89 protein-coding genes and 2 tRNA genes (1 of these 91 running past the window's edge) are annotated in these 115,343 nt (G+C 35.2%); 58 read left to right on the forward strand and 33 right to left on the reverse strand.

Annotated features, from left to right (window positions below; genetic code table 11):
* Positions 1-114 precede the first annotated feature (114 nt).
* Positions 115-1,179, reverse strand: coding sequence for an endonuclease/exonuclease/phosphatase family protein (locus tag AABL87_RS02405; protein ID WP_006257831.1), 1,065 nt, complete (start codon positions 1,177-1,179; stop codon positions 115-117).
* A gap of 134 nt (positions 1,180-1,313) precedes the next feature.
* Here AABL87_RS02405 and AABL87_RS02410 point away from each other — a divergent pair, with 134 nt between their 5' ends.
* Both AABL87_RS02410 and AABL87_RS02415 read left to right on the forward strand, forming a co-directional pair.
* Complete coding sequence (locus AABL87_RS02410) at positions 1,314-4,124, forward strand: TonB-dependent receptor (protein ID WP_006257830.1); 2,811 nt, start codon at positions 1,314-1,316, stop codon at positions 4,122-4,124.
* A gap of 11 nt (positions 4,125-4,135) precedes the next feature.
* A complete protein-coding gene (locus AABL87_RS02415) occupies positions 4,136-6,157 on the forward strand; it encodes a DUF5689 domain-containing protein (RefSeq protein ID WP_006257829.1) in 2,022 nt (673 codons plus the stop codon).
* Between the two features lie 98 nt (positions 6,158-6,255).
* Here the strand turns inward: AABL87_RS02415 and AABL87_RS02420 are convergent, their stop codons facing one another.
* Entirely contained in the window at positions 6,256-7,014 is a 759-nt protein-coding gene (locus AABL87_RS02420; RefSeq protein WP_006262514.1) for a 5'-methylthioadenosine/adenosylhomocysteine nucleosidase, read from the reverse strand.
* Positions 7,015-7,516: 502 nt separating this feature from the next.
* On the opposite strand from AABL87_RS02420, the gene ricT reads away from it, so the two are divergent.
* From ricT to AABL87_RS02450, 6 genes are all read left to right on the forward strand, one after another.
* Entirely contained in the window at positions 7,517-9,118 is a 1,602-nt protein-coding gene (gene ricT / locus AABL87_RS02425) for a PSP1 domain-containing protein (RefSeq protein ID WP_006257827.1), read from the forward strand.
* Positions 9,105-9,599, forward strand: a complete 495-nt coding sequence (locus tag AABL87_RS02430; protein ID WP_341276902.1) for a gliding motility lipoprotein GldH — start codon at positions 9,105-9,107, stop codon at positions 9,597-9,599. Before ricT ends, AABL87_RS02430 begins: the two co-directional genes overlap by 14 nt.
* Before the next feature lie 33 nt (positions 9,600-9,632).
* The gene (locus AABL87_RS02435; RefSeq protein ID WP_341276903.1) at positions 9,633-11,948 is read left to right on the forward strand and encodes a transglycosylase domain-containing protein; all 2,316 of its coding nucleotides are present in this window, start codon (positions 9,633-9,635) and stop codon (positions 11,946-11,948) included.
* A gap of 69 nt (positions 11,949-12,017) precedes the next feature.
* Positions 12,018-12,719, forward strand: coding sequence for a CoA transferase subunit A (locus AABL87_RS02440; RefSeq protein WP_006257824.1), 702 nt, complete (start codon positions 12,018-12,020; stop codon positions 12,717-12,719).
* Between the two features lie 20 nt (positions 12,720-12,739).
* Positions 12,740-13,393: a CoA transferase subunit B gene (locus AABL87_RS02445; RefSeq protein ID WP_006257823.1), complete on the forward strand. Its 654-nt coding sequence runs from the start codon at positions 12,740-12,742 to the stop codon at positions 13,391-13,393.
* Positions 13,394-13,504: 111 nt separating this feature from the next.
* On the forward strand, positions 13,505-14,596 hold the full coding sequence (locus tag AABL87_RS02450; protein WP_006257822.1) for an AI-2E family transporter: 1,092 nt from the start codon (positions 13,505-13,507) through the stop codon (positions 14,594-14,596).
* A 53-nt stretch (positions 14,597-14,649) separates the two neighbouring features.
* On the opposite strand, the gene AABL87_RS02455 is transcribed toward AABL87_RS02450, so the two are convergent.
* Positions 14,650-15,489 carry a universal stress protein gene (locus tag AABL87_RS02455; RefSeq protein ID WP_006257821.1) on the reverse strand — a complete coding sequence of 280 codons (840 nt, stop codon included), beginning with the start codon at positions 15,487-15,489 and terminating at the stop codon, positions 14,650-14,652.
* Between the two features lie 142 nt (positions 15,490-15,631).
* Entirely contained in the window at positions 15,632-16,423 is a 792-nt protein-coding gene (locus tag AABL87_RS02460; RefSeq protein WP_006266070.1) for an NAD-dependent epimerase/dehydratase family protein, read from the reverse strand.
* Positions 16,424-16,521: 98 nt separating this feature from the next.
* Here AABL87_RS02460 and AABL87_RS02465 point away from each other — a divergent pair, with 98 nt between their 5' ends.
* On the forward strand, positions 16,522-17,793 hold the full coding sequence (locus AABL87_RS02465) for an alkaline phosphatase family protein (protein WP_006257819.1): 1,272 nt from the start codon (positions 16,522-16,524) through the stop codon (positions 17,791-17,793).
* Positions 17,794-17,877: 84 nt separating this feature from the next.
* Here the strand turns inward: AABL87_RS02465 and AABL87_RS02470 are convergent, their stop codons facing one another.
* From AABL87_RS02470 to AABL87_RS02490, 5 genes are all read right to left on the reverse strand, one after another.
* Positions 17,878-18,672 (reverse strand): porin family protein, encoded by a 795-nt coding sequence (locus AABL87_RS02470; RefSeq protein WP_006257818.1) that lies wholly within the window; start codon positions 18,670-18,672, stop codon positions 17,878-17,880.
* 28 nt (positions 18,673-18,700) lie between these two features.
* Positions 18,701-19,840: a PCMD domain-containing protein gene (locus AABL87_RS02475; protein WP_006257817.1), complete on the reverse strand. Its 1,140-nt coding sequence runs from the start codon at positions 19,838-19,840 to the stop codon at positions 18,701-18,703.
* 318 nt (positions 19,841-20,158) lie between these two features.
* Positions 20,159-20,947, reverse strand: coding sequence for a porin family protein (locus AABL87_RS02480; RefSeq protein WP_326367778.1), 789 nt, complete (start codon positions 20,945-20,947; stop codon positions 20,159-20,161).
* Between the two features lies 1 nt (position 20,948).
* Entirely contained in the window at positions 20,949-22,043 is a 1,095-nt protein-coding gene (locus tag AABL87_RS02485; RefSeq protein ID WP_006257815.1) for a PCMD domain-containing protein, read from the reverse strand.
* 254 nt (positions 22,044-22,297) lie between these two features.
* Positions 22,298-23,824 carry a bifunctional GNAT family N-acetyltransferase/carbon-nitrogen hydrolase family protein gene (locus AABL87_RS02490; RefSeq protein ID WP_006257814.1) on the reverse strand — a complete coding sequence of 509 codons (1,527 nt, stop codon included), beginning with the start codon at positions 23,822-23,824 and terminating at the stop codon, positions 22,298-22,300.
* A 162-nt stretch (positions 23,825-23,986) separates the two neighbouring features.
* Between AABL87_RS02490 and AABL87_RS02495 the strand changes: the two genes are divergently transcribed.
* From AABL87_RS02495 to AABL87_RS02535, 9 genes are all read left to right on the forward strand, one after another.
* Positions 23,987-24,322 (forward strand): single-stranded DNA-binding protein, encoded by a 336-nt coding sequence (locus tag AABL87_RS02495; RefSeq protein ID WP_006262518.1) that lies wholly within the window; start codon positions 23,987-23,989, stop codon positions 24,320-24,322.
* A gap of 170 nt (positions 24,323-24,492) precedes the next feature.
* Positions 24,493-25,212 carry a response regulator transcription factor gene (locus AABL87_RS02500; RefSeq protein ID WP_006266077.1) on the forward strand — a complete coding sequence of 240 codons (720 nt, stop codon included), beginning with the start codon at positions 24,493-24,495 and terminating at the stop codon, positions 25,210-25,212.
* Positions 25,202-26,560 (forward strand): HAMP domain-containing sensor histidine kinase, encoded by a 1,359-nt coding sequence (locus AABL87_RS02505; protein ID WP_006266078.1) that lies wholly within the window; start codon positions 25,202-25,204, stop codon positions 26,558-26,560. Before AABL87_RS02500 ends, AABL87_RS02505 begins: the two co-directional genes overlap by 11 nt.
* Before the next feature lie 494 nt (positions 26,561-27,054).
* A complete protein-coding gene (locus AABL87_RS02510; protein ID WP_341276904.1) occupies positions 27,055-27,750 on the forward strand; it encodes an MgtC/SapB family protein in 696 nt (231 codons plus the stop codon).
* Positions 27,751-27,771: 21 nt separating this feature from the next.
* Positions 27,772-29,169, forward strand: a complete 1,398-nt coding sequence (gene mgtE / locus AABL87_RS02515; RefSeq protein WP_341276905.1) for a magnesium transporter — start codon at positions 27,772-27,774, stop codon at positions 29,167-29,169.
* A gap of 214 nt (positions 29,170-29,383) precedes the next feature.
* Positions 29,384-30,502 (forward strand): efflux RND transporter periplasmic adaptor subunit, encoded by a 1,119-nt coding sequence (locus tag AABL87_RS02520; protein WP_006257808.1) that lies wholly within the window; start codon positions 29,384-29,386, stop codon positions 30,500-30,502.
* 17 nt (positions 30,503-30,519) lie between these two features.
* Positions 30,520-33,630 carry an efflux RND transporter permease subunit gene (locus AABL87_RS02525; protein WP_341276906.1) on the forward strand — a complete coding sequence of 1,037 codons (3,111 nt, stop codon included), beginning with the start codon at positions 30,520-30,522 and terminating at the stop codon, positions 33,628-33,630.
* An 8-nt stretch (positions 33,631-33,638) separates the two neighbouring features.
* Entirely contained in the window at positions 33,639-34,934 is a 1,296-nt protein-coding gene (locus tag AABL87_RS02530) for a TolC family protein (RefSeq protein WP_313138553.1), read from the forward strand.
* An 11-nt stretch (positions 34,935-34,945) separates the two neighbouring features.
* Positions 34,946-35,656, forward strand: a complete 711-nt coding sequence (locus tag AABL87_RS02535; RefSeq protein ID WP_341276907.1) for an outer membrane beta-barrel protein — start codon at positions 34,946-34,948, stop codon at positions 35,654-35,656.
* A 68-nt stretch (positions 35,657-35,724) separates the two neighbouring features.
* On the opposite strand, the gene AABL87_RS02540 is transcribed toward AABL87_RS02535, so the two are convergent.
* The gene (locus AABL87_RS02540) at positions 35,725-36,417 is read right to left on the reverse strand and encodes an HAD family hydrolase (protein WP_341276908.1); all 693 of its coding nucleotides are present in this window, start codon (positions 36,415-36,417) and stop codon (positions 35,725-35,727) included.
* Between the two features lie 342 nt (positions 36,418-36,759).
* On the opposite strand from AABL87_RS02540, the gene AABL87_RS02545 reads away from it, so the two are divergent.
* From AABL87_RS02545 to AABL87_RS02560, 4 genes are all read left to right on the forward strand, one after another.
* Entirely contained in the window at positions 36,760-39,984 is a 3,225-nt protein-coding gene (locus AABL87_RS02545) for a SusC/RagA family TonB-linked outer membrane protein (protein ID WP_341276909.1), read from the forward strand.
* Positions 39,985-40,002: 18 nt separating this feature from the next.
* Positions 40,003-41,541, forward strand: coding sequence for a RagB/SusD family nutrient uptake outer membrane protein (locus AABL87_RS02550; RefSeq protein ID WP_041888339.1), 1,539 nt, complete (start codon positions 40,003-40,005; stop codon positions 41,539-41,541).
* 247 nt (positions 41,542-41,788) lie between these two features.
* On the forward strand, positions 41,789-43,438 hold the full coding sequence (gene pafA, locus AABL87_RS02555) for an alkaline phosphatase PafA (protein WP_341276910.1): 1,650 nt from the start codon (positions 41,789-41,791) through the stop codon (positions 43,436-43,438).
* A 142-nt stretch (positions 43,439-43,580) separates the two neighbouring features.
* Positions 43,581-46,505, forward strand: coding sequence for a M16 family metallopeptidase (locus tag AABL87_RS02560; protein WP_341276911.1), 2,925 nt, complete (start codon positions 43,581-43,583; stop codon positions 46,503-46,505).
* A gap of 205 nt (positions 46,506-46,710) precedes the next feature.
* Here the strand turns inward: AABL87_RS02560 and mfd are convergent, their stop codons facing one another.
* Positions 46,711-50,073, reverse strand: coding sequence for a transcription-repair coupling factor (gene mfd, locus AABL87_RS02565; protein ID WP_341276912.1), 3,363 nt, complete (start codon positions 50,071-50,073; stop codon positions 46,711-46,713).
* Between the two features lie 3 nt (positions 50,074-50,076).
* Positions 50,077-50,676, reverse strand: coding sequence for a hypothetical protein (locus tag AABL87_RS02570; protein WP_025124379.1), 600 nt, complete (start codon positions 50,674-50,676; stop codon positions 50,077-50,079).
* Between the two features lie 165 nt (positions 50,677-50,841).
* Between AABL87_RS02570 and AABL87_RS02575 the strand changes: the two genes are divergently transcribed.
* Positions 50,842-51,795 (forward strand): NAD-dependent epimerase/dehydratase family protein, encoded by a 954-nt coding sequence (locus AABL87_RS02575; protein WP_253112470.1) that lies wholly within the window; start codon positions 50,842-50,844, stop codon positions 51,793-51,795.
* A gap of 111 nt (positions 51,796-51,906) precedes the next feature.
* Positions 51,907-52,104 carry a PLDc N-terminal domain-containing protein gene (locus AABL87_RS02580; RefSeq protein WP_006257796.1) on the forward strand — a complete coding sequence of 66 codons (198 nt, stop codon included), beginning with the start codon at positions 51,907-51,909 and terminating at the stop codon, positions 52,102-52,104.
* A 10-nt stretch (positions 52,105-52,114) separates the two neighbouring features.
* On the opposite strand, the gene AABL87_RS02585 is transcribed toward AABL87_RS02580, so the two are convergent.
* Positions 52,115-52,288, reverse strand: a complete 174-nt coding sequence (locus tag AABL87_RS02585; protein ID WP_006257795.1) for a hypothetical protein — start codon at positions 52,286-52,288, stop codon at positions 52,115-52,117.
* 323 nt (positions 52,289-52,611) lie between these two features.
* Between AABL87_RS02585 and AABL87_RS02590 the strand changes: the two genes are divergently transcribed.
* The 3 genes from AABL87_RS02590 to AABL87_RS02600 all read left to right on the forward strand — a co-directional run bounded on the left by AABL87_RS02590 (position 52,612) and on the right by AABL87_RS02600 (position 54,734).
* Positions 52,612-53,904: an aldehyde dehydrogenase family protein gene (locus AABL87_RS02590; protein WP_253112465.1), complete on the forward strand. Its 1,293-nt coding sequence runs from the start codon at positions 52,612-52,614 to the stop codon at positions 53,902-53,904.
* A 29-nt stretch (positions 53,905-53,933) separates the two neighbouring features.
* On the forward strand, positions 53,934-54,575 hold the full coding sequence (locus tag AABL87_RS02595) for a trimeric intracellular cation channel family protein (protein ID WP_006257792.1): 642 nt from the start codon (positions 53,934-53,936) through the stop codon (positions 54,573-54,575).
* A gap of 85 nt (positions 54,576-54,660) precedes the next feature.
* Positions 54,661-54,734, forward strand: a tRNA-Asn gene (locus tag AABL87_RS02600).
* Between the two features lie 450 nt (positions 54,735-55,184).
* On the opposite strand, the gene AABL87_RS02605 is transcribed toward AABL87_RS02600, so the two are convergent.
* The gene (locus tag AABL87_RS02605; RefSeq protein WP_253112462.1) at positions 55,185-55,400 is read right to left on the reverse strand and encodes a hypothetical protein; all 216 of its coding nucleotides are present in this window, start codon (positions 55,398-55,400) and stop codon (positions 55,185-55,187) included.
* 510 nt (positions 55,401-55,910) lie between these two features.
* Between AABL87_RS02605 and AABL87_RS02610 the strand changes: the two genes are divergently transcribed.
* Positions 55,911-55,984, forward strand: a tRNA-Asn gene (locus AABL87_RS02610).
* Positions 55,985-56,577: 593 nt separating this feature from the next.
* Here AABL87_RS02610 and AABL87_RS02615 read toward each other — a convergent pair.
* Positions 56,578-57,012: a VOC family protein gene (locus AABL87_RS02615; RefSeq protein WP_006257791.1), complete on the reverse strand. Its 435-nt coding sequence runs from the start codon at positions 57,010-57,012 to the stop codon at positions 56,578-56,580.
* Between the two features lie 288 nt (positions 57,013-57,300).
* On the opposite strand from AABL87_RS02615, the gene AABL87_RS02620 reads away from it, so the two are divergent.
* A complete protein-coding gene (locus AABL87_RS02620) occupies positions 57,301-57,717 on the forward strand; it encodes a CBS domain-containing protein (RefSeq protein WP_006257790.1) in 417 nt (138 codons plus the stop codon).
* Positions 57,718-57,881: 164 nt separating this feature from the next.
* On the opposite strand, the gene AABL87_RS02625 is transcribed toward AABL87_RS02620, so the two are convergent.
* Genes AABL87_RS02625 through panC form a run of 3 tightly spaced genes read right to left on the reverse strand, consistent with a single transcriptional unit; the run spans position 57,882 to position 60,069 of the window.
* Positions 57,882-58,850: a lysylphosphatidylglycerol synthase transmembrane domain-containing protein gene (locus AABL87_RS02625; protein ID WP_341276913.1), complete on the reverse strand. Its 969-nt coding sequence runs from the start codon at positions 58,848-58,850 to the stop codon at positions 57,882-57,884.
* A gap of 7 nt (positions 58,851-58,857) precedes the next feature.
* Positions 58,858-59,208, reverse strand: a complete 351-nt coding sequence (gene panD, locus AABL87_RS02630; RefSeq protein WP_006257788.1) for an aspartate 1-decarboxylase — start codon at positions 59,206-59,208, stop codon at positions 58,858-58,860.
* 12 nt (positions 59,209-59,220) lie between these two features.
* The gene (gene panC / locus AABL87_RS02635; RefSeq protein WP_341276914.1) at positions 59,221-60,069 is read right to left on the reverse strand and encodes a pantoate--beta-alanine ligase; all 849 of its coding nucleotides are present in this window, start codon (positions 60,067-60,069) and stop codon (positions 59,221-59,223) included.
* A 110-nt stretch (positions 60,070-60,179) separates the two neighbouring features.
* Between panC and AABL87_RS02640 the strand changes: the two genes are divergently transcribed.
* From AABL87_RS02640 to AABL87_RS02660, 5 genes are all read left to right on the forward strand, one after another.
* Positions 60,180-60,983, forward strand: coding sequence for a glycogen/starch synthase (locus AABL87_RS02640; protein ID WP_006257786.1), 804 nt, complete (start codon positions 60,180-60,182; stop codon positions 60,981-60,983).
* 51 nt (positions 60,984-61,034) lie between these two features.
* Positions 61,035-62,678: a DUF4270 domain-containing protein gene (locus AABL87_RS02645; RefSeq protein ID WP_006262537.1), complete on the forward strand. Its 1,644-nt coding sequence runs from the start codon at positions 61,035-61,037 to the stop codon at positions 62,676-62,678.
* A gap of 6 nt (positions 62,679-62,684) precedes the next feature.
* Positions 62,685-64,529: a glutamine--fructose-6-phosphate transaminase (isomerizing) gene (gene glmS / locus AABL87_RS02650; RefSeq protein WP_006266096.1), complete on the forward strand. Its 1,845-nt coding sequence runs from the start codon at positions 62,685-62,687 to the stop codon at positions 64,527-64,529.
* Positions 64,530-64,682: 153 nt separating this feature from the next.
* Entirely contained in the window at positions 64,683-66,194 is a 1,512-nt protein-coding gene (gene atpD / locus AABL87_RS02655; protein ID WP_006257781.1) for a F0F1 ATP synthase subunit beta, read from the forward strand.
* 26 nt (positions 66,195-66,220) lie between these two features.
* Entirely contained in the window at positions 66,221-66,502 is a 282-nt protein-coding gene (locus AABL87_RS02660) for a F0F1 ATP synthase subunit epsilon (RefSeq protein ID WP_006257780.1), read from the forward strand.
* A gap of 51 nt (positions 66,503-66,553) precedes the next feature.
* Here AABL87_RS02660 and AABL87_RS02665 read toward each other — a convergent pair whose 3' ends face one another.
* Entirely contained in the window at positions 66,554-67,405 is an 852-nt protein-coding gene (locus AABL87_RS02665) for a hypothetical protein (RefSeq protein WP_341276915.1), read from the reverse strand.
* 144 nt (positions 67,406-67,549) lie between these two features.
* On the opposite strand from AABL87_RS02665, the gene radA reads away from it, so the two are divergent.
* Together radA and AABL87_RS02675 are read left to right on the forward strand one after the other, a co-directional pair.
* Positions 67,550-68,920 (forward strand): DNA repair protein RadA, encoded by a 1,371-nt coding sequence (gene radA, locus AABL87_RS02670; protein WP_006257778.1) that lies wholly within the window; start codon positions 67,550-67,552, stop codon positions 68,918-68,920.
* 16 nt (positions 68,921-68,936) lie between these two features.
* Positions 68,937-70,586 (forward strand): DUF4139 domain-containing protein, encoded by a 1,650-nt coding sequence (locus tag AABL87_RS02675; RefSeq protein ID WP_071307074.1) that lies wholly within the window; start codon positions 68,937-68,939, stop codon positions 70,584-70,586.
* 70 nt (positions 70,587-70,656) lie between these two features.
* Here the strand turns inward: AABL87_RS02675 and AABL87_RS02680 are convergent, their stop codons facing one another.
* Genes AABL87_RS02680 through AABL87_RS02690 form a run of 3 tightly spaced genes read right to left on the reverse strand, consistent with a single transcriptional unit; the run spans position 70,657 to position 71,537 of the window.
* On the reverse strand, positions 70,657-70,941 hold the full coding sequence (locus AABL87_RS02680) for a hypothetical protein (RefSeq protein ID WP_232234345.1): 285 nt from the start codon (positions 70,939-70,941) through the stop codon (positions 70,657-70,659).
* Positions 70,910-71,077: a hypothetical protein gene (locus AABL87_RS02685; RefSeq protein WP_232234346.1), complete on the reverse strand. Its 168-nt coding sequence runs from the start codon at positions 71,075-71,077 to the stop codon at positions 70,910-70,912. Before AABL87_RS02685 ends, AABL87_RS02680 begins: the two co-directional genes overlap by 32 nt.
* 28 nt (positions 71,078-71,105) lie before the next feature.
* Positions 71,106-71,537 (reverse strand): hypothetical protein, encoded by a 432-nt coding sequence (locus AABL87_RS02690; protein ID WP_071307075.1) that lies wholly within the window; start codon positions 71,535-71,537, stop codon positions 71,106-71,108.
* Between the two features lie 146 nt (positions 71,538-71,683).
* Here AABL87_RS02690 and AABL87_RS02695 point away from each other — a divergent pair, with 146 nt between their 5' ends.
* From AABL87_RS02695 to AABL87_RS02705, 3 genes are all read left to right on the forward strand, one after another.
* Positions 71,684-72,142, forward strand: a complete 459-nt coding sequence (locus AABL87_RS02695) for a DUF421 domain-containing protein (RefSeq protein ID WP_071307076.1) — start codon at positions 71,684-71,686, stop codon at positions 72,140-72,142.
* A 152-nt stretch (positions 72,143-72,294) separates the two neighbouring features.
* A complete protein-coding gene (locus tag AABL87_RS02700; RefSeq protein ID WP_071307077.1) occupies positions 72,295-74,043 on the forward strand; it encodes an alkaline phosphatase D family protein in 1,749 nt (582 codons plus the stop codon).
* A gap of 243 nt (positions 74,044-74,286) precedes the next feature.
* On the forward strand, positions 74,287-75,084 hold the full coding sequence (locus AABL87_RS02705) for a M48 family metallopeptidase (protein ID WP_006257772.1): 798 nt from the start codon (positions 74,287-74,289) through the stop codon (positions 75,082-75,084).
* 940 nt (positions 75,085-76,024) lie between these two features.
* On the opposite strand, the gene AABL87_RS02710 is transcribed toward AABL87_RS02705, so the two are convergent.
* The 3 genes from AABL87_RS02710 to AABL87_RS02720 form a co-directional block, all read right to left on the reverse strand.
* The gene (locus tag AABL87_RS02710) at positions 76,025-76,708 is read right to left on the reverse strand and encodes a hypothetical protein (RefSeq protein ID WP_071307079.1); all 684 of its coding nucleotides are present in this window, start codon (positions 76,706-76,708) and stop codon (positions 76,025-76,027) included.
* Between the two features lie 84 nt (positions 76,709-76,792).
* A complete protein-coding gene (locus tag AABL87_RS02715) occupies positions 76,793-78,250 on the reverse strand; it encodes an oligosaccharide flippase family protein (RefSeq protein ID WP_071307080.1) in 1,458 nt (485 codons plus the stop codon).
* A gap of 20 nt (positions 78,251-78,270) precedes the next feature.
* Positions 78,271-79,053, reverse strand: coding sequence for a PdaC/SigV domain-containing protein (locus tag AABL87_RS02720; RefSeq protein ID WP_071307081.1), 783 nt, complete (start codon positions 79,051-79,053; stop codon positions 78,271-78,273).
* Between the two features lie 234 nt (positions 79,054-79,287).
* On the opposite strand from AABL87_RS02720, the gene recO reads away from it, so the two are divergent.
* The 4 genes from recO to AABL87_RS02740 all read left to right on the forward strand — a co-directional run bounded on the left by recO (position 79,288) and on the right by AABL87_RS02740 (position 84,579).
* A complete protein-coding gene (gene recO / locus AABL87_RS02725) occupies positions 79,288-80,004 on the forward strand; it encodes a DNA repair protein RecO (protein WP_006257767.1) in 717 nt (238 codons plus the stop codon).
* A 95-nt stretch (positions 80,005-80,099) separates the two neighbouring features.
* Positions 80,100-83,501: an isoleucine--tRNA ligase gene (gene ileS, locus AABL87_RS02730; RefSeq protein WP_071307082.1), complete on the forward strand. Its 3,402-nt coding sequence runs from the start codon at positions 80,100-80,102 to the stop codon at positions 83,499-83,501.
* A gap of 8 nt (positions 83,502-83,509) precedes the next feature.
* Positions 83,510-83,896 carry a TraR/DksA family transcriptional regulator gene (locus AABL87_RS02735; protein WP_006257765.1) on the forward strand — a complete coding sequence of 129 codons (387 nt, stop codon included), beginning with the start codon at positions 83,510-83,512 and terminating at the stop codon, positions 83,894-83,896.
* Between the two features lie 86 nt (positions 83,897-83,982).
* The gene (locus AABL87_RS02740) at positions 83,983-84,579 is read left to right on the forward strand and encodes a lipoprotein signal peptidase (RefSeq protein WP_006257764.1); all 597 of its coding nucleotides are present in this window, start codon (positions 83,983-83,985) and stop codon (positions 84,577-84,579) included.
* Between the two features lie 166 nt (positions 84,580-84,745).
* Here AABL87_RS02740 and AABL87_RS02745 read toward each other — a convergent pair whose 3' ends face one another.
* From AABL87_RS02745 to AABL87_RS02755, 3 genes are all read right to left on the reverse strand, one after another.
* Positions 84,746-87,889, reverse strand: a complete 3,144-nt coding sequence (locus AABL87_RS02745) for a S41 family peptidase (protein ID WP_341276916.1) — start codon at positions 87,887-87,889, stop codon at positions 84,746-84,748.
* Positions 87,890-88,048: 159 nt separating this feature from the next.
* Positions 88,049-88,612: a 5-formyltetrahydrofolate cyclo-ligase gene (locus AABL87_RS02750; protein WP_341276917.1), complete on the reverse strand. Its 564-nt coding sequence runs from the start codon at positions 88,610-88,612 to the stop codon at positions 88,049-88,051.
* Positions 88,609-89,559 carry a succinylglutamate desuccinylase/aspartoacylase family protein gene (locus tag AABL87_RS02755; protein WP_006257760.1) on the reverse strand — a complete coding sequence of 317 codons (951 nt, stop codon included), beginning with the start codon at positions 89,557-89,559 and terminating at the stop codon, positions 88,609-88,611. The genes AABL87_RS02750 and AABL87_RS02755 overlap by 4 nt, the downstream gene beginning before the upstream one ends.
* 521 nt (positions 89,560-90,080) lie before the next feature.
* On the opposite strand from AABL87_RS02755, the gene AABL87_RS02760 reads away from it, so the two are divergent.
* The 13 genes from AABL87_RS02760 (at position 90,081) to AABL87_RS02820 (ending at position 108,330) form a co-directional block, all read left to right on the forward strand.
* On the forward strand, positions 90,081-90,392 hold the full coding sequence (locus tag AABL87_RS02760) for a hypothetical protein (protein WP_341276918.1): 312 nt from the start codon (positions 90,081-90,083) through the stop codon (positions 90,390-90,392).
* 76 nt (positions 90,393-90,468) lie between these two features.
* Positions 90,469-90,957: a hypothetical protein gene (locus AABL87_RS02765; RefSeq protein WP_341276919.1), complete on the forward strand. Its 489-nt coding sequence runs from the start codon at positions 90,469-90,471 to the stop codon at positions 90,955-90,957.
* Positions 90,950-92,083 (forward strand): DUF4279 domain-containing protein, encoded by a 1,134-nt coding sequence (locus tag AABL87_RS02770; protein ID WP_071307086.1) that lies wholly within the window; start codon positions 90,950-90,952, stop codon positions 92,081-92,083. The genes AABL87_RS02765 and AABL87_RS02770 overlap by 8 nt, the downstream gene beginning before the upstream one ends.
* A 482-nt stretch (positions 92,084-92,565) precedes the next feature.
* Entirely contained in the window at positions 92,566-94,362 is a 1,797-nt protein-coding gene (uvrC, locus tag AABL87_RS02775; RefSeq protein WP_071307087.1) for an excinuclease ABC subunit UvrC, read from the forward strand.
* Positions 94,363-94,381: 19 nt separating this feature from the next.
* On the forward strand, positions 94,382-96,619 hold the full coding sequence (locus AABL87_RS02780; RefSeq protein ID WP_071307088.1) for a patatin-like phospholipase family protein: 2,238 nt from the start codon (positions 94,382-94,384) through the stop codon (positions 96,617-96,619).
* A gap of 505 nt (positions 96,620-97,124) precedes the next feature.
* The gene (locus AABL87_RS02785; RefSeq protein WP_006266111.1) at positions 97,125-98,291 is read left to right on the forward strand and encodes a homogentisate 1,2-dioxygenase; all 1,167 of its coding nucleotides are present in this window, start codon (positions 97,125-97,127) and stop codon (positions 98,289-98,291) included.
* Between the two features lie 31 nt (positions 98,292-98,322).
* Complete coding sequence (gene hppD, locus AABL87_RS02790) at positions 98,323-99,483, forward strand: 4-hydroxyphenylpyruvate dioxygenase (protein WP_006266112.1); 1,161 nt, start codon at positions 98,323-98,325, stop codon at positions 99,481-99,483.
* 258 nt (positions 99,484-99,741) lie between these two features.
* Complete coding sequence (locus AABL87_RS02795; RefSeq protein WP_006257752.1) at positions 99,742-100,521, forward strand: DUF3108 domain-containing protein; 780 nt, start codon at positions 99,742-99,744, stop codon at positions 100,519-100,521.
* A gap of 15 nt (positions 100,522-100,536) precedes the next feature.
* Positions 100,537-101,457, forward strand: a complete 921-nt coding sequence (locus tag AABL87_RS02800; RefSeq protein ID WP_006262562.1) for a tryptophan 2,3-dioxygenase family protein — start codon at positions 100,537-100,539, stop codon at positions 101,455-101,457.
* A gap of 39 nt (positions 101,458-101,496) precedes the next feature.
* On the forward strand, positions 101,497-102,738 hold the full coding sequence (locus AABL87_RS02805) for a M23 family metallopeptidase (RefSeq protein WP_341276920.1): 1,242 nt from the start codon (positions 101,497-101,499) through the stop codon (positions 102,736-102,738).
* 19 nt (positions 102,739-102,757) lie between these two features.
* A complete protein-coding gene (pgi, locus tag AABL87_RS02810) occupies positions 102,758-104,383 on the forward strand; it encodes a glucose-6-phosphate isomerase (RefSeq protein WP_071307090.1) in 1,626 nt (541 codons plus the stop codon).
* Between the two features lie 53 nt (positions 104,384-104,436).
* On the forward strand, positions 104,437-107,286 hold the full coding sequence (locus AABL87_RS02815; protein ID WP_016649998.1) for a TonB-dependent receptor: 2,850 nt from the start codon (positions 104,437-104,439) through the stop codon (positions 107,284-107,286).
* 93 nt (positions 107,287-107,379) lie between these two features.
* Complete coding sequence (locus AABL87_RS02820; protein ID WP_071307091.1) at positions 107,380-108,330, forward strand: aldo/keto reductase; 951 nt, start codon at positions 107,380-107,382, stop codon at positions 108,328-108,330.
* Positions 108,331-108,404: 74 nt separating this feature from the next.
* On the opposite strand, the gene metG is transcribed toward AABL87_RS02820, so the two are convergent.
* The 5 genes from metG to AABL87_RS02845 all read right to left on the reverse strand — a co-directional run bounded on the left by metG (position 108,405) and on the right by AABL87_RS02845 (position 113,564).
* The gene (metG, locus tag AABL87_RS02825; RefSeq protein ID WP_071307092.1) at positions 108,405-110,465 is read right to left on the reverse strand and encodes a methionine--tRNA ligase; all 2,061 of its coding nucleotides are present in this window, start codon (positions 110,463-110,465) and stop codon (positions 108,405-108,407) included.
* A 190-nt stretch (positions 110,466-110,655) separates the two neighbouring features.
* Positions 110,656-110,904 (reverse strand): hypothetical protein, encoded by a 249-nt coding sequence (locus AABL87_RS02830; RefSeq protein WP_006257743.1) that lies wholly within the window; start codon positions 110,902-110,904, stop codon positions 110,656-110,658.
* Between the two features lie 31 nt (positions 110,905-110,935).
* On the reverse strand, positions 110,936-111,406 hold the full coding sequence (locus AABL87_RS02835) for a cytochrome d ubiquinol oxidase subunit II (RefSeq protein WP_071307093.1): 471 nt from the start codon (positions 111,404-111,406) through the stop codon (positions 110,936-110,938).
* Between the two features lie 5 nt (positions 111,407-111,411).
* Positions 111,412-111,975: a hypothetical protein gene (locus AABL87_RS02840; protein WP_071307094.1), complete on the reverse strand. Its 564-nt coding sequence runs from the start codon at positions 111,973-111,975 to the stop codon at positions 111,412-111,414.
* A 146-nt stretch (positions 111,976-112,121) separates the two neighbouring features.
* The gene (locus AABL87_RS02845; RefSeq protein ID WP_071307095.1) at positions 112,122-113,564 is read right to left on the reverse strand and encodes a DUF5074 domain-containing protein; all 1,443 of its coding nucleotides are present in this window, start codon (positions 113,562-113,564) and stop codon (positions 112,122-112,124) included.
* Positions 113,565-113,703: 139 nt separating this feature from the next.
* On the opposite strand from AABL87_RS02845, the gene AABL87_RS02850 reads away from it, so the two are divergent.
* Both AABL87_RS02850 and AABL87_RS02855 read left to right on the forward strand, forming a co-directional pair.
* Positions 113,704-114,807: a DUF2891 domain-containing protein gene (locus AABL87_RS02850; protein ID WP_071307096.1), complete on the forward strand. Its 1,104-nt coding sequence runs from the start codon at positions 113,704-113,706 to the stop codon at positions 114,805-114,807.
* 40 nt (positions 114,808-114,847) lie between these two features.
* Positions 114,848-115,343, forward strand: the 5' portion of a protein-coding gene (locus AABL87_RS02855) for a hypothetical protein (protein WP_071307097.1). Its footprint extends 1,163 nt past the window's final position; only the first 496 of its 1,659 coding nucleotides appear in the window; the start codon lies at positions 114,848-114,850; the stop codon falls past the right edge of the window.

Consider the following 115,343-nt stretch of genomic DNA (forward strand, 5'->3'; position numbering starts at 1 on the left):
TAGTTAGTTAGTTAGTTAGTTAGTTAGTTAGTTAGTTAGTTAGTTAGTTAGTTAGAGTCAATAAAAAAGCCGTTTAAGATGTCTTAAACGGCTTTATACTTATATTAAGTAATGTTATTTTAATTCTCTAATTAGATAGATATAAACAGGGAAGTGGTCACTGTAACCTGGTTCTCCATTAGTATTTCTAAGAGGATAACCTTTATATTGTCCTGTTGGTTGAACCATAAATGGTTTTTTATAGATTTTCGCTTTCCAGTATGCCCATGATGAGTAATCATCTCTAACATAAGGCTCGCTAATTACCATTTGGTCAAAAACATCCCATGCATCACGGTAAGCTAATGTCCCTAATCCATCTTTTGACATTTTTTCCATTGGATTAAAAAGACCTTGTGGAGTAAGTTCAGATTTTTTACCAGCTGTTTTCAGTACTTTTTTCATACTGTTATTGTATGGACCGTCATTCATATCTCCCATAGTGATTACTTTCGCATTTGGGTTGATAGTGTATAATGAATCGATGATTTTTTTGTTTAATGCAGCAGCAGCTTCACGTAATGGGCTACTTCTTTTCTCTCCACCCACTCTAGAAGGCCAGTGATTTACGATGAAGTGTACTTCCTCTCCATCTAAAAGACCTGTTACTAACAGCTGATCACGTGTGTAGATACGAGTACCTTTTTCTCCTGTATGTTTGTCTACTTTATTCATATCGTAGATATAAAGAGGATGCGGAGTCGCATTAGTTACAGAGAAGTGTTTTTTCTGATATAACAATCCTACATCAATACCACGCTTGTCAGGAGAGTCAAAGTGCGCTATACCATAATCTCCAGGTGCAAGTTGTGGGTCGCGTACTAAGTCTTCTAGAACTGCTCTATTTTCAACTTCAGCAACGCCTATTACTGCAGGCATTTTAGTGTTTTCGTCCGTACCAATCTGAGACATAACTTTCGCAAGATTGTGGATTTTCTTTTGGTACTTTTTAGATGTCCAAGCTTGTGCTCCTGTAGGAGTCCACTCTTCATCATAAATTTTAGGGTCTCTAATTGTATCAAACAAGTTCTCGCAGTTGTAGAACGCAATTGTTTGAATCTCATACTTTTTCTCTTGTGCTTGTGCTCCCATTGTGATAAGAGCAAACAACAAAATGATTCTTTGAAGTTTGATGTGCATGACTAGGTTAATTTAAGTAAAGAATTGTCTTATTTCTTTGACAAAAATAGCTAATATTATTATAATAACATACCTTTGTATTAGAAATAACCTTACGGTGTTTCTTAACATAGCACTTTAATCATTTTTAATTTATGAAGAAACTTTTATTTAGTTTGTTCTTTGTGTTGCAGGTAGTTATATCTTATGCACAAGGAGTTCAGGAAATTAAAGGGAAAGTTGTGGATGGTACCACTCAGATGCCGATGAATGCGGTATCTGTAAGAGTACAAGCTACTACCACTTCCTCTTTAACAGACAATGAAGGAAGATTCACTTTAGAAAATGTTAAAACGGGTAACCATGATGTTGTAATCTCTTATGTGGGATATGTAACAAAGCGTTTACCTGTAGAGGTAGGTGATGGCATCATCGACCTTGGTACAATTTCTTTAGACGAGGATTTCGCTTCTATTGCAAATTTAGGGCTTATTACACTTACGGAGAATGACCTAAGTGATGATGACTCTAGTAACGACACTTCATCAGGTTTGTTACAAGCTACAAAAGACCCTTTCCAACAAGCAGCAGCTTATAACTGGGGGTCTGCATTCTACAGATTGCGTGGACTTGATAACGAATATGGTAAGACAATGATCAATGGGGTGGTGATGAACAAAGTTCATGATGGTCGCCCACAATGGGGGAACTGGGGAGGTCTAAATGACGCTACTCGTAACCAAGTTTTCTCTTCAGGATCTACTCCTTCAGATTTCTCTTTTGGTGGAATCTTAGGAACACAAAACATCACTACAAGAGCATCTCAAATCAGAAAAGGTGCTAAAGCTGGTTTCTCTGGTTCTAATACGAACTATACTTGGAGACCTTACGTTATTTACTCTTCTGGTTTAGATAAGAATGGATGGGCATTTGCTTTATCTGCATCTTATAGAGGAGCTAAAGAAGGTTATTTTGATGGAACGAATTATGATGCACTATCTTTATTCGCTGCCGTTGAAAAGAAATTTAATGATAATCACAGTTTAAACTTTACAGCTATTTATGCTCAAAATAAAAGAGGGAAAAACTCTCCTATTACAGATGAGCAAGCTGATTTAAAAGATTTTAAATACAATTCATACTGGGGATATCAAAATGGAGATAAAAGAAATTCTCGTTATAAAGATGTTTCTGAACCAATCTTCCAATTGACACACTATTGGAAAATAGATGAGTTAAATAACTTAACGACAACTGCTTCTTATCAATTTGGACATATTGCTAACAGTCGTTTAGGATACCAAGATAATTTAAATCCAGATCCTACATATTATCAAAGAATGCCAAGTTTCGCTTTAAACAAGACGGATCGAGATGATATCAGAAAATGGACTCCAGATAGAGATGGTGCAAGAGAAGCTGCTAATTATTTTATAGGGAATGGACAGTTAGATTGGGAATGGATTTATGGAGTAAACCAAAATTATGCTGATAGTCGTAGTAGAATTGTATTGTATGAAGACCGTCAAGATGATAAAACATTTTCTTTTAATACTAACTTAAAGTCTGTATTATCTGATCATGTTACTTTAGATGCAGGGTTTAATTATAGAAGAGTACATTCATCTTATTATAAAAAGTTAGTTGATTTATTAGGAGGAGATTACTATTTAGATATTGATACATATCAAAAAGGAGATAATGCACATAGTGATTTAAATAATCGTAATCGTAAAGTTGGTGAAGGTGATAAATTCGGATACAACTATACTGTAGATTCAAATATTATAGATGTATTTACACAGTTCAATTTTGATTATGATAAGTTTGATTTCTATATAGCACAGAAGATAGGATATACTTCTTATGAGAGAGATGGAAAATATAAAAATGGTGTTTATGCTAACAATTCTTATGGAAAAGGTGGTTTAGTAGATTTTAATAACTTCGGATTTAAAGGAGGAGCTACTTACCATATTACTGGGCGTCATGCTCTTAATATGAATGTTGCGTACTATAATCAAGCACCATCTATTAGAAATACTTTTGCTAATGGACGTGTAAATAATTTAGTTACTAAAGACTTAACGAATGAAGATATATTTAGTGTTGATGGTAGCTATATTGTTAGAACACCTAAGTTAAAAGCTCGTGTTTCTGGATACTTATCTGAGATTAAGAATAGTACTCAAGTTAATTTCTATTATGCTGATGGAGCAGGTGTTATGAATGCTGAAGGAGAGTTGTATAATGGAAATGGTTCAACATTCGTATCAGAGATATTAACAGGAGTGAATAAGCGTAATATAGGATTAGAGCTTGGAGCTGAATATCAGTTAACTCAAACATTAAAGGCAACAGCTGCAGCAGCTATAGGACAATCTTTTTACACAAATGATCCTACTCTTCGTTTAAATTCTGATAACGTAGCTAAGAGTTTCGACTATGGTAAATCTTATTTAAAAAATTATAAAGTAGCGAATGGACCTCAGACAGCACTGTCTTTAGGACTGGAATATAGAGATCCAGCTTATTGGTGGGTAGGAGCAAATGTTAACTATATGGATAATGCATATACGAATGTTTCTGCTTTAAGAAGAACAGATAACTTTGCTACTGAACCGTTGTATCCAGGTCAATCTTTTGCCGATATTAATCAAGCAGATGTGGATAGAATGCTTAAACAAGAGAAGTTAGCGGACTTTACTGTATTTAATATTACAGGAGGAAAATCTTGGAGATTACCTAATAGAAACCTAATTGGTTTCTTTGCTAGTATTAATAATGTATTCAATAGACATTATAAAACTGGTGGGTTTGAACAAGCAAGAAATGCTAATTATAAGCAAGAAATTATTAATAATGGGCAACTAGTAAACGAAGGTCATGGATATAATACTTTCGGAAACAAGTACTGGTACGCTTATGGACGTAATTTCTTTGTAAATGTTTATTACAACTTCTAATTCTTAGAACAATGAAAACAATTTTTAAATCAATTTTATATATATCATTTGCCAGCCTTCTTGCTGTAGGTTGTGCTAAAAATGATGATTTTACGACACCTGATGCTACACATTGTGATGAGCCTCAGATAAAAGCAAATAAAACGATAGAGGAAATTTTTAAACTTTCTTCTACTACTAAAAAAGCATATGAGTCTTCAACAGAAGATTTTATCTCTGGAGTAGTTGTTTCTAGTGATGAAGGAGGTAACTTCTATAAAGATTTATATATCGAAACAATAGATGGAGGTATTGCTGCTCGTGTAAAAATTAATAGAGGAGGAACATATGGACTTTATCCTGTAGGTAGAGTAATTCATATTCGATTGAATGGATTATTTACTCAGATAGATAATGGTGTACTAGCTATTGGTATTAATGATCCTGCAACTAATTATACTGGAGGAATAACTAATATACCTAAGCATATTTTTAGATCTTGTAAAACAATTACAGGAGATGACTTTAATAAGACATATAATCACGTTGTTAGTTTAAAAGAAGCGATTACTGATAATTATTTAGGTAAACTAGTTACAATTACGGATGTACAGTTCAAGGAAAAATTCTGGGACAAACCATTTTGGGATGAAAATAATTTAGTGTCTCCTACAAATAAAGCTACAAATGTAGAAATTGAATCTAAAGAAAGTGTTACTGCTAATGTTATTTTTAGAGTAGCTGAGCAGTCTAGTGGGTTTAAAAATCATAAGGTTCCTGCTAAGAGCGGTACTATGACTGGGGTAATGACTAAATTCTCTAAAGATTATCAATTTGTGCCTCGTACTATGGTTGACTTAGTAGGATTGGATAAAGACCCTTTCAAAGGGAATACTGGAGGTAGTGAAGAAGGAAGTTATGATGATCCTAATATGAAATTAGAGTTAGGAAAATATCTTGCTTTCCCTGGTGCTAACTTTGATAAATGGGAGGACTTTACATCTGTAGTGAATAGTTATGGATTGAAGCATGTTGCTTTAGCTGAAAAACAGGGATGGAATAATACTAATGGAATGAGCATTAAAGCTACTCCTAGTGGTAATGATTTCTTATTTACTTTAGAAAAAGTTAAGAATGTACCTACGGGAGCAACTAAATTATCTTTCTTAGTAAAAGGAACTGCTGGAGCTTCTTTAGTACCACTTATGTATAAAGCTGATGGAAAATCTTATGTAGCTTATAATGTAGGAAATCTATCTGTGCATAGAGTTGTTAAAGCAAATACTACACCTTTAGGGAATAATACTACTCCAGAATATAAAGGTAATATCGACACTAAAGGACAATGGGTAAAAGTTGTTCTTGACTTGACTTCTGCTCCAGAAGGTTCAGGATATAATACTTCAGGAGTTGGTAATTTCTTTGCTATTAAGGTTGGAAAAGAACAAGCATATGATTTAATCATTGATGAAATTCGTTTTGAGGATGGTACACCTGGAGATGGAGGGACAACTGAGCCAGAAGTTCCTGCTGGTGACTTACCAGAAGCAAAAGCACTTGTAGAAAATTTTGAAAAGAAATTTACTAAGGAAGATAGAGCTAGTAGTTATGATGCTAAGGAATTAGATTTTGAAATCGGAAAATGGTCTTTCTCTGATAGTGGTGTTTATTCGGACGCTAATGATTTAAAATCTTCAGGAGAACAATCAATAAGATTTCGTGGAAACGATAAAGCAGAAGCTTTTTTAGAATCAAAGTTTGTTGTTACAGGTTTGAAAAAAGTAGAGTTCCAATTTGGTGGGGCTACTTTTAAAGAAGATCCTGACGCAGACAAAGAGATTGCAGTAGAGTTCTTTTATTCAATAGATTCTGGTAAAACATGGAAGTTAGTTGGGAAAAAAGTTGGAAAAAGAGGTGAGTTAACTACTGCTTCTTTTGATATTGCAGCAAAAGCAACTGATAAAGTATCTATCAAAATACAAAATGCTTCTTTTGTAAGAAGTACAAAAAATAGACTTAGAGTTAATATTGATGATATTAAATTCATTAAGTAGTTAAATTCTGATTTATAAATAAAAAAGCTCGGCTATGCCGAGCTTTTTTTATGTTCTTTACTTAGAGTGTATTCTAGAATTATTGTTTTAGAATAGGACTAAAACATCTTATTGATGATCTCTTGACCATAAACCAGAGATACTTCTTCAACGAATGATTGAAAGCTAAAGCTTGCCTCTTCATTTGCGTTATCGGAGATTGTACGTATCACAATAAACGGTACTCCAAACTCAAAACAAACCTGAGCTACTGCAGCTCCTTCCATTTCTACACATAATACTTCTGGTAATTGTGACTGAAGATTGTTTTTTTGTTCAGATGTAGAGAAGAATTGATCCCCACTAGCTATTGTGCCATAATGAACAGTAGGTTTAGTAATATTAAATTTAGCTAACTCTGATGGTGTAATTAGTTGGTGTAGATTCTCTAGCCCAAACATATTCTCTATATGCTTACAAGTCTCTTTTGACCAATCAGTATCAGTTTCAAAATACGTTTTACCTAGTAGAGGTATTTCAAATTTTGGTCTTAGAGGAGAAGCATCCATATCATATTGTACCAAATCCTTTGCTACGACTACATCACCTACTTTTACATTAGGGTGAATACCGCCAGCTACACCAATAAAAGCAATACGATCTACTTTAAACTCTAATAAAAGTGTTGCCACAGTTGCAGCAGCTGCTACCTTACCAATGCGAGAGTAGACTATAACTACTTTTTGGTTATTAATATAACCTTCATAGTAAGTGCGATTACCTATTTTTCTTTCAGTTTTATCTCTTAGTTGAGTGATAATTCCATTTACTTCTTGTGGAATTGCCCCTAATATACCTATCGTATTTGTTGAGTGCATAAGTTTAGTACTATTTTGAGTAACCAAAATTACGAAAATTATATGCAACCTATTTTGATAGTTATTGAAGTAGTGTATTTCCTTGTCGAATACATGTAGAGTCCGTGCAATATTCTGGTTAATAGTAGGTTTTTTAGCAAGAATACAATTATAATTGCCATCGAATTATGCATTGAGATAGGTATGATAATTTTTATAAAGAGTTATTAAAAGAATGTTTTAATGATAAGATAACCATGTTAAGTTGTATTTCTTTTTATATCTTGTCATTTCTGATGTTTAAAAAGATATTTTTTTAGGACAAATCAAGGTCAAAATACAATGTAAAGTAAGGTGTAGATGTGCGCTGTAGTCTTTTTTAAATAAGATAATTAAGCGAAATAGGATGTGAAATAGTTGTATAATAAAAAATTATTTAAGAGAGATGTAAAAATAGTATCTTTACAGCGAGTAAATAAATGCAATAATTCCCGAAAGGGATTCAATATATAAAAATTATTAGATGGCTTGTACAAATTGTTCAACAGAAAAAGATAGTAGTGGGCTCCCGAAGGGATGCCAGAATAAGGGGACGTGCGGAACAGACGGCTGTAATAAATTAGCAGTTTTTGATTGGTTGTCAAATATGGTTTATCCTAATGGCACCGAAATATATGATATAGTAGAGGTTCGTTTTAAGAATGGTAGAAAAGATTTTTATCGATACCCAAAAGAGATTGCAATCTCTATGGGAGATATCGTAGCTACAGAATCTTCTCCTGGACATGATATTGGTATTGTTTCATTAGTAGGGGAGTTAGTGAAAGTGCAGATGAAAAAGAAAAAAGCTGATCCTAATGGAGAGGTTTTAAAAATCTACCGAAAAGCAACTCAAAAAGATATTGATATTTGGCAAGAGGCACGTAATAGAGAAGAGACCGTTAAAGTTAGAGCTCGTGAGATTGCTATAGCTTTAAAATTAGAGATGAAAATCTCTGATGTAGAGTTTCAAGGTGATGCTTCTAAGGCTACTTTTTATTATACAGCGAGTGAACGTGTAGATTTCCGACAGTTAATTAAAGACTTTGCCAGAGAGTTTAGCATTCGTATAGAGATGAAGCAGGTTGGGTTTAGACAAGAAGCTGCTCGACTAGGTGGAGTGGGGTCTTGTGGACGTGAATTATGTTGTTCTACTTGGTTAACTGACTTTAGAAGTGTAAATACCTCTGCAGCACGTTATCAACAGTTATCACTTAATCCGCAAAAGTTAGCAGGACAGTGTGGTAAATTGAAATGTTGTTTAAACTTTGAGCTAGATACGTATCTAGAAGCCTTAAAAGATATGCCTGATTCTGATACAAAACTAATGACTGTAAAAGGATTAGCAATATGTCAGAAGATAGATATATTCAAAGGACAAATGTGGTTTGCTTATATTAATAATTCTGCAAATTGGTATGTACTGTCTACTGAGATGGTGAAAGAGATTCTTGCTTTGAATAGAAAAGATCAGAAAGGACAAGAGCTAGAGAGTTATATGCTGGAAGTAGAGTGCGAGGAGATAGACTTTAACAATGCATCTGAACAAGATAGCGTTACTCGTTTTGATCAGCCTAAACGTAAGAAAAAGCCATCTAGAAATAATAAGAAGAAGGATGGGCAGGCTAGAGAGGGACAAGAAACTCAGGCACCTAATACATCTCGCGAGAAAACATCTAATGGGGAGGCACGTAATAATAAGCAACCTAAACAAGGTGAAAGAGAGCCTAGAGATAAGCAACAATCTCGTAATAGAAACAAGAATAGAGCAGAGGGAAATAAAGAGAGAGAAGGTGTAAATCTTGAGAAACAGAATACGGGAGAACAAAAAAATACTCGTAAAGAGGTAAAAGGAGGGCCTAGAGAACAGAAAGGTCCTAGAGAACCTAGAAATGAAAATAAGGGGCCGCGAGAGGGCAAACCTCATTTTAAGGAAAAGAAGAAACCTGTAGAGGGATCTAATGAAGGAGGTACTGATGGTGAAGGGACTGCTAAGGCAAAACAACATCATAAAGGCAACCGCCCAAATAGAAATAAACGATTTAAAAAAGATAATAATAGTGACAATTCTAATGCAGAGAATTAGTAGTTATTTATTGGTGTTAAGTGCTGTGATGCTCTTTGTTGTATCTTGTCAGAGAGATACGAATATGGTCTTTGACCAATATCAGAAGACTTCAGGTGCTTGGGATAGAACAGATGTAAAAACATTTGTGTATGACGTGCATGATACAGTACAGCGTCATAATCTTTATTTGAATATAAGAGTGAATAAGAACTATCCTTATAGTAATTTATTTGTTATTTTTAAAATGCATCAACCTAATTTAGATGTCGTGATAGACACCCTACAGTTCCAAATGGCTAATCCAGATGGGACGTTATTAGGAAATGGTTTTTCTGATGTAAAGGAGAGCAAACTAGAATTGAAAGAAGACCTTGCTTTTCTTGTTAAGGGAAGCTATAAGTTTACTATAGAACAAGTTGTTCGTGAATTAGGAGAAGTAGAAGGAGTTAATTCTTTAGAAGGGGTTTCAGAAGTAGGCTTTCGTATAGAAAAACAATAATAGAATAATAGATTTATAAGTATTATAGACTTTATGAGTTCAAGTAAAAACAAAAGAGGGGATAAGAAGCAACCAAAGAGTTTGCGAGGTTATTTAAAAGCGTTTTGGATTCTATTCTTAGGAATGGTTGCCGCAGTTATTTTCTTTTTCTTATGCGCATCATGGGGAGTTTTTGGGCCGATGCCAACCTTCGATGAGTTAGAGAACCCTGCTAGCAATGTAGCGACTGAGATTATCTCTTCAGACGGTAAAACGATAGGTAAATTTTATTTAGAAAATCGTGTACCTGTTAAGTATGAAGATTTACCAGAGTATTTAGTTAATGCATTAATAGCTACAGAAGATGAGCGCTTTAAAGAGCATTCAGGTATAGATGCTCGTGGTACACTTAGAGCAATTACTTCTGTGGGAAGTAGTGGTGGAGCTAGTACCATCACACAGCAGTTAGCTAAATTATTGTTTCACGGAGAAGGGTCAAGAAGTTTGCCTAAGCGTATTACTCAAAAGGCAAAAGAATGGGTTATCGCTGTGAAACTAGAAAGACAGTATACAAAAGAAGAGATTCTTACGATGTATTTAAATAAAGCTGATTTTGTTAATAATGCAGTAGGTATTCGCTCTGCTACTCGTATCTATATGGGTAAAGAGCCTAAAGATCTTACTATAGATGAGGCTGCTATGTTCGTAGGAATGTTACAAAATCCTGCTTATTTTAATCCTGTTCGTAGACCTGAGTTAGTACATAAAAGACGTAATGTAGTGTTGCACCAGATGGCTCGTAATGGCTTTATTTCAAAAGAAGAAAGTGTAAAACTACAAGAGTTACCACTGGCATTAAACTTTACTCCAGAAAGTCATAGAGAAGGTATCGCTACTTATTTCCGTGAGTATTTACGTGATTATATGCGCCGTTGGGTAAAAGAGAATCCTAAAAAAGACGGTACTACTTATGATATTTATCGCGATGGATTAAAGATATATGTATCTATAGATTCGCGTATGCAGAAGTATGGTGAAGAAGCTGTAGAAGCACATATTGCTAACTTACAAGAAGAGTTTTTTATAGATCAGAAGAATAATAAGATGGCTCCATTTTATAAAATTAACCAACAAGAGGTTGATAATATTATGATGAGAGCAATGAAGACTTCTGAGCGTTGGAGACAGATGAAGGAGCAAGGTAAATCTGAAAGTGATATAATCAAATCATTTGATGTGAAAACAGAGATGAGAATCTTCTCTTGGAAAGGAGAGAGAGATACTGTTATGACTCCTAAGGACTCTATCCGTTATTATAAGCATTTCTTACAAGCGGGTATGATGGCAATGGAGCCTCAGACAGGACATATTAAAGCATGGGTAGGAGGTATAAATTATAAACACTTCCAATATGACCACGTAGGACAAGGAGCGAGACAAGTAGGTTCTACATTTAAACCATTTGTATATGCTACTGCTATAGAGCAATTGCATTATTCTCCATGTGACTCTATTATAGATTCACCATTCACTATGCCTAAAGGTAGATATGGTATCTCTAGAGACTGGAGTCCTCAGAACTCGAACCGTTCATATAGAGGTATTATGACCTTAAAACAAGCTTTAGCTGGGTCTGTAAATACTATAACAGCTAAGTTGATGGATAAAGTAGGGCCTAAGGCTGTTGTGAATATGTGTAGAGATTTAGGTATCTCAGGAGATATTCCACAAAGTCCAGCGATTGCATTAGGAGCTGTTGATATTACTGTTAGTGATATGGTGGCAGCTTATAGTACATTTGCGAATCAAGGTATCTATGTGAAGCCTATCTTTATTACACGCATAGCTGATAAGAATGGAGTTATTTTATTCAATGCTATACCTGAGACGAAGGATGTAGTGAGTAAGGATGTAGCTTATGCTATTATTAAGTTGTTAGAAGGGGTTACTGAGTCAGGATCAGGGGTAAGATTACGTACTACTTGGCAAGGATTAGGTTATAAACGTGTAACAGGTCACCCTTATAAGTTTACTAATCCTATTGCAGGTAAAACAGGAACGAGTCAGAACAATAGTGACGGTTGGTTTATCGGTATGGTACCAAATTTAGCAACAGGAGTATGGGTTGGTAACGATGATAGAGCAGCTCACTTTAGAACGATGACTTATGGACAAGGAGCAACATTAGCATTACCTATCTGGGGTATATTCATGAATAAGTGTTATGCTGATAAGAGTTTAGAGGTAGCTAAGTCAGGCTTCCCTGTACCAGAACACCTATCTATACGAGTAGATTGTACGAAAATTGTTCAACCAGAAACGGATGATGTTTCTGAAGGAGCTTTAGATACAGAAGAATTTGATTTTTAATAATAGAAACGCCTTTTTTTAAAGGCGTTTTTTTTTGTATTTTAGGAACATATTACTAAACCAAATATTATGATCAATAAAAAGGTAGCTAATGTTCAAGAAGCTTTAGCAGATATACAGAATGACATGACTATCATGTTAGGAGGATTTGGCCTTTGTGGTATTCCTGAGAATAGCATAGCCGAATTGGTAAAGAAGAACGTAAGTGGTCTAACGTGCATTTCTAATAATGCAGGTGTAGATAATTTCGGCTTAGGATTGTTATTACAGAAGCGTCAGATAAAGAAGATGATCTCTTCTTATGTAGGAGAGAATGCTGAGTTTGAACGCCAGATGTTATCTGGAGAGTTAGAAGTAGAGCTTACTCCACAGGGTACCTTAGCAGAGAAGTGTAGAGCTGCTCAGATGGGGATCCCTGGTTTTTATACTCCAGCAGGGTATGGTACTGAGGTAGCAGAGGGTAAAGAGGTAAGAGAGTTTAAAGGTAAACCACATATATTAGAATTAGCCTTTGACGCTGATTTTGCCATCGTAAAAGCATGGAAAGGTGATGAGGCAGGTAATTTAGTTTTTAAAGGAACAGCGCGTAATTTTAATGCTTGTATGGCTGGAGCTGCTAAGATAACTGTAGCAGAAGTGGAAGAATTAGTTCCTGCAGGACAATTAGATCCGAATGAAATACATGTACCTGGGATATTCGTTAAGCGTATTTTTCAAGGAGAACAGTATGAGAAGAGAATTGAGCAACGCACAGTTCGTTCAAAGAATTAATCACCTTTTAAACTTAAGTTATGTTAGATAAAGTAGGAATTGCAAAACGTATAGCAAAAGAAGTTAAAGATGGCTTCTATGTAAATTTAGGAATAGGTATACCAACATTAGTGGCAAACTATGTGCCTGAAGGTATGAATGTTGAGTTTCAGAGTGAGAACGGTATATTAGGTATGGGGCCTTTTCCATATGAAGGTGAGGAGGACCCGGATTTAATTAATGCAGGTAAACAAACGATTACGAGTTTACCAGGGGCGTCTTTTTTTGATTCGGCAACTAGCTTTGGGATGATACGTGGACAACATGTAGATTTAACTATTCTAGGAGCTATGGAAGTATCAGAGCAAGGAGACATTGCGAACTGGAAGATTCCTGGGAAGATGGTAAAAGGTATGGGAGGAGCTATGGATTTAGTAGCTTCTGCAGAGAATATCATTGTGGCGATGATGCATGTGAATAAGGCTGGAGAGTCTAAGATATTAAAAGAATGTACATTACCCTTAACAGGTGTGAAGTGTGTTAAAAAGATAGTTACAGAGTTAGCTGTTATGGAAGTAACAGATCAAGGTATTAAGCTATTAGAAAGAGCACCAGGAGTATCTGTAGAAGACATTATAAAGGCTACTGAGGTTACTTTAATCATTGAGGGAGATATTCCTGAAATGACAATATAAAAATTAAATAGAAGAGCTCTAAGAGCTCTTTTTTTATTTAAGCTTCTTTATTTCTGAATGTATATATGTTGATTAAGTCTGTAATTGTTTATTTTTATATAAAAAATGTACATGAATAAGTTTGTCCAATTCCCTTTGTATCTAAAGATAACCTGTGTTTTACTTAGCTTGGTTGTATTTAGTTATATCGCTATTTTACTTGAGAACATATTTGTACCTATGTTTTTAGGTGTATTGGTAGCTTCTTTATTAGTTCCTTTTAGTGAGTTTTTAGAGAAGAAATTTAGATTTTCTCGTGGTATTGCTTCTATAGTAGTTGTAGTCTTAGCTTTGCTTATTTTGAGTAGTGTTCTATTGCTGATAGGAATGCAATTAACACACTTACAAGATGATTGGCCAGCATTCCAACAGCAGTTGTTAGAAGGAGTCTCTAATATCCAAGAATGGGTGTATAGTAAGTTTGGTATTGCGAAGGAGAATCAAATGAATTACTTAGAATCAGCTGCATCTAATTCACTAAAGACAGGTACAGATATATTAGGAGCCGCTATGAGTTCTTTGTCTACTTTATTAATGTTTCTTGTATTCACGTTCTTATATTCAGTATTCCTATTGATCTATAGGGGACATTTGGTACGCTTTGTATTAATGTTATTTCACAGTGATCACAAGGATAAAGTGTTAGATACGATACATGCGATTCAGAATATGGTGAAGAAGTATTTAGTAGGGTTGATGTTACAGATGATGATCGTTACTACATTAGCATTTATAGCGTTTTTAATACTAGATATTAAGTATTCGTTTATGCTAGCATTGATTACGGGAGTATTGAATGTATTACCTTATATCGGTATTCTAATCGCTTTAGTTATTACTATTTTAGTGACATTTGCGTCAGCTTCTGGAGCCAAGGTGTTATTTGTGTTAATAGCCTTTGTTGTTATCCATGCTATTGATGGTAATATTGTGATGCCTAAAATAGTTGGTTCTAAAGTTAAAGTCAATTCTTTGGCCGTGATAGTAGGACTTATTTTAGGAGAGATGGCATGGGGAATATCAGGTATGTTATTAGCCATACCTACTTTAGCAATAATGAAGATTATATGTGATCGCGTAGATAGTTTAAGACCTTGGGGGTATTTATTAGGAGAAGAGACTTATCCCGAAAAGATAAACATAGAAGAAGAAAATAAAGAGTAAGTATAAAAGTAAAGAGGTTAGCCATTGGCTAACCTCTTTACTTTTAAAGCGATTTACTTCTTAGATTTATACACAAAGAAAGGAACTTTTAAGCGTTTAGCTAAGTGCTGTGTAACGCTCTTAGATAAGATATTCTCTATAAAAGTTTTGTTTCTTTTAATCGTTGCTACTAGATCTACAGGTTCATGTTCTATAAAGTCAAGTAGTGTCTTCTCTATATTTTCTGCATTGAATATATGGAAGCTGACAGGAGCATCTTTATACTTCTCTTTCCATTTATTATATATCTCTTCGCATGAGACACACCCTTTTGATTTAACATGAACTATTTTTAAATGTGCTTTATTGGCTTCAACACCTTTAATAAGGTCATCAAGCGTAGCTTCCTCTTCTTGTTCAAAGCGAGAAGTAAAGATGATATTATTTAGATCTCTAAAATGAGCTTCTTTAGGAATACTTAATACAGGTATATCTACCTTTGTAATTGTATTGATAGTATTAGATCCTAATAGTTTTTTGTGAAAACTAGCATTCGCTCCATCAGTACCCATTACTAGAAAGTCAATGTGATTTTCTTCAATAGCATTCAGTATTTCAGGGATTAGTAATCCCTCTTTTACTTTAAAGAATACAGGTACATGTTCTAAGTTTAGCTCACGTCTTGTTTCGATAAGTGCAGGGCTATTCGCATGTAATTGTTCCAGTTTCTCAAAATCGTTTTTCTTAATAACATTTTCCACTAGATGTGGACTGATACCACCCGATATAATAGGAGGATCATAGACATGTAATACATAGAGCTCAGCCTCTCTATAGTTAGCTAACTGCAGTGCATATTTAAAAGCATTGTTTGCAGTCTCTGAATAATCAGTTGGAAATAATATCTTTTTCATAATAGAAGACTTTCTTGTAGCATACAAGATACTAAAAAAAATGATGGTAAATTATTTTTATAACAATAGAATTAATGATACATTTCTATTGATTAACTAGAAAAATCTAGAACATATATTTGAATAATTGCTTTTTTTTTATCTAAAATTTATACGATAAATCAGTAGCCATAGCGATTTTATTTCCACTGATTTTCTTGTAAAAAGCGCTATTATTCTCTCCTATAGGAGGTAAAGTTAGACTGTGTTTAGTCGCCTCTTGTGTGTAATAATCTAACCTGTTTTTATACTTAGGCGATACGATATTGTAGATATGGTTACCTGTGAATCCTTTTTCTATAATGGCAGTAGATAGCGTGATAATATCATTAAGATGAATCATATTAATAGGCAACTCAGGGTTCTCTAATATATTTCTTCGAACGATGTAGTCTACTGGTCTTCTTTCTTCACTGAATAATCCACCTAAGCGTAAGATACAAGTGTTGATTCCATCTTCATTTAATAGTACATCTTCAGCTTCTCTAATCTGTACTGCTGTAGGTTCATTTGAGAATAGTTGATTGTCTTCTGTGATCTCTTCGTTTTGTGGAGCATATACAGATACAGAACTCATCATGATAACATTCTTGATATTGTGTTTACGAATATAAGGAAGTAACTTTTTAAAGTTCTCAGCATACGTTGGTTGAGGCTCATCTCTAATAGGAGGGATAGTAATGATAAGAAGTTCAGCATTGCCAATGAATGAATCTAAAAACTGAACATTATCTTCATATAGATTAATGTGGTAAGGTTTGATCTGATGTTCCTCTAAGATATTCATTTTAGCTAGAGTAGTAGTCGAGCCCTTGACGTGATATCCTTTTTCTATTAAATTTTCGGCCAATGGTGTGCCTAACCATCCACTACCGAGTATGCTTATATGTTTCATATTAAGTGGTGTAATTTTTAAAATAGTTATAAAAATAGGAATTTACTTTGTAAGGATAAATTTATCTACGGATATTTGGTCAAGAAAAACAAAACAACATGAAGAAAATACTATTCCCCTTATTAACTTTCGGGTTGTGTTTGACAATGTCTAGCACTGTTTCTGCTCAAGAAGTACAAAAACAAATCGTAGTAGAAAATCGAGTTAACGATAGTAAACAAGTAGATAAACCTTATGTTATCTTGATCTCTATTGATGGTTTCCGTTACGATTATATCGAGAAGTTTGGAACGAAGTTTTTAGAGAAGTTTGGAAAAGAAGGTGTGAGAGCAGAGTCTATGCAACCATCTTATCCATCAGTTACTTTCCCTAACCATTATACGATAGCGACAGGACTATATCCTTCACACCATGGTTTAGTTGGTAATAATATGTATGATCCAAAGATAGAGGAGAGATATTCTCTTAGAAATGCTAAAGCTGTACACGACCCTGCTTGGTATGGAGGTACACCATTATGGGTATTAGCAGAGCAACAAGGAATGTTGAGTGCATGTTACTATTGGCCTGGATCTGAAGCACCTATTAAAGGGACTTTACCATCATATTACTATGCTTACTCTGAGAAGTTTGATATGGATGGACGTATTAATGAAGTAGTGAATTGGTTGACATTACCAGAAGAGAAAAGACCTCACTTCATTACCTTCTATTTACCAGAAGTAGATCATGCAGGTCATGGATTCGGACCAGATGCAGAAGAGACAAAAGAAGCAGTTCACTATGCTGACCAATCTATAGAGAAACTTGTAGCAGCAGTAGATAAGTTAAACTTACCTGTGAACTATGTGATTGTCTCTGATCACGGAATGCTAGCACTTGACCAAGAAACGCTATTGAGCTTTCCTTTAAAGTTAAAAGGAGATGAGATGAAACTAGCGAGTAATGGTACTTATATAAGTGCTTTTATCAATGATAAGACTCAGATAGACAAGTACTATAAGAAGATTAAAAAAGCGAGTAACCCTAAACACATGAAAGTGTATAAAACAGAAGATCTACCTAAAGAGTTTCATTTTAGCAAAGAGCATGATCGCTTTGGTAGAATAGGGGATATCGTGGTAACAGCGGAAGCTCCATACTATTTCACTAACAGAAAATTAGCAGGAAGTCATGGTTTTGACCCAAACTCTGTTAAGGAGATGCATGCTATTTTCTTAGCTAAAGGTCCACAGTTTCAATCAGGGAAGACAATAGGAACATTTGAGAACATCGATGTATATCCTGTTATCGCTAAGATATTAGGTTTAGAGATTACAGAAGAAATAGACGGTACAGATAAAGTAGCTAAAGAAGTATTAGTAAAATAGTCAGAATAATCTATTCTATTGAAATAAGAAAAGGCTTGTAGAGTACTCTACAAGCCTTTTTATTTGCGTTTTAAGACACTTTAATTAGAATTGGTACCCAAACCCTAAGTTTAAGTATATATTGTGCATAGAGAATGATATAGCGTCAAAATCGCTATTTAATACTCCATTAAATCCATAAGATAACTCTCCTAGTAAAAAGAAGTGATTATTCATCTTCCATTCAGCACCTACTTGAGTACCCCATTGGAATTTGCGTACTTCATCAGAGAAGTCATAAGGAGCACTACTATCATCCTCGAAAGTTAATTTAATACCATTAGGGTCAGTTTGTCTTAGATGACCATTCGATACATATCCATCAAATGTTTTGTCTATTAAAGCTGAGAAATATAGCCCTCCATAGATATTCCAGTTATCATTGATAGAATACACCACATTTACAGGTACGGTTAGATAAGTGTTTCTCACCTTCGTTTTTACATCTCCAGTGAAGTAACCTCTTACTTTAGAGTTGTCTTGTATAATCTCTGTTAAGTAACCTTTTACATTTGCCTTCGTTGTCATTCCTTTTCCTTCAAAGCGCAGACCTAAACGAACTCCCCACTGTTTATCATCAGTTAACCATTTCGTAGCATTAGCTTCTAATCCTAACTGTAATCCTGGGTTGTAACTATTGATTTTTCGTATTTCTCTTGGAAGACCTAGAGGAGAAGAACCACCGATACTAAAATGTGCTCTTATCTGGTAATCCATATTTTCTGTAAAGAACTTTTCAAAAGAATTTTTGTCTGATGCTTTTGATTCTTCTTGATTTTGTGCAGAAGTAGTAGTCAGTATTCCTAATGAGAATATTAACGTATATATTATTTTTTTCATTGTCTCTTAATTATGTATTGTACTAATATTACTTATCGAAGTCTAATTCAACTTCATCAATTTGTAGAGTACTACCAACAGCTCCATTGAAGATATCTCCTTCCACACTTGCAGAGAATACGATAGCAATCATATAGTTAGCCTTCGGATCAAAAGTTTTCCCCTCTACCATTTGGAATGGGATTTCAAATTTTGTCCATTCATCAGTTTCAACTCTGTTCTTATCGTCTAATCTTGCGATAGCAACCATCCTAGGATCTAAGAATTTGTGGTCACCTGCTAAGAATTCTTTTTTAGGATTGTCTCCTTTTTCAAAGATAATAGCATATGCATCCCATGCATCTTTAGTTAGTGCAGATCCTTCTTTGCTTGTGATTGTAAAGTCTTTTCCAGCTTTATATTTATAGTATCCTTTTAATGTTTTAGGCATATTAATTCCTGTACTATAAGGAATACCAAATCTTGTAGATTTAATAGCTGGGAATGTAAAATTAAAAGTACCTAAGTATAAGTTCCCTGCTGCGATAGGAGACCCCATCATACTACCAAGAGGTCCAGTACTTCTAGTTACCATTTTTACTCCTTTACCTTTGTATCCATCATTAATAGAGAAAGTCGGGTATACTGCTGGTGATAGCTCTTGATCGTCTTCTAGTAATGTTTCTGCCAGCATATTATAGCCTTGGTTACCACTAGCCCAGTCGTATTTTGTCATACCATCAGGAAGTACCTCGAAGAATTCGTGGTATTGTCCTTCTGGCCCTTCAGTCACTTCTGTGTGTACATTCTCAAAATCATAATGTGTAATAAACGTATTTGTCAAGAAACTTACATTGTATGCTTTTTTCCATTTACCATCTTGTGATGTAATAACGTACTGTACTGGACCTTTAGAGAAGTTTTGTTTTGACCCATTTTCAGGAGTGATAGTTGCTCCGTCCGATAATTTAAATAGCGGTGCAAACTCTCTTTCGTCTACGTCAGGAAGAAGTCTAAAGAACACATTATTATTAGTAATTGTTGGAGTAGTAAGTAAGAACTTATTCGCATCTTCAATTGTTGCAGAAGTAATGTCTGATTCCATTGTGTCTGCCTCATCTTTTATACAAGAAGAGAACGTGATCCCTATGGTTGTTAATAGGGCGAATAATAAGTAGTTTATTCTCATAAGTATTGTATTATTTATGTTATATAAAATTATTGCTTGCTATTTAATGATAACTTAATGTTTAATTAACTGTCAAATAACAAACGAACATACAAAGATAAGGATTATCACTCTAATAGTCGTTTCCTTTAAATACGTTAAAGATATGAGGACAACTTCTTGTTTTGATATTATTGTAAGTGATTCGGTTTTTTGTACTCTTAAAGTTTGCCTATTCATTGAGAAAATGAAAAACACTGTGAGAATGTTTCAAATGGTTTTTAAATAATAAAGGTCAATCTATACGATTGACCTTCATAGTTTAATGTTTTTTTAACGTTAGAACGTATATCCAAAACCGAGATTTAAGTAAATATTATACATTTTAAAAGATATAGCATCAAAGTCTTTTTTGAAGACACCATTCAGTCCCCAGTTTAGATCCGAGAATATGCGGAAATGTGTATTTAGCTTGTATTCACCTCCTAATTGTATACCGTATTGAAACCTGTTAAGGTCTTCTGAGAAGTCATAGTCGCCTTTAGCATCTCCTTCGAATTCTACAGGTGTACCGATAGGCGTACCTTCTCTTAATACTCCATCATACACATATCCTGTAAAGTCCTTGTCTATTAATCCTGATAGATACAGTCCTCCATAGGCATTCCAGTTCTCAGATGCATTATAGGCTACTAATACAGGGAAGGTTATATAAGAGTTTTTCATCGTTGTTTTTACATTTCCTGTGAAGTACCCTTTGGTTTGTTTCCCATCACCACCATCTATCTGGGTATAATAGTTCTTTACACGAGCATCAGTTTTCATACCTCTACCTTCCATGCGCAGTCCTGTACGGATTCCCCATTTGTGGTCATTGCTCAACCATTTAGTGACGTTTAACTCTAGTCCTAATTGCAGCGTAGGGTTATAGCTATTGATTTCTCGTATCTCAGCAGGCATACCGAGTGGAGTACTTCCTCCTATACTGAATTGTCCTCTTAGTTGGTATTCTATATTTTCTTTAAAGAAAGCTTTAAATCCTGTTGTGTCTTTAGTTTGAGCGAAAGACACTGTGTTTATTCCTATCAATAGGATTAAACAAATACTATATCTCTGTAGTAATCCCATCTTATTCCTTATTATCTTTTTCATAAACTAACTCTATCTCGTCTACTAGCAGTGTACTGCCTACTGCGCCCTTAAAGTCCGCTCCATCTATACTAGATGTCATCACGATAGCGAGTATATAATCTTTCTGTGGATCATAGGTCTTACCAGGTACTAGCACAAACGGGACATTAAACTCCGTCCACAAGTTTGTCTCTATTCTATCTTTAGCTTCTATTCTAGCGATAGCTACATTTCTAGGATCTTTAAAAGCGTGATCACCTGCTAGGAAGTTGTTTTTCTTTTGTGTTTCAAATAATATTGCATAGATATCAAAAGTGTCTTTTGCACCAGGTATCTCGTTATAGTTACTGTCTGTCACGATTTTACCAGCAGTGTATTTAAACGAACCTCTTAAACTACTAGGTAGCTCACCTGTGTAGGGTAGCCCAAACTTGGTAGATTTAATAGGAAACAGAGGATTGAGTTTAAAAGTACCTAGGAATAAGTTACCGGCAGCTATAGGGTTACCTGCTATCTGTCCCGTTTTTGAAGTATAGACCGTCTGCATCTTTACAGACAGACCACCTCTTCTACCAGGTGCTATCGTAGTAGGGTATCCTTCTGGTGGCGTGTTTCCTGCTACAGTAGAGTATCCCTCATTACCGCTATCCCAGTCGTATATTTTATCTCCATTAGAGCCTATTTCGTAGAATCTATAGTATCTGTTTTTATTTGTAAGTTCTGCATTGTTAAAGGTGTATAATGTACTTAGCTCATCACTCGTGAAGCTAACGATATACTTCTTTTTCCAACTTTGATCTTGTGCTGTTACGATAACTTCCTGACTATTTCTGAAGTCCCTTGTTGTACCATTAGGAGGATCCATAGTAGCATTAGGCGAGATGATAAAGAAAGGTGTTTGTTTTTCTAAATCAACATTCGCTTTTACTCTAAATTCTACAGATGTATTCGTGATAATAGGATCTGTCTTTAGATACTCAGAAGGAATATATGCCTCTAGAATGTCTGCATTCGTATCTAGTTCCTCATCCTTGATACATGATGAGAAGATTAGTGGAGTTAGCAGTAAGAAGGCTTTAATGTACTGATTCATATAAGTCTTTTTTATTGGGATAACAATATTCTTGCCACAGTTAGTTTTAGTATGATGTCTTCTTCATTTAGATACCCTATATCCTCCGTCATAATCGAGATAAAAATAAAAATATTGTTCTGATTATTTATCTAAAAGATGATTTTTTAGTTAGTATTTATACCTGTTTTAATGTGATGATTATTAGGTTTTTGCATAATAAAAAAAGGGATGACCATTCAGATCACCCCTTAGTTAGTATATATTGGATTGTATTATTTCAGAGCTCTAGTTTGATATAGATCCGTACGTCTATCTTTTTTGATACGTACACTACCGTGCTCGTGTAGTTCTTTTAGTAAGTCTACATCCACATCTACGATAAGTGTCATCTCTGTATTAGGTGTTGCTTCTGCTTTTACCCCATTTGTTGGGAAGGCAAAGTCAGATGGAGTAAGTACAGCTGCCTGAGCGAACTGTATATCCATATTATTCACCTTCGGTAGGTTACCCACACATCCAGCTATCGCCACATAACACTCATTCTCGATCGCTCTAGCAGCAGCACAGTTTCTCACACGAGTATATCCATTCTGCGTATCTGTAAGGAATGGAACGAATAAGATATCCATCCCTTGATCTGCTAGTAATCTAGACAATTCTGGGAACTCCACATCATAGCATATCATGATACCGATCTTACCACAGTCTGTATCGAAGGTCTGTATCTTAGATCCTCCTCTCATACCCCAGTAGTGTACTTCGTTAGGAGTGATATGGATCTTAGAATACATCTCGTATGTACCATCTCGCTTACATAAGAATCCTACGTTATATAAGATACCATCTACTAAGTATGGCATACTTCCTGTGATGATATTGATATTATAAGAGATAGCAAACTCCTGAAACTTCTTGCGTATAGAGTCAGTATATCTTGCTAATTCACGTATTGCATCTGCCTCAGATAAGTGGTTATAGTCAGCCATAAGTGGTGCTGTAAACAACTCTGGGAACATAGCGAAGTCACTCTCATAGTCTGATACCGCATTGATAAAGAATTCTGCCTGATCGAAGAACTCTTGTAGATCGTTTAGCGGTCTCATCTGCCACTGTATCAGCCCTAGTCTGATTACACTTTTTTTAGCATTGATCAGCTGTACATCTTTCTCATAGTAGATATTATTCCACTCTAGAAGTACTGCATATTCCTTAGAACTCGTGTCTCCCTCTAGGTAATTGCGCATTAGGCGTACCATGTGGAAGTCGTTAGCCATCTGGAATGACATCACAGGATCGTGTATTTCTTTTGTTTTTACTTTTTCTAGATATTGCTTAGGCGTTAGCTCATCAGCATATTTAGAATATTTAGGGATACGCCCTGCGAATACGATAGACTTCAGATTTAACTGTTCACACATTTCTTTACGCGCATCATATAACCTTCTTCCTAATCTAAGTCCTCTATACTTAGGATGGATGAATACGTCTATACCATATAGTACATTTCCTTCCGGATTATGCGTGCTAAAGGTAGAATATCCTGTAATCTGCTCATAGGTATGGGCAGACATTGCCTGTTTTTCATCAATAATAAGTGACAAAGCTGACCCTACTACAACACCATCTACTAAAACGACAAGCTGTCCTTCTGGAAAGACTTCTAATAATTGTTCGATTTCATCTTTGTTCCAGTACGAATCTTCTAGCCCTTGGTATGATTCGAGCATTGATTTTTTTAGCTCTAAATAATCGTCAATTAATAAATTTCTTAATTCTACTTTATTGATAGTAGTCTCCATAATGAATTTTTTTGTTTGCAATTTACGAATAAAAGAAAACAAAGTAAATGAGAAGTTTGGTTAAATATTCAAATAAGTGTTAAAAAATGGGGCTATTTTTGATATTGTTTCTATTGAACAAAGCTATATGTAATAAAATATTAACCATTAAAAAAAACAGTTATGAGTTCAATAAAAAACAAAGTGCAATTAATTGGCAGGGTTGGACAAGACCCAGAAGTGAAAATGTATGAATCGAATAAAAAGCGTGCTACTTTCTCACTTGCGATAAACGATGTGTATTATAACGATGCAGGAGAGCGAGTAGAATCTTGTAATTGGCATAATATTACGGTCTGGGGGAAGCTAGCCGACATTGTTGAAAAGTTTGTTAATAAAGGAAAAGAAATTGCTGTCGAAGGTAAGCTAGTTAATCGTAGCTTTGAAGATAAAGATGGTAATCAGCGCTATGTTACCGAAATTGCTGTTTCAGAATTAGTTTTTCTAGGCAGTAAGTAAAGTTTTATTATTTCTGTTGTCGCTCAATATTCGCAAGAATTTTGAGCGACTTTTTTTGGTGTTAATCCTTTGTAGGCAATATGTAGAGTGGGATTTAGCAACTATTTAGTACACTGTAATTTAACTTTATAATTAAAGTCTTACATCTCATTTTTTAAAAAAGCCTTACCTTGCTACAGGATAATTTAAGTAGTAATACAGTGGATAAAATATTAGTTATCGAAGATGATATTCGCGTAGCAGAATTACTTCAGCGCAGTCTAGAGGAACAAAACTTTGAAGTAGATGTAGCTTATGACGGATACTTAGGGAAGAAACTTGCCTTGCAGAAACCGTATGCACTAATCATAACAGATGTAATCTTACCTAAGATCAATGGTATCGATCTGTGTAAGGAGATAAAGGCTACCTTACCTCATATCCCTATCATTATGCTTACAGCACTAGGTACTACAGATGATAAGGTAGAGGGATTCGATGCAGGGGCAGATGACTATTTAGTCAAGCCATTTGAGCTAAGAGAACTTTATGTACGTATACGCGCATTGCTTAAGCGCTTCGAACATATACAGTCTACTGACGCTCATCTTTTAAAATATGCAGATTTAGAATTAGACCTAAACGAAAAGGTATTTAAGAGAAACGGACAAGAGATACATCTGACTCCTAAAGAGTTTAACCTACTGCAGTATATGATGGAGAATCCTGAGCGTGTACTATCTAGAACAGAGATTTCTGAGAAAGTATGGGATACACATTTCGATACAGGAACTAACTTTATCGATGTCTACATCAACTATCTGCGCAAAAAGATAGAAATAGACCCTTCTAATAAAGTGATTCATACCAAATCTGGTATGGGATTTATACTAAAGAGTAATGAGAATTAAGACTAGACTTACCTTATTGTTTACCTTACTAGTGGCATCTATATTATTAGTATTTGCTGTAGTAGTGTATTGGTCATCGTCTAAAAATAGGGAAGTGGAGTTCTTTGAAGAGTTAGAGAAGGAAGCCATCACTAAGGCTAAGCTATATCTAGAGACAGAGGTAAAGTCATCTACACTACATAAAATATACCGATATAATAATGAAGTCATTAATGAGGTACAGGTAGCTGTATATGACTTTGACTTTAATCTATTATACCACGATGCAGAAGAAATCGATAGTGTCAAGGAGACTAAAGAGATGATCGATCAGATCGCTTCACAAGGGCGTGTACACCTATTCCAAGATGATTGGCAGGTGATCGGTATAGTGTATAACAGTGGAGGTAAAGACTATGTAATCACAGCCATCGCTCTAGATCAGTACGGATATACGAAGCTGCACAATCTCTTTCTGACCATACTTGTGTTGAGCATTGTGTCCTTGATTGTTATTTTCTTTGTGGGAAGCTTCTTTGCAGAGCGTGTTCTACGTCCATTGAAGCTAATGAATGAAGAGATTAATAATATCACGGCTACTAATCTAGATTTGCGCGTGAGTACTGAGGCTAATCAGGATGAGCTGAGCCGATTAGGGAATACATTTAATACGATGCTAGACCGACTAGAACAGTCTTTTGATTCACAGAAGCAGTTCGTGTCGAATATCTCACATGAGCTACGCACTCCATTAGCAGCGGTGATAGCAGAGTTAGAATTATCACTGTCTAAAGAACAAGACACCGCTAGTTATATCAGAACAATAGAGAATGCTTTATCTGATGCTAAGAAATTGGTACGATTATCAAATAGTTTACTAGACTTTGCGAAGGCGAGTTATGATCCTACCGAGATTGTATTCAAGCCTACTAGAATAGATGAGGTTATATTAGATGCCTGTCAGAAGATACAGAGGGGAAATGCTGGATATACTTTCAGCTTTATGATAGACGAAGAGATAGACAGCGAAGAGCTAGTGACAGTACGAGCAAACCCTTACTTATTGGAAGTAGCGATTATTAACTTGTTAGAGAATGCGTGTAAGTACTCCGATAATCATCATGGTAAGGTAAGTATTTCTAATCTGAATAAGGCTGTAGTGATCAAGATAGCAGATGAAGGATTAGGGATGAGTGCTGAGGATCTAGACGGGATTTTTAAACCATTTTTTAGAGGTGAGAACGGAAAACACCTAGACGGAAATGGTATTGGACTCTCATTGACCAAGAAAGTTATTGACTTACATAAAGGTACTATTACAGTCACTTCAGAGATAAATAAAGGTACAGAGTTTACGATAACCTTATAGTACAACCATATAACAGCAGAAAGCACTCCTAGTAGGGGTGCTTTTTTTTGTGGTGTTGTTTCTCCTTATGATTAGCTATTAGAAGGTGTTCTAACCCTGTTGAATGTCTTTTTTTTCCTTTTTCGGTAGTGGTGGTCGGCATGTGGTCGGCTAGTGATGGGCATTTGGTCGGCTTATAAGTACCAAAAATAGCCTATCACTAGCCTATCATACCTATATCATTAGGCAATCAAGTGAACTTAAAACGAAATAATGTCAAGCAGAGTGATGATTTAATCGCTTTTGGAACGCTATATGTGGGTATTCTAATAGGATTCTAATTTTTTTCTAAAAGCTTTCTAATAGCCTCTAGATGGGGTAATACCTACTTTTGCCAAGTCAAAAAAAATAAGAGATGGAAACAGAATCCACATTAGTTAAACGGGAATGTTAAACCTTCTTTCTGAATATGCATGATAACAATGTAGCTCAGAAAGAGCAAAAAAATAGTTATCATGTTAATTACAGTATTTATAGGAAGATTAGCTCTTGCTTTTATTTTAGGAGCTCTTATCGGGGCAGAGAGACAAGTGAGACAAAAAAGTGCGGGTCTAAGAACCAATACGCTAGTGAGTATTGGTGCAGCAGGCTTTGTGTTGATGGCGTATACCATCGGAGATATGGCTGTGGGTAGAGTAGCCTCTTATGTAGTAAGTGGTATAGGATTCTTAGGAGCTGGAGTGATTATGAAAGACGGATTCAGTATCCGTGGATTGAACACTGCTGCTACGATCTGGTGTTCGGCTTCAGTAGGGTCTATGTGTGCAGTAGGCTTATGGATGGAAGCGATAGCGATGACAGTATTGATTTTATTAGCACATATCTCACTTAAACCTATTGGTAATATGATTAATAAACTCTCTTTTGAGAGTGAGACAGACTCAGCTGAGGTTCATTACGAGATTATCGTAGGATGTAAAGAACAAGTAGAGAATCATATCAGAGTAATGGTGTTAGAGAATCTACGCGCTCAGAAAGACCTTCAGCTACGTTCATTAAAAAGTACAGATAATGGCAATCCTGCTTTTTCTTACCTGAAGTTTGAGATACTATGCATCGGTAAGAAAGATGATATTCTAGAGCAGATTACGAGTAAAGTGTCTTTAGAATATGGCGTATCAGAAGTGACATGGGAATTGACAGCGTATTAATCTATTAAAAACTGAGGTATTATGAGAATGCATAACAGAGATTTAAAAAATCTACAGAAGATAGCAACTGATATGAACAGTATGGAGAAGATAACGATGATGCTGCCTGTGATCAAGAAGATGCCTATTATCGACATCAGCGAGCTACTGAGTAGAGTGGCTAATGATGATTTGGTTCTTGTGTTTAATGAGTTTACAATAGCGGAGCAAGGGGAGATTTTTGCAGAATTTCCATTGGTGAAGCAGTTAGGGTTCTTTCAGAGAGTGAGTAAGAAGCTATTCGCTAGGATATTCGAAGAGATGCCATCAGATGCTAGAGCAGATCTGTTTCAGCTGATGACACAGCAGGAGCAGGTAGACTTACTACCTTATCTGACGAAGAATATACGTGAGAATGTGCTAGCACTTAGTTCGTATCCTGCGCATACAGCAGGTGGAATTATGATTACAGATTTCGCTACAGTGTCTAAAGACATGACGTGCTTCGAAGCGATACAACAAGTGCGCAAAGACTCTCCTTCTAAAAAGACGATATATTATGTATATGTAGTGAATGAGGATAAGACTTTAGTAGGCTTTATTACTTTAAAAGATTTGATCATAGCTGAGCCTGATGTATTAGTTAAAGACGAATTACATACAGAGTTTGTATTTGGTTTTTTAAGTGATAGCAGTGAGTCAGTAGCGAAGAAAATAGATAAGTATCAGTTAGTAGCCTTGCCGATACTAAACGATAAGAAACAGCTAGTAGGAATAGTGACACATGATGAGGCACTAGATGTGATACAAGCAGAACATACAGAAGATATGGAACGCTTCATGGGAATCATCGGTACGAATGAGGAGTCTGATTATAATCAGACGAGTATATTCAACCATTTTAAGAAGAGAGTGTTTTGGCTAGTGACACTAGCAGTAATCGGGATAGGAGCAGGGATGATCATCTACAGTTATGAAGCGACATTAATGCAGCTGATGATTCTAGCCTTATACATGCCGATGATAGCTTCTACAGGAGGTAATGCAGGGAGTCAATCTGCGACAGTAGTGATCAGATCACTAGCACTAGGACAGATTACAGTAAAGTCATGGTTAAAGGTATTGTGGAAGGAGTTAAGGATAGCGCTGATGTTGTCTTCGTTTCTAGGTTTAGTCGCTTTTGGTATCGTAGTATTTCTAAACTGGGGGACAGAGATTCCGACAGGTTACACACTAGCGTCCATAGGAGGAGTAATCGCGTTAGCCCTGTCGCTACAGGTGATTACCTCTACGATAATAGGAGCTTTGTTACCTATGTTGGTTCGCAGGTTTAATGGTGACCCTGCAGTAGCAGCTAGCCCAGCTATCACTACGATCGTAGATATATCGGGGTTACTGATTTACTTTAGTATAGCAGCTCATTTCTTTAACTTAAAGTAGCACGGTTATTGTAGATTACACTTAACATAAATTATATAAAAAAGAATGCAAAAATTACGCTCTCGATGCGATCTGTCAGCAGAAGGCTAATAAAAATTCATAAAATGCTTCGTTATTTAATATGGAATCTCCGTATTATGAAGTAACTTTAAAGTGTTTTTAAGATAAAAACTTAGTGAAATAATAAATAAGGTATTAATTAAAAATAAACATAATGGCTAAAACATTAAAACTAGCAGGTATTTTAGGAGTTAGCATATTATTGAGCTATTGTTCTGAGAAGAAAGAGCAGGCAGCAGATAGTGCTCAGTTTACAGTAGAAAATAAGATCATCACTCTAACTGAAACTTCAAATCTAAAAGACAGAATAAAAACAAGTAAGGTATCAGAAGAAGACTTTACTTTCGATCTAGTTACTGCTGGGGTAGTGAAAGCTATTCCCAACCATTATGCAGAAATAGCATCTCCTTTCTCAGGGAGAATAGTCAAATCATTTATCAAACTTGGGCAAAAAGTGAGTGAGAACACTCCTTTATTTGAAGTGTCTTCACCTGACTACTTCGAGGCTCAAAAGGATTACTTCGATTCAAAACAAGAGTTTAAACAAGCAGCTCTAAACCTTAAAAGACAAGAAGACTTACTGAACAACGGTGTTGGGGTAAGACAGGAGTTTGAAGAGGCAGAGACAGAATACTCTATCGCTAAGGCGGCTTATGATAACGCTCGTGCAGCATTAAAGATATATAGTGTAGATGCTAGCTCACTAGTACTAGGACAGGCATTGACAGTGCGCTCTCCTATAGCTGGAGAGGTCTTAGAGAACAACCTAGTGATAGGACAGTTCATTAACGATGAGGCTGACCCAGTAGTGAAGATCGCTTCACTAGGTAAAATATGGATAGTAGGTAAAGTGAAAGAAAAAGATATCAATCACTTAGCTAAACTAAACAAAGTACAAGTGGAACTTGCAGCATATCCTGATGCTCCACTATCGGGTACTATCTATCATATCAACGAGATCGTGGATGAGGAGACTAGAAGTATAGATGTACTGATAGAAGTGGATAATGAGAAGAGAATTCTAAAACCTGGTATGTATGTGAGTGTTCGTTTTATCGATCAACCAGAACCAGTAATCTTAGTGCCTTCTAGAGCAGTATTACAAGGAGAGGATAACTCATTCGTATTCGTGAAGGTAGGAGAGAATAAGTATGCTAAGAAGAGTATCGTGATCGGAGGAGTTTCTGGAGATAAGACCGTTATCCTATCAGGATTAGATAAACAAGATGAGGTAGTAAGTGAAGGAGGAATCTACTTGCCACAAGCTATTTAATAATAAACAATAATACAATGAAGAAAGGTATAATAGATACAGCTATTCACAAAAGATGGCTTGTAGCAGCGTTGTTTGCTTTGCTGTGTATATTTGGATATTATTCTTGGAAACAATTATCAATAGAAGCTTATCCAGATATAGCAGATACTACTTCTCAGGTAGTAACACAAGTGCCAGGGCTGGCAGCAGAAGAGATAGAATTACAGATTACCATTCCGATAGAGCGCGCTCTTAATGGTATGCCTGGAATGCACGTGATGCGTAGTAACAGTACATTCGGACTGTCTATGATCACGATAGTATTCGCTGATGGAGTAGATGACTACTTCGCTCGTCAACGAATCCAAGAGAGATTAAACGATGTAGAGTTGCCTTATGATGCGACTCCTGAGTTAGATCCGCTGACATCGCCTATCGGTGAGGTATATAGATATATTATAGAGGGAGATGGATATAGTCTTAGAGAATTAACGGATTTACAAAACTTCGTGATTATCCCTAAGCTTAATCAAGTGCCTGGTGTAGCTGAGGTAACTAACTTCGGTGGAATCACTACTCAGTTTCAAATCGAATTAGATCCACATAAATTAGAACAATATGGTCTATCGCTAAGCGATGTGACAGAGACGATAGAAGAGAATAACGTCAATGCAGGAGGAAGTGTTCTAACGAGAGGAGACCTTGGGTATGTGGTGAGAGGTATCGGGTTGATTAAAGATTTAGAGGATTTAGGTAAAATCGTTGTTAAGGCAGAAGATGGTATACCTGTATTCTTAAACGATTTAGGCCGCTTAAAATATGGAAATGTAGAGCGCAAAGGTATTCTTGGTTTTACAGATAGAGAAAGAGATTATTCTGATAGTATCGAGGGGATTGTACTGTTATTAAAACACGAAAACCCATCTGTAGTATTAGATAAGATACACCAATATGTAGATGAACTGAACAATGGTTTATTGCCAGAAGGTGTTAGAATACATACTTTCTTAGATCGTACAGATTTAGTAGATACGACATTACATACTGTGTCTACTACGCTAATCGAAGGAATTAGTTTAGTAGTGATTGTATTGATTGTATTCTTAGGAAGTTGGAGAGGAGCGCTATTAGTAGCGATTACAATCCCTGTATCTCTGTTGTTTGCATTTATCATGATGCACTTCACAGATATACCTGCTAACTTACTTTCGTTAGGAGCAATAGACTTCGGTATTATAGTGGATGGTGCCATCGTGATGATGGAGTCCATACTGAAGAAGAGGGAGGACAATCCGGAAGAAGAACTAAAAGAGAAGTCTATAGCACAGCGTACCAAAGAGGTGGCTAAGCCTATCTTCTTCGCTACAATCATTATTATCACAGCATACTTACCACTATTCGCTTTTGAACGTGTAGAGAAGAAGCTGTTTACACCGATGGCGTTTACAGTGGGATATGCCTTGATAGGTGCGTTATTAGTAGCCTTGATTTTGATACCAGGTCTTGCGTATGCGGTGTATAGAAAACCAAGAAAGATCTACCACAATAAGTGGTTAGAGAAGCTAACGAATTTATATCACAATAGAATTATCAAGATTGTAAATAAGCCAAAGCAAGTATTCGTACCGCTATTAGTTGTTTTAGCGATTACAATAGGATTGTCAATGAAGGTAGGTAAAGATTTCTTACCTCCATTAGACGAAGGTTCTATCTGGCTTCAAGTAACCTTGCCTCCTGGTATCTCATTAGAGAAATCAAAAGAGATGAGTGATACACTACGTGCTAGAACAATGAAGTATGATGAGGTAACGTATATCATGGTACAGTCTGGGCGTAATGATGATGGAACAGACCCATTTACTCCATCACATTTCGAATGTTCGGTAGGTATCAAGCCTTATAAAGAATGGCCTCGTGGTAAGACTAAAGATGACTTAATCGAAGAGCTGGCAGCAGAGTATGAGTCTTTACCTGGATTTACAGTTGGGTTCGCTCAGCCAATGATCGATGGGGTAATGGATAAGATATCTGGAGCACATAGTGAATTAGTAGTGAAGGTATATGGAGAAGATTTTCACGAGACTAGACGTATAGCGAATGAGGTATTAGGTACACTGCGTACGGTAGATGGAGCAGTAGATTTAGCGATAGATCAAGAGCCACCATTACCACAGCTACAGATCCATGCGAATAGAGATAAGATAGCTCAATATGGATTAAACGTATCTGATGTTGCAGAACTTATCGAGGTAGCTATAGGTGGTAAGGCTATATCACAGATATTCATTGGAAATAAGGTATATGACATCAGTGCTAGATATACTGAAGAGAGTAGAAATACACCAGAGAAGATCGCTAACTTAATGTTGACTTCTAGTACAGGTGCTAAGATTCCGCTGTCTCAGGTAGCAGATGTTAAGACGAGTACAGGAGAGAGTACGATCACTCGTGAGATGAATAGACGTCACTTAACTGTAAAACTAAACGTGCGTAATAGAGACTTAGCGTCACTATTAAAAGAAGCGCAACAAAAGATAGAAAGCAATATCACGTATGATCATGAGAAGTTCCACATCGAATGGGGTGGACAGTTCGAGAATCAGAATAGAGCGTATAGCCGTTTGGCAGTAATTGTTCCTTTGACCTTGTGTTTAATGTTTGTATTACTATACGGAGCTTTTGGACAGTTTAGACAAGCTGGATTATTGATGATCGTAGTACCGTTAGCTTTATTTGGAGGGATGTTAGCCTTGAACATTAGAGGAATGTCATTGAACGTATCTTCAGCAGTAGGATTTATTGCGTTGTTTGGGGTTGCGATACAGAATGGGGTGATTATGATCTCCCATATCAATAATCTCCGCAGAAGAGGTATAGCATTAAAAGAAGCAGTACTAACAGGTGCAGAAGAGCGTTTCAGACCTGTATTGATGACGGCTACAGTGGCAGTATTGGGGTTATTCCCTGCTTCGTTAGCTACAGGTATCGGTTCGGATGTACAGAGACCTCTAGCAACTGTGATCGTTTATGGTCTATTATTCGCTACTGTTCTTACACTATTTGTATTACCTGCCTTGTATTATATGGTAGAGCGCAAATGGGGTAGTGATAGCGACTTCGTAAAAAGTGAAACAGACGAAAATTAGGATTAGGTATGAATGTTATTAGAAAATATATACTAGTAGGATTATTAGCATTGTTCTGTAATGAAGTTGTGGTAGCACAACTTCATACAGAGAATGTAAGTGATAAGACAGCATTGACATATAAGGAGTACCTTCATAAGATGTCAATGAATAACTTAGGATATGCCGCTGCAAAGTATAATATCGATATTGCAGAAGCTGAGGTACAAGCAGCTAAGATGTTCCCAGACCCTGAGCTGAGTTTTGGTTGGTTTGATAATCAACAGAAGCGTATGCAGATGGGTTATGGCTTTGAGGCAGAGTTATCATGGGATTTAGAATTAGGTGGTAAGCGCAAGGCAAGAAAGAATTTAGCTGCAGATCAGAAGACATTAGCAGAATTAGAGTTGCAAGAGTTCTTCCAGACTATGCGTGCAGAGTCTACTATCTTATATTTAGAAGCCTTGCAGAATAAGATGTTGTTTGATATACAACGCGACTCTTATGAGTCTATGAAGCAAGTAGCTAAGTCTGATAGTATTCGTTATACATTAGGGCAGATCAGCAAAGTGGATGCTATCCAAAGTAACTTAGAAGCTAAAGGGATGTATAATGAGTTACAAGATGCAGATGACGCTTGGGAAAATAGCTTGATAGAGATCAGAAACGTGATCAGTAAACAGAGAAACGATACAATTTATTTGCCTCAGGGAGACTTCAATAAGTTTGATAGATTATTCTCATTAGATGACTTGATTGTGACTGCTCAGAACAATAGAGCTGACTTCCTTGTCGCTAGACAGAATAAGGTGGTAGCGAGTAAGCAAGTCTCTTTAGCTAAAGCAGAACGCGCTATAGATTTAGGACTTAACTTTGGGGTAGAGAACAACTCCTTTGTAAAGAATGCTATTGCTCCTACACCTGGTAATACGGTGGTTAAAGCAGGTTTTTCTATTCCGCTGAAGTTCTCTAATAGAAAAGAATCAGGATTAAAAACTGCATTATACGAGGAACGTCAGGCTCATCTAGAATACGACTTTATAGAGCTAGAGTTAGAGAAAGAGATTACTCAAGCATATCGTAACTATCTAACGAAACAAAAGCAGATCAATAGGTTTGAAAAAGGAATGTTAGAAGAGGCTAAACAGGTATACGAAGGGATCAAGTATAGCTATCAAAGAGGGGCGAGTAGCCTATTAGAAGTGTTGGATGCACAACGTACTTATAACGAAACACAACAGGCTTATGCAGAGACGCTATTTGGCTATGCATCTGCTCTAGTGGAGTTAGAGAACGCAGTGGGTATTTGGGATATTGATTTTTAAGAATGAGAGGTATGAAAAACTTATTACTAAGTGTATGCTCTGTGTTAGCAGTATCAGGTACAGCTATAGCACAAGATGTAAATCACGATTTAAAAGGGAATACTACTTTTAGTGTAAAAGGAGGTTGGATACAGTCTACGCTTAAAGGAGATGATCTAGAGTATTTAGCTATAGATGGTAAAGTGAGTAATCGCAATAACTTCTTCGTGGGAGTAAGTGTGGATAATAGTTTAGGAAAATATTTTGGGCTGAAACACGAGTTGTTTTATCAACAGTATGGTGGTCGCTTCGATAGAGAGACTGAAGATGGGGTAACACTAGATGCTAAATTGCAAATGCACAGTCTACGTCTTAATCCGATCAGTGCTGTGTTTAAAGTAGGAGGGCTACAAGTATATGGTGGTCCTTATGTGAATATGTTATTATACTCTTCTATCACAGCAGTAGATGAAGAGGGGAATACATATAAAGATCACGGTATTTTCGGTAGTATAGAAGATGATCAAGAAGATGGACAGTATCTACAGAAGATGGACTACGGTATCGTAGTGGGTGCTGAGTACCAGTTTAACTGTGGGTTTTTAGTAGGAGCTAACTACAGTAGAGGATTTGCCAGTATCTTCGATAACTCTAATACATTTGGGTTAGAAGAAAATCCTGGTGTGAAGAACCTGAAGATATATAATCAGAGTTTTAATGTATTCGTAGGATATAGATTCTAATCAAAAGAATACATTGTTTATAAGTGTAAGTGAGAGGCTAGTTGATGATCAACTAGCCTCTTTTTTATTTATAGTAGTATCTCTTTAATCTCTGATAGTTTTTTAATAGAAGTAAAGTTTGGATGTACTATTTCGTGATCGACATGCTCGTGTAACCATGTAGTATGGAAAGGGACGTGTACTGCGTGACCTCCTAGTTCTAATACAGGAAGTACATCAGATCTTAAAGAATTACCTATCATAATAAACTCTTCAGGCTTGATATCTAAACGTCCTAATAACTTCTGATAGTCTATTTCTTCTTTATCCGTCATGACTTCTATATGATGGAAGTATGCTCCTAAACCAGACTTGTGTAGTTTGCGGTGTTGGTCTTTTAAGTCACCTTTGGTTGCGACTACTAGTTTATACTTTCCTTGAAGTTCCTTTAGCACTTGTTCTACGTCATCTAATAGCTCCACAGGCTTGGTTAATAAATCCTTTCCTATAGCAATGATTCTACTGATTACTTTTGGGCTTACAGTTCCCTTTGAGATTATGTTAGCCGCTTCTACCATAGATAGGGTAAAGCCTTTTATTCCATATCCGTATAGAGGTAGGTTGTCTATTTGTGTTTTGAATAGTATCTGTGAGATGCTTTGATGTGTTAGGTAATCTTCCATTAAGATACAGAATGCTTTCTCAGCTTCATTAAAGAAAGGTTCATTCACCCATAGGGTATCATCCGCATCAAAAGCAACAACTTTAAATGGTTTTGTCATGTTGTTTATTTTAGTATGTTATGTAAAGGTACGGGATAAAAGGATGAAAATAAGTATACAGAATATAGTAAAGTATAGAATGAATTGTATTTTTTATATATTAAGTTAATATTAATTAAAAATTAAGAAATGAGTGTTTTTAGTTAAAATAAACCTGCAAAATGAGTGTTTTTAATCCTTAAAATAGTGTGTTTTAAGTTAAATAAATTAATATAATGTCTATTTTTCGGGCTTAATTTACATTTATTTTAAGTGTTTATCTTGAATAAATATTGTATATGTTTTTTTTGATTCATTTTTTTATATTTTTGGCAATGCTAAAATAATCTTAAAAAGATGTTTATGAAATTAAAACTTTACTTAACGTTTTCTATGCTTGTGTTAACAAGTGTAGTTTTTGCACAAGCAAAAAAGACAATAACTGGAAGTGTAAAAGACACTGACGGTTTACCGTTGATTGGTGCAACTATTGTTCTAGAGGGAACTGACTTCGGAACAAGTGCAGATGATCATGGGATATTTACAATTAATGCTGGCGAAGGCGATGTGTTAGTTGTTTCGTATGTGTTCTATGAAACACAAAGAATTAGATTAACATCAAAGACACATTATGACATAGTATTAAAAGAGGATGGTCAAGTGTTGGAGGATGTAGTTGTTGTAGCTTATGGTACTGCTACTAAAGAATCTGTAACAGGTGCTATCGCAGTTATAGAAAGTAATGATATTACTAAAAGACCAGGGACTAATGCTTTAGGAGCATTAGAAGGTGCAGCTCCAGGTATTCGAGTAAACAATACTTCAGGGCAACCTGGATCTGAGCCAACTATCCGTATCCGTGGTTTTTCTTCACTAACATCTAATAGCCCTTTATTAGTTGTAGACGGCGTAGCTTTTGGAGGAAATATTTCTGATATCAATCCTAATGACATAGAAAGCATGTCTGTTTTAAAGGATGCTTCTGCTTCTACTTTATATGGTAATAGAGCGTCAAATGGTGTTGTGATGATTACTACAAAGAAGGCATCAAAAGGGAAAGGTTTTTTTGGAGTTAATATGAAACAAGGTCTATTTACTCGTGGTATCAAAGAGTATGAAACTATGGGGACTAATGACTTTATGGAGACTATGTGGACAGGTTATAGAAATAATCTAATAAGTGCGGATACTAATATTGAACAAGCAAGTGTTTTAGCTAATCAAAAATTAATTAGTGATATACTTCTTACAAATATTTATAATTTGCCAAGTGATCAATTATTTGATGCAAATGGTAAATTAAAACCAAACGCATCTATTTTACCTGGATATGCAGGAGATTTAGATTGGTATAAACCTATTGAAAGAACTGGTATGTATCAAGATATCAATATGAGCGGACGTGTGGCTAATGATAAGGGAGGAGCTTATTTCTCAGGAGGATTTTTAAATAATGAAGGATACTTTAAAGGGAGTGATTTTAAACGCTTTACTGGAAGGGTGAATGCTGATTATAAAGTAAATGAGGCTATTAAAGTAGGGACAAATATTGCTGCTTCACATCAAATGTCTAATGGACTGAATGCAACAACAGATAATACAGGATCATATACAAATCCATTTATGTATGCGCGTAGTATTGCTCCTATCTACCCTGTGCATTTACATGATCAAAAAACAGGGGATTATATATATGATGATAATGGTCAAAAGATTTATGACTCAGGAGATAGTACCCGTAAACAATATGCAGGGCGTCATGTAATTTGGGAAAATGAGTTAAATAGTATTGAGTCTATTCGTAATACTGTTAATGGACAGTTCTATGCTGATTTTAAATTCTTAGAAGATTTTACTTTTACAATCAAAGGAGATTTGAGTCTTAGGAATTCAGAAGAGAGAAAGTATGATAATGCTATTATTGGAGATGGAAAGGGAAATAGCGGTCGTTCAAGACGTGATATCTATAGATATAAAACTTACTCTGCTCAACAATTATTAAATTGGAATAGAAGCTTTGGAAATCATAATTTAGATGTGTTAGTAGGACATGAGAATTTCAATAATGACTACAGTTATTTATATGGATTAAAGGCAGGACAAACATTTCCAGGTATACCTGAATGGGCAAACTTTAGTGATGTCACGAGTTTAACTGATTATACTATTAAATACAGAACTGAAGGATATTTATCTAGAGTAAAGTATAATTATGACAATAAGTATTTTATTGAAGGATCATTTCGTAGAGATGGTTCTTCAAAGTTTCATAAAGATAATAGATGGGGTAACTTTTGGTCTGTAGGAGGTAGCTGGGTTGTTTCTGCTGAAGACTTCTTCAAAGTAAAACAAATTGATTATTTAAAATTAAGAGCTTCTTATGGTGAAGTTGGTAATGATGGTGGAGCAGGAACTTATGCTTACCAAGCTTTATATGCTTTAGTGAAAAATGGAGGGACACCAGGGTTATACAAAAACCAAAATGGTAATGATGATTTACAATGGGAAACATCATCTTCTGTAAATGTTGGCTTAGATGGTAGACTATTTAATAGAGCTAATTTTACAGTTGAATACTTTGATAAACGTTCTCAAAATTTATTATTTGATTTGAATATGCCTTTATCAAATGGTTCAACTAGTGCTGGGACAATAAAATCAAGTGTTATTAGTAATGTAGGTACTATTTCAAATAGTGGTCTTGAAATGTCTTTTGATATTGATATTATTCGTAATAAAGATTGGAAATGGAATGTTGGATTCAATGCAACTTGGTTGAAAAACAAACTTGTTAAATTACCTGCAGAGAATAGAAAAGAAGGTATTCCTTCTTCACCTTTCTTACGTAAAGAGGGTAAAAGTATCTATGAATTTTGGATACCTCAGTTTGTAGGAGTTGATCAAATGACAGGTAAATCTCTGTATATAGTTGATACTGAAAATTATGATGTTAATGGTTCTGCACCTGGTAAAGATAAGATTGATGCTGTTAATTTAGTTACTATTAATGGAGTTACATATACAACTAATACTTCATTTGGTAAAAGAGAGTTTGCAGGAAATGCTTTACCAAAAATGGAGGGAAGTTTTACAACATCATTGTCATATAAGAATTTTTCATTGTCAGCATTATTTACTTATGCTTTAGGAGGGAAGATGGTAGATTATTCTTACATGAGTTTAATGTCTGTTAATACTACACCAAGTGCTATACATAAGGATGTTTTAAATTCTTGGAATGGTGTACCAGAAGGGATGACCGAAACTTCAGCTAATAGAATTGATCCAAACGGAACACCCTTGGTGCAGTTTGGAACTGTGGGATCACAGAATAATGCACTATCTGATAGATTTATTCAAAATGGTAATTATTTAGTAGTTAAAAATATAGCTTTAAACTATGAGATGCCAAAAACAATGTTATCGAAAATAGGAGTAAGTCAAATGAGTTTGAATTTAGGAGTTGAAAATTTAGCAACTTTTACAAAACTAAAAGGGATGAACCCTCAGCAATCATTTAATGGAACAAGTCAAGATGCTTGGGTAACTGCTAGAACAGTAATATTTGGAGTTAATGTAGGATTTTAATGATTAAAATTAAAGAAAATGAAAATAAAATATATAAAATACGTTTTGTTGTCTACAGTATTGACTTTAGGGGCTTGTAGTACGGATTATTTAGATACAACACCAACTAATCAAACATCTCCTAGTAATGTATTTAAAAGTACAGAAACAGTTGCTATGGCTATAAATGGATTAGCTAAACTGATGACTGCTCAGCATATAGGACAAGGTTATAATGGAGAAGGAACTATAAAGTTATATTTTGGAGAGTATCCTGGAAATAACTTTAGAAAAGATGTATCTGCTTCTATTGCTAACCTAGAGAATATTGAGAACACAAATAGCTCTTTAAATGCATATCCATGGCATTATTATTATATGTTAATTACAAATGCTAACGATATTATTGCTAATGTTGACGGAGCAGAAGGTCCTGTAAATGATAAGAAGTATTTAAAAGCTCAAGCTTTAGCTTATCGTTCATATGCGTATACGATGTTAGTTCAAATATATGGTAATCGTTGGATAGATTCTAATAATGGAGAGACAAAGTCTGTTGTGTTAAGGTTATCACCTAATGATTCTAAAGAATTGCCACTATCATTACTAAAAGATGTTTATGCACAGATTTATAAAGATTTGGACTTAGCAATTCAATTGTTTGGAGAGAGTGGCTATAAGAGAGAAGCTTCTAAGAATTATTTTGTTGACTCTAGCGTGGCTCATGCAATATATGCTAGAGCAGCGTTGAATAAACAAGATTATACTGTTGCATTAAGAGAAGCAGGATTAGCTAAAAAAGATTATCCTTTAATGTCAACTACAGCTTATAAAGCAGGATTTGGTAATCCAACTTCAGAATGGATATGGAGTAGTTATGGGGCAGCAGATGAACAATTACATTATTATTCTTATGGAGCATATATGGCATATAATTCTAATGCGGGTGCAGTTAGAAATACACCAAGTAGAATCAGTAAGGAGTTCTACGAAACTATTCCAGGTTCTGATATAAGAAAAGAATTGTTTATTGATCCTACAGGATATCCAACAAAAGAATATAATGAAGACAATGGTTTAACAGTTGCAAAGAGTCAATTAGATAAAGATATTAGAGTAAAATATCCAGATATTCAGAGTGATGCAAAGACAGCGGCTTATATGCAAGTTAAGGTTAAGAATAATACAAACCCTGGAGTAATGCATTTAAATCATTTTCGTTCTTCGGAAATGTATTTAATAGAAGCAGAGGCACTACATTTTTTAGGTAGAGATAATGAATCATCTAAAATATTAGAGAACTTAACAAGAGAATCTGGACGTGATGTTAATTACAGTTGTAGAAAAACTGGGAATGACTTATTTAATGAAATTGTAAAGTACAGAGGTATTGAGTTATGGGGCGAAGGATTTGATTGGTTTGATTATAAGCGTTGGAACTTAACTATAGATAAAAAAGTAGGATCAAAAGGAGGTAATGCTAGTCCTACCTTTGCTAGAAAATTCACTCCAGAAATGAATAATAAATGGACGTGGAGAGTACCTAAAGCAGAATCGGATTATAATCCAAACATATAATTAGCTTACAAATATTAAAGAATTAGTTAGCTTAAAGGCTGTTCAGCAATGAACAGCCTTTATTGTTTTCAAGAATTCAAAATAATAACACTCTCTTAATCTTGGAATTAAGGAGTAAGTTTACTTTTGAACTAGATAACTTTAAATGTTAATATTGAAGTTTTTTGTCTATTATATGTTTGTAAAGTCTCTGAGTTTAATAGTTTTGTAGACAGAGACCTTATTAAACAAAACTAATCTTAAATAAATGAAATTTAAAACAACCTTATTTGCAGCAGTAGGCTGTATGTTTTCACTTTCTGCCTTAGCTGGTGAAACATTACCGAAACCAAAGTTAGTAGTAGGAGTAGTGGTAGACCAGATGAGATGGGATTACCTTTATAAATACTATGATCGCTATTCAGATAATGGATTTAAACGCTTATTAAACGAAGGTTTTTCAAGTGAAAACACACTTATAGATTATATCCCAACTTATACTGCTATTGGGCATAGTACTATTTATACAGGTAGTGTACCTGCTGTACATGGAATAGCTGGTAATGATTTTATCATTCAAGCGACAGGTGAGAGTATGTACTGTACTCAAGATGATAGTGTAGAAGCTGTAGGAGGTGTAGGTAAAGTAGGAAAACAATCACCTAAGAACTTATTAGTATCTACTGTGACAGATCAGTTAAAACTAGCTACTAATTTCCAATCAAAAGTAGTAGGTATTGCTATAAAAGATAGAGGTGGTATATTGCCTGCAGGTCATTTTGCTAATGCTGCTTATTGGTTAGATGGAGTTTCTGGTGATTGGATTACAAGTACTTTTTATATGAATGATTTACCTAAATGGGTGAAGTCATTTAATAAAGAGAAGTTAGCTGACAAATACTTTAAGAAAGGATGGAATACTATGTATCCTATAGATACTTATGTGCTAAGTACTGCTGATGATAATGAGTATGAAGAAACATATAAAGGAGAAGATAAACCTGTATTTCCTCGTAATCTAGTTAAACTAAAGAAAGACAATGGATATGATTTAATTAAAGCTACACCATTTGGTAATTCATTAACTCTAGACTTTGCAAAAGTTGCGATTGATAGTGAAGCATTAGGAGCTAATCCTGCAGGAGTTCCAGATTTCTTAGCAGTAAGTTTATCTTCTACAGATTATGTAGGACATCAATTTGCTATTAATTCGATTGAAGTAGAGGATACATATTTAAGACTAGATGCTGATTTAGCTGAGTTCTTAACTTATTTAGATAAGAAAGTTGGTAAAGGAAACTATACATTCTTTTTAACAGCAGACCACGGAGCAGCACATAATCCTAAGTATTTTGCTGATCAAAAAGGTAACTCAGGTTATTTTAATACAGCTGAAGCAAAAAAAGTATTGAACGAAAAGTTAGATAAAAAGTTCGGTGAGAAAGATATCATCAAGAGCTTAACTAACTACCAAGTTCATTTAAACAATGCTTTGGTGCAAGAAAAAGACTTAGAAGAAGATGATATTCGCGAGTTTATCGTTAAGGAGCTAAAGAAAATAGAAGGTATTGCTTTTGTAACTGATATGGATAAAGCGGCTACAGCAGCTATTCCTGTTAAGATTCGCGAGCGTATAGTTAATGGATATAATATCAAGAGAAGTGGAGTGATTCAGTATATCTTAGAACCACAATGGTATAGTGGAAGAAAAGATGCTAAAGGTACAACTCATGGAACTTGGGGGTCTTATGATGCTCATATACCAGCTGTATTTATGGGATGGGGTGTTAAACCAGGTAAGACTATCCGCGAGACTCATATGACAGATATAGCACCAACTATTGCAGAGATCTTAAAAATAGAAGCTCCTAATGGAAATATAGGTACACCTATTCACGAAGCAGTAGATGTAAAATAAGCATATTATTAGAGTAAATATAGAGGTCAGTTGTAATATTACAACTGACCTTTTTTTGTGTTTGTAATTTAGATTGAATTTTAATAAAAGAGTGTGAAATTTATTTTATAGCTTTGGAAGATAGACACAAAAACACCGACAAATGAAAAAAAGGTATTTACTGTTCGGTTTTATTTTCTCTGTAAGTGCTTCAATGCATGCACAGTATAAAACTGTTACTACAAAAGATGCTAATGGATTTACTTACGAATACGTAGAGAATGACCCAGCTAAAGCAAGAGTGTATACTTTAGGAAATGGATTAAAAGTATATCTAGCTCAGAACCACGATGAACCACGTATACAGACGTATATTCCTGTTCGTACAGGATCTAATAACGATCCAGAAGATAGTACAGGGTTAGCTCACTATCTTGAGCATATGGTGTTTAAAGGTACCTCTAAATTAGGTACTGTGAACTGGGCTAAAGAGCAAGAGTTAATTAAACAAATCTCTGATTTGTATGAACAACATAAAGCTGAAAAGGACGTAGAGAAAAAGAAAGCTATTTATAAAAAAATAGATGAAATCTCTAAAGTTGCATCTCAGTACGCTGTTGCAAATGAGTATGATAAAGCTGTGGCTTCTATCGGAGCTACAGGAACTAATGCTCATACTTGGTTTGATGAGACAGTTTATAAGAACGTAATTCCTTCTAATGAGTTAGAGAAATTCTTATTGATAGAGAGTGAGCGTTTCTCAGAACTAGTATTGCGTCTATTCCACACAGAGTTAGAAGCAGTATATGAAGAGTTTAATAGAGGACAGGATAATGACTATTGGGCTTCACATGAAGCAATGATGAAGTTATTATTCCCAACTACACACTACGGAACTCAGACTACGATAGGTACTTCAGATCACTTGAAGAACCCTTCTATGGTAGCTATTAATAATTATTTTAACGAATACTATGTACCAAATAATATAGCTGTTGTATTAGTTGGTGATTTAGAGTTTGAGCCTACGATTAAGTTAGTTAACGCTTACTTTGGTTCAATGAAAAAAGCAAATCAACCTAAAGAATATATCGCTCAAGAGGCGCCTCTAACTAAGATACAAGTTAAAGACATCTATAGCCCACAAGCTGAGCGTGTAGAAATAGGTTTCCGTTTAGGAGGAGTTAAGACGAAAGATGCTATTTATCTTAACTTGATCGATATGTTGTTAAGCAATGGTCAGGCAGGTATTATAGATTTAGATGTAAATCAGCAACAAAAAGCATTGTATGCGTCTAGTTCACCTATGGTGATGAAGGACTACTCTGTACACCAATTGACAGGTATGCCTAATGAAGGACAAACTGTAGAAGAAGTTAAAGATCTATTGTTAGCTCAAATAGAGAAACTTAAAAAAGGAGAGTTTGACGAGTGGTTGTTAAACGCAGTTGTCAATGAATTCCGTAAAAACTCTATGGAAGCTTTAGAAAGTAATGATGCAATGGCTACAGAAATGTACCAAGCATTTATTCACGGTCGTACTTGGGAACAAGCTGTTTCTGATTTAGAGCGTATGTCTAAAGTGACTAAACAAGAGTTAATCGACTTCGTGAACGCAAATTATAAAGATAACTATGTTGTTATCTATAAACGTCAAGGAGAGAATAAAGACTTAGTACGTGTAGAGAATCCAGGTATTACACCTATCGATATCAATAGAGATAGCGAATCAGAATTTTATAAACGTCTAAAAGGAATAGAAGTTAAAGAAATAGCTCCTGTGTTTGTTGATTTCAATAGCGCTATTCAAAAAGAGAAGATTGGTAAAACGAATAGCCAATTATATTCTATTAAGAATACTACTAATGATCTAGCAACAGTAACTTATATTACAGAAGTAGGTTCTGATAATGATAATAAGTTATCATTAGCTATTGGGTACTTAGATTATTTAGGTACTAGTAAGTATTCAGCTGCTGATATTAAGAAAGAGTTCTATAAGTTAGGTATTTCTTATGGTATTAGTACAGGTACAGATAAGACATATATCACTGTAAAAGGATTGAAAGAAAACATCCCTGCAGGTATCAAATTATTAGAGCATTTAGTAACAGATGCTAAGGCAGATGATACTGCTTATGCTAATATGGTAGATCAGATCTTAAAAGGACGTTTAGATGCTAAATCAAGCAAAGGGGGAATCCAAAGAGCATTGAATAGCTATATCGTTTCTAATGGGGAGTTAAGCCGTTTTAAAGATATCTTAAGTGAGAATGAATTAAAGACTATTAAGCCAACAGAATTAGTTGGGTTAATTCATAACTTCTTCGATTACAACAATGATGTTTTCTACTATGGTAATGATAAGGAAACAGCGAAGAAAGCGATCGTAGAGCACCATAACTTAGGAAAAGGTAAAAAAATACCTGCTGCTAAAGTATATCCAGAACCAGCTACTGACGGAACATTGTACTTTGCTCCTTATGATATGGTTCAGGCAGAGATTACGTATAGAGCAAGAGAAGGTAAGTTTAATAAAGACTTATTAGCGACTAGCTCTGTATTTAATAACTACTTTGGAGGAGGAATGGCTTCAGTGGTATTCCAAGAAATTCGTGAGTCTAAATCATTAGCATACTCAGCTTATGCATACTATATGAATGCTGCAAAAGCTGATAAACACAACTATGTAATGGCTTATGTAGGTACACAAGCGAATAAATTACCACAAGCAGTAGAAGCAATGATGGAATTAATGAATGCTATGCCTCAAGGAGAAAGCCAATTCCAAAATGCTAAAAATACTGTTCTTAAGAATATCGCTACACAGCGTTATACTAAAGCACAGATATTCTCTTACTGGTTAAGCTTAAAAGAGAAAGGTATTGACTATGATATTAATAAAGATATCTACTCTCAAGTACAGAATATGCAGATGACTGATCTAGTTAACTACTTCGATAAATACGTAAAAGGAAAAACTTTCAACGTAGGATTATTAGGTAAGAAAGAGAACTTAGACTGGGAAGCTGTGAAGAAAATGGGTAAAGTAAAAGAACTTAGCCTAGAAGACTTATTCGGTTATTAATAGTAAGTTTTAAATTATATACTAAAGGAGCTTTGCACTATATGCAAAGCTCCTTTTTCTTTTATTATAGAGAGAATTAGCTATGTATAGTAACTTATTATATCAGAATAAGATTAATGGCTATAAATGTCTCTATTTAAGTTTTGATGATAGACTATATAGAAACGCCTGATATTAATACAATATCAGGCGTTATAAGTTTACGTTAAGTTTCAGCTGAATCTAAAAGTTCAATGTATTCTAAACCTTGTTTGATAGACTTTACATTTTTGAATGTTAGCAATAATCTCAGTCCATTCTTTGTCTGCTTCTCTTTCATCTCACAGATATTAGAACGGTGTTGTATGAAGATTAATACCTTTCTAAATTTGGCAGATTGATAGAAGTCTGACTGTTGATCCCCTAAGAAGTAACAAATCATCTTTCCTTGTTTCATCACGATCTTTTCTATTCCCATATTAGCTGCATGCCATTTGATGCGCAAGCTATTTAATAAAGCAATAGCCTGACGTGGCAGTGCACCGAATCGGTCTATTAATCGCTGTTCATACTGCTGCAAGACTTCTTCATTCGTTATCAAGCTCAGTTCGTTATACAGGTTTAGTCGCTCTGTGATATTATTGATATACTCATCAGGGAACAATATCTCGAAGTCAGTATCTATCTGAGTATCTTTTACGAATACCTTGTTTTCTTCTTTATTCTCTTCTTCGTATAGGTCTTTAAACTCGTTAGCCTTAAGCTCTTCGATAGCTTCCTGCATGATCTTTTGATACGTCTCAAATCCTATTTCATTGATGAAACCACTCTGTTCGCCTCCTAAGATATCACCAGCCCCTCTGATCTCTAAGTCTTTCATAGCGATGTTTAGACCACTACCCAGATCACTAAACTGCTCTAGTGCCTGTATTCTCTTTCTCGCCTCTTCTGTCATAACAGAATAAGGAGGACAGATGAAGTAACAGAACGCTTTTTTATTACTTCGTCCTACACGACCTCTCATCTGATGTAAGTCAGATAGCCCGAAGTTATTAGCATTATTAATCAATATCGTATTGGCATTAGGTACATCTAATCCACTCTCGATAATGGTAGTAGCAACGAGTACATCGAACTCCCCATTCATAAACGCAAGCATTAGTTCTTCTAACTTTTTACCATCCATCTGACCATGGCCGATACCTACTTTAGCATCAGGTACGAGACGTTGTATCATCCCCGCTACTTCTCTAATATTCTCTATACGATTATTGATGAAGTACACTTGACCACCTCTTTCTATCTCATAAGACACAGCATCTCTAATCACCTCTTCATTAAATCCTACCACATTTGTTTCGATAGGATATCTATTCGGTGGAGGAGTGCTTATCACAGATAAGTCACGTGCAGCCATCAGAGAGAACTGTAGTGTACGCGGGATAGGTGTAGCAGTAAGTGTAAGTGTATCTACATTCTCTGATATCGTTTTCAACTTATCTTTTACAGCTACTCCGAATTTTTGTTCTTCATCTATAATTAATAACCCTAGATCTTTAAACACAATGCCTTTATTCACTAACTGATGTGTACCGATAAGGATGTCTATTTTACCAGCTTCTAGGTCTTTTAGTATTTCTGCTTTTTGTTTAGCAGTTCTAAATCTATTGATATAAGACACGCGTACAGGCATATCCTTCAGACGCTCTGTGAATGTCTGATAATGCTGAAAGGCTAGGATAGTCGTAGGAACTAGTATTGCGACTTGTTTGCCATTGTCGACCATTTTAAAGGCAGCTCTAATAGCTACCTCAGTTTTTCCAAAACCTACATCCCCACATACCAAGCGATCCATTGGTCTTTCTTGTTCCATATCCGCCTTTACCTCTTGTGTCGCTTTTAGCTGATCTGGAGTGTCTTCATAGATAAACGAACTCTCTAGCTCATGCTGTAAATAGCTATCAGGAGCACATTGGAATCCTTTCTGCAAACGGCGTTTTGCATATAGTTGAATAAGGTTAAAGGCAATGTGCTTAACACGAGCCTTTGTTTTATTCTTCAAGGTTTTCCATGCAGCCGAACCTAATTTATGGATCTTAGGTACAGTCCCATCTTTACCATTGTATTTTGATATTTTGTGTAGAGAGTGAATACTTACATAGACGATATCATTATCAGCGTATACTAGCTTGATAGCCTCTTGTGTTTTTCCTTCTACTTGTATTTTTTGTAACCCTCCGAACTTACCGATACCATGATCTATATGCGTTACATAATCACCTACCGAAAGAGAGTTTAGCTCTTTTAGTGTGATCGTTTGCTTTTTAGTATACCCATTCTTGATACTAAACTTGTGATAGCGTTCGAAGATTTGGTGGTCAGTATAGCAGACGATTTGCTTTTCTTCATCGATAAATCCTTCGAAGATCGGCATCACGATTGTCTTGAATGATTGTACTACTTTGTGATTATCATCTTCTTTAAGAGACTCAAATATATCTTTGAAGCGCTTAGCCTGATTCTCATTAGAGCAGAATAGGTAGTTATAGAACCCATTGTCTGTATTGTCATTTAGGTTACGAGCCAGTAAGTCAAACTGTTTGTTAAACGAAGGCTGAGGTTTGATGTGAAACTCAACGGTCTTATTGACATCCATCAGTTTGGTATCATTCAGCTCCAGTAGCGTAAATAGCTCTAGCTTATGTAAGAAAGATTGTCCGTCTAAGAACATATCTTTTGGTTCCTTGTGCTTTAAATCTTTATTAAGTTTAGAGAAGGTATCTACAGCTCTATCGAACTGACGGTCTAGCTGTTCTACTGTCATAGCAGTATGCTGCGTTAGTATAACAGTCTTCTCAGAGATATAATCTAAGAAGCTCTCTCTTACCTCTGCAGAGAACTTGTTCTCTACGTTAGGAATGATAGTGATTTTCTTCTGTTTATCTACAGATAACTGCGTTTCTACGTCGAAGGTACGGATACTATCTATTTCGTCTCCGAAGAACTCTATACGGTACGGATTGTCGTTAGAGAAAGAGAATACGTCTATAATCCCTCCTCTTACAGAGAACTCTCCCGGCTCAGCTACGAAATCAACTCGTTTAAAATTGTATTCAAACAATACCTCATTGATGTAGTCTATAGAGAGTTTATCACCTTGATGTACTTTAAGTGTATTCTTTTCTAATACCTTTTTAGTAACCACTTTTTCGAATATAGCCTCTGTATACGAAACAATGATAGCAGGCTTTTTACGAGAACTAATTCTATTCAATACCTCTGCACGTAGTAGTACATTAGCATTATCTGTTTCTTCTATCTGATACGGTCTTCTATAAGAACCTGGGTAGAAGAGAACATCGGTTTTATTGACTAGTGTCTCTAGATCATTTAGGTAATAAGCAGCCTCTTCTTTATCATTGAATATTAATAAAAAAGGAGCATCAGCTTCTCGGAATAAGGCTTCTATCTGAAATGAGATAGCCGAACCTAGTAATCCTTTTAGATATATTTTATTACCTCTAGACTGTAGGTCTTGGAGGAGTTGTTTTGTTTTTGAAGACTCTTGAAAGCGTTGTTTAATATCCATGCTCTATTCGTTTTCTGGTGTTGGGTTAGCCCTTCTTTCTTCGTTAATAGCCTCTAGCATCTCAGCTTCACCTTCTTCTTGCGGTAACTTTGCTTTGACAATATTTTCATCCATCTGAGCTAGAAGTAGTCTTAGCGCAGTGTTGGTATGCTTTAGATTTTGATCTAACTTTTCTATACTTATCGGAGTCACTTCTAAGAACATATTTAAGTTGTTTAGAGAAGTTTGTAGAAGTGCCATTCTAGCTTTGATGTCTGGCAAGTCTAGCTCCTTAGGATATTGTTGGTAAGTAAGGCTTTGTAGTAATTCTGTTATTCTATTAGCACTCTTCTGAAAAGCCCCTATAGTAGACACAGGTTTTAACTTTACCTCTTGTGCAAACTCTTGCCAAGGTTTCCAATCTTTTAGGATAACGTCTAATTCTGCTGAAGCAGCCGGAACACGTAGATTCCAGTTCTTCGTTAGATAGTCATACACACTGTCATTGTGTTGTGCTATTTTTAATTCTTGTTCTTTCGCGAACTTCTCTTCGTCTTTACACGAGAATGATACGATAGATACCAAGAATAAAAGAGGTAAAAGTATATATAAATTGCTTTTCATTGTTCTTATGATTTAGAGGTCAAATTTACAAAGTTCTGTGCTATTTTATACCACATAGATTGTCAGATTGTTATATAAGTTATAAAGTTATAGGAATCTTGGTGGTGAAAATTGATTTGTAATAGGACTTAAACTATATTTGTGTACTTTTTAAATACACAAACAATGGGAACCAAAATTCTTATAATCGGAGCTTGCGGACAGATAGGTTCTGAGCTAACGCTTAAATTAAGAGATGTTTATGGAAGTGAGAATGTGATCGCTTCTGATATTAGAGAAGGAAATGAAGCTCTTATGAGTTCGGGACCTTTCGAGACATTAAATGCTATGGAGTTTGACGCTGTTGCGGCAGTGATAGAAAAACATCAAGTAGAGGAAGTATATTTAATGGCTGCATTGTTATCAGCGACTGCAGAGAAAAACCCAGCTTTTGCTTGGGACTTAAATATGAACTCGTTGTTCCACGTATTAAACCTTGCTAAAGAAGGTAAAATTAAAAAGATATTCTGGCCATCATCAATAGCTGTTTTTGGACCTACTACACCTAGACATAACACACCTCAGTACACTGTGATGGAGCCAAGTACAGTATATGGTATTTCTAAGCAGACAGGAGAGCGCTGGTGTGAGTACTACTATAACAAATTTGGAGTAGACGTACGCAGTATCCGTTACCCTGGGTTAATCTCTTGGACTACACCTCCAGGTGGTGGTACTACAGATTACGCAGTAGATATTTTCTATAAGGCTATCGAGGATAAGCACTATGACTGTTTCTTATCTGAGGGGTCAGCTCTTCCGATGATGTATATGGAAGATGCGCTGAATGCGACTGTAGGTATTATGCAAGCGAAGAAAGAAGATGTGAAGATTCGCTCTTCTTATAACTTAGGTGGTATCTCATTCACGCCAGAAGAGATAGCAGCTGAGATTGCGAAGCATATCCCTGACTTTACGATAGAGTATAATCCAGACTTTAGACAGGCTATCGCTGACAGCTGGCCAGCTAGTATAGATGATACTTCTGCACAGCAAGACTGGGGATGGAATCATAAGTATGACTTATCTTCTATGACAGAAGTAATGTTAGAAAACTTGACAAGAGAATTAAAGAAATAGAACTTTAAATATTCTGAAGAGCCAGCTTATAGCTGGTTTTTTTTGTACTTTAGCTTTTAGTATAGAAAGAAAAGTTCTTTGTGATATATAACTAAACTACATAATAATAAAATGATTCTTTATGTTTGGCAGTTTTTCTTACTTTCACTTATTGGGCTAATAATTTATAGCTTGTATAAAGTAGGAAGATCAACGTTAGAATATAATTATAAGGTGATATGGTGCCTCATCATTATATTCGCTCCAGTATTAGGCGCTATAGCCTATCTGTTAGTAGGGAATAGAGATAAAAAAGTAAGCCAGCTATAAGCTGGCTTTTTTATTTGCGTAGTTTTTTAAAGACTAGTTTATACAGTGGTACTACTACGATGACTAGCGATATTATAGCTAATGCTAGGATAACGCTACTACTGATAGCTGTCATAGAACGAAGTACTATAGTGATTATAAAAAGGAAAGCCCCTAAGAGCAATAACTTTACATTTTTATCCATCTTTGTTTTTTTTGACAAAAGTAAAACTTTAGTTTAACTTATTAAATAGATAGATCACTAATGGGCTAACAATCATAACAAAAGATATCAGAAGCACAAAGTAAGCTAACTGCGCGCCTATTACATTTAAGTAAAATAAGATAAATGACAGGGCAAATAATGCGATGCCGATTAGAAAAATTAGTTGATTTCTACTCATAGTCATTTCATTTTAGGATGATACTAATTTAGCTATTTTAACTGAGTTGTCAAATTTTATCTCGTTGCTTAAGGAGGTTTGTAAAACAATTATTAATTTTAGAGAAAATGTAAACATTCAAACTATGGACAAAGTAGTAACAGATATTTTAGACAATGCCAATAGTGCATTTCTAAATTGGAAGAAACTTAAAGTGAGAGATAGAGTAGCTTATCTTCAGAAAGTTAAGCAGAACCTACTTACTAATGTAGAGGAGTATGGAAAATGTATGACATTGGATATGCATAAGCCTATTAAGCAAGCTGTAGCTGAAGCAGAGAAGAGTGCGAGGTTAATAGATTATTATATAGAGCATGGAGAAGAGATTCTAAAAGGGAGAACTATACAGACAGATTGGACAGAGACGTATACGGTGAATGATCCTTTAGGTGTCATTCTAGGAGTTATGCCGTGGAACTTCCCTTTCTGGCAAGTGTTTAGATTTGCTATCCCGACTTTATTAGCAGGTAATACGGTAGTAGTGAAGCATGCGAGTAATGTACCTCTTAGTGCGAAGGCATTAGAAGACTGCTTTAGAGTAGAGGGGTATGAGCAAGTGTACTTTAATGTAACTGTAGCAGGTAGAGAAGTAGATGCGATCATCGAGTCTCCTATCATCAAGGGAGTATCTCTTACAGGGAGTGAGGCAGCAGGTAGCTCTGTAGGGAAGAAAGCAGGAGAATTGATTAAGCCTACAGTGTTAGAACTAGGAGGGAGTAATGCCTTTATCGTAAGAGAAGATGTGGATATAGACGCTCTTATCCCCACAGCTATCAATGCTAGATTTCAGAATACTGGGCAGAGCTGTATAGCAGGAAAGCGATTTTTAATCCACAATGCTATTATTAAAGAATTTACAGATAAGTTTGTAGCCGCAGTCAGAGAGATCAGATTCGGTGACTTAATGGATCATAATACAGGTATCGGATTGATGGCTAGAGAAGATTTAGCGATAGAACTAGAGACGATTATGAATGATTCTGTACAGATGGGAGCGAAGATCGCAGTGGGAGGTAAACGCGATGGAGCGAAGTTCGAGCCAACTGTGATCACAGATGTCACACCAGATATGCCTGCATTTAAGCTAGAGACTTTTGGCCCGCTAGCGGTTATCGTTGGCTATGATACATTCGATGAAGCGATAGAGATGAGCAACGATTCTCGCTTCGGATTAGGTGTGGCGATGTTTAGTAAAGATGTCGAATTCTTAAAATCTAAGGTTCACGAGTTCGACGAAGGAGCTGTATTTATAAACGAGATGGTAATCTCTGATCCTAGAGTACCATTCGGAGGGAATAAGTTCTCTGGAATAGGAAGAGAAATGGCAGAAGAAGGATTATTATCATTCGTAAATAAGAAGTCAGTGGTAATTAAATAAGGCGGTTTTTATACATATATTGTCGTGTTATGCTAGATAAATTTATTGATTTTTGGACTACAATACACTTTGTAGACATTATTGAGTTCTTTGGGACTTGTGCATTTGCTATTTCGGGTATCCGCATGGCCTCAGCGAAGAGCCTTGATTGGTTCGGTGCATTAGTAGTAGGATTTGTCACTGCTACAGGAGGGGGGACTCTGCGTGACTTACTATTAGGAGTTACGCCTTTCTGGATGTTAAATAGTGTGTATGTGTGGTGTACGGTAATAGCATTATTCTTCGTGGTACTCTTTAGAAAACAATTAGTGCATCTAAACAGTACCTTCTTATGGTTTGACAGTATAGGTCTAGGTTTATTTGTTGTGGTAGGTACAGAGAAGACCATGTCTCTAGGCTACCCATTTTGGGTAGTAGTGATCATGGCGACTATCACTGGGATAGTAGGAGGTATCGTTAGGGATATAATGATTAACGAGATTCCTGCTATTTTTAAACAGGAGTGGTATGCGCTGACCTGTATATTCGGTGTGATGATATACTATCTACTTGATTATTTCAGTGTAGGTATAATTTTTACACAAATATTCTGTGCGGCTTCCGTTTTTGTAATTCGCTTGATAGCAAATCGTTATAAACTGGGGCTTCCGACCTTAAAAAGTGAAGAATAAAAAAGTTTTAATTTTTTAAATTAAATATTTGCAGATACTAAAAATCGTTATATATTTGCACCGCAATAAAGGTAAAATATAACCTTCCTCCTTAGCTCAGTTGGTTAGAGCATCTGACTGTTAATCAGAGGGTCCTTGGTTCGAGCCCAAGAGGGGGAGCAAAACAAAAGCCAGTCTTATGACTGGCTTTTTTATTTGGTGTACTATTGACATCACTTCTCTATCGTTATTACTGTAGTACATACTCTCTTTATATTTTGACTTCTGTGATGTATTGTGCGCAGGTATGATTGTTTCCTATATATCGGATATAGAATATATCATCTATAGGCTTGAAAAAGACATACCATTGAGTATTGTTATTCCTTTTAAAAACAACATAAACTAAATCTTTTCCGTATTGATCAAAATGAGGAGGAGCGGGTTTATATGGTTTTACACTTATTTCTTTTTCTATTGTGTCGATGATCTAGCTAACATAATCGTATGCTGTCGATTTCGAACTAAGATATTTATTTTCGTATAAGATAGTAACGAGTTTGTTTAAGTAAATTTCTATCTCTGAATCATAAACTATTCTTATCATAGGGGTCAGTAGTTACTAGTCTTCTATTTTTCAAAAAGTGTATCAATGTGTTTAAAGACAGGTTTTTTTAACTCATCTCCTATGACCCCTTGTTCTGCAGCATCATCAAGGAATGCTCTATCAGATACAACTAGATGTATGAACTTATCTCCGCGTTTAACAACTACTTTTTCAGTCTCTGCTAACTCTAAGTGTTTTTTCTGTTCATTTTGTAAATCAGTTGGACTAATAACTATCATAGCTTAAAGGGTTTAAGTTTAGTATAAATGTACGAAATTATGGATAGGTAGCGTGTTATTATCTATCAGTATGATTTAATTATAGCAGATATATTATTGTTTGTAGTATATTATTAGTCTGTGTTTTTAAGAGCTATCTTTTTATTTTGTTTTACTATTTTTTTAGTGAATATCTAAAGAGCCACTCTTAGTATATTTGTTGTTTATACTTTTTAGGTAGTTACCCTATCATTTATTTACAGTAGTTAGATAGAAGTGTAGAGGCTATTTTTAATAATAATATCAAGTAACCTCGTTAATGAATAATCGTTAAGCAGGTTGAATAGAACCTTTTTCTGTTTGTGATTAAAAAAAAATAAAAAATATTTATTTTTCTTCTATCTCATAATCAGATAGTTTTAATTCAAGCTTTATTTTTTTTGACACAAAATGCTCAAAAAGCCTATAAACAGTGAGGTATTTGATTAAAAATGTATATATTTGCAATGCAATAAAGGTAGAATATAACCTTCCTCCTTAGCTCAGTTGGTTAGAGCATCTGACTGTTAATCAGAGGGTCCTTGGTTCGAGCCCAAGAGGGGGAGCAAAACAAAAGCCAGTCTTATGACTGGCTTTTTTATTTGATATCTATTCCATTCTTGTCTTTAAGGGGGTTGATTATCTTCATTTTATTACCTGTTCATCTACTAGAGCATAAGCTTTTCTTCATTTTTAATTCTATCGATATCAAGTTAATATTCGCTTGGATTCCATTTTTTAGAGCGATTAATAGGTGCTAGAACTAGCGTATTCTGTTATCTTTTTTACATTAATATTAGGGGTGATCGGCATGTGGTCGGCTAGTGATGGGCATTTGGTCGGCTAAAAAGTGCTATAAATAAGCCTATCACCTGCCTATCACTATACTATTAAATAGGGAGCATAGGAAGGAAAGTGAAAACATTGTCTCACCTGTGTAGAGGATGATAACAGAAGATGTCTAATGGGAATAAAAAGAAAATCCCCTAATAAGATCTCTTAGTAGGGGATTGATAATTATATAGTGTCTACAACAGTAGTGTTGGATAATATTAGTTAGTTCTATTTAAAGCTAGTCTTTTATAAAGTGGTGTAATTAGAAAAAAAATCCCAACAGAAGGCTACTATTGGGATGGGATGATTAGGGGTTATGGTCTTATTAGTACTGTCCGTCTCTACTGAAGTTGATCATCCATTGGATGCCAAATTGGTCTAATACCATTCCAAAATAGTCACCCCAAAACATGTCTTCGATCGGCATGATCACAGTACCACCTACCGCTATCTTAGCGAATAGATCATCTGCCTCTGCTTGGCTATCTGTGGATACTGATATCGAGAAATTGTTCCCTTGTACAATAGGTGTTGGATCGCCACATGAAGTATCACTACCCATTAAGACAGATTTACCGATAGGAAGTGAGACGTGCATGATTTTGTTCTTGTCCTCTTGGGATACTACGAATTCTGGGCTATCTGGAATGCTGTCGAATCTAACGAGGTAAGTGAATTCTCCTCCAAATACAGATTTATAAAAATTAAATGCCTCTTCACAATTGCCATTGAAGGTTAGATAAGTGTTCGTTGTTGCCATAGATATAATTTTTTAAGTGGTTAATTATGAAGCAATTTAGGTAAAAAACAGGCTTTTGGATAAACTGTTTTGAGATAAATTGTCACAATTTTTATTTTTCGAGTATTGGCAAGGATTGGAGAGTTTTGAGATTGTGGTATATTCACTTATGGTGAATAATGTGTTCTATAAATACAACATTGCTATATAAATTACGACATTATTATTTAGTAAAACCTGCTTTTTATCATGTATTATGAGGTATGTAAGTGCAATCTTTGTACTAGAACAATAAAACACTATAGCACTATGAAACAAAGAGTACCTGTATCTCAAATTATGTCTAAAGCACTTATAGCTGTGCCAACTAATAAAAAGTTAAGTGAAGTAAACCAATTATTAGTAGAATATAATATTAGACATATCCCTGTTATAGAAGCAGAGAATGTAGTGGGGATCATCAGTAGCAACGATATCTTAAAGATAGGATATGGAGCGAATGATCTAGACCAAAGTGCATTAGACGCTATTTATGACGCTTATAAGTTAGAAGATGTAATGACGAAGAACCCAATCGTGGTGATGGATGATACTAATATCAAAGATGTAGCTGAGATCTTCTCTAAACAGCAGTTTCACTCACTTCCGGTAGTAGATAAGGATAATGTACTACAAGGAATAGTGACAACTACAGATATGATCAATTACTTGATAGCACAATATTAAAACAACAACAATTATCCCCACAAAGTAACCTATAAAGAAATAATGATTTATAACTGATAGCGCTGTTTATACCATCATTATACCAATTTACTGGTTTGTACTATTAAAGAGTGCCTGTCTAATATTTTAGATAGGTGCTTTTTTTATGATGAGGTAGTGCGAGATTAGTTTTTCTTTTGATTATAATATAGGGGTAAGATTAAGAAGGATAGTGCTCCGAATATGACTACGATAGCGGTTTGTGTAGTCCATAATATCCATCCAAAGGCTGTACCTGCGACAGCAGAGATGCTGTAGATAGACAATAATTCTGCGATGATTAGTGGGAATGCTCCAAAGCCTCCATTAGTAAAAGATACAGCAAAACTACCTGCTACAAAGGCAGACATAACAATAGGAATGCTGAGTGAACTAGTAGCTTCTATGGCATGTGTACCGAAGTAGAATGTAGCGATATAGCCAAACCAAATAAGAAAAGTGTGGAATAAGAAACCAACTTTATAAGGCATCTTAAAGATGCTGCTGACTCCTTCTGTAAGTCCTTTGATTTTATTTTTAATAAATAGAATCACTTTCCATTTGCTATAATAGAATAAGGCAATAGTGGCTAAGAAACCTACGAATGCGATGATAGCTAATATACTTAGTTTCTCCACTGGAACCTTGGCTAATAAGAAGTCTTTTAATACTTCATACTGTAAGATCAGAGCTACGAATACACAAAGCAATAAACAGATAAGGTCAATAATTCGTTCTGAAACAATGGATCCAAAGCCTTTGTCAAAAGGGACTTTCTCGTACTTCTGCAAGACGATCGCTCTAGATACTTCTCCTGATCTAGGTACCGTCAGGTTAAGAAGATAGCCGATAGAGATAGCCATAAAGTTAGTGAATGTGGATACAGGATATCCCATATAGCGCAAGGCGTATTTCCACCTATAGGCACGTGCCCATAGACTTAAAATAGAAAAGAAAGAGGAGATGATAATATAGTTATAATTAGCATCTCTAAACTGAGATTTCATCTCCTCTATCTGATCTTCAGTAAACTGATTATAGGCGTAATAAACCAAAAAAACTCCCAACAAAAGTGGGAGTAATATATTCAATAATTTACTGATATTTTTTTTCAATAAGAGGCTATGTTAAGGTGTTGGTCTCTTCATTAGGGAATACGATAGAAGGTTTGAATGTCTTCGCTTCTTCAAAATCCATAATTCCATAAGTAATAATGATAATGATATCCCCTTTGTGTACTTTACGTGCTGCAGGACCATTTAAGCAGATCTCTCCACTGTTACGAGGTCCAGGGATAGCATAAGTTTCAAAGCGTTCTCCATTGTTAATATTAACAATCGAAACTTTCTCTCCTTCTATGATGTTAGAAGCTTCCATTAAAACTTCGTCAATCGTAATACTTCCGATGTAGTGTAGGTCTGCTCCAGTTACAGTTACACGGTGAATTTTTGATTTTACTACTTCAACTTGCATTTCGCGTGAGTTTTAGTTAAAAGATATATTGTCAATTAGTCGAATGCCTTCGATATGAGCAACTAAGAATCCTCTGTATCTGTGAGCCTCATCTTTAGATGTAGCTGTTTTTAGAGTATCTTCTTCTGCTATAGTGAAGTATTCGAGTTCAAAGTTAGGATTATTTTTAAATTCATTCTCAACAAAAGCGTTAACTTTAGAAATACTTTCACTTTTGAATAAATCCTTGGCTTTCAACAATACTTGATATAAGAAAGTTGATTTTTTTAATCCTTCAGTAGATACTCGTTCGTTACGAGAACTCATGGCTAATCCGTCCGTAGCTCTGAAGATAGGCACTCCGATAACCTGTACAGGTATATGAAGCTTATCTACCATCTTGCGGATGATCTGCAATTGTTGGAAGTCTTTTTCTCCAAAATAAGCTTTGTTAGGCGTAACAAGCTCAAAAAGTTTACTCACGATAGTTCCTACTCCATCAAAATGACCAGGGCGAGAAGCACCTTCCATTTCGTTTTCTAGTCCATCAAAATCAAATGATTGGGCTACAGTATTTCCACCGTAAATCTCATCAACAGACGGTGCAAATATTACAATTTGTTCAGAAAGAGACTTAATGATCTCCTGATCTCTTTCTAAAGTACGAGGGTATTTTTCTAAATCTTCTGCATTGTTAAATTGCGTCGGATTAACGAAAATACTTACTACAGTACATTCATTTTCATTTAATGATTGTTCCATTAATGAAAGGTGCCCCTTATGGATGGCCCCCATTGTTGGTACAAGACCAATTGCCTTATTAGCGTCGCGAAATGGTTTTAAATACGCTTGTAATTCGGATTTTGTACTAAAAAGAAACATTAGCTTCGTGTTTAAAATAATGGCAAAATTAGTTATTTAGAAAATAACTGCATAAATTTTTGTAAATTTGCAATGTTTATTTGTTTCAAACACAGAAATTATAATTGAAGATGAAAGAAAAGAGGATATTATATGTATCATCTGAAGTGGTACCTTATTTAGCAGAAAATGAAGTTTCATTAATGTCTTATGATGCTCCTAAAATGATTAATGATCAAGGAGGACAGATAAGAATTTTTATGCCTAGATATGGTAGCATAAATGAGAGAAGACATCAATTACACGAAGTTATTAGATTGTCAGGTATGAATCTAGTCGTAAATGATATGGATATGCCACTAATCATTAAGGTAGCTTCTATCCCGAAAGAGCGTATTCAAGTTTACTTTATAGATAATGACGAGTATTTTAAAAGAAAATCTACTTTCTCAGATGAGGATGGAACATTGTATCCTGATAATGATGAAAGAGCTATTTTCTTTACAAAAGGTGTAATCGAAACGGTTAAGAAACTTAACTGGGTTCCTGATGTGATACATGTACAAGGTTGGATGGCATCATTGCTGCCAGCTTATTTAAAACATTATTATAAAGATGAAGCTATTTTCTCTGATACGAAAGTAGTTACTTCTATTTTTAGTGAAGGATTTAGCGGTGTCTTAGATGCTACTATGAAAGAAAAAATAGCATTCGATGGCTTCCCAGAAGACGTAGTGAATGACTTCGAGAACCCTACTTATGAAAGTATCATGATGAATGCTATCAAAAATTCGGATGGTGTTATCGTTGCTTCAGAAGAGGTAAGTTCAAATTTAACAAAATTTATAGAGTCTTCTGAAAAACCTTTTTTACCTTTCGTAGCTAAAGATGAGTTTGCTAAAGCTTATACTGAATTTTATCAGAAGTTTTTTTAATAGCTATATCAGAATAGAATAGTAATAACCCAAATAGATTGGATTGACTAGATGAACCAAAAGAATATATTAAAAGGAATATCTCTTGTATTAGGCTTTATGGCCTTACAAGCTTGTGAGAGTGATTTTACAGAAACGGGAAGCGATATAATAGGAGGAGGAAACTTCGATATCGAATCGTATAACGTAAAGGATATAAAAGCTTATAATCAAGCTTATGGAGCAGTAGATGGAAGTAGATTAGGAGAAGTCCCTTTTGGGTATCTAGACAATGGATTATTTGGTGCTACTAGCAGTGATTTGGTTGTTCAGTTAGCTAACTCAACATCAGTTGCTGGAGATATTGGTGAGAATGTAAAGGTAGACTCTGTATATGTGTATGTGCCTTACTTTTCTCAATTTGACAAAGTAGATAATAAAGTTAATTACTACAAACTTAAAAATGTATATGGTGAAGGTTCTATAGACTTAAAAGTTTATCAGAATAACTATCACTTGATGGATGTAGACTTAACAGATGGTTCTGCATCTAAATACTATACTGATCAAACAGGTGCTTTAATCGATAAAAATAAGATTAATACACAGTTAAATACTTCGGGACAGTCGTCTCAGAATACTAATTTTACTTTTACAAATAGAGAAATCATTACTTATAAGACAGATAAGGATGGTAATCCTATTAAAGATCCAAATACAGGAGATAATCAGATTAAAGAACGTCTTATCCCTGGAATGTGGTTAGACTTAGATAAAAATTACTTTGAGAAATTTATTACTGAAAACAAAGCGAAGTTGTCAGAAACGAATGGATTCAGTGAGTTGTTTAAGGGATTATATCTAAGAGCAGAAGGAAACGGAAGTAAAGGAACTACAGGATTATTAGATATTGCTAAAGGTAAAATCGTAGTTATATTCCATGTTGATAAAAAGACAAAAGGAGAAGATGGTAAGGAAGTGATTACACGCGAAAGAAAAGAAGTTACACTTAGCTTAAGTGGTAATACGGTAGGAACTAAGAAATTTAGTGTGAATATGTTTAGTACACTTCTAGACGGAACTTACCAATCAGAGGTGGCTAATGCAAATAAAGTGCAAGGTGATGAAAGCCTTTACATAAAAGGTGGACAAGGTAGCTTAGCAGTTATCGATCTACTGAAGTCTAATAACCTTGAAGAGTTAAAAGCACTTAAGAAAGAGGACGTATTGCTGAACGAAGCTTACTTAACGATCTATGTGGACAAGGAGCGTATGCAAGGGCAACCTATCCCTGAGCGTCTGTTCTTATACGATTATGACAACAGTATTGCGTTGTCAGACTTTGCTAATGATGCGGTGAGTACATCTCAGTATATCAAACAAGGATATAACGGTATCTTCGTAAAAGAAGATAAAGAGAATAAAAAAGAAGGGTATTATTATAAGTTTAAAATCACTGACCACATAAGAGGTCTTCTGAAAAGTAAGAATGACGTGAGCCCTAAATTAGCCTTGACTGTTGCGAATAACTTTGCAGTAGGAGGGTATGTTAATCAGAAATTGAAAAACGAAATAAACAACGAACCTACTAACGTGAATGTTGTTCCAGCTTATGCTGTTAGCTGCCCAATCGGAGTTGTACTTCATGGAGCGAATACTACGCTGGACAATAAGAAGATGAAGTTAGAGATTTTTTATACTAAAGCTAAAAAGTAAACAAGTATGTGTGGAATTGTTGGATATATAGGTCATCGCGATGCGTTCCCTGTTATTATTAAAGGTTTAACAAGATTAGAGTACAGAGGATATGACTCTGCTGGTCTTGCTATATTCGATGGAGAGACAATCAATCTTTGTAAAACAAAAGGTAAAGTTGTTGATTTAGAAGAAAAAAGTACAGATACAATAAAAAAAGGAACAGTAGGTATAGGGCATACTAGATGGGCTACACATGGTGTTCCAAATGATGTGAACTCACACCCTCACTTTTCTAATTCGGGTGAATTAGTTTTAATTCACAACGGTATTATAGAGAACTATGATTCTCTTAAGCAAGAATTAATTAAAAGAGGTTATACATTTAAGTCTGAAACAGATACTGAGGTATTAATTAACTTAATCGAGGATGTACAAAAAACTCAAGGTGTTAAGTTAGGAAAAGCTGTTCAGATCGCTTTAAATCAAGTAGTGGGAGCGTATGCTATCGCTGTAATGGATATCAAAAAACCAGACGAAATAATAGCTGCTAGACTTGGTAGTCCACTAGCTATCGGAATCGGTGAGAATGAGTACTTCATTACATCTGATGCATCACCTTTTATCGAGTATACTAATAATGCTATTTATTTAGAAGATGAAGAAATGGCTATTATTAGACTGCACAAACCATTGCGCATTCGCAAGATTAAAGATGACTCATTAGTTACACACTACGTTCAAGAGTTACAATTAAACTTAGAGCAAATCGAGAAAAATGGTTATGACCATTTTATGCTAAAAGAGATATACGAGCAACCAGAGGTAATTAAAGATACTTTTAGAGGTCGTTTATTAGCTGATCAAGGTTTGATCAGAATGGCAGGTATCGAAGATAATATCGATAAATTCTTAAATGCGAAGAGAATTATTATCGCTGCTTGTGGTACATCTTGGCATGCTGCTTTAGTAGCTGAGTATGTAATCGAAGAGTTTGCAAGAATACCAGTAGAAGTAGAGTATGCTTCTGAATTTAGATATAGAAACCCAATTATTGACTCTAGTGATGTTCTGATTGCTATTTCTCAATCTGGAGAGACAGCAGATACTCTTGCCGCTATTAAATTAGCGAAAGAAAAAGGAGCATTCGTATTCGGAGTTTGTAATGTGGTAGGATCTTCTATTTCTAGAGAGACACATGCTGGAGCTTATACACATGCTGGACCTGAGATCGGTGTTGCTTCTACAAAAGCATTTACAACTCAGATTACAGTATTGACTTTAATTGCTCTTCGTTTAGCAAAAGCAAAAGGAACTTTACCTAATTCTGAATATTTAAAATATTTACATGAATTAGAGCTAGTACCTGAGCGTGTAGAAGAAGCGTTAACTCAAAATGAAGAAATATTAAAAATCTCTCAGGTTTATAAAGACTCAACTAACTGCTTATACTTAGGTAGAGGATATAACTATCCTGTGGCATTAGAAGGGGCGTTAAAACTGAAAGAAATCTCTTATATACATGCAGAAGGATATCCTGCTGCTGAGATGAAACACGGTCCAATCGCTTTAATTGACGAGCATATGCCAGTTATTGTAATTGCACCTAATCAAGATCACTATGATAAAGTAGTGAGTAATATCCAAGAGATTAAAGCAAGAAATGGAAAAATCATTGCTGTGGTAACAAAAGGAGATAAGCAAGTAAGAGAACTAGCTGATCACGTTATCGAAGTACCTGGTATTTCTGAGGCTTTAACTCCAATATTAACGACAATTCCATTACAACTGTTATCTTATCACATCGCTGTTTTAAGAGAGTGTAATGTTGACCAACCGAGAAACTTGGCTAAGTCAGTGACGGTTGAATAATAGTATAAAAGTGAGTCTTTTTAAGACTCGCTTTTTTTTTATTTAAAATAAAATTTCAAAGTTTTAATATTCAGAGAAAAAAACTATCTTTGCACTCTGAAAAAGTAGAATTTTTCGATAAACGTAAATAGCTGTTAAATAAATACATAAGCAATGTCTAAAGTTACAGGAAAAGTTGCGCAAGTTATCGGGCCAGTAGTTGACGTAGTATTCAACACTGCAAATGCCGAGCTTCCAAAGATTTATGATTCATTAGAAATCACAAAACCAGATGGTACTAAATTAATCCTAGAGGTACAATCTCATATTGGAGAAGATACAGTAAGAACAATTTCAATGGACTCTACAGACGGTTTAAGTAGAGGATATGAAGTAGCATCTACAGGATCTCCAATCCAAGTACCAATTGGTAAAGATGTATTTGGTAGATTGTTTAATGTTGTAGGAGACGCTATTGATGGTCTTGGAAACTTACCAAAAGAAGGTTCTAATGGTTTACCAATTCACCGTTCTGCTCCAAAATTTGAGGATTTATCTACTTCAACTGAAGTATTATTCACAGGTATCAAAGTAATCGACTTAATTGAGCCTTACGCAAAAGGGGGTAAAATTGGTTTATTCGGAGGTGCTGGAGTAGGAAAAACAGTATTGATTCAGGAATTAATTAATAATATCGCTAAAGGACACGGTGGACTTTCAGTATTCGCTGGAGTTGGAGAGCGTACTCGTGAGGGTAATGACTTACTACGTGAGATGTTAGAGTCAGGTATTATTAAATATGGAGATGACTTCATGCACTCTATGGAAAATGGAGGATGGGATTTATCTAAAGTAGATAAACCAGGTATGAAAGAATCTAAAGCTACATTCGTATTCGGTCAGATGAATGAGCCACCAGGAGCACGTGCACGTGTTGCATTATCAGGATTAACTATTGCTGAGTTCTTCCGTGATGGAGCTGGTGATGACCAAGGAAAAGACGTATTATTCTTCGTAGATAATATCTTCCGTTTTACTCAAGCTGGTTCTGAGGTATCTGCATTATTAGGTCGTATGCCTTCTGCAGTAGGATACCAACCAACATTAGCTACTGAGATGGGAGCTATGCAGGAGCGTATTACTTCGACTAAAAAAGGATCTATTACTTCTGTACAGGCGGTTTACGTTCCTGCGGATGACTTAACTGACCCTGCACCAGCAACAACGTTTGCTCACTTAGATGCTACTACTGTATTATCTCGTAAGATTGCAGAGTTAGGTATTTATCCAGCAGTTGATCCACTAGAGTCTTCTTCTCGTATTTTGACTCCAGAGATCTTAGGAAAAGACCACTATGCTTGTGCTCAAAGAGTAAAAGAGATTTTACAGAAATATAAACAATTACAAGATATCATCGCGATCTTAGGTATGGAAGAGTTATCTGAAGAAGATAAACAAGCTGTATACAGAGCTCGTCGTGTTCAACGTTTCTTATCTCAACCATTCCACGTAGCTGAGCAGTTTACTGGTATCCCAGGTGTATTAGTTGATATTAAAGATACTATCAAAGGATTTAATATGATTATCGATGGTGAGTTAGACCACTTACCAGAGGCAGCTTTCAACTTAAAAGGTTCAATCGAAGAAGCGATTGCAGCTGGAGAGAAAATGCTTGCAGAAATATAATCTAATTAATATTTAAAGAGATCGACATGAGATTAGAAATTGTATCACCTGAGGCTACTTTATTTTCTGGAGAAGTTACTTCAGTTTCAGTTCCAGGAGCAAATGGAGAGTTTCAGATGTTAAATAATCACGCTCCTATTGTTTCTATCCTAACAAAAGGAAGTGTAAAGTTCACAGGGCAAAACATTTCTATTGCACCAGAGTTTAGTTCTAAATTCGAGAAAGTAAGTAATGATACATATCATTTACCTATCAGTCTTGGAACTATCGAATTAAGCGATAATAAGATTATTATATTAGCTAACTAATTAGCTGATTAGAAATATAAAAAGACCTACTCATTGAGTAGGTCTTTTTTTTTATGGAATAGTTTTATATTTAAATTCTAGTTTTCTATAGTCTATATAGTTATCATTATTTGATTCGTATTTATCATCAGCAAGGGGAAGTATTTCTATAGATTCAATAGGATAGTCATTTGAATTGTATTTGTATGTTGTTATTGTATTGTATTTCTCTTTATGTGTGATATTGTTTTGTTCTCTATAAGCGAAAGGGATTTCATAATGACTTGTTCTGTTATTAAATGGAAATAGAGTAGGGAGATTTTTAAATGGAGAGTTGTAGTTATCATATTTCAATTGTTCTAGAATTTCTTTATCATTTGAGATTTGTGTTATATTCCCTTTCTCGTCTGTTTTATATGTTGTTAGAAATGTGTTTCGGATGTTAGATAATAAATGGCCTTTGGTGTCATATTTAAATTCCATTTTAATACCATTTAGTATTACGTAGTCAATTCTGTTTTGATTATCGTAATGTAGTGTATAAGTGATATAGTTATAGTCTACTTCCTTTCCCATTATATATTCTACAACTTTGTTTAATTGATCTTTGTCATTATAGAAGTATTCAAAAGTTGATCTTGCTTCATGTGGTTGCCCATAAGGGTGTGTATATTTAGTGTAGGTTTCTAATGATGTTATTTGTCCTTTTTTATTATAGAACAGTTCATTATTAGATATTGTTCTATAATATTTTTGTTTTGTTTTAACGTTCTCTTGTATTACATATTCAGTATAACTTTCTAATAATGTCAATTCTTTTGGGTCTGGTTTAGGAATTGTTTTGGTTGATTTATTGTCATCATTTGAACACGAAATGTTTGTAAGTACTAATAGTACGATTAGATAAAAAATAGTTTTTCTCATGTGTTAATAGTGTATTTTATTGTAGTAAATATAAATGTTATTATAGAATATAATTTATTTCTTGTGGAGTAATTAGTTCTTATGATATTATTATTGTCTAATGATAACATTGTATCTTCGTAAGAAGATTTTAAATAGAAAGTAATGGCAAAGGTAAAGACGGCTTTTTTCTGTCAGAGTTGTGGTACACAATACGCTAAATGGCAAGGACAATGTAATGCATGCAAAGAGTGGAATACACTTGTAGAAGAGGTAATCCAAAAAGAAGAAAAGACAGCGTGGAAAGCAGTAAGTAGTTCTCCTAATACCATGAAGAAGGTAGCGAAGCCTCTAAAGGTACGTGAGATAGACAGTACAGAGGAGATACGTATGAATACTATGGATGGTGAGCTTAATCGTGTTTTAGGAGGTGGACTGGTACCTGGTTCTATGGTGCTTTTAGGAGGTGAACCTGGAATAGGAAAAAGTACATTATTATTACAGATATCTCTGCGTTTGCCTTTTAAGACTCTCTATGTATCAGGAGAGGAAAGTCAGAAACAGATAAAGATGAGGGCAGAGCGTATTAACCCTGCTAATGACAACTGTTATATCCTTACTGAAACGAATACACAGAATATCTTTCGTCAAATAGAGGAGATACAGCCTGATGTATTAATCATTGACTCTATTCAAACTTTACATACTGAATATATCGAATCTTCCGCAGGGACAGTGTCTCAGATTAAAGAGTGTACAGCTGAGCTAACCAAATTCGCTAAAGAAACTGGAACTCCAGTGTTGATTATTGGACATATAACAAAGGATGGAAGTATAGCAGGACCTAAAATGTTAGAACACATGGTGGATACTGTATTACAGTTTGAAGGTGATAGAAATCACGTATATCGAATACTAAGAGCGAATAAGAACCGTTTTGGTTCTACAGCAGAGCTTGGTATTTATGAGATGCAAGGAAGTGGTCTTAGAGAGGTGTCTAATCCTTCTGAAATATTAATATCACATAAAGAAGAAGAATTATCAGGAACAGCCATCGCTGCTACTTTAGAAGGGATGCGCCCACTGATGGTAGAGGTACAAGCCCTTGTGAGTACAGCTGTATATGGTACTCCACAACGTAGTGCAACAGGATATAACCTGAAACGACTGAATATGATCTTAGCTGTATTAGAAAAAAGAGCTGGATTTAGATTAGGACAAAAAGACGTATTCTTAAATATCACAGGAGGTATTACAGTAGATGATCCTGCCATTGACTTAGGGGTGGTTGCTGCTATTCTATCTTCAGATCAAGATATGTCTATTGGCAAAGACTTTACATTCGCTGGAGAGGTAGGGCTATCTGGTGAGATTAGACCTGTAAATAGAGTAGACCAACGTATACAAGAAGCAGAGAAGCTTGGTTTCTCTACTATTTTTGTTTCAAAATATAATAAGATTAGTCATACTGGTAGAGGAATTAAGGTTGTTCTAGTGACTAAGATTGAAGATGTAGTAGAATACCTCTTCGGATAACTTAAAATTGAATACTATGAAAAAGAATCTAACGATTGTTGCATTAGCTTTGACTACGGTTATGACATGGGCACAGAAGCCTGTGTTTATACCTGCTAAGCTAGAGAGTGCCCGAGTGTACTTTAACAGTGCTGAATTAACGCATAAGGCCAAAGTGAAGTTGCCTAAGGGAACTTCAGAGGTGGTGATCACCAATGTAGCTGATTACCTAAACGAATCTACTATACAGATCGGATCTATATCTGAGGTTACAGTAATGGCTATACAATATAGTAATCGCTATGTAGAAGAATATGATAGTGCAGTAGACTCTCCATTGTTGAAGCCTGTAAGAGATAGTATTAAATTAGTTCAAACTGAATTAAAGAAGGTGAATAATGCTATTGATGTAGAAAGTAGAACAATTGCTTTATTAGACTCTAATCAGAAAGTAGGTGGAGAACAAGGAACAACTACAGCAGAAGTGATGAAGATGGTAGACTACTATAAAACGAAGAGACTACAGCTGAGTACAGAGTTAGATAAGTTAAACGAGAAGAAGGATGACCTTAATACTCGGTTAACGAACTTACAAGATAAGCTTGCTTTTAATGAAGGCAAAAGTGAAAAGTCTAGTAAGGGTAAACTGATTATACAAGTAATGAATGACAGAGAGGGTGAAGTGCCTTTTCAGATTAAGTATTTAACGAATGCTGCGTCATGGAAGCCTTTTTATGACCTAAGAGTAGAGAAAATTAACTCTCCTGTAAAAGTAGTTTATAAAGCGGATGTGAAACAGAGTTCTGGTATCGATTGGAGAGGTGTGAATCTAAGTTTGACAAGTGGTGTAGCTAATCAGAGTAATGTTATTCCTACTTGGAGAACGTGGTTTCTTGATTATAGGGGGGCTATGTCATCAGGATATGGTGGTGGAAAGCCTGGAGTGGGAATAGGTATGAAGAAAGTCAATGCTAGTGCTGCTCTTGAAATGTCTACAGCTAATGCTTCTTATTCTACAGCTGAAAAATCAATAGTCTATGAGGAAAGTACAATGAGTAGCTTTACTCAAGTCAATGAATCACAACTAAACGTATCATTTGATATAAATATTCCGTACACGGTGATGTCTAATAATAAGTCACATAGTGTATCACTTAACGACTTTTCTATTCCTGCAGAGTATAAGTATTATGTAGCTCCTAAGCTTGACCTAAATGCTTATTTAGTAGCAACGATTAAGGACTATGGTAATTATAACTTATTAGCAGGAGAGGCAAACGTAATCTTTGATGGAGTATATGTTGGTAAGACTATGTTGAACCCTGCAAACACAGAAGAGGAAATGAAACTAAATATGGGTAAAGACCCTAAAGTAGCAGTTACTCGTATTTTATTAAAAGATAAATCAGGTACTAAGATGTTATCTTCTAAAAAGTCTCAAAACTTCGTATACGATATTACGATTCGCAATAACAAAGCTGAGCAGATAGATATACAAGTAGAAGATCAGTATCCTATTAGCTCTAATAAAGATATAGAAGTAGAATTAACAGAGACTTCATCAGGAAAGCTTAATGAAGAGAAAGGGCTTGTGAAGTGGGACCTTAGACTGAAAGGAAATGATAGTAAATCACTTCGCTTTGGATACCAAGTGAGATATGATAAGAATCAAAATTTAAACTTATAAGATTATAGCAAGTGAATAAAAAAGCAGGAGTGATATATTCTATCACTCCTGCTTTTTTTATAAGGCTATTCTAATGCCTATATCTCAGTGAACGGTCTTTAGCTGTCCATATATCTTCTAAATAATCTATCGTCAGAACAGTGTCTTTCTTGATAATTTCTAGTCTTGTAGAATTTTGTTTAGTGATTAGCGTATCTCCTATCTCTATTACCTTATAGAGGTATTCTCTCTCATAGAATCGCATATCATTGTCTAGTATGTAATAAGATCCTGCTCTAGATCCTTTATTAGCTTCTTGACTGATGACAACAGCCTTAAACTCTTTAAGTGTATTTTTTTTTTTGTTGTCTATCATTCTCTGTGTAGGCATTTTCTCCTCCGCATTTATAAGCGACTAAGACGATAAGACATAATACAGCTAGCATAGGTATAAATGGGTTTATACTTATGTTTTCGAAGTCAAGACCATCTTTAAACCAATTGTTTTTCATAGAAGTGTAGAGTAGTGATAGTAAGCTGTTATTTATAAAAGTTAGATCCTCTAGGTAATCTTGCCCAGATATCTGTTTTATAGTCTATATAGATAATAGTATCTTGTTTTCTGATTTCTAATGTAGAAGAATCTTTCTTAGTGATCAGGTTATCCCCTACATCTATTAAGTTAAAGATAGGGTGATATGTATAGAACTTCATATTGTTATCTAGCTGATAGTACTCCATATTTCTATTATTTTTTTCAATGCCTTTATAGATTACAGAAGCATTAAACTCTCTCTTTAGGTTTTCTTCTAATTCTTTATCATTGAGAGTATACATATTTTCACTGCTTTGGAAGTACATACCTACACCAAATATCGTCATGGCTAGTAATGCCAATAACATTGGATATTTAGGAGTTTCTCCTTCGTTGAATAAATAATCAAACATTAGTCTAGTTGCTTTTGATAACATCTAAGGTAAGTGTTATTGTTGAATAGAACTAATAAGATTCTCTTTGAGGTTGCCCTTCTATTTCATGGTATAGGAGGATGAGATAGTCTAGAAGTTGTGTTTTTGTATTTAGCTTTTGTTTAAATTTGAAGTAAAAGCAAGTATTTATGGAGTATTTAGATATCGTATGGAGAAGTGTGGCTGTATATTTATTTATGATTATAGCGATGCGCGTGTTTGGCAAGAAGCAGTTGTCTCAGTTAAACACATTTGACGTTGTTTTAATGCTCTTAATTAGCAATTCAGTACAGAATGCTATGGTTGGCTCTAATACGAGCTTAGAAGGAGGAATATTAGCTGCTTTTGTTTTATTCTCTTTAAACTACGGAATGAAACGACTGATCGCTCACAACAAACTTGTCAATCGATTACTCCAGCAGAAGCCTGAAGTCATTATCCAGCACGGTGTGGTTGATTTCGCTAAAGCTACACAGCTAGGCATTACCTCAGAAGAGCTGACTGAGGCTATGCATGAACATGGTGTAGAGTACTTCAAACAAGTGAAATTAGCAACATTAGAAATCAACGGAAGCATCAGTATTATCGCTAAAGATAATGAGGGGTAGTATAAAGAGACTTTTCATAAGCGCAAGGGAAAACACCAAACAGTCTAAGCACTATAAATTAACATATAGCGCTTAATGGTTACGGATTGTTAACCTGGTTTTAATTCTCTGATAATGCAAGAAGAGTTGTTTTGTGACAAAGTTTTTAAAGTATGGATAATTCACAATTCAATAGAAGGAAGTTCTTGCGTACTTCTTTATTAGCATCAGGAAGTTTATTTTTAGCTCCTATAATTATTAGTTGTTCTAATGACGATTCAAGTAATCCTAACACAGATGGTGTAGATGGACAGTTTCAGATCAAAAACTTTGACTATGGTGTAGCTAGTTTTGACCCAACTGCTACTAGTGTAATCATCTGGACTCGCTATGCCAATGCTAATACTGAAATAGTATGGGAAATAGCAAAAGACCTTCATTTTAAAGATATTGTTCGTCAAGGCAAAGTGACTGTTGCCTCTCTTTCAGATAATACAATCGCTATAGAAATACAAGACCTACCTTCTAATAGTAAGTTCTATTATAGGTTCTATAATACTTCTACCAAAGATACTTCTGTGATCGGGGAGACCATCACACTACCTGCTACATCAGATCAGGTGAGTAATGTGAAGTTAGCCATAGCATCGTGTTCTAATTATCCTGCGGGTCTATTTCATGTCTATGGTGAGATGGCTAAGTCAGATGCAGATGTCATTATCCACTTAGGGGATTATATCTATGAGTATGCTCCTGGACAATATGGTACTAATGCAAGTACGTTAGCCTTTAACAGAGCTCATAAACCGAATAAAGAGATCGTTACTTTAGAGGATTATAGAGAGCGATATAGACAGTATAGAAGTGATGCTAACCTTCAGTTGGCACATCAGAAGAAGCCCTTCATCTGTGTGTGGGATGATCATGAGATAGCTAATGATACGTATAAGGATGGTGCTGAGAATCATCAGCCAGAAACAGAAGGTAGTTTTGAAACAAGAAAAAGAGCAGCATTACAGGCATATAGTGAGTTTATACCACTAAAGACTGGTAAAGACGCTCGTATCTATAGAAGTTTTGACTTCGGTAATATTCTTTCATTACATATGTTAGATACTCGTGTTATTGCTAGAGATAAACAGTTGAGTTATGGCAATTATATGACGGCTAGCGGCTTTGATCAAGCTAAGTTTATGCAAGATTATATGAACCCTAATCGTCAATTATTAGGGAAAGAACAGTTGGGGTGGTTAGCTGGTCAGATGAACTCTAGTGGGGCTACATGGCAGGTGTTAGGACAACAGATCTTAATGGCGAAGATGCTTGTTCCTGCTGAGTTTTTAATGATTGTTAATCAGATCATGGCAGAGATAGAGGCAGGAGGAAGTGCTTCTGCTAACTCAATGCTTGCTTTACAAAAGGCTGTAGGAGAATTAGTAGTGATTAAAACTCGCTTACTGCAAGGAGATCCTACACTTACAGCACAGGAGAAAGCTAGAGTGACTACTGTATTGCCATATAATCTAGATGCATGGGATGGGTATGCGGTGGAGCGAGAGATGCTGTATAGCTTATGCAAGGGAAAAAAGGTAATGACACTAGCAGGAGATACTCATAATGCATGGTATAGTCAGATGAAGACACAGACAGGAGAGGTGGTAGGATATGAGCTAGCAACTAGCTCGGTTAGTTCACCTGGTATGGAGACGTATTTAGGAATATCAAATGATCCGAGTCAGGCTAGACAATTAGAACAAGTAATGCCATTATTAATAGATGAACTAGACTATGTGAATCTAACAGATAGAGGATATTTATATATTGATTACACTACATCTGGTGCTAAGGCAGAGTGGAGATTTGTAGACACTGTATTTAATAGTAATTATACAGTACAAACTAAAAAAACAGTTGTGATATAATAAGTTGTTGTATTTCATATTATTTAGGGAGCTCTTAGGAGCTCTTTTTTAGTTGGGTAATACGTCTAAGTAGTTGGATATTGGGCGTTTTATTTTGAATGGTTTAATGGAGAAATACGAATGTTTTTAGGTCTTTTTGAGAATCTAATAGCGTTGTTATAGGTTGATTATGAATGTTTAAGGTTCGATTAGTGAATTTAAAATAAAAGAGTACATTTGTTCTTGTAAAAAAATATTAACATTATGAAAAAAGTTTTATTATCTGCATGTTTAGTGTGTTTTGCAATAGGAACAGCTAATGCACAGTTTGGTAAATTAAACCCAAAGAAGATCGAAGCTGGTCTAAAAGCAGCTAAGGCATTTACAGTAAGTGATGAAGAAGTAGCTCAGTCTGCTGCCGCTGCTGTTAAGTGGATGGATGAGAATAACCCTGTGTGTACAGTGAAGGATAAAGATCCTAAGAAGAAAGCATATGCAGAGCGTTTAGAGCGTATCTTCGGGCCATATAAGAACTATGATGGTCTAGATCTAAACTATAAAGTATATTACGTTACAGACGTGAATGCTTTTGCTTGTCCTGATGGAAGTGTACGTGTATTCTCTTCATTGATGGATATTATGAGTGATGATGAGCTATTAGGTATCATCGGTCACGAGATCGGACACGTAAAATTAAAGCACTCTTTAAACGGGTATAGAAAAGTATTGTTAGCAGAAGCAGCTGTACAATTTGCTGGTACAACTCAAGGTACAGTAGGTGACTTAATGAAAGGAGACCTAGGGGCTCTAACAGAGAAACTTATTGGAGCTCAGTTCTCTCAAGGACAAGAGACTGATTCAGATGATTACTCTTATAAATTCTTAGTAGCGAATGGTAAGAATCCTCAAGCGTTAGCAGATGGATTCCAAAAGTTTGCTGATATGGAGAAAGAATATGGAGCTGATAAATCTACTAAAGCTAAAATATTCTCTACTCACCCTGATAGTGAGAAGCGTGTAAAACGCATCGAAGATAAAATCAAAAAAGACGCTAAGAAATAGTCGTTTAAACATCAATATAAAGAGCCATTTCTGTATAGAAGTGGCTTTTTTTTGTTTCTATGTATAAGTGTCTAAGCCTATTTTGATGAAATACTTATACTAGCTTTCATATATGTATTAAAAAACATACTTCACTTTTTTTAAAAAATGCTGTTTTAGGGGTACTAATGAAGGGCTATTCTAAAAAAAAGGATATATTTTTTTTAATAGGTAATTATTGTAAGTTGTTGTTATTTAGTTGTTTGTGTTTTTCTTGTGTTTTTTCTCTTCTAGGTGTATTTATCACTATCCTAGAGTATATCTATCTTCATCTTAATTTGCTCGACAGTTAGTGGAGAATAGGTCGTAAATAGTGGACTAGAGAAATAGTAGTCGAAGAATGCTTTTAGTATTGATCATGTATTACCCAAGAAGAAAGAATGGGGAAAGAAAGGGCAGAGGTTCTATGCTATTTTAAGAAATAGATGGATAGGGTAGCATTTGATTATAGCAATACAGTTTGTAGCGCTTGATGTGAAATGTTTAAGTAAATGGCGATGAAGATCTGTTGCTTAGAATTAAGTGCTAATCAGTAGAATAATTCATGTTGTCTGGAGATTGAGAATAGCTAAGAGAGAGCATTGATATACGGTTATCTTGATCTTTTCTTTTTTTTCCTCTTTTTCTTTTGATTAGGTTTTTTTACGATAAGGAGATGTTTTATATAAGCACCTAGTAAGATAAATATAAGTGCATCTACGAATATAAGGCTGCTGTACGTATTCTTAAGACTAATGTGATAGATAAATAAGCCCACTAGCGCTATTTGGCATAGTGCTAGTATTCTCATTTGTGTGGTTATCTTATTAAGGGGTCTTGTACTCATGGTGTATTCATAGCTTAGATAATACTATGTTCCCTTAGTGACAAGAGAGATGTGTTGTCATTATCTAAGAAGGAGTTATTGGTTTATAATGAATAAAACAACTATGATTATAAGGGAGATGAAGAAGTAGATTAGTTTACGAATATTCTTTTGCCTCAAATTAGGATCATGGTCAGGTTTATCATTGTATCTGTTATCATCAGCGTGCTTATAGGGGGCTAATTCTTTAAATTCCTTGTTGTCTATCGAGGCTATACCTGTTCCAGTACCTATTAAGTCTATTGGGTCGAAGTACCGTATAGGATAAAGTTCCTGTTTTTTTATGGATGTTATCTCTCTGTTTATACCCTTAATGAAGTCCTGTGGTGAGTCACAACAGCGAATATAGTATAGTATCTCTAAATTAATCACACCTCCTTGAGAGAGGTGACTCTCTATACAAGCTATAAAATCATCGTATAGAGGTAATGCTTGATTGAGTTGTTTCTCTATCTTTTCTCTAGCTATTGCGGAATTGGTATGAAATTTTTCTTTAGAGATAGTGATTGTACATGCGGTATTATCTATACTCTCATCATCTCTCTCATATTCCAGATCGAAATCTACGAATCTATAAGCTTGTTCCCAGTGAGGTATTCTACTACTTATCATCTCATGGTCTAGTAGGCAAATCCAGAAGAAAGGTAAAAATAGCCTCTCTTCAAAGAGTGTAATAGAACTGTTGTCTTTAGTAATACTCAAAAAGATTTCGTTAGTCATAGCGAGTTTTTTAGAGTATTAAATATAAGACAATTAAATACATGTTAAAAAAAATCCATTACTAACTAGTAATGGATTCTATATTTATCGTTTGATCATTTTTTTGATAACGGTATTTTCAAATTTGTATATAACACCTAAGAATACGAGTATAAAGGCTATTCCAACGAAATAGTTTTCTCTAAAACAGTAGAAGTATACAAAGCTTAGGAGTATAGATATTCCTAGGTATCCTCCTATAGCTTTTTTGTCATAAGGGATAGGGTACTGTTTCTGTCCCATCACATAAGAGACTAGCATCATAGATGCATAAGCTATCAGAGTAGCTATCGCTGATCCCATATAGCCCCATATAGGGATAAGTAGGTAGTTAAATATAAGAGTGAATACAGCTCCCATAATAGAGATATACGCTCCTATAGCAGTTTTGTCCCTTAGTTTATACCATACAGATAGGTTGGTATAGATTCCCATACATAAGTTGGCTAAGATGATAAGTGGAACAACAATCATCGCATCCCAATAAGACTCATTTCTAATGAACAAGACTTTCAATATATCTGCAAATACGATAACGCCTAACATAATCATACTACCAAAAATAGTGAAGTACTTAGTAATGGTAGCATACTTAGTAGGTGCGTCGTCATTCTTAGCATAGTTAAAGAAGAATGGTTCGATACCTAGCGTATAAGCTTGTCTGAACAAGACCATAAACAATCCTAACTTATAACATGCAGCATATTTTCCTACTTCTGATAGTGCGATATCAGCTGGTAATAGTCGTTCTAATAATATCTTGTCAAAACCTTCATTAACAGCAAATGCAAGTCCTCCTACCATGATAGGAAAACTGTAGGTAAGCATCTGTTTATTCAGTTCTTTATTAAATTTAAACTTGATTCTGAAGTAGTCCTTATAAAAGACTAAAAAAGTGAATAAACTAGCAACAAGGTTAGCAATGAATATATAGACTACTTGATTTCCCTCTTTATAAATAGTGTTGAATATACTATCTGGATAAGCGTTATTTAGCTTAGGTAGGTAGTATAAGAAGAATATATTAAGAGCAGTGTATATACATACATTCGCTATCCTGATGGCGCTGTAGTATAGAGGTCTCTGATCTGCTCTAAGCTTAGCAAAAGGAACTATAACTAAGGCGTCTAGTACTAAAATAAAGAGTACATAGTATAATAGTTCATTTGATACACTAAGGATAGAAGCCCAAAAATCTAAGGTCAATACGCTAATTATGGCGAATAGTAAAGTGGTGCATCCAAGGAATAATAAACTGTTATTAATAACCTCTTTCTTATCCTCTTGTTTATTATAAAATCTAAAGAAGGCGGTCTCCATCCCAAATGAAAGTATCACATTTAGAAACATCATAATAGAGAAAATAACACTATACTGACCATAGTCGTTATTTTGCATCAAGTCTGTGTGAAAAGGAACTAGGAAGAACCCAATTACTTTAGGGAATACTGCTGCTAATCCGTAGATAGCCGTTTGTTTAAATATCTTTTTATAAATGCTCACAACTCTTTGTTTAGCGGGTATTATTTATTTGTGTTTGGCTTAGGTTTTAGTTCAAAGCTTAGGTAAGGGACTATTTCTTCTTGTGTGAATGAGATGGTGATTACCTTGCTTGCAACTGTGCTTACATCTGCAGTAGTAAAGTTAAGTACTACACTATCTTCATAGATAAAGATGTTCTCTGGCATCTCTAGAGAATCTTCTTCTAGTGATAGTTCGCTTATATTAGTAGCCTTCTCTTTACCGTTATCATTTAATTCTTTTAACTTGTTGATCACTAGTTTTTTGAAGTCCCCATAGTTTTTAAACAACTGCTCCTTACTGTATTGTTCTCCTGTAGCAGGGTTATAGTGCATCGTTTTCTCTCCTTGAAATCCGTTAGCTCCTCCTGTGAAAATATAGTAATCTAAGGCAAAGCTGACTAAGTTGTCCCCGTAGAAGGTTACGATATTATTCGCTTTCGCTTGCCAAGGTATTGTCGCTTTAGGAAATTTCTTAACCATATTGGTATAAGCATTCGTAAACGAGATTACAATACTGTCATAGTTAGTAGCCTGTTTCTTCTCATTTTCAAAAGAGAGAATCTCATTAATGATAGAGAGGTTATCCTTGTTGATTCTGTCTGCTATTTCATTTTGAGGATCGACTATCTCTGCTGTTGTAATCTTAATCTCAGTACAGTCCTCCTCAACACAAGTGTCTAGTAGTATCTTCTGGTACACTTTTTCCTCAAAAGAGAAACTCTTCTCTTTCATACAGCTGGTTACAGCTATTGAAAGGAATAGAATTAGTAAGATTTTTTTCATGCTTTTTTTCATAGGTATGTGCAAAGCTATGAAAATTGTTATGATTATAGTCTCATATTGTAAGATTTCGCTAGTCTCTTTTTTAGGATGTATTTGCACTGTATTATAATGCTTTAGGGGAGATATTTTGAGCCAGTTGAAGCAGTGCCTTTATATGTTAGGTCTGTTTTATTTTAGTACTTTTGCACACAATTAGATGAAGAAGACGTATTTTAGATTATTAAAAGAGAATAGATGCAGATAAAGACTAAAGCAATTGTACTTAGTGCTTTAAAATATCAAGAGAAGAGCTTAATCGTAAAGTGCTTTACAGAAGAGGCAGGTATGGTGAGTTTCTTTGTTCGCAATGCTTTTGCCAAAGGGAAGTCTGCACAGAAAATAGCTTATTTTCAACCTTTGACGATATTAGATATTGACTTTGTTTATAAGAATAAAGGAGGGCTAGAGTATTTTAAGGAGGTTAAAACAGCTCATGTATATCAAGATATCTATTATAATTACAACAAGAATTGTATCGCTATCTTTATCGGAGAAGTATTGCACTCAGTATTTAGAGAGCCTGTTGTAGATAAGGATTTCTTTACTTTTCTAGAAGCGGCTTTACTGTGGTTTGATACCCATGATGAGGTAGCTAATTTCCACTTGATTTTGATGGTAGAATTGACGAAGTACTTTGGGTTTTACCCTGCATCGGAAGGAAAAAGTAAGCTTTATTTTAACTGGGAAGAAGGAGTGTTTACTGATCACTTTTCTCCCTGTTGTTTTGATGAAGAACCGACCTTTTTGTTTAGAAAATTGATTGAATTAGGCTTCTCTAGTGACCAGAAAGTCTTTAATAATAAGGATCGGAAGAGACTGTTAACCATGATAATTAGTTATTATGAACAGCACCTAAATGACTTCAGAAAGCCTAATTCTTTAGAAGTTTTAAAAGAAGTCTTCTCTAACTAAATATTTTAATGTTTTTCCTACCAATTAATTAGGGAGATATTGAAGTAATTTGTTTAAATTCGCAAAATTGATTAAAAAATATTATAATAATAACGATGAGCACTAAATTTACAGAATATAAGAATCTTGACATGTCAGGGGTAGCATCGGAGATGCTAGAGTTTTGGAAAGAACAATCAATATTCGAAAAAAGTATTAGTACTAGAGAGGATAATAAACCTTTCGTGTTTTTCGAAGGCCCACCTTCAGCAAATGGTAAACCAGGAATTCACCACGTGATGGCTCGTGCTATTAAGGATATTTTTTGTCGTTATAAAACTCAAAAGGGGTTCCAAGTAAAGCGTAAAGCTGGATGGGATACGCATGGACTACCTGTAGAGTTAGGTACAGAGAAAGAACTTGGAATCACGAAAGAAGATATCGGAACTAAAATTACAGTAGAAGAATACAACCAAGCGTGTAAACGTACTGTAATGCGTTATACAGATCTATGGAATGACCTTACTGAGAAGATGGGGTATTGGGTAGATATGAACGATCCTTACGTGACATACAAGTCTAAATATATGGAATCAGTATGGTGGTTGTTAAAACAAATCTATGATAAAGACTTGTTATACAAAGGATATACTATCCAACCATATTCTCCTAAAGCAGGTACAGGTCTATCATCACATGAGATTAACCAACCTGGAGCATATAAAGATATCACAGATACAACTATCGTAGCACAGTTTAAAGCTATTGATGAGACATTACCTGAGTTCTTAAAAGGATTCGGTACTATTCATTTCTTAGCTTGGACGACTACTCCATGGACATTACCATCGAATACAGCATTGACTGTAGGACCTAAGATTGACTATGTATTAGTGAAGTCGTTTAACCAATATACGGGTGAGGCGATTAATGTAGTATTAGGTAAACCATTAGTTGGTAAGCAGTTCGCTGGTAAGTTTGCAGCTGTAGAAACAGAAGAAGAATTAAACGCATATAAAGAAGGTGATAAAAAGATTCCTTACTTAGTAGTTAAGGAATTTAAAGGTGCTGACTTAGTGGGAGCTAAGTATGAGCAGTTATTGCCTTATGTATTACCATACCAAAACCCTGAGAACGCATTCAGAGTAATTTCTGGAGACTTCGTTACTACAGAAGATGGTACAGGTATCGTACATACAGCTCCTACTTTTGGTGCAGATGATGCTAAGGTAGCTAAAGAAGCTACACCAGAAGTACCACCTATGCTTATCCTTGACGCTGATGAGAACCCAGTTCCATTAGTAGACTTACAAGGTCGTTTTGTTAAAGAGCTTGGTGACTTAGGAGGTAAGTATGTGAAGAATGAATACTATGATGAAGGACAAGCACCTGAGCGCTCTGTAGACGTAGAAATAGCTATTCGTTTAAAAGAAGAAAACAAAGCTTTCAAAGTAGAGAAGTATGTTCACAGTTACCCACATTGTTGGAGAACGAACAAACCTGTATTATATTACCCATTAGACTCTTGGTTTATCAAGATCACTGAGGTAAAAGAGCGTATGTTCGAATTAAACGAAGAAGTGAACTGGAAGCCTAAAGCGACTGGAGAAGGACGTTTTGGTAACTGGATTAAGAATGCAAATGATTGGAACTTATCTCGTTCTCGTTTCTGGGGTATTCCATTACCTATCTGGAGATCTGAAGATAAGACAGAAGAGCTTGTAGTAGGATCTGTAGAAGAGTTAATGAATGAGATTAATAAATCTATGGCTGCTGGTATCCAAACAGCTAATCCTTTTGAAGGATTCGTAGTAGGAGATATGAGTGAAGAGAACTATGATAAAGTTGATTTACATAAAAATGTAGTGGATAATATCGTATTAGTATCTCCTTCTGGTAAAACTATGCGTCGTGAGGCAGACTTAATTGACGTTTGGTTTGATTCTGGATCTATGCCTTATGCACAATGGCACTATCCATTTGAGAATAAAGATTTAATAGACAATAATAAATCATATCCTGCAGACTTTATCGCTGAGGGAGTTGACCAGACACGTGGATGGTTCTATACATTACACGCTATTGCTACATTAGTATTCGATACTAAAGCATATAAGAATGTAGTATCTAACGGATTAGTGTTAGATAAGAACGGATTGAAGATGTCTAAGAGTTTAGGTAATACTGTTGATCCATTCGATACATTAGCTGAGCACGGACCTGATGCTACGCGTTGGTATATGATTTCGAATGCGAATCCATGGGATAACTTGAAGTTTGACCTTGATGGTATTACAGAAGTAAGAAGAAAGTTCTTCGGGACATTATATAATACTTATAACTTCTTTGCGTTATATGCTAATATCGATGGATTTAAGTATGAAGAGCAAGACATTCCATTAGCAGAAAGACCTGAGATAGATAGATGGATCTTATCTGAGTTAAATACTTTAGTACAACGTGTAGATGAGTTCTATGCAGAGTATGAGCCAACGAAAGCAGCCCGCGCGATTACTGATTTTGTTACAGAGAACTTGAGTAACTGGTATGTTCGCTTATGTAGAAGAAGATTCTGGAAAGGTGAATATGCACAAGATAAAATAGCAGCTTACCAAACATTGTATACATGTTTATTAACTGTAGCTAAATTAGGTTCTCCTATTGCTCCATTCTTCATGGATAAACTTTACAGAGACTTAACTTTAGCGACACATGGAGAAAGTTTCGAATCTGTACATTTGGCTAACTTCCCTGAATTCAAGGAAGAATTCGTTGATAAAGCATTAGAAAGCAGAATGCAAAAAGCTCAAATCATTTCTTCATTAGTGTTATCACTTCGTAAGAAAGAAATGATTAAGGTACGTCAACCACTACAGAGAGTAATGATTCCTGTATTAGATGATAACCAAAGAAATGAGATATTAGCTATCGCTGATCTAATCAAAGCTGAGGTTAATGTGAAAGAAATCGAATTACTAGATGATGCTTCAGGTATCTTAGTAAAACAGATCAAACCTAACTTTAAAACATTAGGGCCACGATTTGGTAAGGATATGGGGCTGATTGCGAATAAGATACAAGGTTTTGGGCAGGAAGAAATCGCATTACTTGAAAGAAATGGTGAGATTACATTAGAACTATCAGAAAAAAGTGTTACTTTAACAGTAGCAGATGTAGAGATTACTTCTCAAGATATTGAAGGGTGGCTAGTTGCTAACGAAGCTGGACTAACAGTGGCATTAGACATAACTATCAGTCCTGAATTGAGAAAAGAAGGTATCTCAAGAGAGTTAGTAAATAGAATTCAGAACATCAGAAAAGACTCTGGATTTGAAGTTACTGATAAGATTGTAGTAAAAATACTAGAAGAAAAAGAAATAAAAGAGGCTGTTTTAGCGAATGAGGACTATATCAAGTCTGAAACACTAACACACACATTAGAATTCGTGATTGAGTTGAGCGAGGGTGTAGATGTAGAGTTTGATGAGCTAAAAACGCGAGTGTTAATTTTAAAATAATTAAAATTATGAAAGAAGTAGGTGAAATTGTACGTTATTCTGATGCAGATTTAGCTGAATTTAAGGTGTTAATATCGGCTAAGATTGAGAAAGCTCAAGCAGATTTAGAATTAATTAAAAGCGCCTATATGAATGATTTGAATAATGGTACAGATGATACATCACCTACATTCAAAGCGTTTGAAGAAGGAAGCGAAACAATGTCTAAAGAAGCGAATGCTCAGTTAGCAATACGTCAAGAGAAGTTTATTCGTGATTTAAAAAATGCATTAATCCGTATTGAAAACAAGACTTACGGTATATGTAAAGTAACAGGGAAACTAATCGATAAAGAAAGATTGAAATTAGTTCCACATGCTACTATGAGTATCGAGGCAAAGAATCTGCAACGTTAATCTTTAATAAATTTAAAAACGCTCCTAATGGAGCGTTTTTTTTATGTGATAAAATAACTACATTTGTTCCTTGTAAATAAAGAAAAATGTCGTTAAAGAGAGCTTACCTACTTGTTTTGATAGTATTGATACTAGATCAGCTATTGAAGATATATATTAAAACTAATTTTTTATTAAATGATGAGATAGTCGTTTTTGATTGGTTTCGCATTCATTTTATAGAGAATGAGGGTATGGCCTGGGGGGTAGAGTTACCAGGAGATTATGGTAAACTTGCTTTGACATTATTCAGAATAGTGGCTGTATGTGGTATTGCATGGTGGTTAAATGATTCTTTCAAGAAGAAAGCTTCTAATTATCTTATTGTCGCTATTGCTTTAATTATGGCAGGAGCATTAGGTAATATTATTGACTCGATATTCTACGGAGTTATCTTTAATGAGAGTACACCTGGGCAGATAGCAACGATGTTCTCAGATCAGCCTTATGGTAGTTGGTTTCACGGTAAGGTAGTAGATATGTTCTATTTCCCTATCTGGAAAGGATATCTACCTGAGTGGTTACCTATCTGGGGAGGAAACTACTTTACTTTCTTCAATGCTATTTTTAATATTGCGGATGTAGCTATATCAGTAGGAGTAGGTATCTTAATCGTATTTAGTAAAAAAGTTTTTAAAAACTAACAATATGGCTCTCTTTTAGGGAGCCTTTTTTTATATGTAGAGGATTGGGTTAGATGTAGATCATTCGTTGCTTAAATCAATCTTTAAGCACATTGTAGAGTAGGAGTGTTCACTATAGACTAAGTTATAAAAGTATAAAGGCTTCCTGAGGGAAGCCTTTACTGTATTATTTAATGTCTTTCAAGATTTCTTGAATAGCTCTCTCTAATTGAGGATCATTGTCATTTAATCTATCTACGAATGTGTTTTTAACATAGATATCAGGTGCAACACCTGTTTTCTCTAGGTTCTGCCCATCCAATGTATAAGTACCCCATGATGGTAATCTATACGATGAGCCGTCTACTAAGCTCTTACCAGAAGTGAAGATAATCCATCTATACGTTTCTTGACCGATGATTTTACCTAGTTTTAAGGCTTTAAACCCTGCAGCAGTCATCTCGGCATCACTCAGAGACGATTCATTGATAAGCAATACTATTGGCTTACCACTAGGGGTGAAGTTACTCTGTACTGTTAGTTTACCTTCTCTATACTTCCATTGTAGATAGGGTCTTTGAGATAAGAAGTTCAGTACCTTGTCATGTACATTCCCTCCTGTATTATAACGCAAGTCTAAGATTACACCTTCTTTATTAGCCTCTTGTTCTACCATATCTAGTAAGAATCTGTCTAACTCAGGTGATGTCATATTCTTCATATACGTATATGCGATACGATTATCACTTAGCTTGTTCACACGTTGTTTATTCGTATAAATCCATTCGTCATACAGTAGTGACTTCATGTCTCCAAATGAGATAGGGTGTAGCTTTGTATTAATCTCTTTTCCTCCTCTATTGAATGTTAAGCTTATTTCTTCTTGACTATTAGCGAAGGTGAAATAAGTATCTCTATTTGCCTTTTCATCTACTTTATGCCCATTCACTTTGGTTAATACATCCCCCGGTTTAATATCTATGTCTGTAGCATAAGCAGGAGATTTACGTACGATACGCTCTACTTGATAAGGCTTATCTGTATTGAATACGATACCAGTCTCATAAGATCTGTAGCTTAATTTCGTTTTTTCTTCACTTCCAGAAGAATTAAACCCTAAATGAGAAGAACCTAACTCTCCTAACATATCGTTCAGCAAGATACGCAGGTCATTTCTACTATTAACATCAGGTAGATATTGAGCGAATTGCTCTTTCATATTATTCCAATCTATACCGTGGAAAGTTTCGTCATAGAAATTCTCCTCTACACCAGCCCATGTCTCATAATACATTTGGTTGAACTCATCTGCCAAGTTTTTAGTAAAGCTGTGTTTGATTTTAATCTGCTCAGGCTTTCCTTTACTTAACTCAAAGCTATAGATATTACCACTGATTAGTGCATATACTTTTTTGTCACGTTGAAGTAACTGATTCGCGCGTTTATCGAATACTTTCTCACTTTTATTATCTTCGAAGTCTTCGTAAACTGTTTTGTACAAATTGCCCTTTCCGTTTTCTTGATTCGTGTTATAGAACACTACCTCTTTCTTATCATCAGCGAATACGATAGGATTATATTGGTTACCAAAACGGTCACTTACCTGCTCTATACGGTCAAGTAATCCCTCTGTGTTTATCTTAATCGACTTCACTTTAGGGGTATCGTCTTGTTTTTTCTTTTTGTCCTTTTTCTTAGTATCTTTTGTATCCTCTTCTTTCTTTTCTACGAATAGTTTGTCAAACTGATCAGACTTAAATGCATCTGTCTGCCAGTCTACAGAGAATCGGTAGATACTAGGATTTTGCATCCCTAGAGGATAAGAAGGATTAAGTCTATCACTCATAAAGTAGATATACTTACCACTAGGAGACCAGTAAGGACTAGACTCTGCTACACCTGTATTCGTTAAGTTAATTGTCTCATTCTTTGCGATATGATGTACAAAGATGTCCTCTTCGAAATTGCGCTTAGCAGTGAATAGTACATACTCCCCATTAGGAGAGAATGATGGAGTAGAGTTTTGGAATGCCCATATTTCATCTTTCACTATTACTTTAGAAGTATAAGTCGTCAAGTCTAATAATCTCACTTCATCTCTACCACTTAGGTATACAGCTTTAGTCATTTCTTTATTTAAAGTAATGTCTCTGTTGTTGCGATTATCAGAAGTTAATTGAGTAACTGTTCCCTTGCCATCAGCAGATCTTTTAAACCAATTTTGGTATCCTTTATAAGTCTGACTGTATAGTAGCGTCTTGTTGTCCTTTAACCATTTTACTTCCATTACACGTTCTTTACCATCCGATACTGCTTGTACGAATTTTCCTTCGATATCCGATACGAATAATATCCCACGACTAACGAATGCAATCTTCTTCGCATCAGGAGACACATCGAAGTATTCCATATTTTCTTCTACAGCATAAGACTGCTCTTTCTCGATAGCTTTATTCGTGTTTACAGAAGTAGCTAGGGGTGTTATAGACTTAGTAGCTGTGTCAAGTACATAAATCATATAATCTTTCTCAAAAACGACTTTGCTACCATCAGCTGATACATAAGGTTTCTTGATAGAAGTATCGAAGTTCGTCAAGGCTACTTTCTTCCCATTCTCGAAGGTGTATAAGTTATAGTTGCCATTGTTCTCGTCTGAGATGAAGTATATCTTCCCATTCTTATCTACTGTAGGGTTAAAATCCTTTCCTTCATAATCTGTATAAGATTTGAATGCCTTAGTTGTAGGATTATAACCTAGTATATCTGGGTTGTTCTCTCCTTTATAACGTTTACGAGTAGTCTGACTAGCACTCTCCATAGAACTAGTGAATAAGTACTCACCAGCAGGAGTAACAACTAATCCATTTGTATTATTAAAGTAGTTGGTGAACAGTGGTTTAGGAGTACCACCATTGATATCTATAGCATAAGAACCAAAGTTATTATTCGCATTAGAAGTGAAGTAAATCGTCTTACTATCCCAACTCCAACTCTCTACATCTTCAGAAGCTTGGTGGTAAGTAAGTTGTGTGATTTGTCCCCCTGTTAGAGGCATTAAGAATACGTCTCTGTTGCCGTATTGGTCAGAAGAGAATGCAAGCCATTTTCCATCAGGAGATACGCGAGGGTTAGTCTCGTTGCCTTCTAAGGCAGTTACTCTTAGAGCTTCTCCACCAGCTGTTGGAGCTTGCCATATATCGCCATTATAGCTAAAGTAAGTAGTCTTTCCATCAGGGCTTAGTGATGGGGTAGAAGCAAATTTAGGTGATTGCTGTCCCCATGCTAAACTTACAAGAGAAAGTGTAAGTAAGGTGATAGTGTTTTTGATCATTGGTTAATATTTTTAATAAACATAAAAATATTTTCCCTAACTCACTAATCCTAATTTAGTTTTAACTGTTGATAGAAGGCTAATAGCAAGGTGTCTGTATTCAAATAGATCTATAAAAAGAACGAGACAATACCTTAATATTGCCTCGTTTTATATGTATTAAAATCGATATACTTCTGTAGGTGTGATGCAATAGTCAAGAGGAATATCTCCTTCTCTCACATCACTGATATGGTCTTCTGGTGGGAAGAAACTCAGTCCTACTTTAACGACATCGGGCTTGCATTCTGCTAAAAATCTATCGTAGAATCCCTTGCCATAGCCTATTCTGTTCCCTTGTTTGTCATAAGCTAATAAGGGAATGAAGACTACATCAAGTTGTTTTTCGCTTACTTGAATGCCGTCTATAGGTTCAGGAATACCATAACTATTGACTTTAATCGTAGTGTTGTCCGTCAAGAGGTAATGTGATAATGTTCCCTCCTTAAAGTCAGATTTAGATAAGATAGTATTCTTATCCTTACCCGCTAGTATCTGCAGTAGGTATTCTGTATCTATTTCCTTTTTATTTCGAATACTTAGAAACAGGTGGTAGTTCACCTTATCCCAGATCGGTAACTGTAGTGCTTGATTTGCGATTTCTAAACTTAGATCATCTATTTTATCTAAGTCTAAGTTATCGCGAAGAGCTTTATGTTTTAATCTTAATTCTTCTTTATTCATTTTTTTAATGTTTTTGAGATGTGAAATACTGCATCTCCTTGATAGACTATAGGAGCATCATTTACATTGATTACATAGCCTGCATTCGGTGCTTTGATTGTTGTGTTTTCTTTTCCATACGGGTCAGATACCTCTGCTAGCACAGCTCCTTTTTCTACATACGAACCTATTTTTACCTGATCGTGTAATAATCCAGAACGCTTAGCACGTACCCAAATAGAGTTGGTGATGATGGTCATATCCTCTTTAGGAGGACAGATGCTAAACTCATCTTTCAGCATATCAAAAGAGTGTAAGAATCGCTTGGTACCTTCTACTCCCATTTCAGATACATCAGAGTTAATATCTAAGGACTTTCCTCCTTCGAATAATAGCATTTTGATACCTTTCTTAGCACACGCATTTCTAAAAGAACCTGCTATCTGTGCTGAGTACAACAAGAAGGGTGGGTGAAAGATAGTCGCTAACTCTTCTAACTCTAGGTTTTCTGGAGCGATTCTGATTTGAGGAGCGTTAAATCTACTTGCACCTCCTGCGTGAAAGTCGATAGCATAGTCTACATGAGGCAAGATATAGTTCACAAGATAATGGGCAAAGCGCCCTGCTAGTGAACCAGTCTTACTACCTGGGAATACCCTGTTCATATCTCTCCCATCTGGGAACTCTCTAGATTGGTTAATAAACCCAAATATATTAATCACAGGGATACAAATAATCGTACCTCGCTTAGGGACATTCATCCCACGATGTACTATCTGACGTACGATATCCACCCCGTTCAGCTCATCACCGTGTAGTCCAGCAGAGAGTAATACGGTAGGACCGTCTAGTCTAGCTCTAGATACGATAACAGGTATTTTAAGTTTAGTAGCTGTGTGTAATCTTGCGATTTCAAGGTTTAAAGTCTTGGTTTCACCAGGATGTATTGTTTCATCTAGTATAGTCATCTTTCTAACAATTTTGGAACTGTGAAGATATTAAAAGTTTCGCATTCGTGTTTTAATCGAAAGAGACAAATCGTTACTAGTGGTGTTTTTAGTGCTTTTTTAGGGGTGGTCGGCTTGTGGTCGGCATGTGATGGGCATGTGCTCGGCTAAAAAGTGCTATAAATAAGCCTATCACTAGCCTATCAACTAGGGAGCATATCGGGATGATAGGGAAGGACATGTCAGAGACAACAAAGCCTCGTCAAGTGACACATGACATAGGTTGTAAGTCCACATTAGCAAGTAGAGACGCAATATTTTGCGTGTCACAGTAAGTAAAGGCACGTATTACAAATCCTCTCCAAGTGATACATGGCATGGGTTACAAGTCCACACTAGCAAGTAGAGATGCAATATTTTGCGTGTCACAGTAAGTAAAGTCACATATTATAAATCCGCAACAACGTGAGCTACATGTTTGAATAATTGAGTTTTGTAACAAGATAAATGAGTACATTTAATGTGTTTTAAATTAGATAATAATGGTGTTTGGACTTAGTCACTTATTCAGTAGTTATGAATTAATCCTCTCTAATGTGAATGATGAAGCAGTCTCTTTTCTTATCCTGAAAGGTGGTGAAGAATGTGGTACTCTTTTTATCTCAAAGAGCAGTAGACGCATGACTTATCATATCGGAAGAGGACGCTATTTCGGAAAAGGGAGTATTGATCTAAAGGAGGTGAACTTTGTTTATCATAAGGGGAGGGTATCTATACAGATACAAGGTAGTCGTACTCTAGTATTTAAGTGTAGTGAAGAGGTTTATGGAGTGTTAGACTCGGTGTTTGATTAGTTTTTAATGTTCCAGATTAAAATATGTAAAAATGGGGTCTGCGGGTTGTCGTAGGGCTAAACTTAAAAGAGTTATTATGCAGTCAGCAGAATTAATTGATGTAGTATTTTATGGGACGTTTCGAGAGAGACAGTTAGAGCTCGTGTCATTGTTATTAGAAAAGTCTCGTAATTTTAGTTGTGTGATATATGACAACGTTGAGATAGAAGCAATGTACTTTGATATAGATATGTTGAATCGGGCTACTTATCTGAATTTTGGTTTTGGTGTAGAAGAGGTTGTCTTTGATGGGTACTGTATTCCTAATTTATTTGTAGATATTACTAAAGATGAAGGTATGACTGAGTTATTGATGTTTTTTGCTTTAGGAGATATTGAAGGAAGGACAGATAAAGAGAGATTAGATATTCTAAAGTGTAGGTTAGATCTTGTTAAGGAGAGATATTCATTTGAATCTTATATCTGTCGTATGGATAATGGTGATGACGATATGGATGATGAGGTTTATTTTGATAGTAGTGGTAGGTATGGAATGTTGTATAATAAATTAGAACAGTATGAATAAGGAAGAAGAATTAGAAAAACGCGAAAAAGCATTTAGAGCTAATACAGGTGAGGAGTATTATGATCTTGCATTATATTATGATGAAGCTAATGATAAAGAACCAAATAAGTATAGTTTTCGAAGTTTATACTTTTATTTTAGAGCGGGGCAATTGGGATATGCAGATGGGTATAATGGAATAGGTACTCTCATTAGTAGTCATGATGGTGTTAAGAATAATATCACTAGAGCAAGAGATTATTTTAAGCAAGCAATAGAAAAAGGAAGTTATTGTGCAAAACTTAATTATTTCTTGACACTGAACCAAGAAGAGTATCCGACTTGTTTAAAGCTTGTTGTTACTGTTACAGGGGATAAGCTAGATAGTGCACGTTTTTCAGAATTAGTGGGTATTAGTCCTACTAATTTTTGGTTGAAGGGTGATGATACAACACAATATCCATACAGTTTAGGACGTAAGAAGACTTGTTGGCAATATGAGTTTGATAATTTAATAACAAGAGACTTAGCACCATTAGTAGATTTGTTCAAAGAAAGCTTTGGGACGAAAGTGGATATTATCAGTAAGTATATTCAAGAGAATGATTTAATGATGGAGTTAGATGTAATAGCGGATATAAACTATGGGATTATACCATCTTATTATATGGATAAAGAATTTATGAGTCTCCTAGTACAGATGAATGCAGATATCAATTTTGAACAAGAGTATTTTGAAGGTTTTGTTGATGACTATGCTGATTGGTTAAAAGAGCAAAAGATTGACTTAATCGAGAACGATAAACTGTTGCGTGCCTTTCAAGATAAGGAGGTGACAAAGTTTGTATATGATAATAAAAAGAAACGTATGGAGTTAAGCTTTGATGGTTATTATGATTCTGTAAAAGGGAAAGAGATTAATAGTTCATGTTTATTAATTATAGACGAATGGGATGAAGTGAAAAATAAATTAGATTGTTCTATAAAGAATGAGGGGCTAAGCGCTAATCTCGCTGTCATAAGTAATATATTGTCCATCAGTGTAGTTGAAGATAGTGTTAATATGGTTGTTTGTACTACTGATGGTCAACAGTATGAGATTACCTTTAAGAAGGAGGCGATGTGGTTGTGTTTAGACTTTTATTAACTAAAAAATGATATAGTATGTCTAAGTTGAAGTGTGAATGTAATGAAGTAATAAAGCTTAGTGAGATACCGAGTAACGTTTTGTGTATAGTCTTTCTTTCATATACAGTTCGTGCGGAGTTTAAATATGCGAAAAATAATATCTTCACTTTGAGTTACTTGTGAGATGCTTCCTTCGTCAGCATGACATAGATTGTTGTTATGGTTTGGCGCGCTGTGTGACATAGGATAGAGTATTCAAAAAATGTCTAGTAGATGTTTTTAGTGAATGTGAGAGGAGGCATGTTGGTTTAATTGCATCTGTACCTTATATGTCTGGTGGAATATCGTGTGTGATGCTATATGAGAATACATATTCTATATTTCATTATGCCGTAGGCACTGATTATTAACTCCTAATTAAGCGTAGCGTCTTGTATAAACTGAACAGTTTTTTTAGCAAAGGAAATAGTTTTAGTATTTTTGTGAGTATAATATTTACTTATGCAGGTTTCACCTTCTTTAGCAGTACAGATACAGACATTACCAGATCAGCCAGGAGTATATCAATACTATGATAAGGATGATAAGATACTGTATGTAGGTAAGGCTAAAAACTTAAAGAAACGGGTTAGTTCGTACTTTAATAAAATACATGATAACGCCAAGACCAATGTGTTGGTGAAGAAGATTGTGACGATAAAGCATATCGTTGTGCCTACTGAGACAGATGCATTACTGCTAGAAAATAACTTGATCAAGCAGTTACAGCCACGTTATAATGTATTGCTAAAGGACGATAAGAGTTATCCGTGGATATGTATTAAGAAAGAACCCTTTCCGAGAGTGTTTACTACACGTCGTATGGTGAAGGATGGATCAGAGTACTTCGGGCCTTATACGAGTATCAAGACTGTACATACGCTGATTGATTTGATTAAAGAATTGTATCCGTTGCGTACGTGTAATCTAGATTTGACGACTAGTAATGTGCGCAGTGGGAAGTATAAGGTATGCTTAGAGTATCATATCGGTAACTGTGGTGGGCCATGTGAAGAGCGCGAGAGTGATAAGCAATACGACAATAAGATCAGAGCTATCCGAGATATCTTGAAAGGGAATTTTAAAGAGAGTTTAAAGGAGTTTAAGGATTATATGATGGAGTTGGCTTCTAATATGGAGTTTGAGGAAGCACAAAAGGTCAAGGATAAAATAGATCTGTTAGAGAATTATCAGTCTAAGTCTACTATTGTTAGCTCTAAGATTAGCAATGTAGATGTGTTCTCTATCATCTCGGATGAAGGAGCTGCTTATGTGAATTTCTTACAAGTGTCTTATGGTGCGATCATTCGTTCGCATACGATGGAGTTGAAGAAGAAATTAGACGAGACAGATGAAGAGTTATTAGAGCTTGCGATTACGGAATTAAGAGAGCGCTTTCACTTGAATTCAAAAGAGATTATCGTTCCTTTCGATGTTGAGGTACAAGAAGGGATACATGTGACTGTACCTAAGCTTGGGGACAAGAAGAAATTACTAGACTTATCAGAGCGCAATGCTAAGTATTATAGAATAGATCAGCTTAAACAGATTAAGATAGTGGATCCTGAGCGTCATGTGAACCGTATCATGACACAGATGAAGAAGGACTTGCGTATGCATGTAGAGCCACGTCATATAGAGTGTTTTGATAACTCGAATATACAAGGGACTAATCCTGTGTCTGCTTGTGTTGTCTTTAAAGACGGAAAACCTAGTAAGAAAGACTATCGCCACTTCAATGTGAAGACTGTAGATGGGCCTAATGACTATGATACGATGGAGGAGATCGTGTATAGACGTTATAAGCGCGTGATAGAGGAAGGACAACCATTACCTGATCTTATCGTGATAGATGGAGGTAAGGGACAGTTAGGTGTTGCGGTTAATTGTCTTGAGCGATTAGGCATCAGAGGAAAGGTGGCTATTATCAGTTTAGCAGAGCGATTAGAAGAAATCTTCTATCCAGGAGATAGTGTTCCTCTGTATTTAGATAAGCGATCTGAGACGATGAAGGTGATCATACATCTTAGAGATGAAGCACACCGATTTGGTTTGACATTTCATAGAAACCAACGCAGTAAGAACGCAATAACAAGTGAGCTCGATGGAATCAGTGGTGTAGGGGAGAAAACTAAAACAACACTGATGAATCATTTTAAATCAACAAAGAGAATCAAAGAAGCTAGCTTAGAAGACTTAGAAAAAGTAATAGGAAAGTCAAAAGGGAAGCTTGTATTTGATTTTTTTCAAGTAAATTAGAGGAAAAATTAACATAGTGATGCATAGAATAATATTACTAGTATTTTGCTCTATCCTTTTAGCATCAAATAGTTATGCTTCAGAGGGAGAGAAAGATAGGCCAAAAGTAGGTTTAGTACTGAGTGGAGGTGGTGCTAAAGGATTAGCTCATATCGGAGTGCTAAAGGTACTTGAAGAAGAGGGAGTAAAAGTAGATTATATCGCTGGTACTAGTATGGGAGCCATCGTAGGAGGATTATATGCTTCTGGATATACTGCAAAAGAGTTAGACTCTATTTTTAATAGTATTGATGTATCGGCCTTGATAAAGGATTATATTCCTCGTATCTCTAAATCGTTTTATGAAAAAAAGAATGATGAGATTTATGCGTTGACTTTACCCTTTGATAAGTTTAGAATAGGATTTCCAAAAGCGTTGTCTAGAGGGATGTATAACTATAACCTGATGAATAAGCTATTAGCTCACGTTCGTCATGTTAGAGATTTTAGTGAGTTACAGATTCCGTTTTTATGTATTGCAACTGATTTAGAGACAGGAGAAGGAGTTGTTTTAAAAGAGGGATATTTACCACAGGTTATTTTAGCTAGTGGAGCGTTCCCTTCATTATTTGCTCCAGTGAAGATAGATGGAAAATACTTAATAGATGGAGGAGTTGTGAATAACTATCCTATCGATCAGTTACGAGAAATGGGGGCTGATATTGTAATAGGTGTTGATGTACAAGACGACCTTAAAACAATAGAAGAAATAGAAGGAGCTCCAGATTTGTTATTACAGATATCGAATTACTCTACGATTAATCAGATGAAGAATAAACTTCCTAAAACAGATGTGTACATTAAGCCTGATATTGTTGGTTATACTGTGGTGTCATTTGATAAGGGAGAACCTATTATTGAGAGAGGAGTTAATGCGGCGAATAAGGTTATTGTAGACTTAAAATTATTAGGAGGAGATAAGAACGTAGTGAAAGATCATTATGTTCCGAAAGAGTCAGATTCAATAGCAATTACTAGTATTGATATTAAAGGGTTAAACAAGTATACTCGTAGATATATACATGGTAAATTAGGGTTTAAACCTAATAGTAAGATTTCTTTTGATCAACTAGCAAATGGTATCACACAGCTAAATGGTACTGAGAACTTTAGTAGTATGACCTACAAGTTTGAAGAAGATGGAGATAAGGATAAGATGAAAATGGAATTAGTGGAGAATCCTGTTAATCGTTATCTAAAACTCGGTGTACACTATGATGGATTATATAAAGCAGCAGCTTTAGTGAATGTTACTCAGAAGAATCTTTTTACGAAAAGTGATGTTGCTTCATTAGATTTAGCATTAGGAGATAATGTTCGTTATAACTTCAATTATTTTGTCGATAATGGATTCTACTGGAGTGTAGGAGTTTCTTCTAAATATAATCAGTTTAGTCGAGATCTGCCTTATACCATGTTAGTTGGGACTAGTGGAGGAGAGATGAATATAGAGAATGCGCCTGCTATGTTTGGGGTAGATTATGCAGATTTAGAAAATAAGTTATATTTCCAGACTTTTTATCAGCAGAAGTATTTGTTGAATATAGGTTTTGAACACAGATTCTTAGATATTAGAAGTAAGACTTTAAATTTACCTAACTCAAAGTTTGATAGGAATCACTATTTAGGTGGGTTTGCGAATGTAACGATGGATACTTATGACAATAAGTATTTTCCACGCAAAGGATTCTTATTTAAGGGAGAGTATAAAAACTATTTTTATTCAACAGAACATGAGAATTATGTTCCACATGAATTTGATAACTTTTCGACACTAACTGGACAAATAGGATATGCTACGCGTATCACAGATAAGTTAGCAGTAGATATCAAATCAAGGTTAGGAACTGTGATAGGAACTACTCCAAGTCTTGGATTTGGATATGCTTTAGGGGGATATGGATTTGCAGATCGAGATAACGTTATTCCTTTCTTCGGATATGAATTATTAGGTATCGGAGGAGATTCTTTCATTATGGGAGGTATTACTTTTGATTATGAAATATTCAAGAAGCACCATATTAATTTTACTGCTAATTATGCGAATGCAGGAGAGAAGATTTTTTCAAGTTCAGACTGGTTCACTAAGGCGAAGTATTCTGGGTATGCAGTAGGATATGGAATGCAGAGTATGATAGGACCTATAGAGGCTAAGTTTACGTATTCTCCAGAGACAGGTAGTACTTATACTATATTCTCAGTAGGATTCTGGTTCTAGGTGAGTAAGATTAGATTAAAAACGGGTATAGTAAAACGAATAGTTTTACTATACCCGTTTTTTTATTGTCTCAGAATGTGAAGACGTTGTTTGTTGATATGTGTATATAATTTGTATTTTGTTGTTGATATGTAAAATATATTTGGACAAAAAATTGTATAATTCATTTTTATTTCGATATTTGTGTTATTATGAAAACACAATGGGACGGTTTATTGGCTTATTTAAAGTTTCTCATCAAGCGCAAGCCTGAATGAGTACTTTTACTTTTTATATTATTCCTAATTAAACATTAGCCAAATGTTGTAATGTACCCTAGTGTATGTAGTGTAGTAGCTTATTATGACTTTTATAGCTACACCTTTCTATACATTTTGACCTGGCAGCTCTGTTGAGGTTGACTTCACAAGATATCTTTAGATGCATTGCCTTGTATGCTTGACGTTGTCTATTCTTTTATGTTTAATCAGGAATCTGAATCACCAACCAAAAATATTAAGTAATTATGCCTTTATATCATCACTTAGGGAGTATTCCCCCTAAACGTCACACCGTATTCCGAAAGGAAAATGGGGACTTATATTATGAGCAATTGTTTGGTACAATTGGCTTCGATGGTATGTATACCAATATGTATCACGAGCACCGACCTACTCAGGTAAAGAAGATTTTAGGACAGTATAGTATTGCGCCTAAAATAGCAAAGTCTAATCACATTCAATCTTATCGTTTACGTGGTTTTCAGGTAGCTCCTGAGAATGATTATTTAGAAAGCCGAAAAGCAGTTTTGACCAATAGTGACTGTACCATTGTATTAGCGGCACCTAAACAATCATTAAGAGATTACTTTTATAAAAACACGGATTCTGATGAATTAATTTTTATTCATAAGGGGACAGGTACATTGCGTACGATGTTAGGTAACCTTACTTTTAAGTATGGTGACTACCTGCTGATACCTCGAGGAATTATTTATCAGATCGATTTTGATACGGAAGATAATAGACTATTTATCGTAGAGTCTAGACGTCCTATCTATACTCCTAAGCGCTATCGCAATTGGTTTGGACAGTTATTAGAGCACTCTCCATTCTGTGAGCGTGATATCAGGCGCCCGGATGTATTAGAAACTTTTAATGAGACAGGAGATTTTCTTATTAAAGTAAGAAAGCAAGATGAGATATTTGAGATGGTCTATGCTACACATCCTTTTGATGTTGTGGGATATGATGGGTATAATTATCCATATGCATTCTCTATTCATGACTTCGAACCGATAACTGGGAGGATTCACCAACCACCACCAGTGCATCAGACATTTGAGACAGATGCATTCGTAGTGTGTTCTTTTGTACCACGTCTATATGACTATCATCCAGATTCTATTCCAGCGCCTTATAACCACAGTAATATTGATAGTGATGAGGTGTTGTATTATGTAGATGGAGACTTTATGAGTCGTAATGATATCGCTCCAGGGCATATCTCTCTGCATCCTGCAGGTATACCTCATGGACCACATCCTGGTGCAGCAGAGCGTTCGATAGGTAAGACTGAAACACAAGAATTGGCAGTGATGGTAGATACTTTTAAACCTCTTATGGTAACTGAAGAGGCGATGAAGATAGCAGATGAACAATATTACCAATCGTGGTTAGAACCTGAGAAATAAGAATCAAACAACAACCTAAAAACTATATATTATGAGTAAAGAAGTAAAGTCAGTTGAATTTGGCTTAGAAAAAATATTTGAAGGAGCGCAAGATTTCTTGCCTCTATTAGGAACAGATTACGTAGAATTTATTGTAGGAAATGCTAAGCAGGCGGCTCATTTTTATAAAACAGCTTTTGGTTTTCAATCTTTGGCGTATGCCGGATTAGAGACAGGAGTAAGAGATAGAGCGTCTTACGTGTTGGTACAGGATAAAATCAGAATAGTATTGACTACACCTTTAACGGCAGAGTCAGAATTAAATAACCATATCGTACAACATGGTGATGGTGTAAAAGTGGTGGCATTATGGGTGGAAGATGCTCGCAAAGCGTATGAAGAAACAACTAGTCGTGGTGCAAAGTCATTTATGGCACCTACTGTAGAGAAAGATGAGTTCGGTGAAGTAGTGCGTGCAGGTATCTATACGTATGGTGAGACGGTACATATGTTCGTAGAACGCAAGAATTATACAGGTACATTCTTACCAGGATTTAAAAAATGGGAGAGTGATTATAACCCTACTCCGGTTGGATTAAAATACGTAGATCACATGGTAGGTAATGTGGGATGGAATGAGATGAATACTTGGGTAAAGTGGTATGAGGATGTGATGGGATTCGTAAACTTCTTATCTTTCGATGATAAACAAATCAATACGGAGTATTCTGCCTTAATGAGTAAGGTAATGTCTAATGGCAATGGGCGTATTAAATTCCCTATTAATGAGCCTGCAGAAGGTGCGAAAAGATCACAAGTAGAAGAGTATTTAGACTTCTATAATGGTCCTGGAGTACAACATATCGCTGTAGCTACCGATGATATCATTAAGACTGTAGCTGCGATGAAAGATAGAGGAGTTGAGTTTTTATCTGCTCCACCACAAGCATATTATGATATGATACCTGCTCGACTAGGGGTACATATGGATATGATGAAGGAGGATATTAAAGAACTTCAGAAGCTCGGTATCATGATTGACGCCGATGAAGAAGGATATTTATTACAGATATTTACGAAGCCTGTAGAGGATAGACCGACTTTATTCTTCGAAATTATTCAGAGAATGGGAGCAAGAGGATTTGGTGCAGGTAACTTTAAAGCCTTATTTGAGTCAATAGAGCGTGAACAAGAGAAAAGAGGAACACTTTAAGATTCAGTTAATTAAATATTAAAACAGGTCTTTTGGAGACTTGTTTGGTTAAATAAAAGTTAAAAACCAATTAGGGTGGTAATAGTCCGTAAAAAGCTATACATTTGCACTCGCAAAAATAAGGTCGTCATAAGCTTTATTTGAGTGTAATAAATTTTTCATAATTTATAGTTTTTTGGTTGGTTAATAGCATAAAAACTCAGTCATTTCTTTGGCTGGGTTTTTTTGTTTGCTATTTTTGAATAAAAAACAACCAATATGAAAAAGAATCTTCTAATATTACTTGTGTGTGTGTTTACCACAAGTATTCTGTACTCACAATCTTCTGTGAAGGCTTTTGATAAAGGTGAATTCCTGAAATTTAGAATTAGTTATGGGTTATTAAATGCTGGTATAGCTACTTTGCGTTTGACAGATACTGTCCAGAATGGCGTCCCTGTTTACCATGCTAAAGGAATTGGTTATACTACAGGTGTGCCTAAGATGTTTTTTAAAGTATATGATAACTACGAGAGTTATTTTGAAAAGAAAGAGGTAATTCCTCATCGTTTTATTCGAAAAATAGATGAAGGTGGCTATACAAAGGACCAGGAAGGGTGGTTTAACTACAAGAATATGAAAGTCACTGTAAAGGATTATGAGAAGAAGACAGAGAAGCAATATACAGTTACTAAAAGCGTGCAAGATATCGTATCTTCCTTTTACTATTTGCGTAAATATCCTGGGTTAAATGATCTTAAAGTAGGTGAGTCTGTAGAGATAGATATGTTCTTCGATGGAGAAATATTTAAATTTAAATTAAAATATCTAGGAGAGGAAGTTTTAAAGACAAATTTTGGTAAATTGAAAACTTTAAAGTTTCGTCCTTATGTGATGGCAGGCCGTGTGTTTAAAGAGAAGGAAAGTTTGACAGTTTGGGTAAGTGCTGATGCTAATAAAGTGCCAGTACGTATCAAAGCCAGCCTTGCAGTAGGTTCTCTAAAAGCTGATTTAGAGGAGTATAAGAATTTAGTGACGAAGCTAGAGTTCGTAAAATAATTAGTTAATAAAAGTATGATCGATAAAAAATTCTCTGAGGTAGTGGATCGCTTTAATGATTTAGGAATTAAGGCAGAAACTCAAATAGAAGGCATGTTGTATGCTAAACCTATTACGTATTGGGATTATATCCAAACTGATGCATTGCTAAATCTCCAGACTCAGAGAACCGTCTTGCCCGATGAGATGGTGTTTATTATGTATCATCAAGTGAATGAGCTATTATTTAAAATGATATTGTGGGAGCTGAATCAGGTAAGTGAGTGTAATGATGAGAGCCTAACAGTAGAGTTCTTTAAAGAACGGCTAGCTAGAATAAGTCGTTATTTTGATATGCTTACGTCTTCGTTTACGATTATGAAAGATGGAATGGAGGTAGAACAGTATTTGAAATTTAGGAATACTTTAGCTCCTGCAAGTGGATTTCAGAGTAGTCAGTATCGATTAATTGAGTTTGGTTGTACAGATTGGATTAATTTAATCGATAAGAGATTTGTAAATGATTTACCACAAAATATTTCTGAAAAAGAGGCGTTAGAATATATGTATTGGCAGGCAGCAGGTAAAGACTATAAGACAGGAGAGAAGTCATATCTATTGAAAGAGTTTGAAAACAGATATTGTGAAACTTTTGTTAAAGCCATGAAAGATTATGAAAAAACAAATTTATGGCAGAAATTTGTGAAATTACCCCTAGAAGCCAAATCAGATAAGGGGTTGATAGAAGCGATGCGCCATTTTGATAAAACAGTTAATGTTGTATGGGTAATGGGGCATTATGAAGCTGCACTTAAGTATCTTGAAAGTCATCCAGGAGAAACAAAAGAAGCTACTGGAGGAAGTGATTGGAAAAAGTATATGTTGCCACAATATCAGAAGCGCATATTCTTTCCAGAGTTATGGAGTGAGGAAGAAAAAGCGAATTGGGGGAAATAGTAAAGGAGAAGAAGTTGAAAATAAAGATATTTTAGAGTTTTGAAGCAATTTATTTATAGTGTACTAATCGCTACAGCACTTATCTCATGTAAAAAAACGGAAGAGGTTACTATAGAAGCCCAACCAGAAAAAGAGCATGTAGAAGAGATTGTAGGAGAATTATATGGTTTTGATTTAAAAGATTACGTTTTAGTAGAAGATACTATTCGAAGTGGAGATAATATTGGGAAGATCTTCGGGAATAATAATATTGGTTCTACTGAAGTTCATAATATAGTTACGCAAGTAAAAGATACATTCAATGTACGTAATATTCGCGTTGGTCAACCTTATGCTTTGGTTAAGTATAGAAAGGATCAAGAGAAGTTAGCTGCATTTATCTATCATCCTAATATATCTGGATATCAGGTTATCGATTTGCGTGACTCGATTAGTGCTTACACAATTACTTATCCAGTAACTATTAAGCGTAGAACAGTTGCTTCAGAAATAGAAGGATCGCTTTCATTAAGTTTAAGTAAAGAAGGTGTAGATCAATCTCTAGCGACTAAAATGTCACAGATCTTTGCATGGTCTATTGACTTCTTTAAATTACAACCAGAAGACAGATTTGCTTTTACAATAGAGGAAAAGTATATTAATGATACTATTTATTTAGGAGTGTCTAAGATAGATGCTGCTTACTTTAGATATCGTGGGAAGGATTTGTATTCTTTTCCTTATAAAAGACAAGATTCTAAAGCTACTGAATATTTTGATGAAGAGGGACGACCAATGAAGAGTATGTTCTTAAAGGCTCCTTTGAAGTTCTTTAGAATTACTTCAAAATATTCAAAAAATCGTTTTCACCCTGTACAGAAGAAATGGAAGTCTCATAATGGAACAGATTATGCAGCTCCTACAGGAACGCCAATCATGACTACTGCATCTGGTGTAGTAGAAAGAGCTGGATATACAGCAGGAAATGGTAACTTTGTAAAAGTAAAACACAATGGTACATATTCTACTCAATATTTACATATGTCTAAAATACTTGTAAAAGTAGGACAGAGAGTAGATCAAGGACAGACAATAGGACTTGTAGGAAGTACAGGTCTAGCGACTGGACCACACGTATGTTACCGTTTTTGGAAAAACGGGGTACAGGTAGATCCATTGAGTCAATCTTTACCTAACTCTGTGCCAATGGAAAAGAGAGATTTGCCAGCATTCAAAGAGTATATTACACCACTTAAAGCTGAATTAGATAAAGCATTAAACGAAAAATTTAAAGGAGAATAAAAGTTAGTTAGTTGTAGAGATGTTAGAGAGTATAAATCCTTCTGGAACTTTAGCTTGGAAGAAGCTTAGGGAGCATTACGGTCAAATGGAGTTTGTTCAGATGCAAAAATTGTTTGCTGAGGATCCTGAAAGAGCTAATAAAATGAATATTCAGTGGGAAGATTTCTTGCTAGATTATTCAAAAAATAAGATTACAGAGGAAACAATAAATATATTGTTAGAGCTTGCTAATGAATTGAATCTAAAAGAAGCAATTCAAGCAATGTATAAAGGAGATATTATTAATGCAACTGAGAAAAGAGCTGTATTGCATACGGCCTTAAGAGATTTGTCTCCTAATTCTTCTGTTCTTGTTCATGGAGAGAACGTTCTAACAGAGATACAAGATACTCGCAAACGAATTAAAGAATTTACTGCTAAGGTATTAAATGGTTCTTATACTTCTCATTCAGGTAAGAAATTTACCGATGTTATTAATGTAGGTATAGGGGGGTCAGACTTAGGTCCTAAAATGGTAGTACATGCATTAGCTAACTATCGTACTGAATTAGGAATGCATTATATTTCTAATGTTGATGATGATTATTTACAATCAGTATTAAATAAACTTAATCCTGAGACTACTTTAGTTCTTATTGTTTCTAAGACATTTACTACTCAAGAGACAATAGAGAATGCAAAGAAGATTAAATCTTGGTTAGAAGGTCATCTTGGAACTATTGATTTGAGTGCTCATTATGTAGGTGTTTCTGTAGCGATAGAAGAGGCGATGAGCTTTGGAGTAAAACGAGAGAACATTTATCCTATGTGGGATTTTGTTGGAGGACGATTTTCTCTGTGGAGTGCTGTTGGAATTTCTATTGCTTTGGCTGTGGGATATGATCACTTTGAAGAACTTCTAGAAGGAGCGTATGCTATGGATACACACTTTAAAGAAGCTGATTTTAAAGATAACTTACCTGTGGTAATGGCTCTTCTAAGTGTGTGGTATAATAACTTCTATGGATATGAGACAGAAGCTGTCGTTCCTTATAGTCAGTTACTTGGTAAGTTACCTGCTCACTTACAGCAGATGATTATGGAGAGTAACGGTAAAAATAAGGATAGAAGTGGAGCACCAGTCAATTATCAAACAGGTACACTAATATGGGGAGAAGTAGGAGTTTCTGCTCAGCATGCTTTCTTTCAGTTATTTCACCAAGGAACTAAGGTAATTCCTATTGACTTTATTGGTTTTGTAAACCCTCATTTCAAGGAGAGCACTAATCATGATATATTGATGTCTAACTTCTTTGGTCAAAGCGAAGCTTTGCTAAACGGAAAGATAGGGGAAGAGTATGAAAGTGATGGAGGACCTTTTTTAAGTAACTTTAGAGAGTTTTGTGGTAATAAACCATCAAATACAATTTTAATTGACAAATTAACCCCTAAAAGTTTAGGTGAGTTAATCGCACTATATGAACATAAGACGTTTGTTCAAGGGGTAATTTGGAATATTTATAGCTTCGATCAGTTCGGTGTAGAGTACGGAAAGATTTTGGCAAAGAATATACAAAATGAAATTAAATCTAAAAATATATGTGAACATGATAGTTCAACTGCTTTTTTATTGCGTTATTTTGTGAAAAATAGAGTTGTAGAATAAGTCTAAATAGTGATAAAACGTTAATTTTAATGTTTTGGTAACATTGAGTATAGATGTTTTTGTACATTTGTTGCGAAAATAATTTTATCACTTACACTTACAAAATGAAAAACTTGAAGAACTGGATGCTGATGATGGTAATGGTATTTACCTCAGTATCTGCACTTTCACAAAACAAAATTACTGGTGTTGTTATAGATGGTGAATTCCAATCGGGATTACCTGGAGCGGCAATCATAGTAAAAGGAACTCTGAACGGCGCATCATCTGACATGGATGGTAAGTTCGAACTGAATGTTTCTGAGGATAAAGGAGAAGTTGTTATCTCTTTTATTGGATATCAGTCTAAGACTGTAGCTTTCAAAGTTGGCGCTGATAAGAAAGTAGATCTTGGGTCTGTAGTACTTGCTGCTGATCAAAATATGTTAGATGACATCGTTATTATGGGTGTTGCAGACGTAGCAAAAGATCGTAAAACTCCAGTGGCTGTTTCTACAATTAAAGCTGCTGAAATTCAAGAGAAACTTGGTTCTCAAGAGTTTCCTGAAATTTTAAACACAACTCCATCTGTGTATGCTTCTAAAGGAGGTGGAGGTTATGGAGATTCTAATATTAATATTCGTGGATTTGATCAAAGAAACGTTGCTGTATTAATTAATGGTATGCCTGTTAATGATATGGAAGGTGGCGCTGTGTATTGGTCTAACTGGGCTGGTTTAGCAGATGTTACTTCAGCTATGCAGGTTCAACGTGGATTAGGATCATCTAAAATTGCTATTTCTTCAGTAGGAGGAACTATTAATGTTTTAACTCGTACTTCTGATGCTAGAGAAGGCGGATCTATTTCTGCAGGTGTTGGTAATAATGATTACTTTAAGGGATTAGCATCTTATAATACAGGTGTTTTAGAAAATGGACTTTCTGCATCTATCTTATTAGGTTATACTAGAGGTAATGGTTATGTTGAAGGAACAGGGTTCGAAGGGGTGAACTACTATTTAGGTTTAGGGTATAAATCTAAAGATAGCCGCCATAATGTACAGTTTACATTTACTGGAGCAAAACAAGATCACGATCAACGTAGTACTTCAATGTCAATTGCGAACATTAAGAAGTTTAATAATGGTGAGTTAAACAAAAGGTATAATCCAGATACAGGATTTTATAATGGAGATAGATTTAACTTTAGATCTAACTATTATAATAAACCAGTTATGTCAGTAAACTATGATTTCAATATTAATGAAACATGGACTTTTGGAGCTGTAGTTTATGCTTCTTGGGGACGTGGAGGAGGAACTGGAACAATTGGAGGAGGACCTAATGGTTACAGAGACTTTGGTACAGAAGTAAGAGATATTAATGGACATATGCGTTTCGATGATATTGCTGCATGGAATAGAGGAGAAAAAATTGCTGACTGGAACAATTCAAGTAATATCGCTAACGCAGATGGTAACTATTATGTAGATACAAATTATAAAAATGCTGGTGATGGTGGATGGGCTAGAAGATCTAGTATTAATTCACATGACTGGTATGGAACTGTAATGAATATGAATGCTAAGATAAATCAGAACTGGAATGTTGATTTTGGTTTAGATGCTCGTATTTATAAAGGATATCACTATCAATTATTGGATAATTTAATGGGGGCAGATGGATTCCAAGTTAGTAATAATAAGAACTTTGAGAAACCATATATTGTAAATCAAACGTATGCCGCTAAAGCTACTATGAACCCTTGGGTTGATTGGAATGGTAGAGAGAAAGTTGGATATCACAATGATGGTAATGTTAAATGGTTAGGAGGATTTGGACAAGTTGAATATTCAAAAGATAATCTTTCGGTATTCGTTCAAGGAGCTATTTCTAATCAATGGATGCAAAGAGTTGATTACTTTAATTATAAAGCAGAATCAGGAGACCAAAAAACATCTTGGGAAAGTATCTTAGGAGGTAGTATTAAAGGGGGAGCTAACTATAATATTAACGAGAATCATAATGTTTTTGTTAACGCTGGTTATTTTTCACGTCAACCATTTATGAATAATGGAGTTTATTTAAACAACACTAATAAACTTAATCCTGATCTTACTAATGAAAAAGTATTTGGTTTAGAAGCTGGTTATGGTTTCAGAAGTGAAAAAGTTAGAGCAAATGTTAACGTATACAGAACTTCTTGGAAAGATAGAGTAACTAGAGCAACAGGTAGATTTGACAGTGGTGAAATAGGATCAAATGGTAAACCTGTTCAGATTAATGGTTATGCTACTTTAGTTGGGGTAGAGCAAATTCATACTGGAGTTGAAATGGATTTCTTATATAATCCAATTGACAAGTTAAATATTACTGGGTCATTCTCATGGGGTGATTGGAAATATGCTTCAAATGTAACAGGTTCGTTCTATAATGAAGATAATAATGAGCCTATTTATGTTGAACCAGGAAATCCTGCTTCAGGATTTCAAACGAAGACGTTGTATATAGATGGAGCAAAAGTAGGAGGAGCTCCTCAATTTATTATTAACTTAGGGGCTAATTATGAAATTGTTAAAGGTCTTAAAGTAGATGCTAACTATAGATATAATGATAACTTTTATGGATCATTGGCAATTGATACAGCAGATAAAGCTGGTAAAAATGGTTCAATGAAACTTCCAGCTTTCAATTTATTTGATGCGGGTCTTTCTTACAGATTACCTGTTGGAAAAGAGAAAACAAATTCAGTTACTATGCGTCTTAACGTAAATAACGTATTTGATACAACTTATATTTCTTCAGCTAGAACTAATTATGAGGCTATCCCTGGAGAAGCTACTTGGAAAGGTGTTAGTGAGAGAAATGAAGTTATGTTAGGTGCAGGTAGAACTTGGAACTTTACATTACGTTATAACTTCTAATAAGTTATCACAAAATATATACAAAAAAGGAGATCATTTATGGTCTCCTTTTTTTATTGCTTAAATTTAGGGTTGTAATAGAAATTTGAAATTATGGCAAAATATAAATTTGGAAAGTCGGAGTTATATGTTCCAGCTTTGTCTTTCGGAGGTAATGTGTTTGGATGGACTTTAGATGAGAAAGAATCATTTAAGATGTTAGATGAGTTATATGACAATGGACTAACTTTTATAGATACAGCTAATAACTATTCTCATTGGGCGCCAGGTAATGTAGGTGGTGAATCTGAAGCAATAATAGGAAAGTGGTTTAAAGAGAGTAAGAAGCGTCACGATATCGTTCTTTCTACTAAGGTAGGTGGTACTATGGGAGATGGAACAAAAGGACTTAAGAAAGCGTACATTGAAGGATGTGTGGACGCTTCATTGAAGAGATTGAATACAGATTATATTGATTTATACTTCTCTCACTATGATGACTTAGAGACTTCACAAGAAGAAACGATGGAGACTTTTAATAGTTTAGTTAAGGCTGGTAAAGTAAGATATTTAGGAGCGTCTAATCTCGAGGTTGAACGCATTGATTCAAGTAATGCTATTGCACGAGAAAAGGGATGGGCAGAGTATATCGCTATACAGCCCCTTTATAACCTTTATGATAGAGAGAAGTATGAGCATGAATACTTGCCTTTAGTAGAAGAAGAGAAACTTGCTGTAATGAGCTATTTTGCATTAGCAAGTGGTTTCTTAAGTGGAAAGTATAGAAACTTAGATGATATAGAAGGTAGTTCTAGAAAGGATATGGTGAAAGGGTATATTAATGAGAGGGGAATGCGTATTATAGATCAACTAGAGATATTAGCAAAACAACACAATGCCACTATTGCAGAGATTGCTATAGCATGGCAAGTACACAAACCTTCTATTAGTACTCCTATCGTTAGTGCTACATCGAGCTCTCAGTTAAAAAGTTTGATCCGTTCTACAGAGATAAAGTTATCAGTAGAAGAGATAGCTCTATTAGATAAAGAGAGTGAATATTAATAGACAGGAAATTCAAAATAAATAAAAAGGCAGACCTTTAAAAGTCTGCCTTTTTGTTATTGTAAAAGCTCTGATTAATTAATCGTAGCTCCGTTTTTTACATTTTGGTCGTCTGGATTCACGAATACTAACTTACCATCTTGGTCTTCAGTCATTAGGATCATACCTTGACTCTCCACCCCTCTTAGCGCACGAGGAGCCAGGTTCGCTAATACAGTCACTCTCTTACCGATGATATCCTCAGGTTTGAAGTGTTCAGCAATACCTGATACGATAGTACGCACATCCATACCAGTATCTACTTTTAATACCAATAGCTTATTTGCTTTTGGCATTTTCTCAGCTTCTACGATAGTCCCTACACGTAAGTCTAACTTAGCGAAGTCTTCATAAGTAGCAGTGTCTTTTTGTGGCTCTACTACTTTTGCAGCAGCGGCATTTGCTTTTTTAGAAGCTTCTAGGCGATCCAATTGTTTTTGCACCTCTTCATCTTCTATCTTAGCGAATAATAGCTCAGCTTGTCCGATAGTGTGTCCTGTAGGTAATAATACTTTGTCTTCTGCGATAGTACTCCATTGGATAGGAGTATCTATTTTTAGAATAGATTTCAGTTTGTTAGCAGTGAATGGTAAGAATGGTTCAGCTAAAGTACTTAACGCAGCAGCTATTTGTAAGGCTACATACATCTGTGTTTTTACTCTTTCAGGGTTCTCCTTGATTAGTTTCCAAGGTTCCTCATCAGCTAAGTATTTATTACCTAGACGAGCTACATTCATCATCTCTGACAATGCTTCTCTGAATCTATAGCGTTCTACTGAACTTTCGATTACACTAGGATAAGCTCTTAACTCAGTTAATGTAGCGATATCAACATCAGAGAATTCATTAGGTTGAGGCACTACACCTTCGTAATATTTATTAGTCAATACTACCACACGGTTAATAAAGTTACCGAAGATAGCTACTAATTCATTGTTATTTCTAGCTTGGAAGTCTTTCCAAGTAAAGTCGTTGTCTTTTGTCTCAGGAGCGTTAGAAGTCAAGGCATAACGCAATACATCTTGTTTTCCAGGGAAATCTTCTAAGTACTCGTGTAACCATACTGCCCAGTTTTTAGACGTAGATAGTTTGTTTCCTTCTAAGTTCAAGAACTCATTAGCAGGTACGTTATCAGGTAAGATATAGCTTCCTTCTGCTTTCAACATCGCAGGGAATATTACACAGTGGAATACAATATTATCCTTACCGATGAAGTGTACTAACTTCGTATCATCAGACTTCCAGTATGGTTCCCAGTCTTTACCTTCTCTCTGAGCCCATTCTTTAGTAGATGAGATGTATCCGATAGGAGCATCAAACCATACATAAAGAACTTTCCCTTCAGCACCTTCTACAGGTACAGGGATACCCCAGTCTAAGTCACGCGTTACAGCACGAGGCTTTAACCCATCCTCTAGCCAAGACTTAACTTGTCCGTATACATTAGGTTTCCAGTCATTTTTATGACCTTCTAGGATCCACTCACGTAAGAATGTATCGTATTGGTCTAATGGTAAAAACCAGTGTTTAGTTGACTTTAAGATTGGTTTAGTCCCAGTGATAGTAGACTTAGGATTGATTAAATCTGTTGCATTTAATGAAGTACCACATTTTTCACATTGATCTCCATAAGCCTCTTCATTACCACATTTAGGACAAGTACCAGTCACAAAGCGGTCAGCTAAGAACTGATCAGCTTTCTCATCGTATAATTGTTCTGTAACTTCTTCTATGAATTTACCTTCGTTGTATAACTTCTTGAAGAATTCAGAAGCTGTTTGGTGGTGAATAGAAGATGAAGTACGAGAGTAATTGTCTAAAGAGATACCGAAATCCATAAAAGATTGCTTGATAATACCATTGTATTTATCAATTACTTGTTGAGGAGTAATTCCCTCTTTTTTAGCTTTCATAGAAATAGCTACTCCGTGCTCATCACTTCCACATATAAACGCTACGTCCTTTCCTTGCAAACGCAAGAATCTTGCATAAATATCAGCAGGTACATATACACCAGCTAAGTGCCCGATATGGATAGGTCCATTCGTATAAGGCAATGCTGCTGTAATAGTATATCTTTTAGGTTCTTGTATCATATATCAATTACTGTTAATATCAAACGAATTTAATAAGAATGCAAAAATAAACAATAGTAACGGATTACGACTATTTATTTTTGAGCTTAATTCGCGATAGGTTATCTATTGTTGAATTTAAATTAAAAAGACCTTAGAACTAGTCAAATAATTCTAAGGCCTTACTAATTTATCAAATGAAGAAAGCTTTTTACTCCTGAGCTTTCTGTTCTTGAATATTTTTTTTCATACTCTCATCCATTTTGAAACTTCCATTAGTAGCAGAAGAACTATTCTCTCCAGTACCGTGCATAGGTATAGCCATTGTACCATTGTCATCATTTGTTTTCGTAGTAGAAGACTTTATTGATGTTGATTCGGCAGGAGTAGTGGCTTTGTTTTCTTTGCAGCCTACAGTCATGATTGCCATAGCAGCCATTAGTATAATGTGTTTATTCATGGTGTGAGTAGTATTGTTGTTTTTATATAATCTAATCTATTTTGGGTTGAATGTCAGATTGATCTAATTCAGCTGTTGATAAAGGTAAAGCTTTTCTTTTACCTTTTAAACAAAAGAAGAATAGACAACTGAAGATGCAGTTAAACCAAAACATATAACCTCCTAGATGGAAGTAAAACTTCATATGCTTGTGCGAAGTTCTAGTAAAGTCGATATACGTATAGTAAGCGCCTATAACTCCTATGATAAGTAAAACTACTGTAACGATATTAGCAATCGGTCTTGAAGAGAAATACTTAAATAGAGCTAAGATAATAATTAGCGCTACCTGAATACCAAATATAATTAATGCAGTCTTCCAAGGCGTCTTAAATACAGTGTACTGTTTATACATTAGCGAAATACCTACTCTTCCTAAGAAAGACATCTTAGAGATAAGTACAGCAGATATTATCGCTAGACTAAGCTGTATAAATACTAAAATAGTAATATTCTTTCCCATTATTTCTAGTTAATAGACCATCCGTTTTCTTCACTATAGCGAAGTTTGTACTTCTTAGTAATAAACTTGGTATTCGGGTTTTTATCTTTAGAGAAAACGATAAAAGGAGTATACTGTTTAGATAGCATGACAGAGGCAGTAGCAGATTTCTTACTTCTGTTATTCAGTTGTAGATTATTGCTTTTATCTAATGTATATTCTATTGTTTTGACAGTTATCTTATCACTTTTTTGATTGATTACATAAGGGTGTGCTTTCTCAGCTAGCTTTACCGTTACATTCCAGATAGAGTCTTTAGACAACCATTTTTTCTTAGCAGACTCATTCTCAAATTCTATATAACCTTCTTTTTCCAATATTTTGTATTGATTGATCTGAAGGCTGTCTTTTTTCTTTCTAAATTTCTTAGTTCCTAGTTGAATTGTTGTACTCTCAAATTCAGGTTTGTCTTCTAAGTGAGCTTCTATAGTATCAAGAGCTTTAGAAGAAGTAATATCCTTATTGTTACAACTACTCAATAATACCACTAAAAATAGTGATAATGTAGTAAGCATTGTTCTTGTTTTCATAGCTTAAATTTTAACCAAAAGTACAAAAAAAGAGATTATATGGATAACTATTTTAAAAATGTTTGTCGTTTGAATATTAGGTGTTTATGTATAATGAAAGAGGTCGCTATACAGCGACCTCTAGTTTATTTATGCTTAAGTAATATTTAGTTTCTTACCCAGATTTCAACATCTTTTTGAAGTTTCTTTCCATTAGAACTAACCTTCATATTCATTGATGTTTTTCCTGTTTTTTCATTTGTTTTGATGACTAATTCATCTCCTTCTATAGTAGCATAACCAAACTCATTTTCTAAGTTCTTTACAGACTTTTCGATTAAGTTATATGGGCTATCTTGATCTACTACGATATCTTTAAGCGCTACTCTGAATTCTTTGTTTGGTTTTAATACTATTTGGTTCACTAAGATTTCAGGAGCATTATTATCTTGGAAGAAAGGTACAGAAGGGAACCAAAAATAACCATTAACGTCATTATAAGAAGAAGATTCTTGATTTCCACCTTCCATGAAGGCTTGACCTTTTAGAGCACCTGTATTAGATACTATTCTAGTCCAGTTATAACTTCCATTACTCCCCCATCCTGGTCTTTTTATTAATAATACTAAATCATCTTTGATAGGATCTACTCTAAGTCCAGCAGCATAGAACTCTAGATTATTCCCCATATCATCTTGACCTAGTTCATAGAATTCACTGTTTAACTCGCCTGTTTTGGTATCGAATTTAGCTACCTTGTTTCCACCGTTCCAAGCCCCGTCATTTGCTATCCAATAGATAGCATCTTCTTTCATACTTGGAGACATAGAACCAGGATTCCATGCACCCCATTTACCTTGGATTGGAGCAACTGCAATATTATAAGTTTTAATGTCTTGTGTGTCTTTAGGGTTGATACGTTCTATTTCACTGCCTTTACCTGCCCATACGATACCGTTTTTGTCTAGAGTTACTTGTGTATATCCACCTGCCTTTGTATCGATTATAGTATCTGTATCCGTATTGATGATTGTTAAGCCTTTACCTTGTACTACCGCATATACTTTACCATCTACATAGACCATATTACCTGTCATTGAGGTAACACCTGCTACATTACCACTAACCACCTTGTCATTGGTATTTAGAATAACGATTCCGTTAGTCGTAGCGATGTATGCTTTATGATCTGAAATTCCTACGAAAGAGTTCGCCTGAGCACCAGGTATCTCTTTTATAGTTTTTACTTCCTTAAAGTCCTTATCTGTGATTACTAATTTATTTTCTTGTTTAGAGATAATGTAATAATTCTCACCGAACGCTACCCCCATTGTAGTTGTTGCTCCTAAAGTATTACCATTATTAGCCTCTCTATATATTCTATATTTTCTATTTAAACCATAGTCTAAGAAATTCACACTTCCCTTATCTGTTCCAAACCAGTCTTCATTAGCGATATAGAAACCACTAGGTTGTATCAGAGGAGTAGGTGCAGAAGGCGGGATGATTCTAAAACCATCTTCATTTTGATTATTATCGTCAGAGCTACAAGCAAAGGTTAATGCCAGAAGCGAAAAAACTAGTGAGCGAGTCAAAATTTTTTTAGTCATAGTAGTTTATTTGTTTTTTATGTTATCTACAAAAATAAGGCTTCATCCATGCGAACAAAGACTTTTTGTTTTCTTTTTTTAAAGAACACCTATAAATAGGAGTATTTTACTATTTTAGAGGAATAAAGAATAGAGTAATATGAGAAAAATAGGAAGTTTGTTATTTGCGAGTGTATTGTTGTTTTCGTGTACAGAGAAACAACAGTCATCAAATAATCCAATCAATACAGAAGACCAACCAGCATTAACACTTACAGTAGCTGAGGCGAAGAAGATTATAGAGTTGCCTTTACATTGTATAGAATTAGAATATCCTAATCGACTGGGACAAACACTAGGCAGTAATGATGACCTAAAGAATCCTAAGGCATTGCGTCCTATATTTTATGGATGTTTTGACTGGCATTCTTCAGTACACGGCTTTTGGTCTATTGTTACTTTATTACAGAAGTTTCCGGAGTTAGACGCAGATGGACAGATACGCACTAGACTAAATAATCTGATTACAGATGAGAATGTAGCAGTGGAGTTAGCTTTTTTCCATGACCCTAATAATAAGAACTTTGAACGTACGTATGGTTGGGCATGGTTGTTTCAGCTTCATGGAGCTTTAACCCAATGGCAAGATGCTGATGCGCAACGCTGGGCGAAGACGATAGAGCCATTAGCGAAGATTATGGAAGAGCGTTATGCGGAGTACTTACCTAAGCTATTATACCCAATACGCACAGGTACACATGACAATACTGCTTTCGGGCTATCACTATCACTAGATTATGCACGTCAGATGGGTAATAAAGCATTTGAGCAATTAATAGTAACGAATGCTAAACGCCTGTATGGTGAGGATAAGGGGTGTAATATTGCCTTCGAACCTAGTGGACATGACTTTTTATCACCATGTTTAGAGGAAGCTCGTCTGATGAGTCAAGTAATGAATCAAGATGAGTATCGCACTTGGACTAAGGCATTCTTACCACAGTTATTTGATCAGAACTTTACCATAGAAGTAGCTAAGGTATCTGATCGATCAGACGGACATTTAGTACATTTAGATGGATTGAACTTTAGTAGAGCTACTTGTTTTAAAGAAATAGGGAAGGCATTACCAGAGTTAGCGCCTAATCTGAATGCGTTGTCAGTTCAACACTTTAATAATTCGTTTGGCAATATTACAGGAGACGATTATATGGGTAGTCACTGGTTAGGTACTTTTGCCTTGTACACATTAATACACCAGTAACCTTAATAGTAGATAAATAAGAAAACACAATAGAAGTAGTATGACATTAAGAGAAATGTTTAGCATCGAGGATAAGGATAGAGACCTATCTGTAGAGGCAGTAAGGAATATATTCAGCTTATCTATTGTACAGAGTTTATATTATAATAGATGGCTTTTATTAAGAGATGATGAGAATGTAGAAGATTTCTTAGAAGCTTTTGATGTGATAGGTAAGGATAAGGAAACGAGTAATCAGTTTGCTATATATTTTCAAGAAGATGAGTTCAATACTCGTATCGTTATCTCTCGAGATTATATTAATGGGGAAGGAGAAAAGGATGCAGAGATGTATCACTACTTTATACGCAGAGTAGGGATGGATGTAAGTGATGTACTTGTATTCTACCAAGAGCACAATGCTTATAATGATCAGTTATCATTGCTTACTCCTAAAGATGAGATGCATAAGAGTAGAGCAGTAGATTGGTTTAGTAGTGTATGTGATCTATTGTATTCTGTTAATCACTTTTTTGAGTTCGATGACAAGATTGCTA

The organism is Myroides sp. C4067 (assembly GCF_038039665.1).
In the GTDB taxonomy this organism is placed as follows: Bacteria; Bacteroidota; Bacteroidia; order Flavobacteriales; family Flavobacteriaceae; genus Flavobacterium; species Flavobacterium odoratimimum.

What these genes read in the sequence shown, in the direction of transcription:
- AABL87_RS02755 (WP_006257760.1), bottom strand. Translation starts at nt 89,559, where the DNA reads ATGACTATACTAGATGAAACAATACATCCTGGTGAAACCAAGACTTTA.
- AABL87_RS02840 (WP_071307094.1), bottom strand. Translation starts at nt 111,975, where the DNA reads ATGAAAACAAGAACAATGCTTACTACATTATCACTATTTTTAGTGGTA.
- AABL87_RS02455 (WP_006257821.1), bottom strand. Translation starts at nt 15,489, where the DNA reads ATGAAAAAGATATTATTTCCAACTGATTATTCAGAGACTGCAAACAAT.
- AABL87_RS02800 (WP_006262562.1), top strand. Translation starts at nt 100,537, where the DNA reads ATGATCGATAAAAAATTCTCTGAGGTAGTGGATCGCTTTAATGATTTA.
- mfd (WP_341276912.1), bottom strand. Translation starts at nt 50,073, where the DNA reads ATGGATATTAAACAACGCTTTCAAGAGTCTTCAAAAACAAAACAACTC.
- AABL87_RS02745 (WP_341276916.1), bottom strand. Translation starts at nt 87,889, where the DNA reads ATGATCAAAAACACTATCACCTTACTTACACTTTCTCTTGTAAGTTTA.
- AABL87_RS02530 (WP_313138553.1), top strand. Translation starts at nt 33,639, where the DNA reads ATGAATGTTATTAGAAAATATATACTAGTAGGATTATTAGCATTGTTC.
- AABL87_RS02820 (WP_071307091.1), top strand. Translation starts at nt 107,380, where the DNA reads ATGGCAAAATATAAATTTGGAAAGTCGGAGTTATATGTTCCAGCTTTG.
- AABL87_RS02835 (WP_071307093.1), bottom strand. Translation starts at nt 111,406, where the DNA reads ATGGGAAAGAATATTACTATTTTAGTATTTATACAGCTTAGTCTAGCG.
- AABL87_RS02470 (WP_006257818.1), bottom strand. Translation starts at nt 18,672, where the DNA reads ATGAAAAAAATAATATATACGTTAATATTCTCATTAGGAATACTGACT.
- AABL87_RS02695 (WP_071307076.1), top strand. Translation starts at nt 71,684, where the DNA reads ATGGAGTATTTAGATATCGTATGGAGAAGTGTGGCTGTATATTTATTT.
- AABL87_RS02550 (WP_041888339.1), top strand. Translation starts at nt 40,003, where the DNA reads ATGAAAATAAAATATATAAAATACGTTTTGTTGTCTACAGTATTGACT.
- recO (WP_006257767.1), top strand. Translation starts at nt 79,288, where the DNA reads ATGCAGATAAAGACTAAAGCAATTGTACTTAGTGCTTTAAAATATCAA.
- AABL87_RS02410 (WP_006257830.1), top strand. Translation starts at nt 1,314, where the DNA reads ATGAAGAAACTTTTATTTAGTTTGTTCTTTGTGTTGCAGGTAGTTATA.
- AABL87_RS02675 (WP_071307074.1), top strand. Translation starts at nt 68,937, where the DNA reads ATGAAAAAGAATCTAACGATTGTTGCATTAGCTTTGACTACGGTTATG.
- AABL87_RS02750 (WP_341276917.1), bottom strand. Translation starts at nt 88,612, where the DNA reads ATGAATAAAGAAGAATTAAGATTAAAACATAAAGCTCTTCGCGATAAC.
- AABL87_RS02445 (WP_006257823.1), top strand. Translation starts at nt 12,740, where the DNA reads ATGTTAGATAAAGTAGGAATTGCAAAACGTATAGCAAAAGAAGTTAAA.
- AABL87_RS02620 (WP_006257790.1), top strand. Translation starts at nt 57,301, where the DNA reads ATGAAACAAAGAGTACCTGTATCTCAAATTATGTCTAAAGCACTTATA.
- AABL87_RS02785 (WP_006266111.1), top strand. Translation starts at nt 97,125, where the DNA reads ATGCCTTTATATCATCACTTAGGGAGTATTCCCCCTAAACGTCACACC.
- metG (WP_071307092.1), bottom strand. Translation starts at nt 110,465, where the DNA reads ATGATACAAGAACCTAAAAGATATACTATTACAGCAGCATTGCCTTAT.
- AABL87_RS02765 (WP_341276919.1), top strand. Translation starts at nt 90,469, where the DNA reads ATGCAGTCAGCAGAATTAATTGATGTAGTATTTTATGGGACGTTTCGA.
- glmS (WP_006266096.1), top strand. Translation starts at nt 62,685, where the DNA reads ATGTGTGGAATTGTTGGATATATAGGTCATCGCGATGCGTTCCCTGTT.
- AABL87_RS02460 (WP_006266070.1), bottom strand. Translation starts at nt 16,423, where the DNA reads ATGAAACATATAAGCATACTCGGTAGTGGATGGTTAGGCACACCATTG.
- AABL87_RS02520 (WP_006257808.1), top strand. Translation starts at nt 29,384, where the DNA reads ATGGCTAAAACATTAAAACTAGCAGGTATTTTAGGAGTTAGCATATTA.
- AABL87_RS02720 (WP_071307081.1), bottom strand. Translation starts at nt 79,053, where the DNA reads ATGAAAAAAATCTTACTAATTCTATTCCTTTCAATAGCTGTAACCAGC.
- AABL87_RS02485 (WP_006257815.1), bottom strand. Translation starts at nt 22,043, where the DNA reads ATGAATCAGTACATTAAAGCCTTCTTACTGCTAACTCCACTAATCTTC.
- panD (WP_006257788.1), bottom strand. Translation starts at nt 59,208, where the DNA reads ATGCAAGTTGAAGTAGTAAAATCAAAAATTCACCGTGTAACTGTAACT.
- radA (WP_006257778.1), top strand. Translation starts at nt 67,550, where the DNA reads ATGGCAAAGGTAAAGACGGCTTTTTTCTGTCAGAGTTGTGGTACACAA.
- pafA (WP_341276910.1), top strand. Translation starts at nt 41,789, where the DNA reads ATGAAATTTAAAACAACCTTATTTGCAGCAGTAGGCTGTATGTTTTCA.
- AABL87_RS02665 (WP_341276915.1), bottom strand. Translation starts at nt 67,405, where the DNA reads ATGAGAAAAACTATTTTTTATCTAATCGTACTATTAGTACTTACAAAC.
- AABL87_RS02590 (WP_253112465.1), top strand. Translation starts at nt 52,612, where the DNA reads ATGGACAAAGTAGTAACAGATATTTTAGACAATGCCAATAGTGCATTT.
- ricT (WP_006257827.1), top strand. Translation starts at nt 7,517, where the DNA reads ATGGCTTGTACAAATTGTTCAACAGAAAAAGATAGTAGTGGGCTCCCG.
- atpD (WP_006257781.1), top strand. Translation starts at nt 64,683, where the DNA reads ATGTCTAAAGTTACAGGAAAAGTTGCGCAAGTTATCGGGCCAGTAGTT.
- AABL87_RS02640 (WP_006257786.1), top strand. Translation starts at nt 60,180, where the DNA reads ATGAAAGAAAAGAGGATATTATATGTATCATCTGAAGTGGTACCTTAT.
- AABL87_RS02710 (WP_071307079.1), bottom strand. Translation starts at nt 76,708, where the DNA reads ATGACTAACGAAATCTTTTTGAGTATTACTAAAGACAACAGTTCTATT.
- AABL87_RS02430 (WP_341276902.1), top strand. Translation starts at nt 9,105, where the DNA reads ATGCAGAGAATTAGTAGTTATTTATTGGTGTTAAGTGCTGTGATGCTC.
- AABL87_RS02685 (WP_232234346.1), bottom strand. Translation starts at nt 71,077, where the DNA reads ATGAAAAACAATTGGTTTAAAGATGGTCTTGACTTCGAAAACATAAGT.
- AABL87_RS02850 (WP_071307096.1), top strand. Translation starts at nt 113,704, where the DNA reads ATGAGAAAAATAGGAAGTTTGTTATTTGCGAGTGTATTGTTGTTTTCG.
- AABL87_RS02415 (WP_006257829.1), top strand. Translation starts at nt 4,136, where the DNA reads ATGAAAACAATTTTTAAATCAATTTTATATATATCATTTGCCAGCCTT.
- ileS (WP_071307082.1), top strand. Translation starts at nt 80,100, where the DNA reads ATGAGCACTAAATTTACAGAATATAAGAATCTTGACATGTCAGGGGTA.
- AABL87_RS02680 (WP_232234345.1), bottom strand. Translation starts at nt 70,941, where the DNA reads ATGATAGACAACAAAAAAAAAAATACACTTAAAGAGTTTAAGGCTGTT.
- AABL87_RS02545 (WP_341276909.1), top strand. Translation starts at nt 36,760, where the DNA reads ATGAAATTAAAACTTTACTTAACGTTTTCTATGCTTGTGTTAACAAGT.
- AABL87_RS02570 (WP_025124379.1), bottom strand. Translation starts at nt 50,676, where the DNA reads ATGAAAAGCAATTTATATATACTTTTACCTCTTTTATTCTTGGTATCT.
- AABL87_RS02450 (WP_006257822.1), top strand. Translation starts at nt 13,505, where the DNA reads ATGAATAAGTTTGTCCAATTCCCTTTGTATCTAAAGATAACCTGTGTT.
- AABL87_RS02575 (WP_253112470.1), top strand. Translation starts at nt 50,842, where the DNA reads ATGGGAACCAAAATTCTTATAATCGGAGCTTGCGGACAGATAGGTTCT.
- AABL87_RS02440 (WP_006257824.1), top strand. Translation starts at nt 12,018, where the DNA reads ATGATCAATAAAAAGGTAGCTAATGTTCAAGAAGCTTTAGCAGATATA.
- AABL87_RS02525 (WP_341276906.1), top strand. Translation starts at nt 30,520, where the DNA reads ATGAAGAAAGGTATAATAGATACAGCTATTCACAAAAGATGGCTTGTA.
- AABL87_RS02605 (WP_253112462.1), bottom strand. Translation starts at nt 55,400, where the DNA reads ATGATAGTTATTAGTCCAACTGATTTACAAAATGAACAGAAAAAACAC.
- AABL87_RS02435 (WP_341276903.1), top strand. Translation starts at nt 9,633, where the DNA reads ATGAGTTCAAGTAAAAACAAAAGAGGGGATAAGAAGCAACCAAAGAGT.
- AABL87_RS02420 (WP_006262514.1), bottom strand. Translation starts at nt 7,014, where the DNA reads ATGCACTCAACAAATACGATAGGTATATTAGGGGCAATTCCACAAGAA.
- AABL87_RS02780 (WP_071307088.1), top strand. Translation starts at nt 94,382, where the DNA reads ATGCATAGAATAATATTACTAGTATTTTGCTCTATCCTTTTAGCATCA.
- AABL87_RS02475 (WP_006257817.1), bottom strand. Translation starts at nt 19,840, where the DNA reads ATGAGAATAAACTACTTATTATTCGCCCTATTAACAACCATAGGGATC.
- AABL87_RS02535 (WP_341276907.1), top strand. Translation starts at nt 34,946, where the DNA reads ATGAAAAACTTATTACTAAGTGTATGCTCTGTGTTAGCAGTATCAGGT.
- AABL87_RS02815 (WP_016649998.1), top strand. Translation starts at nt 104,437, where the DNA reads ATGTTTTTGTACATTTGTTGCGAAAATAATTTTATCACTTACACTTAC.
- pgi (WP_071307090.1), top strand. Translation starts at nt 102,758, where the DNA reads ATGTTAGAGAGTATAAATCCTTCTGGAACTTTAGCTTGGAAGAAGCTT.
- AABL87_RS02645 (WP_006262537.1), top strand. Translation starts at nt 61,035, where the DNA reads ATGAACCAAAAGAATATATTAAAAGGAATATCTCTTGTATTAGGCTTT.
- AABL87_RS02705 (WP_006257772.1), top strand. Translation starts at nt 74,287, where the DNA reads ATGAAAAAAGTTTTATTATCTGCATGTTTAGTGTGTTTTGCAATAGGA.
- AABL87_RS02585 (WP_006257795.1), bottom strand. Translation starts at nt 52,288, where the DNA reads ATGGATAAAAATGTAAAGTTATTGCTCTTAGGGGCTTTCCTTTTTATA.
- AABL87_RS02505 (WP_006266078.1), top strand. Translation starts at nt 25,202, where the DNA reads ATGAGAATTAAGACTAGACTTACCTTATTGTTTACCTTACTAGTGGCA.
- panC (WP_341276914.1), bottom strand. Translation starts at nt 60,069, where the DNA reads ATGTTTCTTTTTAGTACAAAATCCGAATTACAAGCGTATTTAAAACCA.
- AABL87_RS02495 (WP_006262518.1), top strand. Translation starts at nt 23,987, where the DNA reads ATGAGTTCAATAAAAAACAAAGTGCAATTAATTGGCAGGGTTGGACAA.
- AABL87_RS02760 (WP_341276918.1), top strand. Translation starts at nt 90,081, where the DNA reads ATGGTGTTTGGACTTAGTCACTTATTCAGTAGTTATGAATTAATCCTC.
- AABL87_RS02580 (WP_006257796.1), top strand. Translation starts at nt 51,907, where the DNA reads ATGATTCTTTATGTTTGGCAGTTTTTCTTACTTTCACTTATTGGGCTA.
- AABL87_RS02490 (WP_006257814.1), bottom strand. Translation starts at nt 23,824, where the DNA reads ATGGAGACTACTATCAATAAAGTAGAATTAAGAAATTTATTAATTGAC.
- AABL87_RS02690 (WP_071307075.1), bottom strand. Translation starts at nt 71,537, where the DNA reads ATGTTATCAAAAGCAACTAGACTAATGTTTGATTATTTATTCAACGAA.
- AABL87_RS02560 (WP_341276911.1), top strand. Translation starts at nt 43,581, where the DNA reads ATGAAAAAAAGGTATTTACTGTTCGGTTTTATTTTCTCTGTAAGTGCT.
- AABL87_RS02510 (WP_341276904.1), top strand. Translation starts at nt 27,055, where the DNA reads ATGTTAATTACAGTATTTATAGGAAGATTAGCTCTTGCTTTTATTTTA.
- uvrC (WP_071307087.1), top strand. Translation starts at nt 92,566, where the DNA reads ATGCAGGTTTCACCTTCTTTAGCAGTACAGATACAGACATTACCAGAT.
- AABL87_RS02830 (WP_006257743.1), bottom strand. Translation starts at nt 110,904, where the DNA reads ATGAATAAACACATTATACTAATGGCTGCTATGGCAATCATGACTGTA.
- AABL87_RS02480 (WP_326367778.1), bottom strand. Translation starts at nt 20,947, where the DNA reads ATGGGATTACTACAGAGATATAGTATTTGTTTAATCCTATTGATAGGA.
- AABL87_RS02660 (WP_006257780.1), top strand. Translation starts at nt 66,221, where the DNA reads ATGAGATTAGAAATTGTATCACCTGAGGCTACTTTATTTTCTGGAGAA.
- AABL87_RS02465 (WP_006257819.1), top strand. Translation starts at nt 16,522, where the DNA reads ATGAAGAAAATACTATTCCCCTTATTAACTTTCGGGTTGTGTTTGACA.
- AABL87_RS02405 (WP_006257831.1), bottom strand. Translation starts at nt 1,179, where the DNA reads ATGCACATCAAACTTCAAAGAATCATTTTGTTGTTTGCTCTTATCACA.
- AABL87_RS02735 (WP_006257765.1), top strand. Translation starts at nt 83,510, where the DNA reads ATGAAAGAAGTAGGTGAAATTGTACGTTATTCTGATGCAGATTTAGCT.
- AABL87_RS02795 (WP_006257752.1), top strand. Translation starts at nt 99,742, where the DNA reads ATGAAAAAGAATCTTCTAATATTACTTGTGTGTGTGTTTACCACAAGT.
- AABL87_RS02740 (WP_006257764.1), top strand. Translation starts at nt 83,983, where the DNA reads ATGTCGTTAAAGAGAGCTTACCTACTTGTTTTGATAGTATTGATACTA.
- AABL87_RS02540 (WP_341276908.1), bottom strand. Translation starts at nt 36,417, where the DNA reads ATGACAAAACCATTTAAAGTTGTTGCTTTTGATGCGGATGATACCCTA.
- AABL87_RS02700 (WP_071307077.1), top strand. Translation starts at nt 72,295, where the DNA reads ATGGATAATTCACAATTCAATAGAAGGAAGTTCTTGCGTACTTCTTTA.
- mgtE (WP_341276905.1), top strand. Translation starts at nt 27,772, where the DNA reads ATGAGAATGCATAACAGAGATTTAAAAAATCTACAGAAGATAGCAACT.
- AABL87_RS02595 (WP_006257792.1), top strand. Translation starts at nt 53,934, where the DNA reads ATGCTAGATAAATTTATTGATTTTTGGACTACAATACACTTTGTAGAC.
- AABL87_RS02845 (WP_071307095.1), bottom strand. Translation starts at nt 113,564, where the DNA reads ATGACTAAAAAAATTTTGACTCGCTCACTAGTTTTTTCGCTTCTGGCA.
- hppD (WP_006266112.1), top strand. Translation starts at nt 98,323, where the DNA reads ATGAGTAAAGAAGTAAAGTCAGTTGAATTTGGCTTAGAAAAAATATTT.
- AABL87_RS02770 (WP_071307086.1), top strand. Translation starts at nt 90,950, where the DNA reads ATGAATAAGGAAGAAGAATTAGAAAAACGCGAAAAAGCATTTAGAGCT.
- AABL87_RS02615 (WP_006257791.1), bottom strand. Translation starts at nt 57,012, where the DNA reads ATGGCAACAACGAACACTTATCTAACCTTCAATGGCAATTGTGAAGAG.